Annotated in this window: 109 protein-coding genes and 1 riboswitch (1 of these 110 running past the window's edge); of the genes, 94 read left to right on the top strand and 15 right to left on the bottom strand. The window is 72.1% G+C overall.

Annotation, left to right across the window (positions count from 1 at the left end; genetic code table 11):
* Positions 1–463: the 3' end of a histidine--tRNA ligase gene (hisS, locus tag ACIA47_RS20670; protein WP_396709903.1), read on the top strand. 866 nt of this gene lie to the left of the window's left edge; 463 of the gene's 1329 nt are visible here — the last part of the coding sequence; the start codon falls outside the window, past its left edge; it ends in the stop codon at positions 461–463.
* 71 nt (positions 464–534) lie between these two features.
* A complete protein-coding gene (locus ACIA47_RS20665) occupies positions 535–1476 on the top strand; it encodes an acyl-ACP desaturase (protein ID WP_396709901.1) in 942 nt (313 codons plus the stop codon).
* 126 nt (positions 1477–1602) lie between these two features.
* On the opposite strand, the gene ACIA47_RS20660 is transcribed toward ACIA47_RS20665, so the two are convergent.
* Positions 1603–2109 (bottom strand): PaaI family thioesterase, encoded by a 507-nt coding sequence (locus ACIA47_RS20660; protein WP_112620869.1) that lies wholly within the window; start codon positions 2107–2109, stop codon positions 1603–1605.
* 55 nt (positions 2110–2164) lie between these two features.
* On the opposite strand from ACIA47_RS20660, the gene ACIA47_RS20655 reads away from it, so the two are divergent.
* On the top strand, positions 2165–2641 hold the full coding sequence (locus ACIA47_RS20655; protein ID WP_396709899.1) for a winged helix-turn-helix transcriptional regulator: 477 nt from the start codon (positions 2165–2167) through the stop codon (positions 2639–2641).
* 373 nt (positions 2642–3014) lie between these two features.
* Positions 3015–4061 (top strand): S1 family peptidase, encoded by a 1047-nt coding sequence (locus tag ACIA47_RS20650; RefSeq protein ID WP_203126360.1) that lies wholly within the window; start codon positions 3015–3017, stop codon positions 4059–4061.
* An 88-nt stretch (positions 4062–4149) separates the two neighbouring features.
* On the opposite strand, the gene ACIA47_RS20645 is transcribed toward ACIA47_RS20650, so the two are convergent.
* Positions 4150–4884 carry a DUF998 domain-containing protein gene (locus tag ACIA47_RS20645; protein ID WP_396709897.1) on the bottom strand — a complete coding sequence of 245 codons (735 nt, stop codon included), beginning with the start codon at positions 4882–4884 and terminating at the stop codon, positions 4150–4152.
* A 154-nt stretch (positions 4885–5038) separates the two neighbouring features.
* Between ACIA47_RS20645 and aspS the strand changes: the two genes are divergently transcribed.
* The 4 genes from aspS (at position 5039) to ACIA47_RS20625 (ending at position 9724) form a co-directional block, all read left to right on the top strand.
* Entirely contained in the window at positions 5039–6844 is a 1806-nt protein-coding gene (aspS, locus tag ACIA47_RS20640) for an aspartate--tRNA ligase (RefSeq protein WP_396709896.1), read from the top strand.
* Between the two features lie 107 nt (positions 6845–6951).
* Positions 6952–7764, top strand: a complete 813-nt coding sequence (locus ACIA47_RS20635) for an SDR family oxidoreductase (RefSeq protein ID WP_396709895.1) — start codon at positions 6952–6954, stop codon at positions 7762–7764.
* Positions 7765–7832: 68 nt separating this feature from the next.
* Positions 7833–8441 carry a helix-turn-helix domain-containing protein gene (locus ACIA47_RS20630; protein WP_396709893.1) on the top strand — a complete coding sequence of 203 codons (609 nt, stop codon included), beginning with the start codon at positions 7833–7835 and terminating at the stop codon, positions 8439–8441.
* Positions 8438–9724: an MFS transporter gene (locus ACIA47_RS20625; RefSeq protein WP_396709891.1), complete on the top strand. Its 1287-nt coding sequence runs from the start codon at positions 8438–8440 to the stop codon at positions 9722–9724. The genes ACIA47_RS20630 and ACIA47_RS20625 overlap by 4 nt, the downstream gene beginning before the upstream one ends.
* 41 nt (positions 9725–9765) lie before the next feature.
* Here ACIA47_RS20625 and ACIA47_RS20620 read toward each other — a convergent pair whose 3' ends face one another.
* Positions 9766–10506, bottom strand: a complete 741-nt coding sequence (locus tag ACIA47_RS20620) for a GNAT family N-acetyltransferase (RefSeq protein ID WP_396709889.1) — start codon at positions 10504–10506, stop codon at positions 9766–9768.
* A 140-nt stretch (positions 10507–10646) separates the two neighbouring features.
* On the opposite strand from ACIA47_RS20620, the gene ACIA47_RS20615 reads away from it, so the two are divergent.
* The 22 genes from ACIA47_RS20615 (at position 10647) to ACIA47_RS20510 (ending at position 37512) form a co-directional block, all read left to right on the top strand.
* Positions 10647–10868, top strand: a complete 222-nt coding sequence (locus ACIA47_RS20615) for a hypothetical protein (protein ID WP_112584563.1) — start codon at positions 10647–10649, stop codon at positions 10866–10868.
* A gap of 74 nt (positions 10869–10942) precedes the next feature.
* Positions 10943–12481: a replication-associated recombination protein A gene (locus ACIA47_RS20610; RefSeq protein ID WP_112677952.1), complete on the top strand. Its 1539-nt coding sequence runs from the start codon at positions 10943–10945 to the stop codon at positions 12479–12481.
* Between the two features lie 2417 nt (positions 12482–14898).
* The gene (locus tag ACIA47_RS20605) at positions 14899–15594 is read left to right on the top strand and encodes a hypothetical protein (RefSeq protein ID WP_091402235.1); all 696 of its coding nucleotides are present in this window, start codon (positions 14899–14901) and stop codon (positions 15592–15594) included.
* A 149-nt stretch (positions 15595–15743) separates the two neighbouring features.
* Entirely contained in the window at positions 15744–16208 is a 465-nt protein-coding gene (locus tag ACIA47_RS20600) for a DUF948 domain-containing protein (protein WP_112677951.1), read from the top strand.
* A 30-nt stretch (positions 16209–16238) separates the two neighbouring features.
* On the top strand, positions 16239–16544 hold the full coding sequence (locus ACIA47_RS20595; RefSeq protein ID WP_091401860.1) for a hypothetical protein: 306 nt from the start codon (positions 16239–16241) through the stop codon (positions 16542–16544).
* On the top strand, positions 16541–19219 hold the full coding sequence (gene alaS / locus ACIA47_RS20590; RefSeq protein ID WP_396709885.1) for an alanine--tRNA ligase: 2679 nt from the start codon (positions 16541–16543) through the stop codon (positions 19217–19219). Before ACIA47_RS20595 ends, alaS begins: the two co-directional genes overlap by 4 nt.
* Before the next feature lie 72 nt (positions 19220–19291).
* Positions 19292–19750, top strand: a complete 459-nt coding sequence (gene ruvX / locus ACIA47_RS20585; RefSeq protein ID WP_112677948.1) for a Holliday junction resolvase RuvX — start codon at positions 19292–19294, stop codon at positions 19748–19750.
* On the top strand, positions 19750–20946 hold the full coding sequence (gene mltG, locus ACIA47_RS20580) for an endolytic transglycosylase MltG (protein WP_396709883.1): 1197 nt from the start codon (positions 19750–19752) through the stop codon (positions 20944–20946). Before ruvX ends, mltG begins: the two co-directional genes overlap by 1 nt.
* Before the next feature lie 288 nt (positions 20947–21234).
* Positions 21235–22065, top strand: a complete 831-nt coding sequence (locus tag ACIA47_RS20575) for a shikimate dehydrogenase (RefSeq protein WP_396709881.1) — start codon at positions 21235–21237, stop codon at positions 22063–22065.
* Between the two features lie 116 nt (positions 22066–22181).
* Entirely contained in the window at positions 22182–23888 is a 1707-nt protein-coding gene (locus ACIA47_RS20570) for a glycosyl hydrolase (RefSeq protein ID WP_203124525.1), read from the top strand.
* Positions 23889–24110: 222 nt separating this feature from the next.
* The gene (locus ACIA47_RS20565; RefSeq protein WP_396709878.1) at positions 24111–26048 is read left to right on the top strand and encodes a hypothetical protein; all 1938 of its coding nucleotides are present in this window, start codon (positions 24111–24113) and stop codon (positions 26046–26048) included.
* A 128-nt stretch (positions 26049–26176) separates the two neighbouring features.
* A complete protein-coding gene (locus ACIA47_RS20560) occupies positions 26177–26695 on the top strand; it encodes a DapH/DapD/GlmU-related protein (protein ID WP_203124521.1) in 519 nt (172 codons plus the stop codon).
* Entirely contained in the window at positions 26688–28286 is a 1599-nt protein-coding gene (locus tag ACIA47_RS20555) for a lipopolysaccharide biosynthesis protein (RefSeq protein ID WP_396709876.1), read from the top strand. The genes ACIA47_RS20560 and ACIA47_RS20555 overlap by 8 nt, the downstream gene beginning before the upstream one ends.
* Positions 28287–28348: 62 nt before the next feature.
* On the top strand, positions 28349–29647 hold the full coding sequence (locus tag ACIA47_RS20550) for an O-antigen ligase family protein (RefSeq protein WP_396710146.1): 1299 nt from the start codon (positions 28349–28351) through the stop codon (positions 29645–29647).
* Positions 29644–31281 (top strand): lipopolysaccharide biosynthesis protein, encoded by a 1638-nt coding sequence (locus tag ACIA47_RS20545; protein ID WP_396709874.1) that lies wholly within the window; start codon positions 29644–29646, stop codon positions 31279–31281. The genes ACIA47_RS20550 and ACIA47_RS20545 overlap by 4 nt, the downstream gene beginning before the upstream one ends.
* Before the next feature lie 8 nt (positions 31282–31289).
* Complete coding sequence (locus ACIA47_RS20540) at positions 31290–32192, top strand: sulfotransferase domain-containing protein (RefSeq protein WP_112700043.1); 903 nt, start codon at positions 31290–31292, stop codon at positions 32190–32192.
* Positions 32189–33451, top strand: a complete 1263-nt coding sequence (locus tag ACIA47_RS20535; RefSeq protein WP_396709872.1) for a hypothetical protein — start codon at positions 32189–32191, stop codon at positions 33449–33451. Before ACIA47_RS20540 ends, ACIA47_RS20535 begins: the two co-directional genes overlap by 4 nt.
* Before the next feature lie 214 nt (positions 33452–33665).
* Positions 33666–34145: a UDP-N-acetylglucosamine--LPS N-acetylglucosamine transferase gene (locus ACIA47_RS20530; RefSeq protein ID WP_091401878.1), complete on the top strand. Its 480-nt coding sequence runs from the start codon at positions 33666–33668 to the stop codon at positions 34143–34145.
* On the top strand, positions 34142–34816 hold the full coding sequence (locus ACIA47_RS20525; RefSeq protein ID WP_396709870.1) for a glycosyltransferase: 675 nt from the start codon (positions 34142–34144) through the stop codon (positions 34814–34816). Before ACIA47_RS20530 ends, ACIA47_RS20525 begins: the two co-directional genes overlap by 4 nt.
* Positions 34813–35736: a glycosyltransferase family 2 protein gene (locus ACIA47_RS20520; protein ID WP_396709868.1), complete on the top strand. Its 924-nt coding sequence runs from the start codon at positions 34813–34815 to the stop codon at positions 35734–35736. The genes ACIA47_RS20525 and ACIA47_RS20520 overlap by 4 nt, the downstream gene beginning before the upstream one ends.
* 94 nt (positions 35737–35830) lie before the next feature.
* The gene (aroC, locus tag ACIA47_RS20515; protein ID WP_396709866.1) at positions 35831–37009 is read left to right on the top strand and encodes a chorismate synthase; all 1179 of its coding nucleotides are present in this window, start codon (positions 35831–35833) and stop codon (positions 37007–37009) included.
* Complete coding sequence (locus ACIA47_RS20510; protein WP_203122141.1) at positions 37009–37512, top strand: shikimate kinase; 504 nt, start codon at positions 37009–37011, stop codon at positions 37510–37512. Before aroC ends, ACIA47_RS20510 begins: the two co-directional genes overlap by 1 nt.
* 102 nt (positions 37513–37614) lie before the next feature.
* On the opposite strand, the gene ACIA47_RS20505 is transcribed toward ACIA47_RS20510, so the two are convergent.
* A complete protein-coding gene (locus ACIA47_RS20505; protein WP_203122143.1) occupies positions 37615–38343 on the bottom strand; it encodes an alpha/beta fold hydrolase in 729 nt (242 codons plus the stop codon).
* Positions 38344–38422: 79 nt separating this feature from the next.
* Here ACIA47_RS20505 and ACIA47_RS20500 point away from each other — a divergent pair, with 79 nt between their 5' ends.
* The 5 genes from ACIA47_RS20500 to nusB all read left to right on the top strand — a co-directional run bounded on the left by ACIA47_RS20500 (position 38423) and on the right by nusB (position 42022).
* Positions 38423–39421 (top strand): YafY family protein, encoded by a 999-nt coding sequence (locus tag ACIA47_RS20500; RefSeq protein ID WP_203122145.1) that lies wholly within the window; start codon positions 38423–38425, stop codon positions 39419–39421.
* A gap of 10 nt (positions 39422–39431) precedes the next feature.
* Complete coding sequence (gene aroB / locus ACIA47_RS20495; RefSeq protein WP_396709863.1) at positions 39432–40511, top strand: 3-dehydroquinate synthase; 1080 nt, start codon at positions 39432–39434, stop codon at positions 40509–40511.
* Complete coding sequence (aroQ, locus tag ACIA47_RS20490) at positions 40508–40933, top strand: type II 3-dehydroquinate dehydratase (protein ID WP_091401894.1); 426 nt, start codon at positions 40508–40510, stop codon at positions 40931–40933. The genes aroB and aroQ overlap by 4 nt, the downstream gene beginning before the upstream one ends.
* Positions 40934–41030: 97 nt before the next feature.
* Positions 41031–41588, top strand: coding sequence for an elongation factor P (gene efp, locus ACIA47_RS20485; protein WP_396709861.1), 558 nt, complete (start codon positions 41031–41033; stop codon positions 41586–41588).
* 23 nt (positions 41589–41611) lie between these two features.
* The gene (nusB, locus tag ACIA47_RS20480) at positions 41612–42022 is read left to right on the top strand and encodes a transcription antitermination factor NusB (protein ID WP_181539277.1); all 411 of its coding nucleotides are present in this window, start codon (positions 41612–41614) and stop codon (positions 42020–42022) included.
* A 91-nt stretch (positions 42023–42113) separates the two neighbouring features.
* On the opposite strand, the gene ACIA47_RS20475 is transcribed toward nusB, so the two are convergent.
* Entirely contained in the window at positions 42114–42602 is a 489-nt protein-coding gene (locus ACIA47_RS20475) for a transcriptional regulator (protein ID WP_007458348.1), read from the bottom strand.
* 288 nt (positions 42603–42890) lie between these two features.
* Between ACIA47_RS20475 and pyrR the strand changes: the two genes are divergently transcribed.
* The 19 genes from pyrR (at position 42891) to ACIA47_RS20380 (ending at position 65179) form a co-directional block, all read left to right on the top strand.
* Positions 42891–43475 carry a bifunctional pyr operon transcriptional regulator/uracil phosphoribosyltransferase PyrR gene (pyrR, locus tag ACIA47_RS20470; protein WP_091401898.1) on the top strand — a complete coding sequence of 195 codons (585 nt, stop codon included), beginning with the start codon at positions 42891–42893 and terminating at the stop codon, positions 43473–43475.
* Complete coding sequence (locus ACIA47_RS20465) at positions 43472–44398, top strand: aspartate carbamoyltransferase catalytic subunit (protein ID WP_396709858.1); 927 nt, start codon at positions 43472–43474, stop codon at positions 44396–44398. The genes pyrR and ACIA47_RS20465 overlap by 4 nt, the downstream gene beginning before the upstream one ends.
* Positions 44395–45672 (top strand): dihydroorotase, encoded by a 1278-nt coding sequence (locus ACIA47_RS20460; protein ID WP_203122148.1) that lies wholly within the window; start codon positions 44395–44397, stop codon positions 45670–45672. The genes ACIA47_RS20465 and ACIA47_RS20460 overlap by 4 nt, the downstream gene beginning before the upstream one ends.
* 58 nt (positions 45673–45730) lie before the next feature.
* Positions 45731–46894: a glutamine-hydrolyzing carbamoyl-phosphate synthase small subunit gene (gene carA, locus ACIA47_RS20455; RefSeq protein ID WP_396709856.1), complete on the top strand. Its 1164-nt coding sequence runs from the start codon at positions 45731–45733 to the stop codon at positions 46892–46894.
* Positions 46887–50234 carry a carbamoyl-phosphate synthase large subunit gene (carB, locus tag ACIA47_RS20450; protein ID WP_396709854.1) on the top strand — a complete coding sequence of 1116 codons (3348 nt, stop codon included), beginning with the start codon at positions 46887–46889 and terminating at the stop codon, positions 50232–50234. The genes carA and carB overlap by 8 nt, the downstream gene beginning before the upstream one ends.
* Complete coding sequence (locus tag ACIA47_RS20445; RefSeq protein WP_396709852.1) at positions 50231–51277, top strand: quinone-dependent dihydroorotate dehydrogenase; 1047 nt, start codon at positions 50231–50233, stop codon at positions 51275–51277. Before carB ends, ACIA47_RS20445 begins: the two co-directional genes overlap by 4 nt.
* A gap of 250 nt (positions 51278–51527) precedes the next feature.
* Entirely contained in the window at positions 51528–52802 is a 1275-nt protein-coding gene (locus tag ACIA47_RS20440; protein ID WP_396709849.1) for an adenosylmethionine--8-amino-7-oxononanoate transaminase, read from the top strand.
* A gap of 73 nt (positions 52803–52875) precedes the next feature.
* Positions 52876–53712: an orotidine-5'-phosphate decarboxylase gene (gene pyrF, locus ACIA47_RS20435; protein ID WP_396709847.1), complete on the top strand. Its 837-nt coding sequence runs from the start codon at positions 52876–52878 to the stop codon at positions 53710–53712.
* A 178-nt stretch (positions 53713–53890) separates the two neighbouring features.
* On the top strand, positions 53891–54208 hold the full coding sequence (gene mihF, locus ACIA47_RS20430; protein ID WP_112584585.1) for an integration host factor, actinobacterial type: 318 nt from the start codon (positions 53891–53893) through the stop codon (positions 54206–54208).
* Positions 54209–54233: 25 nt separating this feature from the next.
* On the top strand, positions 54234–54767 hold the full coding sequence (locus ACIA47_RS20425) for a guanylate kinase (RefSeq protein WP_203122155.1): 534 nt from the start codon (positions 54234–54236) through the stop codon (positions 54765–54767).
* Positions 54768–54831: 64 nt separating this feature from the next.
* The gene (rpoZ, locus tag ACIA47_RS20420; RefSeq protein ID WP_030335666.1) at positions 54832–55095 is read left to right on the top strand and encodes a DNA-directed RNA polymerase subunit omega; all 264 of its coding nucleotides are present in this window, start codon (positions 54832–54834) and stop codon (positions 55093–55095) included.
* Between the two features lie 14 nt (positions 55096–55109).
* Positions 55110–56318 carry a bifunctional phosphopantothenoylcysteine decarboxylase/phosphopantothenate--cysteine ligase CoaBC gene (gene coaBC / locus ACIA47_RS20415; RefSeq protein ID WP_396709845.1) on the top strand — a complete coding sequence of 403 codons (1209 nt, stop codon included), beginning with the start codon at positions 55110–55112 and terminating at the stop codon, positions 56316–56318.
* An 87-nt stretch (positions 56319–56405) separates the two neighbouring features.
* On the top strand, positions 56406–57599 hold the full coding sequence (gene metK, locus ACIA47_RS20410; protein WP_091401916.1) for a methionine adenosyltransferase: 1194 nt from the start codon (positions 56406–56408) through the stop codon (positions 57597–57599).
* Between the two features lie 59 nt (positions 57600–57658).
* Positions 57659–59569, top strand: coding sequence for a primosomal protein N' (locus ACIA47_RS20405; protein WP_396709842.1), 1911 nt, complete (start codon positions 57659–57661; stop codon positions 59567–59569).
* A 257-nt stretch (positions 59570–59826) separates the two neighbouring features.
* The gene (locus tag ACIA47_RS20400) at positions 59827–60810 is read left to right on the top strand and encodes an AAA family ATPase (protein ID WP_203122050.1); all 984 of its coding nucleotides are present in this window, start codon (positions 59827–59829) and stop codon (positions 60808–60810) included.
* Positions 60811–60942: 132 nt separating this feature from the next.
* On the top strand, positions 60943–62211 hold the full coding sequence (locus ACIA47_RS20395) for a cytochrome P450 (RefSeq protein WP_396709840.1): 1269 nt from the start codon (positions 60943–60945) through the stop codon (positions 62209–62211).
* 45 nt (positions 62212–62256) lie between these two features.
* Positions 62257–62814: a peptide deformylase gene (gene def / locus ACIA47_RS20390; RefSeq protein WP_396709838.1), complete on the top strand. Its 558-nt coding sequence runs from the start codon at positions 62257–62259 to the stop codon at positions 62812–62814.
* A 5-nt stretch (positions 62815–62819) separates the two neighbouring features.
* Positions 62820–63746: a methionyl-tRNA formyltransferase gene (gene fmt / locus ACIA47_RS20385; RefSeq protein WP_203122048.1), complete on the top strand. Its 927-nt coding sequence runs from the start codon at positions 62820–62822 to the stop codon at positions 63744–63746.
* Complete coding sequence (locus tag ACIA47_RS20380; protein WP_396710143.1) at positions 63701–65179, top strand: RsmB/NOP family class I SAM-dependent RNA methyltransferase; 1479 nt, start codon at positions 63701–63703, stop codon at positions 65177–65179. The genes fmt and ACIA47_RS20380 overlap by 46 nt, the downstream gene beginning before the upstream one ends.
* A gap of 83 nt (positions 65180–65262) precedes the next feature.
* Here the strand turns inward: ACIA47_RS20380 and ACIA47_RS20375 are convergent, their stop codons facing one another.
* Positions 65263–66153, bottom strand: a complete 891-nt coding sequence (locus ACIA47_RS20375; RefSeq protein WP_396710141.1) for a septum formation family protein — start codon at positions 66151–66153, stop codon at positions 65263–65265.
* A gap of 82 nt (positions 66154–66235) precedes the next feature.
* A complete protein-coding gene (locus tag ACIA47_RS20370; RefSeq protein WP_396709835.1) occupies positions 66236–67126 on the bottom strand; it encodes a septum formation family protein in 891 nt (296 codons plus the stop codon).
* Between the two features lie 254 nt (positions 67127–67380).
* Here ACIA47_RS20370 and rpe point away from each other — a divergent pair, with 254 nt between their 5' ends.
* The 7 genes from rpe (at position 67381) to ribH (ending at position 73590) form a co-directional block, all read left to right on the top strand.
* Positions 67381–68061: a ribulose-phosphate 3-epimerase gene (gene rpe, locus ACIA47_RS20365; protein ID WP_030335689.1), complete on the top strand. Its 681-nt coding sequence runs from the start codon at positions 67381–67383 to the stop codon at positions 68059–68061.
* Between the two features lies 1 nt (position 68062).
* The gene (locus ACIA47_RS20360; protein ID WP_203122047.1) at positions 68063–69019 is read left to right on the top strand and encodes a response regulator; all 957 of its coding nucleotides are present in this window, start codon (positions 68063–68065) and stop codon (positions 69017–69019) included.
* 78 nt (positions 69020–69097) lie between these two features.
* A riboswitch (FMN riboswitch) is annotated at positions 69098–69268 on the top strand.
* 166 nt (positions 69269–69434) lie between these two features.
* On the top strand, positions 69435–70496 hold the full coding sequence (gene ribD / locus ACIA47_RS20355; RefSeq protein ID WP_203122046.1) for a bifunctional diaminohydroxyphosphoribosylaminopyrimidine deaminase/5-amino-6-(5-phosphoribosylamino)uracil reductase RibD: 1062 nt from the start codon (positions 69435–69437) through the stop codon (positions 70494–70496).
* Between the two features lies 1 nt (position 70497).
* Positions 70498–71142 (top strand): riboflavin synthase, encoded by a 645-nt coding sequence (locus ACIA47_RS20350; RefSeq protein ID WP_396709832.1) that lies wholly within the window; start codon positions 70498–70500, stop codon positions 71140–71142.
* On the top strand, positions 71142–71825 hold the full coding sequence (gene pnuC, locus ACIA47_RS20345; RefSeq protein ID WP_203122042.1) for a nicotinamide riboside transporter PnuC: 684 nt from the start codon (positions 71142–71144) through the stop codon (positions 71823–71825). Before ACIA47_RS20350 ends, pnuC begins: the two co-directional genes overlap by 1 nt.
* Complete coding sequence (locus tag ACIA47_RS20340; protein ID WP_396709830.1) at positions 71822–73087, top strand: bifunctional 3,4-dihydroxy-2-butanone-4-phosphate synthase/GTP cyclohydrolase II; 1266 nt, start codon at positions 71822–71824, stop codon at positions 73085–73087. Before pnuC ends, ACIA47_RS20340 begins: the two co-directional genes overlap by 4 nt.
* A 2-nt stretch (positions 73088–73089) precedes the next feature.
* A complete protein-coding gene (ribH, locus tag ACIA47_RS20335; RefSeq protein WP_091401939.1) occupies positions 73090–73590 on the top strand; it encodes a 6,7-dimethyl-8-ribityllumazine synthase in 501 nt (166 codons plus the stop codon).
* Positions 73591–73621: 31 nt separating this feature from the next.
* Here ribH and ACIA47_RS20330 read toward each other — a convergent pair whose 3' ends face one another.
* Genes ACIA47_RS20330 through ACIA47_RS20320 form a run of 3 tightly spaced genes read right to left on the bottom strand, consistent with a single transcriptional unit; the run spans position 73622 to position 76074 of the window.
* Complete coding sequence (locus tag ACIA47_RS20330) at positions 73622–74365, bottom strand: amino acid ABC transporter ATP-binding protein (protein WP_396709828.1); 744 nt, start codon at positions 74363–74365, stop codon at positions 73622–73624.
* 3 nt (positions 74366–74368) lie between these two features.
* Entirely contained in the window at positions 74369–75214 is an 846-nt protein-coding gene (locus tag ACIA47_RS20325; RefSeq protein WP_396709826.1) for an amino acid ABC transporter permease, read from the bottom strand.
* A complete protein-coding gene (locus tag ACIA47_RS20320; RefSeq protein WP_203122036.1) occupies positions 75211–76074 on the bottom strand; it encodes an ABC transporter substrate-binding protein in 864 nt (287 codons plus the stop codon). Before ACIA47_RS20320 ends, ACIA47_RS20325 begins: the two co-directional genes overlap by 4 nt.
* A gap of 133 nt (positions 76075–76207) precedes the next feature.
* Here ACIA47_RS20320 and ACIA47_RS20315 point away from each other — a divergent pair, with 133 nt between their 5' ends.
* The 20 genes from ACIA47_RS20315 to argH all read left to right on the top strand — a co-directional run bounded on the left by ACIA47_RS20315 (position 76208) and on the right by argH (position 98957).
* Positions 76208–76471 carry a phosphoribosyl-ATP diphosphatase gene (locus ACIA47_RS20315; protein WP_089016570.1) on the top strand — a complete coding sequence of 88 codons (264 nt, stop codon included), beginning with the start codon at positions 76208–76210 and terminating at the stop codon, positions 76469–76471.
* Positions 76472–76521: 50 nt separating this feature from the next.
* Positions 76522–77367, top strand: a complete 846-nt coding sequence (gene hisG / locus ACIA47_RS20310; RefSeq protein WP_030488425.1) for an ATP phosphoribosyltransferase — start codon at positions 76522–76524, stop codon at positions 77365–77367.
* A gap of 343 nt (positions 77368–77710) precedes the next feature.
* Positions 77711–78184, top strand: a complete 474-nt coding sequence (locus ACIA47_RS20305; RefSeq protein ID WP_203122035.1) for a PH domain-containing protein — start codon at positions 77711–77713, stop codon at positions 78182–78184.
* A gap of 431 nt (positions 78185–78615) precedes the next feature.
* Positions 78616–79266, top strand: coding sequence for a translation initiation factor IF-3 (infC, locus tag ACIA47_RS20300; protein ID WP_366341389.1), 651 nt, complete (start codon positions 78616–78618; stop codon positions 79264–79266).
* 19 nt (positions 79267–79285) lie between these two features.
* Positions 79286–79480, top strand: a complete 195-nt coding sequence (gene rpmI, locus ACIA47_RS20295) for a 50S ribosomal protein L35 (RefSeq protein ID WP_007458415.1) — start codon at positions 79286–79288, stop codon at positions 79478–79480.
* A 32-nt stretch (positions 79481–79512) separates the two neighbouring features.
* Complete coding sequence (gene rplT, locus ACIA47_RS20290) at positions 79513–79905, top strand: 50S ribosomal protein L20 (protein WP_030488429.1); 393 nt, start codon at positions 79513–79515, stop codon at positions 79903–79905.
* A gap of 83 nt (positions 79906–79988) precedes the next feature.
* On the top strand, positions 79989–80786 hold the full coding sequence (locus ACIA47_RS20285) for a TrmH family RNA methyltransferase (protein WP_396709822.1): 798 nt from the start codon (positions 79989–79991) through the stop codon (positions 80784–80786).
* 219 nt (positions 80787–81005) lie between these two features.
* The gene (gene pheS / locus ACIA47_RS20280; RefSeq protein WP_030335722.1) at positions 81006–82073 is read left to right on the top strand and encodes a phenylalanine--tRNA ligase subunit alpha; all 1068 of its coding nucleotides are present in this window, start codon (positions 81006–81008) and stop codon (positions 82071–82073) included.
* A 40-nt stretch (positions 82074–82113) separates the two neighbouring features.
* Positions 82114–84693 (top strand): phenylalanine--tRNA ligase subunit beta, encoded by a 2580-nt coding sequence (gene pheT / locus ACIA47_RS20275; RefSeq protein ID WP_396709820.1) that lies wholly within the window; start codon positions 82114–82116, stop codon positions 84691–84693.
* A 338-nt stretch (positions 84694–85031) separates the two neighbouring features.
* The gene (locus tag ACIA47_RS20270) at positions 85032–85358 is read left to right on the top strand and encodes a hypothetical protein (protein WP_203124481.1); all 327 of its coding nucleotides are present in this window, start codon (positions 85032–85034) and stop codon (positions 85356–85358) included.
* Between the two features lie 16 nt (positions 85359–85374).
* Complete coding sequence (locus ACIA47_RS20265) at positions 85375–87483, top strand: NB-ARC domain-containing protein (RefSeq protein WP_396709817.1); 2109 nt, start codon at positions 85375–85377, stop codon at positions 87481–87483.
* On the top strand, positions 87480–90443 hold the full coding sequence (locus ACIA47_RS20260; RefSeq protein WP_396709815.1) for a hypothetical protein: 2964 nt from the start codon (positions 87480–87482) through the stop codon (positions 90441–90443). The genes ACIA47_RS20265 and ACIA47_RS20260 overlap by 4 nt, the downstream gene beginning before the upstream one ends.
* A 58-nt stretch (positions 90444–90501) precedes the next feature.
* Entirely contained in the window at positions 90502–91503 is a 1002-nt protein-coding gene (argC, locus tag ACIA47_RS20255; RefSeq protein ID WP_203124489.1) for an N-acetyl-gamma-glutamyl-phosphate reductase, read from the top strand.
* A complete protein-coding gene (gene argJ, locus ACIA47_RS20250; protein ID WP_396709813.1) occupies positions 91500–92672 on the top strand; it encodes a bifunctional glutamate N-acetyltransferase/amino-acid acetyltransferase ArgJ in 1173 nt (390 codons plus the stop codon). Before argC ends, argJ begins: the two co-directional genes overlap by 4 nt.
* On the top strand, positions 92669–93574 hold the full coding sequence (argB, locus tag ACIA47_RS20245) for an acetylglutamate kinase (protein ID WP_396709811.1): 906 nt from the start codon (positions 92669–92671) through the stop codon (positions 93572–93574). Before argJ ends, argB begins: the two co-directional genes overlap by 4 nt.
* Complete coding sequence (locus tag ACIA47_RS20240; protein WP_396709809.1) at positions 93571–94800, top strand: acetylornithine transaminase; 1230 nt, start codon at positions 93571–93573, stop codon at positions 94798–94800. The genes argB and ACIA47_RS20240 overlap by 4 nt, the downstream gene beginning before the upstream one ends.
* On the top strand, positions 94797–95765 hold the full coding sequence (argF, locus tag ACIA47_RS20235; RefSeq protein ID WP_203124496.1) for an ornithine carbamoyltransferase: 969 nt from the start codon (positions 94797–94799) through the stop codon (positions 95763–95765). The genes ACIA47_RS20240 and argF overlap by 4 nt, the downstream gene beginning before the upstream one ends.
* Complete coding sequence (locus ACIA47_RS20230) at positions 95762–96277, top strand: arginine repressor (RefSeq protein ID WP_396709807.1); 516 nt, start codon at positions 95762–95764, stop codon at positions 96275–96277. The genes argF and ACIA47_RS20230 overlap by 4 nt, the downstream gene beginning before the upstream one ends.
* Positions 96274–97479, top strand: a complete 1206-nt coding sequence (locus ACIA47_RS20225) for an argininosuccinate synthase (RefSeq protein ID WP_396709805.1) — start codon at positions 96274–96276, stop codon at positions 97477–97479. Before ACIA47_RS20230 ends, ACIA47_RS20225 begins: the two co-directional genes overlap by 4 nt.
* 14 nt (positions 97480–97493) lie before the next feature.
* On the top strand, positions 97494–98957 hold the full coding sequence (argH, locus tag ACIA47_RS20220) for an argininosuccinate lyase (RefSeq protein WP_396710139.1): 1464 nt from the start codon (positions 97494–97496) through the stop codon (positions 98955–98957).
* Between the two features lie 43 nt (positions 98958–99000).
* Here the strand turns inward: argH and ACIA47_RS20215 are convergent, their stop codons facing one another.
* From ACIA47_RS20215 to ACIA47_RS20205, 3 genes are all read right to left on the bottom strand, one after another.
* On the bottom strand, positions 99001–99354 hold the full coding sequence (locus tag ACIA47_RS20215; protein ID WP_396709803.1) for an MmcQ/YjbR family DNA-binding protein: 354 nt from the start codon (positions 99352–99354) through the stop codon (positions 99001–99003).
* Between the two features lie 203 nt (positions 99355–99557).
* Positions 99558–99983, bottom strand: a complete 426-nt coding sequence (locus tag ACIA47_RS20210) for a DNA-binding protein (protein WP_396709801.1) — start codon at positions 99981–99983, stop codon at positions 99558–99560.
* Between the two features lie 86 nt (positions 99984–100069).
* Positions 100070–100525, bottom strand: a complete 456-nt coding sequence (locus ACIA47_RS20205; protein WP_396709799.1) for a hypothetical protein — start codon at positions 100523–100525, stop codon at positions 100070–100072.
* Positions 100526–100700: 175 nt separating this feature from the next.
* On the opposite strand from ACIA47_RS20205, the gene ACIA47_RS20200 reads away from it, so the two are divergent.
* The 5 genes from ACIA47_RS20200 (at position 100701) to ACIA47_RS20180 (ending at position 104731) form a co-directional block, all read left to right on the top strand.
* Entirely contained in the window at positions 100701–101342 is a 642-nt protein-coding gene (locus ACIA47_RS20200; protein ID WP_396709797.1) for a DNA-3-methyladenine glycosylase, read from the top strand.
* 88 nt (positions 101343–101430) lie between these two features.
* Positions 101431–102516: an exo-alpha-sialidase gene (locus ACIA47_RS20195; protein ID WP_112604892.1), complete on the top strand. Its 1086-nt coding sequence runs from the start codon at positions 101431–101433 to the stop codon at positions 102514–102516.
* 2 nt (positions 102517–102518) lie between these two features.
* A complete protein-coding gene (locus ACIA47_RS20190; protein WP_396709795.1) occupies positions 102519–102794 on the top strand; it encodes a ubiquitin-like small modifier protein 1 in 276 nt (91 codons plus the stop codon).
* 162 nt (positions 102795–102956) lie between these two features.
* Positions 102957–104099, top strand: a complete 1143-nt coding sequence (locus tag ACIA47_RS20185; protein WP_091402257.1) for an LLM class flavin-dependent oxidoreductase — start codon at positions 102957–102959, stop codon at positions 104097–104099.
* Complete coding sequence (locus tag ACIA47_RS20180; protein ID WP_396709793.1) at positions 104096–104731, top strand: FMN reductase; 636 nt, start codon at positions 104096–104098, stop codon at positions 104729–104731. The genes ACIA47_RS20185 and ACIA47_RS20180 overlap by 4 nt, the downstream gene beginning before the upstream one ends.
* Before the next feature lie 21 nt (positions 104732–104752).
* Here the strand turns inward: ACIA47_RS20180 and ACIA47_RS20175 are convergent, their stop codons facing one another.
* On the bottom strand, positions 104753–105625 hold the full coding sequence (locus tag ACIA47_RS20175; protein WP_396709791.1) for a universal stress protein: 873 nt from the start codon (positions 105623–105625) through the stop codon (positions 104753–104755).
* 128 nt (positions 105626–105753) lie between these two features.
* Between ACIA47_RS20175 and ACIA47_RS20170 the strand changes: the two genes are divergently transcribed.
* The 7 genes from ACIA47_RS20170 to ACIA47_RS20140 all read left to right on the top strand — a co-directional run bounded on the left by ACIA47_RS20170 (position 105754) and on the right by ACIA47_RS20140 (position 112475).
* A complete protein-coding gene (locus tag ACIA47_RS20170; protein WP_396709789.1) occupies positions 105754–106257 on the top strand; it encodes an ArsR/SmtB family transcription factor in 504 nt (167 codons plus the stop codon).
* Between the two features lie 49 nt (positions 106258–106306).
* Positions 106307–107782, top strand: a complete 1476-nt coding sequence (locus tag ACIA47_RS20165; protein WP_396709787.1) for a serine hydrolase domain-containing protein — start codon at positions 106307–106309, stop codon at positions 107780–107782.
* 46 nt (positions 107783–107828) lie between these two features.
* Positions 107829–108329, top strand: a complete 501-nt coding sequence (locus ACIA47_RS20160; RefSeq protein WP_203125026.1) for a GNAT family N-acetyltransferase — start codon at positions 107829–107831, stop codon at positions 108327–108329.
* A 9-nt stretch (positions 108330–108338) separates the two neighbouring features.
* A complete protein-coding gene (locus ACIA47_RS20155; protein WP_396709785.1) occupies positions 108339–108980 on the top strand; it encodes a hypothetical protein in 642 nt (213 codons plus the stop codon).
* A 94-nt stretch (positions 108981–109074) separates the two neighbouring features.
* Positions 109075–109653 carry an IS607 family transposase gene (locus ACIA47_RS20150; protein ID WP_396710137.1) on the top strand — a complete coding sequence of 193 codons (579 nt, stop codon included), beginning with the start codon at positions 109075–109077 and terminating at the stop codon, positions 109651–109653.
* On the top strand, positions 109650–111029 hold the full coding sequence (tnpB, locus tag ACIA47_RS20145; protein ID WP_396709783.1) for an IS607 family element RNA-guided endonuclease TnpB: 1380 nt from the start codon (positions 109650–109652) through the stop codon (positions 111027–111029). Before ACIA47_RS20150 ends, tnpB begins: the two co-directional genes overlap by 4 nt.
* A 108-nt stretch (positions 111030–111137) precedes the next feature.
* Positions 111138–112475: a hemolysin family protein gene (locus ACIA47_RS20140; protein WP_396709781.1), complete on the top strand. Its 1338-nt coding sequence runs from the start codon at positions 111138–111140 to the stop codon at positions 112473–112475.
* A gap of 22 nt (positions 112476–112497) precedes the next feature.
* On the opposite strand, the gene ACIA47_RS20135 is transcribed toward ACIA47_RS20140, so the two are convergent.
* Complete coding sequence (locus ACIA47_RS20135; RefSeq protein WP_203125019.1) at positions 112498–112887, bottom strand: PaaI family thioesterase; 390 nt, start codon at positions 112885–112887, stop codon at positions 112498–112500.
* A gap of 99 nt (positions 112888–112986) precedes the next feature.
* On the opposite strand from ACIA47_RS20135, the gene tyrS reads away from it, so the two are divergent.
* Positions 112987–114279 (top strand): tyrosine--tRNA ligase, encoded by a 1293-nt coding sequence (gene tyrS, locus ACIA47_RS20130; RefSeq protein WP_203125040.1) that lies wholly within the window; start codon positions 112987–112989, stop codon positions 114277–114279.
* The last annotated feature ends 554 nt before the right edge of the window (positions 114280–114833 follow it).

Here is a 114833-nt window from a genome sequence, read left to right as displayed (position 1 = left end):
CGAAACCCAGCTGCGCGGCTACGAGCGCTTCGGTTCGATCTGCTCCGGCGGCCGGTACGACAACCTGGCCAGCGCCGGCGCCGTCTCGTACCCGGGGGTGGGGATCTCGATCGGCGTGACCCGGCTGCTCGGTCTGCTCTTCGGCGCGGGGGATCTGTCGGTCTCACGGGAGGTGCCGACCGCTGTGCTCGTCGCGGTGACCAGCGAGGAGCAACGTACGGCCAGCAACCGGGTGGCCGAGGCGCTGCGGCGGCGCGGGGTGCCGACCGAGGTGTCGCCGAGCGCGGCGAAGTTCGGCAAGCAGATCCGCTACGCCGAGCGACGGGGCATCCCGTACGTCTGGTTCCCCGGTGCCGAGGGTGCGCCGGACGAGGTGAAGGACATCCGCTCCGGTGAGCAGGTCACGGCCGGTGCGGGGGAGTGGATGCCACCCCTGGCGGACCTGAAGCCCACTGTCGGTTGAGTGTCCCCACTGGCGCTGACGGCCGCGGGGACCTACGGTAGCGTAAGTTACGCCACCGTAGGGAGTTTCTCGTGACCGTCAGCACCACAGTGAGCCAGACCGCGCTGCTCGTCGAGTTGGAGCCGGTTGTCGCACGCAACCTGGACCGCCACCTCTCGCTCGCCAAGGAGTGGTTCCCGCACGAGTACGTGCCGTGGAGCGAAGGGCGGACCTTCGACGGGCCGCTCGGCGGCGAGGCGTGGTCACCGACCGACTCCACCATCCCGGACGTGGCCCGCACGGCGCTGATCGTGAACCTGCTGACCGAGGACAACCTGCCCTCGTACCACCACGAGATCGCCACCCTGTTCGGTCGCGACGGCGCGTGGGGCACCTGGGTGCACCGGTGGACCGCCGAGGAGGGGCGGCACGGCGTCGCGATCCGCGACTACCTGACCGTCAGCCGGGCGGTCGACCCGGTGGCGTTGGAGCGGGCCCGGATGACGCACATGTCGGAGGGTTACACCAACGCCCACGGCGACGAGGTGCTGCACTCGCTGGCGTACGTCTCGTTCCAGGAGCTGGCCACCCGGATCTCGCACCGCAACACCGGCAAGGCCACCGGCGACCCCGCCTGCGAGGCGCTGCTGGCCCGGGTGGCCGCTGACGAGAACCTGCATATGGTCTTCTACCGCAACCTGCTCGCGGCCGCGTTCGAGCTGGCTCCGAGTCAGGCCATGCGGGCCGTCGCCGACGTGGTGGCCGACTTCCAGATGCCGGGCAACGGCATCGAGGGCTTCGCCCGCAAGTCGGTGGCGATCGCACTGGCCGGCATCTACGACCTGCGCCAGCACCGCGACGACGTGTTGCAGCCGGTGCTGCGCCAGTGGGACGTCTTCAACGTGACCGGCCTCAACGCCGACGGCGAGGCCGCCCGCGAGCAGCTCGCCGCCCAGCTGGAGAACCTGGACCGCGCCGCGAGCCGCTTCGAGGAGAAGCGCGACGCCCGAGCCGCCCGCCTAGCCCTCCGCTGACCCCCACCCCCCAACCTCCCCACCCCCTCAGATCGTTGATCATGAAGTTATTGCCACTCGCGTCGGCTTGGGGTCAATAACTTCATGATCAACCCAGCGGGGGTGGGGCCGGGGGCGGGGGTGGGGTTAGGGGAGGGGGAGGAGGAGGCAGGTGCTGGTGGCGTGGGCTATCAGGCGGTCGGTGGCGTCGGTGATGCGGGCCTCGGCCAGGGCCGTGCGGCGGCCGCGTTGCAGCACCGTCCCCTCGCAGCGCAGGGTGCCGCTGTCGACGGTGACCGGGCGGAGGAACTTCACGTTGAGATCCAGCGAGGTGTAGCCGACGCCGGCGGGCAGGGTGGTGTGCACGGCGCACCCCGCGGCGGTGTCCAGCAGGGTCGAGAGCACGCCACCGTGGACGCTGCCGAGCGGGTTGTAGTGGAACTCCTGTGGAGTCAGCTCGACGACGACCCGGCCCTCGTCGGCTTCCATCCGGGTCATGTCGAGAAGGTGCATCACCGGCGGCGCGGCCAGCTCGCCGGCGATCATCGCCCGGAGCATGTCCAGGCCGCTGCGTCGACCGACCTGGGCTGCGTTGACCGACGGGTCCGCCCAGGTGAAGGTACGGCTGCGCACTGGTTCCTGCGTCTGCGTCATGGACGCAGCCTGGCAGCAGCTTGCTGAGTCTGTCAACGAGATCTAGCCTGGTCGGATGCGACCCGCGGCTCTGGACTGGTCAGTGGAGAACTGCACCATCGCCCGCGCGATGGAGGTCCTCGGTGAGCGTTGGACCCTGGTGGTGCTCCGCGAGGTGTTCACCGGCGTACGCCGCTTCGACGACATGCGGGTCCGCACCGGAATCCCGCGCCAGGTGCTGACCAACCGGCTCGCCAGCCTGGTGGAACAGGGCGTGCTGAGTCGCGAGCCGTACCGGGAGCCCGGCAGTCGGCTGCGCCACGAGTACCGGCTCACGGAGAAGGGCCTGGATCTGTGGCCGGTGCTGGTCGCCGTCCTCGGTTGGGGCGACCGGTACCTCGCCGACGCGGAGGGCCCGCCGCTCAGTGTGACGCACCGCGACTGCGGCGCCGAGGTGCGCGCCGAACTGCGCTGCGACGACGGGCACGACGTGGCTCGGCCCCGCGACGTGGTGCCCAGTCCGGGCCCCGGCGCCCGTCGCCGTACCCCCTGACCCGAGCCCGCCGCGCCCTGACGCCCCGTCGCCGTCGCGCGGTGCTCGTCGCGCGGCGCCCGGCATGCGGCGCCGTGCCGTCCCGGCGCGCGATGCGCCCGACGTCCGGCGCGGGAAGACATCGATGATCGTGCGCGCCGAATGTGGACCGGATGTCGGTTGGGTGTGACGGTGGCTGTTCACCAGCGTGTCAGGGGTGTTGCGACCATGTGGCCAACCGGGATCGGTGAATCCGGGCGAATTCAAGCCTTGTTAATGATCTTAAGTATGTGAATACTTCAGTCTCAGCCGGCCGGTTTCCCCAGATCGGCCGCGTTGCCCTCGGGTCAGCCGCCCCCGGCAGACCCACTCCCCCGCCCAGGAGGTTTGTTACATGCGACCCACGAGGTCCTCATTCCGCGTTGCGGCCACAGTCGCCGTTTCCGGAACCCTGGTCGTCGGCTCGCTCATCGGCGCGCCCGCCCAGGCCGCTCCTGCAGCGTCGCCCGACGCCGCCGCCGCGATCTCCGCGGAACTCGGCGACCGCTCCGCCGGCTCGTACATCGACGCCAGCGGCAAATCCGTCGTCACGGTGACCGACGCGGCCGCCGCCAGCAAGGCGAGCAAGGCCGGCGCCGTCGTCCGCTACGTCACCCGCGGCGCCGCCGAGCTCAACCGGGCCACGGCCGAGCTGGAGCGCTCCGCCAAGATCCCGGGCACCGCCTGGTGGAGTGACCCGGTCACCAACCAGGTCGTCGTCTCCGTCGACAGCACCGTCACCGGGGCCAAGCTGGAGCGGGTCAAGGCCGCCGCCGCGCGGGCCAACGGCGCGGTCCGGGTCGAGGCCGAGGCGGGCGTGCTGAGCACCCGGATCTCCGGCGGCCAGGCCATCTACGCCGGCGGGGGCGGGCGTTGCTCGCTCGGCTTCAACGTGCGCAGTGGCAGCACCTACTACTTCCTGACGGCCGGGCACTGCACGAACATCTCGGCCAGCTGGTACTCGAACTCCGCCCAGACCTCGCTGCTCGGTACCCGTAGCGGCACCAGCTTCCCGGGCAACGACTACGGCATCGTGCGGCACAACAACTCGGCCAACGCCGCCGGCAACGTCTCGCTCTACAACGGCAGCTTCCGGGACATCACCGGCGCCGGCAACGCCTCCGTCGGCCAGTCGGTGCAGCGCTCCGGCAGCACCACCGGCCTGCGCAGCGGCACGGTGAACGCGACCAACGCCACGGTGAACTACGCCGAGGGCTCGGTCTCCGGTCTGATCCGCACCAACGTCTGCGCCGAGCCGGGCGACAGCGGCGGCTCGCTGTTCGCCGGCGGCACCGCCCTGGGTCTGACCTCCGGTGGTAGCGGCAACTGCCGCACCGGTGGCACGACCTTCTTCCAGCCGGTCACCGAGGCGCTCAGCCGCTACGGCGTCAGCGTCTTCTGATCCACGCACCGCTCGCGGGCCGCCGGAACCTTCCGGCGGCCCGCGTCGCGTTGACGGCCACCGAACCCCGCCGTCGCCGCGCGACGACTCACGGCAGCCGGTCGGGGCGCCCGGGAGTGGGCCCGCTCGGTGGTCCGAGGGGATCCGGGGGTACGACGCCGATCGTCGGCAGGTCCGGGCCGACGCGTACGGTGCCGCCGGTCGACCAGGCGAGGTGCGCCCGCCGGGCGGAGAGGACCGCCAGCAGCGGCCAGAGGGAGACCGCCACCGCCGTCACCCGCTCGGCCAACCCGGTGCGGGACCCACTGGTCACCTCGAACGCGCACCAGCCGAAGAGCGCGAGCAGCACGAGCGTGGTGCTCAGCCCCACCGCCCGGCGGAACGCCCAGGGCGGCTCCGGTCGGGTGGGGTGCTCGGTGTCGTGACCGCGCGGCAGCCGCAGTGCCGAGCCGGCCGGCCAGAGCACCAGGGCGAGGACGGCCACTGTCGCCGCGACGCCGTGGCTGAGCGAACCGCCGACGGGCGGCCGGGGAAAGGCGACCAGCGCGATGGTGGCCACGCCACCGATCGCGAGCAGGAAGCGGCTGGGCAGCCCGGCCGCGTGCAGGACGGCGGCGACCGACAGGTAACAGCAGCCGAGCAGCACCAGGGCCACCACCATGATCCAGGCGTCGGTGGCGTCCTGTCCGGCCAGCTCGCTGATGGTGTCCCGGACCGGGTCGTACCCGACGGGCTGTCGGGCCTGCGCCACCGTCCAACCGGACACCAGCAGCACGGGCGCCGCCGCCGCCGTGGCGACGGCCCAGTTCGGTACGGGCCGCATTTCGCCACGTTAACCGGCGCGGCTGCCGGGGGAGTCGGGTTCGCCGGTCCACCCCACCAGCGAATCGTGCCGGCCTGCCGGGTGCCCGGAGGCGGGGCTGCCACCCCTGACAGAATGCGGGTGAGGACTGTTCCACGATGAGGAGTTGCCAGCCGTGATCCGTACCCACAATGCCGGAAGCCTGCGCGCCGCGGACGCCGGCTCGACGGTGACGCTCGCCGGCTGGGTGGCCCGCCGCCGCGACCACGGCGGGGTCATCTTCGTCGACCTGCGCGACGGTTCCGGCGTTGTCCAGGTGGTGTTCCGCGAGGAAGATGCGCACGCGCTGCGCAACGAGTTCTGCGTGAAGGTCGTCGGCGAGGTGACCCGCCGCCCGGCCGGCAACGAGAACCCGGAGCTGCCCACCGGCGAGGTCGAGGTGACCGTCGTCGAGCTGGAGGTGCTCTCCGAGGCGGCGCCGCTGCCGCTGCCGGTGGACGACCAGATCGAGGCCGGCGACGACATTCGACTCCGCTACCGTTACCTGGACCTGCGCCGCAGCGGCCCGGCGAACGCGCTGCGGCTGCGCTCGCGCGCCAGCCAGCTCGCCCGGGGTGTGCTGCACGAGCGGGACTTCCTGGAGATCGAGACACCGACGCTGACCCGCTCGACGCCGGAGGGCGCCCGCGACTTCCTGGTGCCGGTGCGGCTTCAGCCCGGCAGCTGGTACGCGCTGCCGCAGTCGCCGCAGCTGTTCAAGCAGCTGCTGATGGTCGGTGGCATGGAGCGGTACTACCAGATCGCCCGCTGCTACCGCGACGAGGACTTCCGCGCCGACCGGCAGCCGGAGTTCACCCAGCTCGACATCGAGATGTCGTTCGTCACCGAGGACGACGTGATCGACCTCGGCGAGGCGATTGTCTCGGCGCTGTGGAAGGACCTGGCCGGGCACGAGATCACCCGACCGATCCCGCGGATCACCTGGCACGACGCGATGGCCCGGTACGGCTCGGACAAGCCGGACCTGCGCTACGGCGTCGAGCTGACCGAGCTGACCGACTACCTGCGCGGCACCGAGTTCCGGGTCTTCGCCGGGGCGATCGACGCGGGCGGCTACGTGGGCGCGGTGGTGATGCCGGGAGGCGCGGCGCAGAGCCGCAAGGAGCTGGACGGCTGGCAGGACTGGGCGAAGGCGCGTGGCGCGCGCGGCCTGGCGTACGTGGTGCTGGACGCCGAGACCGGCGAGGCGCGCGGCCCGGTGGCGAAGAACCTCTCCGCCGAGCACCTGGGCGGGCTCGCCGACGCGGTCGGCGCCAAGCCGGGTGACGCGGTCTTCTTCGCCGCCAGCGCCACCAGCCGGGAGGCGCAGGAGCTGCTCGGGGCGGCCCGCGTCGAGATCGCCAAGCGGTCCGGCCTGATCGACGAGAGCGCCTGGGCGTTCTGCTGGGTGGTCGACGCGCCGATGTTCGAGCGCACGGACGAGGGCGGCTGGACGGCCGTGCACCACCCGTTCACCTCGCCGAACGCGGAGTGGGTCGACCGGTTCGAGGAGGCTCCGGACCGGGCCCTGGCGTACGCGTACGACATCGTCTGCAACGGCAACGAGATCGGCGGCGGGTCGATCCGTATCCACCGGGGTGACGTGCAGAAGCGGGTCTTCGACCTGCTCGGCATCACTCCCGAGGAGGCGCAGGACAAGTTCGGCTTCCTGCTGGAGGCGTTCAAGTACGGCGCCCCGCCGCACGGCGGTATCGCCTTCGGCTGGGACCGGGTCTGCATGCTGCTCGCCGGTGCCGACTCCATCCGTGAGGTCATCGCCTTCCCGAAGACCCGGGGTGGCTTCGACCCGCTGACCAGTGCACCGACCCCGATCACCGCCCAGCAGCGCACCGAGGCCGGCATCGACGCCAAGCCCAAGCCGGCCGCAACGGCCCACATCGGAACGGCCGGCCCGGCAGCCCCGGTAGCAGACCCGGTCTGACCCGCATCTCCTCCCTCTCGCCTCGTTGATCATGGGGTTGGCGGGCCCACGCGTCGGCGTGTCGCTCGTTAACCTCATGATCAACCTAGGTGGGGGAGTTGGCTGGGATGCGGGTGCTTGTTGTCGGGGCTAGTGGGTTACTCGGGCGGTCGGTTTGTCGTCGGGGCCTCGGGGCCGGGTGGTCGGTTGTTGGGACGTTCCACTTCGGTGAGATCGACGTGCCGGGAGTCGCGGCACGACGACTGGACGTGACCGACCGGTCCGCCGTGCGCGCACTGGTCGCCGAGGTGCGACCGGACGCCGTGGTCGGGACCCCCTATCGGTACGGCGACTGGGCGGTCACCGCCGACGGGGCAGCGCACGTGGCGCTCGCCGCCGCCGAGGTGGGTGCCCGGCTGGTGCACGTGTCCAGCGACGCGCTGCACGCCGGACGACCCGTGCCGTACGCCGATGACGAACCACCCACGCCGGTGCACGCGTACGGTGCCGCGAAGGCGGCGGCCGAGACCGCCGTACGGGCGATCGACCCGGGCGCGGCGCTGGTGCGGACCTCCCTGATCGTGGGGGAGGGGAGTAAGCAGGTCCAGCTCTGCCGGGACACGCTCGCCGGTCGGGCCACCCTGTTCACCGACGAGCTGCGCTGCCCGATCGACGTCACTGACCTGGCCGACGCCGTGCTGGAGCTGGTCGCCTCGACGTACGCCGGTCTGCTCAACGTGGCTGGCCCGGACGCGGTCAGCCGGGCCGAGCTGGGCCTGCTCGTCGCCGAGCGGTACGGCCTGGACCCGGCCGGGTTGAGGACCGCCACCAGCGCTGCCACCGGTCTGGTCCGCCCCCTGGACGTACGCCTCGACTCCGCGCGCGCCGCCGCCCTGCTGCGCACCCGGCTGCGCGGGGTACGCGAACTCCTCGCCCGCTGACGAGACCCGTGCACACTTCCTATGCATAACTCTTGTGCATAGGAAGTGTGCACGGATAGTGTGCAGCCATGGCGAACGACGAAGACGTCCCGCGGCCGGCGCCGCGTGAGGTGCGGATCGACAAACGGCAGGTCCGGGTGCTGGCGCACCCGCTGCGAATGCGGCTGGTCGGAGCGCTGCGGGTGAAGGGGCCGGCCACCGCGACCACCCTCGCCGAACTGCTCGGCACCAACACCGGCGCGACCAGCTACCACCTGCGGCAGCTCGCCGAGGTCGGGCTGGTCATCGAGGATCCCGACCGGGGCAGCGGGCGGCAGCGCTGGTGGCAGGCGGCGCACGACGTGACCAACTGGGATCCGAGCGACTTCGACGACGACCCCGACGCCCGGGCCGCGATCGAGTGGATCCAGGGCGACCAGGTGCGTCTGCTCGCCGAGACCGCCGATCGCTGGTTCGCCACCCAGCACGAGTGGTCGGCCGCCTGGCGGGACGGGTTCGGCATGAGCGACATCTTCATGACCATCCCGCCGGCCCGGCTGGAGGAGCTCAAGGCGGAGATGTGGCAGGTGCTGGAGCGGTATCACCGTGAGGCCGAGTCCGATGCCGCCACCGACCCGGAGGCCCGCCCGGTGCAGGTGTTCATGGCCGCCTACCCGTTGCGCGAGGGCCTCCAGTGAGCGCGCTGACCGAACGCCAGGTTCGGCGTCGTTACCTCACGCTCTACGGTCTGCGCTGGCTGCCCACGGGTCTGATGATCCCGGTGATGATCCTGCTGATGCAGGAGCGCGGCCTGTCGCTGCCGCAGATCGGCCTGGTCTCCACGGCGCAGGGGCTGCTGGTGCTGGCGCTGGAGTTGCCCACCGGCGGGCTCGCCGACGCCCTCGGTCGTCGACCGGTGCTGCTCGCCGCCGGGGTGCTGAACCTCGCCTCGCTGGCGCTGTTCGCGGTGGCCGACTCGTTCGTGCTGTTCTTCGTGGTCTGGGCTCTGCAGGGCATCTACCGGGCGTTGGACAGCGGCCCGTTGGAGTCCTGGTACGTCGACGCCACAGTGGCCGCCGACCCGGAGGCCGAGTACGAGCGCGGTCTCGGCTACGCCGGCACCGTCGCCGGCGGGTCCATCGGCGGTGGCGCGCTGGTCAGCGGTGGTCTCATCGCGCTCGGCCCGATCGGGCCGGTCAGCGCGCTGACGGTGCCCGTGTTGGCCGCCATCGTCGCGCAGGCGGCGGCGCTCGTCGCGCTGGTCGTGCTGCTGGTCGAGGAGCGTCCGGCCACGGGGTTCGCGGCGCTGCGGGCCTCGGTGGTCCAGGCGCCCCGGATGATCGGCCAGGCCGTCGGCCTGCTGCGTCGTTCCCGGGTGCTGCTGGCGTTGGTGGCCGTCGAGCTGTTCTGGGGCTTCGGCATGGTCACCTTCGAGTCGCTGCTGCCGGTACGGCTCGCCGAGGTGATCGGCGATCCGGAACGCGCCGCGGTGCTGCTCGGGCCGGCGAACTCGGCCGCCTGGCTCGCCTCGGCCGCCGGCGCGGCACTGACCCCACTGCTGCTGCGCTGGTTCGGCGCCGCGCCGGGTGCGGCCCTGCTGCGCATCCTCCAGGGCGTGACGGTGGTCGGGATGGGGTTGTTCGCCGGGCCGGTGGGCGTGCTGGTGGCCTACCTGGCCTGCTACGCCGTGCACGGCGCGTCCAACCCGTTGCACAGTGGGCTGCTGCACCGGCAGGTCGACGGCCCGTACCGGACCAGCGTGCTCTCGCTGAACTCGATGATGGCGCAGCCGGCCGGCGCGCTCGGCGGGGTGGTCCTGACCGTGCTCGCCGCCGCCACCAGCGTCAGCACCGCGATGGTGGTCGGTGCGGTGGTGTTGGCCGTCGCCGCCCCGCTCTACCTGCCCGCCTGGCTTGCCAGCCGTCGGGCCGTCCCGGCCGTCGAGCCGACCGCGGTTCCGGTTCCCGCCGCGGATCGTTGACGAAGGGGCCCCTTGTCCGCAAGCGGGCCCCTTCTGCCGTGTCAGGCCAGGCGGATCGAGCTGAGCGGGAGGGTGTTGGTGTAGCCGAGCCGACGGTAGAGCCGCCCCGCGGCGACATTGTGCGTGTAGACGCCGAGCCCAACCATGTCGTGGCGCGCCAGGAGCGCCCGGGTCATCCCCGCGGTCAGGGACGCGCCCAGCCCTCGACCTCGTTGGTCGGGGGCGACGGTCAGGCCGGCGAGGAAACCGATGTCACCCTGGCTGCGGTCCGCGCCGCACGCCACCAACCGGTCGCCGGCCCGGATGCCGTACCAGTCGACGACCCGTGGGTCGCCCGGTCGGGAGGTGCTGCTGGGGAACGACTCCTCGACCAGCGCCGCCAGCGCCGGCTGGTCGGCGTCGGTGAGGCGTACCACCGGCTGCTCGTCCGGCTGCGCCGGCGGCGCCGTGTCGGTCCAGTGGAAGTCCCAGTCGCTGTGCTCGGCCACCGCCAGCCGGTCGACCAGCCGACCGCGATCGTGTCGAGGCAGGTGCAGCCGCTGTCCGGGCTGGAGCATTCCGTCGGCGGCGAGCGCGACACAGATCTCCAGCGCCGGTTCGGCCGGGCCGATCGCGCAGCCAGCCGGCCCGTACTCCGGCGGCACCAACCACAGCACGGCGCCATCACGCTGGTACGCGCGCGCCGGCACGGCCCGCCCGAGCGCGTGCCGGGCGAACGGGTGATGGCCGACGGCGGCCAGGACGGCGCTCCGGTCCTGGAGCACCCGGTCGTGGATGATCATGCGGTCCAGCCTAGGAGCCGGGGGTCGACTGCCTCCGTCGGGCCCTCGCGGCGTGGCCGTCTCCACCGTGGAGATTGGCGAGCCGACCGATTGGGTACATCACGCGCCGACCTACTGGGAACCCCCACCGGAGGACCGACATGCTCGCCATCCTGGCCGCGATTGTCTTCGGCTTCGCCCTGCTCATCGATTTGCTCGACACCAACTTCGGCGCACCCGACCTGTTCAACTGGAACACCCTCGTGCTCATCGGACTGCTCCTGCTCTCGCTCTACCTGGCCGGCGTGGGCAGTGGCCCGCGCGGCGGCGGTGGCGGTGGCGGTGGCCGTTGGTACCGGGGCCGCCGCCCCGGGCGTGGCTGACCGGAACCGATCACCGGTGGCGGGCCTGCGGCGCGATTCCGGCGTCGTGGGCCCGGCCCGGTACTGTCTTCGTGATGGAGTCCGACGCCCTCTTCTCCCTCGGTGAACCCGCCGGGTCGCGCAGCGCGCCCGACGGTCCCGCCGGTGTCGACGGCTTCACCGCGGTGGCCGACGATTCGCCCCTGCCCGTCCGGATGCGCCCGGTGACCCTCGACGAGCTGGTCGGGCAGGAGCACCTGCTCGCTCCCGGCGCACCCCTGCGGCAACTGGTCTCCGGCGGGGCGCCGATGTCGGTGATCCTCTGGGGCCCGCCGGGCAGCGGCAAGACCACCATCGCGCACCTGGTGGCCGGGGCCACCGATCGCCGCTTCGTCGCCATGTCGGCGCTCTCCGCCGGCGTGAAGGACGTCCGGGCGGTGATCGAGGCGGCTCGCCGCCAGCGCCGTTCCGGCGGCCCGCAGACCGTGCTCTTCATCGACGAGGTGCACCGGTTCAGCAAGACCCAACAGGATTCGCTGCTCGCCGCCGTCGAGGACCGCACTGTCACCCTGCTGGCGGCCACCACCGAGAACCCGTACTTCTCGGTCATCTCACCGCTGCTGTCGCGGTGCGTGCTGCTCACCCTGCAACCGTTGGACGACGAGGCGGTGCGGGGCCTGCTGCGCCGCGCGGTCGCCGACAAGCGTGGCCTGGACGGCGCACTGGCCCTGACCACCGAGGCCGAGGATCACCTGGTCCGGCTGGCCGCCGGTGACGTCCGTAAGGCACTCACCGCCCTGGAGGCCGCGGCGGCCTCCGCCACGGCCCTCGGCGGCGGGCGGATCGACCTCGCCACCGCCGAGCAGGCCGTCGACGTGGCGGCGGTGCGCTACGACCGCGACGGCGACGCCCACTACGACGTGGTCAGCGCCTTCATCAAGAGCATGCGCGGCTCGGACGTGGACGCGGCGGTGCACTGGCTGGCCCGCATGCTGGTCGCCGGTGAGGACGCCCGGTTCATCGCCCGTCGCCTGGTCATCTTCGCGAGCGAGGACGTGGGCATGGCCGATCCCAGTGCGCTGAGCGTGGCGACCGCCGCCGCGCACGCGGTCGAGTACGTCGGGCTGCCCGAGGCGCAGCTCAACCTCGCCCAGGCGGTGATCCACCTGGCCACCGCGCCCAAGTCGAACTCGGCCACCACCGCCATCGGCGCCGCGATCGCCGACGTCCGGGCCGGTCGCGGTGGCCCGGTGCCGCGAGGGCTGCGCGACGCGCACTACGCCGGCGCCCGAGGGTTGGGCCACGGGACCGGCTACCGCTACCCGCACGACGACCAGCGCGGCGTGGTCACCCAGCAGTACGTCCCGGACGACCTGGTGGGCACCGATTACTACCAGCCCAGCCCGCACGGCGCGGAGCGGTCGGTGGCCAGCCGGTTGCCGCTGCTACGCCGGATCGTGCGTGGTCTGCCGGCTCCGGCCGCCCGCCCGCAGACGCCGACAGCCGAGCCGTCCGTAACGGCGCAGACCGCGCCAGCGCTATCCCCGGGGGCCGCCCGTCCGACGACGGGCACGGGTGCCCCCGGCACGATGCAGGACAGCGGCACCGACGCCGCAGGAGAGGGTCAACAGTGAGATCGCGTGGTGGGGACCGCCCGGACGAGGGCCCGGACGAGCGGCGCGATCCCCGCGCCAAGACCCGCCGTTGGGGTCGCGGCCGGCCGGCTGAGCCCGAGCCGGAGGCGCCGGTCGCCGGCGAGGAGTTCGGCTGGATCGACGACCTGCGCTCGGCCAAGCAGCAACGCACCGAGCTGGGCCCGGACGGCGCACCGGCGGAGCCGAACCGGCCCCGCGGGGGCATGCCGCCGGCAGACCCGGCCGGACCGCCGGCACAACCCACCCCGCGTACGCCGGGAGAGCCGGCCGGTGCGCGCGGCAGTGCGCCGGAGTCCTCGGTGCCGCCGGCCCCGCGCCAGAGTGAACCGGGCGGTGCCGCCGCCCGCCGACCGGTCGACGGGCCCTGGCCCGGGGAGACGCCGCCAGCGGGTCGTCGCCCGGACAACCGGCCACCCGCCGCCGGTCCCGCGCCTGGGCAGCCGCCGCGCCGCGGCGTGCAGCCGGTGCCCGGCGCCCGCGCTGCCGTGCCACCGTCGCCACCCGCTGCTCGCCCGGGCGGTGGTGACCCGGCCGGCCCGCAGGGGCCTCGTCCGGCACCCGACGCGCCCGGCGGCCCGGCCCGTCCGCGCGGTGCGGCCGCCCCTCCCGGCCCAACCGTGGGCCCACCGACCTCAGGCCCCCCGGCTGGTCGTCGTCCGGACGCCGCTGTTCCGCCGGGCCGCCATCAGGACCCCGCCGCACCCGGCGGTCATCCTGACGCCATGCCGCCGCTGCGCCGTCCGGATGCTGGCCCGCCGGTCCGCCGACCCGGCGCGGAGCAACCGGTCGAACCCGGCCGTGCCCGGCCGCCCGCCGACGGCACGCCCGCCGGTCGCCGCGCCGCCGGCTCGGCACCCGACCCGGCGCGGGCCGCCGGAGCGCCCGCCGCCCCCGGGCCGGCCCGCTTCGACGGCGCGCCGGCTGGCGTCGTGCCGCCGACCGCTGAGGGCCTGCGGCCCGACCCTGCCATCGACCGTGACCCGCGTACCGCCCGGCGTCGTCCGGGCCCGGCCGACCCCGGTGCACCCGAGCCTGCCGGGCGGGCTTCCGAGGGTCCCCGTCCGACAGCCGGCGGGCGTCGCCGCGCCGCGGAACCCGACGAGCCGGTGGTGCCCCGCTCGGGGAACGCGCCACCCGTGCCCCGCGGGGGGAACGCGTCGTCGGTGCCCGAGGCGACCGGCGTGCACAGCGGTGCCCTGCCCACCACCGGCCCCGCCGACGGCACCGGTCGCCGCCGGGTCGTCTCCGGTGAACCGGATCGCCGAACGCCGCCCGGCGGCGAACCCCGCCTGGACCGCCCGGACCGCCCGGAGCGGCCCGCGGACTGGCTCCGCCAGGCCGGCCGCCTGCCACACACCGACCCCGGCCTGCCGGTGGTCAACCGCCGAGACGGCAGTCCGCCGGCCGGGGGTCGCCGTCCGGCGCCACCCATCGGGCCGGGAGACCTCAACGACCAGGCGTCCGGTCGACTCGCCGTGCCCGACCCGGCCGCGGAGCGCACCGCCGCCCGCCGGCCCGCCGGCCCGCCGGTCGACCCGGGCGCGGACGCACCGACCGGTCGTCGCGCCGTCCGGCCCGACGCGTCGGGATCTACCGGAGAGCAGGGGGCCCTGACCTACCCCCCGCCGCCCGGTGACCGGCCCGCCCGTGGGCGGGGCGCTGCGGCGGTACCCACTCTGGACCCCAGCGGCCAGCGCGGCCGTGTCGTGTCGAGCCCCGGGCCGGACGCACCGCCCGCCCCGGATCCGACTGGCCGACGACGTCGTCCACCGGCCGAGCCCGGCCCCGACGGTACGGCTGTCCCCCGTCGACCGCGAACCGCGAGCGACCACGGCGACGATCCGTACGCCGGTGGTCGACCCGGCGCCGGTCCCGCTGCTCGGGGCGCCGCCCGCTCCGTCCCACCCGGGCGGGCGCGCCCCATCCCGGGCGACGCGCCCGCACCCGGCACCGGGCACCGTGGCGCTGACGGCCCACCGCGTCCCGGTCCGGGTGGCGAGCCTGCACCCCGGGACGCGACCCGTCCGGACGGTCCGGCTCGTGCCGCGGTGCCGCCGGGTGTGGATGGTCCGCCGCGTTCGCGTCCGGACGGTCCGGCTCGTGCCGCCGTCCGCCCGCCCGGCGGGCAGCCCTCCACCGACGAGCGGACGACCGGTGAGCCCGGGCCGGCCCGTGGTGCTGCGCCGGCCGGGCGACCCGCGTCGGCCGACCGTGCCGCCGGACGCGCCCTGCCTCCGAATCGGGAGCCCGGCCGTGCCGAGCCGAGCGGTGTCGCGCCCGTGCCGCCGCCCGGACGCGCCGGCGAGCCCGTCGGTGTGGCCCGTGCCGCCGCCGTGGTGCCCGCCGTGTCCGGCCCGGTGGACCGGCCGGCACCGGAGCCCTCCGACGGGCCGGCGCTGCGCTCTGCCGGCCAGGACGCGCCGGACGACGACGCCGCACCGGGTGCCCGTTCCGAGGAACGCCGGCAGACCCGTGAACGACGTCGCCTGCGCGCGGCGGTGTTGGCGCTGGTCAGCGTCGTGCTGCTCGGCGCGGTGCCGCTCTTCTTCGGCATCCGGACGCTGAGCCGTGACCCGGTCTTCGACAACCTGGACCAGCTCGGCGTGCCCGCCTGGGCAGCCGCGAAGACTGTCGACGACGTCAGCGGCAGCCGCTGGTGCCTGCTCGACTGCCGGCTGCGCGAGCGCACCGTGACCTCGGAGAAGGCGCCCAAGGAGACGGCGCAGGTCTACGAGGACGCGCTGCGCCGGGACGGGTGGCAGCCGTGGAAGGTGAGCCGCTGCCCGGAGCAGCAGACGAAGGGCAGCTACACCTGCTGGCGTCGCGACGAGTTGACCCTCGACCTGTGGGTACGCGAGCCGACCTGTGTGCCGCCGCCGGTGGACGGCGAGCCGGCGGTCGTGCCGTCCGGCGACCCGTCGGCCGCTGCGACCGAGTGCACCGGCTCGTTGGTGTCGGTGAAGGTGCGCAATGCGATCGACGACGAGCGGACCAGGCCGCAGCCGACCACCGACCCGTCACTGACCGGTGAGGATCCGTTCCCAACGGTCAGTGCGGATCCGCTGGGCGAGCTGACACCCTCACCGTCCTGAGCCGGTCTCCATCACGGACGGTAGGGTCTGGGGCTGGCGGGCACGCCCGCTACCGGTGACCGCCGACGGCTCGGCGGCCGGTAGGGGTGGCATGGTTGTGCGTTCCGGGGACGTCGGGTCCTGCGGAACTCTGCTTGAGGAGGACAGGCGTGGGCGACATTGGAGCGATCGCGGCGCTGATCGCGGCATCCGCGTTCGCGGTGCTGGTGCTCATCCTGACGCTGCCCATCCTGCGGCTGCGGCACACGGTTGACGCCACCACCCGCATGATCAACGACCTGAACGATCGGACCGCGCCGCTGCTCGGTGACGTGAACACCACTGTGAAGAACGTCAACACCGCGCTGGAGCAGGTGCAGACCTCGCTCGACGGTGTGAACCTCCAGTTGGCGAAGGTCGACACCATGACCAGCCACGCGCAGAACGTCACCGCCAACGTCGCCAACCTGGCCACCGTCGTCTCCGCCGCGGCCGCCAACCCCCTGGTCAAGGTGGCCGCGTTCGGCTACGGCGTGCGTAAGGCCGCCGCTGGCCGCCGGCACGCCGAGACCGAGCGCGAGGTACGCGACACCATCAAGCAGCAGCGACGGGCCGCGCGACGCGGCAACAGCTGACCGACCCGGCGCACCAGGAGGTAGCGGGACATGAGGCGCTTGTTCTGGCTCGGCATCGGGGTGGCCGTCGGTGTGATCGTGGTCCGCAAGGCGACCCGGACCGCGCAGGCGTACACGCCGGCGGGCATCGCCAGCTCGCTGACGGAATCCGCTGGCGGGCTCGTCGAGTCGCTGCGTAGTTTCGTGGAGGACGTCCGGGTCGGGATGGCCGAACGCGAGCAGGAGATCCACCACGCGTTCGCCCAGGGCGAGGCGTTCGACGACAAGTTCGCCGACCTGCGGGAAGACCCGCGAATCGGCGATCGAGAAATCTTTCCGGAGGAACACCAGCGATGAAGACGGCGGAGATCAAGCGGCGGTACCTCGCGCACTTCGAGGCGAATGGCCACGCCGTGGTGCCGTCCGCTCCGCTGCCCGCCATCAGTGACCCGAACCTGCTGTTCGTCAACGCCGGCATGGTGCAGTTCGTCCCGTACTTCCTGGGTCAGCAGACGCCCGCGTACCAGCGGGCGGTCAGCGTGCAGAAGTGCATCCGTACCCCGGACATCGACGAGGTCGGTAAGACCAGCCGGCACGGCACGTTCTTCCAGATGAACGGCAACTTCTCCTTCGGTGACTACTTCAAGGCCGGCGCGATTCCGCTGGCCTGGGAGTTGTCCACGAAGCCGATCGCCGAGGGTGGTTACGGCCTGGATCCGGAGCGGATCTGGCCGACGATCTACCTCGACGACGACGAGGCGTACGAGATCTGGCGCTCGGTTGGCGTGCCGGCCGAGCGGATCGTCCGCCGAGGCAAGGCGGACAACTTCTGGTCGATGGGCATTCCCGGGCCGTGCGGTCCGTCGTCGGAGCTGTTCTACGACCGGGGTCCGGAGTACGGCCGGGAGGGCGGCCCGGCGGTCGACGAGGACCGGTACATGGAGTACTGGAACCTCGTCTTCATGCAGTTCGAGCGGGGTCCGGGCACGACCAAGGAGGACTACCCGATCCTGGGTGACCTGCCGGCGAAGAACATCGACACCGGCATGGGCCTGGAGCGGATGGCCTCGATCCTGCAGGGTGTCGACAACCTGTACGAGATCGACGAGGTCCGGCCGATCCTGGCGCGGGCGGCCGAGCTGACCGGTAAGCGCTACGGCGCGCACTCCGGGCATGTGGCCAGCGAGTCGCACCCGGACGACGTCCGGCTGCGGGTGATCGCGGACCACGTGCGGACCGCGCTGATGCTGATCGGCGACGGGGTGACCCCGTCCAACGAGGGTCGCGGGTACGTGCTGCGCCGGATCATGCGCCGGGCGATCCGGTCGATCCGGCTGCTGGGTTGGCAGGACCGGGCGCTGCCCGAGCTGCTGCCGGTGGCCCGGGACTGCATGGCGCCGTCGTACCCGGAGCTGGCGACCGACTTCGACCGGATCGCGGATTACGCGTACGCGGAGGAGGAGGCGTTCCTGTCCACCCTGCGGGCCGGCACCACGATCCTGGACACCGCGATCGCGGAGACCCGCACGGCGGGCGGCTCCGCGCTGTCCGGGGCGAAGGCGTTCCAGCTGCACGACACTTACGGCTTCCCGATCGATCTGACCCTGGAGATCGCCGCGGAGCAGGGTCTCGCGGTCGACGACGAGGGGTTCCGGCGGCTGATGGCCGACCAGCGGACCCGGGCGAAGGCGGACGCGCAGGCCCGCAAGACGGGGCACGTCGACCTGTCGGCGTACCGCTCGGTGCTCGACGCGGGTGGTCCGGTGACGTTCACCGGGTACAGCGAGGTGTCCCGCGAGTCGACGGTGCGGGCGCTGCTCGGCGCCGACGGCCCGCGTCAGGCGGCGACCGAGGGCGACACCATCGAGCTGGTGCTGGACACCACCCCGTTCTACGCCGAGGGCGGTGGGCAGCAGCCCGACCAGGGCATGATCACGGTTGGTGGCGGGCAGGTCGAGGTGCTCGACGTGCAGCAGCCGGTGCCCGGTCTGATCGTGCACCGCGCCCGGGTGATCCGGGGCGAGGTACGCGCCGGTGAGGCCGGCTTCGCCGAGATCGACACGACCCGGCGTCGGGCGATCTCCCGGTCGCACACCGCCACGCACCTGGTGCACCAGACCATGCGCAACTTCCTCGGAGAGTCGGCCACGCAGGCCGGTTCGCTGAACGCCCCCGGTCGGCTCCGGTTCGACTTCAACACCCCGACCGGGGTGTCGCCGAGCGTCCTGCGCGACGTGGAGCAGCAGGTCAACGAGGTGCTCCTGGCCGACCTCGAGGTGCACGCCTTCATCACCTCGTTGGAGGAGGCGCGCCGCATCGGCGCGATGGCGCTCTTCGGCGAGAAGTACGGCGAGGAGGTGCGGGTCGTCGAGGTGGGTGACTACGCCCGGGAGCTGTGCGGCGGCACGCACGTGGCCCGCTCGGCCCAGCTCGGCCTCGTGAAGATCCTCTCCGAGTCGTCCATCGGCTCCGGTGTCCGCCGGGTCGAGGCGCTGGTCGGCATGGACGCCTTCGGCTTCCTGGCCAAGGAGCACCTGCTGGTCTCCCGGCTGGCCGAGCTGTACCGGGTGCCCAACGATCAGGTCGCCGACCGGGTGGAGCAGACCGTCACCCAGCTTCGCGACGCCGAGAAGGAGCTGGAGAAGCTGCGGGCCCAGCTGGTGCTGGGTGGCGCGGCGGCGCTCGCGGCGCAGGCCAAGGACGTGCGCGGAATGGCGTACGTAGGCACCGAGGCGCCGGAGGGCGCCGCCGGCAACGACGTGCGCACCCTGGCCCAGGAGATCCGCGGCAAGATCGACCCGGCGCGGCCGGCGGTCGTCGCGGTGGCGGCTCGGTCGAACGGCAAGGCTTCCCTGGTGGTGGCGGTCAACGCGGCGGCGCGCAGCCGGGGCCTGGCCGCGTCGGATCTGGTGAAGGCGGCGTTCTCCGGGCGCGGAGGTGGCAGCCCCGATCTGGCCCAGGGCGGCGGCCTGCCCGCCGCCGAGGCGCCCAATCTGCTGCTCACCGTCGAGAAGGCGATCACTGAGGCGTGATAGATCATCACTGTGAGTCAGGGCGGGCCGATTGGTCCGCCCTGGTTCGTTCCCGGTCGGTAGTGACGTTCGGTGGCTGAGCTGACGCGTGGTGTGCGGATCGGTGTGGATGTCGGCCAGGTGCGGGTGGGCGTCTCCCGCTCGGATCCGGACGGAATCTTGGCAACGCCGCTGGTCACCCTGGCCCGCGACCTCACGGCGGCGCCGGACGCGGTGCCGAGCGACCTCGCCGAGCTGGCCGCGTTGGTGGCCGAGCACGAGGCCGTCGGGGTTGTCGTCGGTCTTCCGGTCAATCTCGCCGGCAAGCACGGTCCTGCGGCCGTCCATGTGAAGGCGTACGCTGACCGACTGGTCGATGTGATAGCGCCTGTCCCGGTAACGCTCACTGACGAGAGGATGTCGACCGTGGTCGCTTCTCGTAGGCTTGCCGAGCGTGGCGTCCGAGGTAAACGTCAACGTGCGGTTGTCGATCAGGCGGCCGCGGTGGAGATCCTGCAGAGCTGGCTGGACGCGCAGCGGAGGCGGACGTAATGATCGACGATCTGGATCTTGGGTTCGACGAGCCGGAGCGGGGGGAGAAGGGTCGGCACCGGCGCGGCTTCCGCAAGCGCAAGGGCGGGTCCGGCGGCGGCGGCCGGGGCAAGACATTCCTGGCCCTGCTGATGGCCCTGCTTCTGCTGGGTGGCATCGGCGGCGGCGCGTTCTACGGCTTCGACCGCATCCAGAACTACTTCGTCACCCCCGACTACGACGGCAGCGGGTCCGGTGAGATCACCGTCGAGATCAAGAACGGCGCGCTGATCGCCGACATGGCCGACGCCCTGGTGGCGGCGGACGTGGTGAAGAGCCAGAAGGCGTTCATCGAGGCGGCTGAGGCCAACTCGCGCAGCAAGAACATCCAGCCGGGCACGTACAAGCTGCGCAAGCAGATGAGCGGGGCGAGCGCCGTCACCGCGATGCTCGACCTGAAGAACAAGATCGTCAACGGGTTGACCATCCCCGAGGGCCGCACGAGCTTCAACATCTACAAGCTGCTCTCCGAGAAGACCAAGATCCCGGTCAAGGACTTCCAGGCCGCCGCGAAGGACCCGGAGGCTCTCGGTATCCCGGATTGGTGGTTCAAGCGCGGCGACGGCAAGAAGAGCGTCAAGTCCGTCGAGGGCTTCCTCTTCCCGGACACCTACGAGATCCCGCCGAAGTCCACGGCCGAGAGCATCCTCAAGCTGATGGTGAACCGCTTCCTCTCGGTGACCGGGGAGATGAAGTTCGCCGACCGGGTGCAGGAGGAACGCAAGGTCAGCCCGTACGAGGCGCTGATCGTGGCGTCGCTGGCCCAGGCCGAGGCGGGTAACAAGGACGACCTCGGCAAGGTCGCCAGGGTGGCCTACAACCGCGCGTACGGCGAGTTCCCCTGTAACTGCCTGGAGATGGACGTCACTGTCAACTACTACCTGGAGTCGATCGGTAAGCCGACCAAGTCGTCCAAGCAGATGACGGCGGCCGAGCTGGACGACCAGAAGAACCCGTACAACCGCAAGCTGCCGGGCATGATCCCCACCCCGATCAACAACCCCGGCAAGCAGGCCCTGGAAGGGGCGATGGACACGCCGCCGGGCAAGTGGCTCTACTTTGTGGCGATCGACGACAAGGGCCACTCGGCGTTCGCCGATACGTACGAGCAGCACCAGCGCAACGAGGCCAAGGCTCGGGAGGCCGGCATCATCTGATTGGCCGGGTCACGCCATAAAGGCTCCCTTCCCATTGCGACCGCAATTATGGTCGCTGCCGAGAAGGGAGCCTTTACGGTTCAGGTTCCCTTTTGGTCGGCGCTTCCGTCGACGAAATGCTTTTACCAACGTCGATGGGGCGTCACGCGATGACCCGGTCGCTCAGGGTGGCCGCGGAGTCGGTTCCCTGGTGCCCGGGCCGGGGTGCTGGGTACTGTCGATCCCGACGTGCGCGGGAGAGCGGGGACGTGATGTCGACAGTGATCGGGCCACCGGCCGCAAGCGGCGGTGACCGTGTCGACGCGTAGGGCCGCGGTGCTGGGCAAGCCGATCGCGCACTCCCTCTCCCCGGTGATCCACACCGCGGGTTACGTCGCCGCCGGGCTGAGCGGGTGGTCGTACACCCGGATCGAGTGCGCGGCGGCGGAGCTGCCGGATCTGGTCGCCGGCCTGGGCCCGGAGTGGGCCGGGTTGTCGGTGACGATGCCGGGCAAGGAGGCGGCGCTCGCCGTGGCCGACGCGGCGTCGCCGGTCGCCGCCGCCGTCGGCGCGGCCAACACGTTGGTACGCCGTCCGGACGGCTCCTGGTACGCGGACAACACCGACGTCGCCGGCATGGTGCGGGTGCTCACCGACGCCGGCGTGACCGCCGGTGCCGCCGTGACGGTGCTCGGCGCCGGGGGGACGGCCCGCGCCGCGCTCGCCGCCGCCGCGCAGCTCGCGTGCTCGTCGGTGACTGTGGTGGCCCGCCGACCCGAGGCGGTCGACGAGCTGCGCCCGGTGGCCGGCGCGGTGGGTGTCGCGCTGACGCCCGCCCCATGGGCCGATGCGCCCCGGCAACTCTCCACCGCCGACGTGGTCGTCTCCACGGTGCCGAAGGGAGTCGCCGACCCGCTGGCCGGCGCGGTGGCCTGGCGGCCGGGCGCGGTGTTCTTCGACGCGCTCTACGACCCGTGGCCGACCCCGTTGGCGACGGCCGCCGACGCGGCCGGTTGCCGGATCGTCTCCGGTCTGGATCTGCTGCTGGCCCAGGCGGTCGGGCAGTTCGAGCAGTTCACCGGACTGACCGCGCCGAGGGCGGCGATGGCCGCCGCGCTGGCGGCTGCTCGCGCCCGCTGAAGCGCCTACTCTTAGCTGACGGTTAAGACGCGCTTACGGAAAACTGTCCTACCTGCCACATGTCCTGGTCATCGATACGCTGCTCACCGTTACGGACGCAGACACAGGGAGTTTCCTTGACCAGGCACGGACTGCACCGCATCACCCGGCTCCGCTCCGGACCCCGACGTAAGGCGATTGCCATCGGCGTGGTCGGCGGTTCGGTGGTGGCCGGCATCGTGGCGACCATGATGCCGCTGCTGGCCAGCGACGACCTGTCGATCCGGGCGGCGGCCGACACCACCGCCACCGCGGTGTCGCAGGACGGTGACAACGCGGCCAAGTCGACGCTGGCCACCTGCGCGACGCGCTGCGACGGCAACCCGCGCGGTGGCCGCGAGGCGGTCATCGAGTTCGCGGTGACCACGGTGCCGGCCAACGCGGTCAACATCCGGGCGACGCTGCGGGTGCACGCCTGGCAGCAGTTCGCCGCCACGGTGACGGCGCACGCCTCACCGCTGAGCGCCCGCGAGTCGCGGCCGCCGCTGACGTCGGCCGGTGCCGCGCTGGACAGCGTGACAAGCGTGTCCAAGGGCTTCAACGAGTGGGACGTCTCCAAACTGGTCACCGGCAACGGCACCTGGACGGTCTCGTTGGCGCAGAGCGGTCTGGAGAGCCGGATCTACTGGGCGTCGGTCGAGAACCGCAACCCGGACCTGCGACCCGGCCTGCTGATCAGCTACGACCTCGGGTCCCGGCCGTCGCCGGTGACGCCCACCCGGCCGGCACCGCCGCCGTCGCCGAGCGCGTCGCCGACCACCGCCGCGCCGAAGCCGTCGCCGACCATCGCCCCGACCCGGACGGCGACCCCGAGCGCCAGCGGCACCCTCCCGTCCGGCAAGTGTGGTTCCGTCTCGGACAAGCTCGTCCCGTCCTGTGGCGCCTGGTGGGGCATGTACTCGCCCGCCGGGGCGGCCGGTGGCTGGGACCACGGCAAGGCCGTCGCCGACGTGGAAACGCAGGTTGGGCGCAAGTTCGACATCGTGCACCGCTACCACGACTTCTCCAACGCCGGCAGCAACGGCGCCTTCCCCGACATGTACGAGCAGCAGCAGATGCGCGAAGGCCGGTTGATGTTCTTCGCCTGGGAGTCCCGTGACTTCTCCGCCGGCACCACCCTCAAGTGGTCGGACGTCTACGGCGGCAAGCAGGACGACACCATCGACGCGGTCGCGGGCCGGATCAAGGCCGCCGGCGTTCCGGTCTTCATCGGCTTCGACCACGAGCCGGAGGACGAGCCGAACAAGGGCAGCGACGCCGACTTCGTCAGGGCCTGGCGCTACGTCCACCAGCGGTTCGCCAACGCAGGCGCGACCAACGCGGTCTGGGTCTGGACGATGATGGGCTGGTCCGGGCACTACTCCCGGTACGCCGGCCTGTACCCGGGCGACCAGTACGTCGACTGGGTGGCCTACGACCCGTACAACTTCCACGTCTGCAACGGCAGCACTGTGTGGAAGAGCCCGAGCACGACTGTCGGTGGCTTCTACCGGTGGCTGGACGACAACGGCATCGGCGCGGGCAAGCCCCGGATGCTCGCCGAGTTCGGCACCAACTTCAACTCCGCCGACCTGGGCGCCAAGCAGCGCTGGTTCCAGGAGTTCCCGGCGGCGCTGAAGGCGCACCCGAAGATCAAGGCGGCGATCTACTTCAACTCGGCCGGCATGACCAGCCGCACGTCGACCTGCGACATGACGATGAACCACGACGCCTCGGCGGTGGCCGGCTTCGCGAAGGCCGGCCAGGACCCCTACCTGCGGCAACCCACCGGAGGTAACCGCTGACGTTCGAAACGGGCTGACCGGACGGCGTTCGCCGGGGGGTCGGACAACCGATCCTCCGGCGTTCTGTCGGCTTGCGGATTCATGCACCGCCCAATCGGCGGATTTTGTTAACCAGGCTGGACGAGGCACGCTACCTCGGGTTCTCATCCAATCTGGAGGCGCAGCGTGCCCAAACTCTCGCACTTGTGGCGTTTTGCAGGACGACGTCGTACTCGGGCGGGGATGGTCGCGTTGGCGATCATCGCCGCAGCTCTGGGCGTGCCCACTACCGCGTCGGCCGCTGTGGTACCGGTCCCGGCCACGGCGACCCTGGTGTCGGCGAACCCCGCCGACGCGACCCCGCACGCCCGAGACGGTGAGACCCGTGCCTTCGCGCAGGTGGGCAACACGGTCTTCGTCGGCGGCAGCTTCACCCAGCTCCGGCAGACCGCCAGTTCCGCGTGGATCACGCAGCGCTACCTCTTCGCGTACGACCGGACCACCGGCACCATGTCGACCACCTTCCTGCCGGTGCTCGACGGCGCTGTCAACACGCTCCTCGCCGGCCCCGGCGGCACGCTGATCGTCGGCGGCACCTTCAAGAACGTCAACGGCGTCTCCCGGAAGAACCTGGTGGCGCTCAACCCGTCGACCGGCGCGATCATCGACAGCTGGGTCGGTCGTTCCGACGGCGGCACGGTCCGTGACCTGGCGCTGCACGGCAACTGGCTGTACGTGGCCGGCGCGTTCAACTGGCTCAACGGCACCGCGCACGCCGGTCTCGGCCGGCTCAACGCGACCACCGGCGCGATCGACCCGGGCTTCAACATCAACGCCACTGTGGGACGGCACGGCACCACGTCGTACGTCTGGACCATCGACGTCGCGCCGGACGGCGACACCCTGGTCGTCGGCGGCAACTTCACGCTCGTCAACGACCTGCCGCGCAACCAGATCGCACTGGTGGACGTCTCCGCGACGCCCACGCTGATCGACTGGAGCAGCGACAAGTTCGTCGCGCCGTGCGCGTCACCGGCGACCTTCGTGCACTACGTGCAGGACGTGAAGTTCGGCGGCGACGGCACCTGGTTCGTGGTCGGCACCAACGGCGGCGCCGGCTGGCCGTCCGCGTACTGCGACGCCCTGGTCCGCTTCGAGACCGCGGCGCGGGGCGGCGGCCAGCTCGCCACCTGGGTCGACTTCACCGGCAACGACACCATCACCTCTGTCGAGGTGGCGGACAACGTGATCTACCTGGGCGGGCACTTCCGCTGGCTGAACAACCCGAACGCCAGCGACAACGCGGGCGCGGGCGCGATCGACCGGCTCGGCATCGCCGCCGTCACCCCGGCGACCGGTATGCCGGTGAACTGGAACCCGCGCCGCAGCGGCAGCGCGTCGATGCCGTCGGGCACCAGCAACTGGGGTTCGGCGGTGCCCGTGCTCTGGCGCGGTTCGGACGGTCTCTACTTCGGGCACAACTCCGATGGCATGGGCGAGGAGTACCACGGCCGGCTCGGCATGTTCCCGCTCGCCGGCGGACGCACCTTCACCCCGAAGAACCCGCCGTCGGCCACCACCGGCAACCTCTACCTCGGCACCGCCTCGGGCACCGTGGCGAAGGTGCCGTTCGACGGCACCGCGCTGGGCACCGCCACCAGCGTCAGCCAGCCCGCGTACACGGCGGCCGGCGCCACCTGGCGGGTGGACGACCGGATCTACTGGTCGCACACTGTGGCCGGCACGCCCACCGGCAGTCGGATCGACATCTCGCTCTTCAACGGAGGCGCGATCGGCTCGCCGTGGGAGGCGTCCGGCTACAACGACTGGTACAACCCGGCGTTGCTGACCGGCGCCTTCTTCCTCGACGGCCGGCTCTACTACACCCGTACCGGGGCGAACAATCTCTACTACCGCTACTTCGAGATCGACGGCAACTACCTGGGCGCCACCGAGTTCGCCCTGCCGACGACGGGCGTGACCTGGTCCGCGGTGCGGGGCATGGCCTGGGTGGGTGGCCGGATCGTCTACGGCTCCACCGACGGCGCGCTGCGCAGCGTGCCGTTCGACCCGACGGCCGCGCCGAGCGCGGTGGTCAGCGGCACCACGGCGACCGTGATCAGCAGCGCGACGCCCGAGTTGTCCTGGTCTACCCCATCGACATTCTTCTCCGTACAGTAAGGGTCAACCGTTCGTAACGGAGCATCGGTAGATTGTTCACGTTGGGCCGGTGGCGGTACCCACCGCCGCCGGCCCGCGACGGTGGGGGAGGGTCGTTGCTCGGCGCCGCTGGCATCCGAACGAGACGTGTGGTGCGTCTGGTCTTCGCGGTCAAACGCGGCTGGTATCAGCTCCGTTATCGACGGTTGACGCTTGGTCGGGACGTGGAGATCCGTGGCCGCATCCGGTTGCGGCGCGGTGTGCGGGTGACAATTGGTGACCGCACCCGGTTGAACAAACTCGTCCGCTTCGCCGGCCCCGGCGAGGTACGCGTCGGCGCGGACTGTCTGCTCAACGCCACCTGGGTCGGCACCTGGACGTCGGTCACGGTGGGGGACCGGTGCCTCCTGTCGGACTGCGAGTTGCTCGACAACGACTTCCACAACCTGCCGCCCGAGCAGCGGCACGCGCCGCCCGGCCCGCTCACCCGTGCCCCGATCGTTCTCGAGGACAACGTCTGGGTCGGTGCGCACGCCCTGGTCCTGAAGGGCGTGCGGGTCGGTCGGGACAGCGTCGTCGGCGCGGCGACGGTGGTCCGCACTGACGTACCACCCGGCGTCGTGGTCGTCGGTAATCCTCAACAGACGGTGAAGAAGTTCCATGACTGATGCAGCGCCCGCCTCCTGGCCCACGGACGGCCCGTCCTCCGGCACCTCGCGTGCGGTGACACTGACCGACCTGCTGCGGGTGCCGATGCACCGGTTGCGGTTGGTGGCGGCGGTCGCCATGGTCGGTCTGCTCGCCGCGCTCGGCTACGTGCTGCTGGTGCCGGCGGCGCTGTCCGCGAGCGCCGTGGTCGCGGTCCGGCCGGTGGTGACCGACGCCTTCACCCCCAGCGGCGCGGGCGCCGACCGCGCGGTCAACATGAACGTGGAGAGCGGCATCGCCACCGGCACCGAGGTGGTGCAGCGGCTCGCCGACTCGGCCGGTGGTGATCCGCGGGACATCCGTGACGCGCTCGAGGTCGAGGTGCCCACCGGTGGGCAGATCCTGCGCTTCACCTACCAGGCGCGCGAGGCGCACCAGGCCGTGCAGAGCGCCAACATGGCCGCCGAGGCCTACCTGAGTGTGCGCCGGGCCATGTACGAGCAGCAGCGCGCCGAGATGCTGCGCTCCTACGACGCCAGCATCACCAAGGTCGCCGCCCAGCAGACCGCGTTGCAGAAGCGGGCGAACACCGCCAAGGACACCGCCGCCGGTGACGCGCTGGTGGCCGAGCTGGCCGGGATCAACAACCAGCTCACCCAGCTCAACGCCGCCCGTACCGAGATCGCGGCGGTCGACGTCAACCCCGGCTGGGTCACGCAGACCGCCGAGAAGGCGCTGGTCACCTCCGCCGGGCACCGGCCGCTCTACCTGGTCGCCGGCCTGCTCGGTGGCGCGCTGATCGGCATCGTGCTGGCGTACCTCTGGGAGTCGACCGACCGGCGGGTCCGCTCGGTCGCCGACGGCCGGGAGGCCTCCGGCCTTCCGCTGCTCGGCACCGTACGCCGGCCGGCGTTCCGGGGTAGCCCTCGGGCGGTCGACGCCGACGTCCGGTACGTGGCGATGGCGGTCGCCGAGCGGGTCCGGCAGCCGGCCCGGGTGGCGCTGGTCACCGCCCGGGAGGACGCCACAGTGCTCACCGCCGGGCTCGCCGTGGCGCTCGCCGTGGACGGCCGGGAGGTCTTCGTCGCCGACGACAGCGGTCGGATCGAGCGGCTTCGGGCCACCGTTCTCGCCGACCGGGGGCGGCTGCCCATCGACCCGTCCCGGCCGCTGGTGCCCAAGCCCCGGCCAGCCGGCAGCACACCGGCCGCCGGTGCCGCCACGGAGAGCACGCCGGCCCGTCGGCCCTCCCCGCATCCGCCCGGTGCCCGCCCGTCCACCGACCCCGATGCCACCCTGACGCTGCCGAGGGTGTCGTCCGCCCGCCCGGAGAACAGTCGCGTCGTCACCCCCGACGAGGTCGTCGTGGGTGTGGGCAGTGTCCGGTTCGGCACCTGGCGGCAGGGCGCGGACCACGGCCTGGTCCTGTTCAACGCCCCGCCGGCCGAGTCCGACGAGCGTGGCGTGGCCGTGGCCCGGCAGGGCAGCGCGGTGGTGGTCGTGGAGCGGGACCGCACCCGGCAGAGTGACCTGCGACGCCTGGTGGAGCGGCTGCGCGCCGCCGGGGTCACCCCGCTGGGCTTCGTGCTCACCCGAAACGGCCGGGCCTGAGCGTGTCGGTGACCCGCGCCCCGGCGACCGAACCACCACCCGGAGGCGCTCCGCAGGAGGCCGTGCCGGTGCCGCCGACCGCGCCGCCGCAACTGCCGCTCTGGCCGCTGTCGATGATGTTCGGTCTGGTGCCGCTCTGGTGGCTGTTCGGCGCCTTCTACCTCGGCTGGCCGCTGCTGGGTGCGCTGCTGTTCGCGTTGCTGCTCACCCGGGGGCGCGTGCCGCTGCCGCCGGCGGTCGGCATCTGGCTGCTCTTCCTCGCCATCGTGGTGGTCAGCGCCACCCAGTTGTCGTCGCCCGCCTCGCTGCTCACGTTCGCCCTGCGGCTGGCCTTCTACCTGACAGCGCTGGTGGTCGGCGTCTACGTCTACGCGGCCGCCCGGGAACGCGCCAGCCTGGTGGCGGTGCTCACCCCGCTCTGCGCGTTCTGGTTCGGGCTGGTGGCGCTGGGCTGGCTCGGGGTGCTGGTGCCCCGGCTGGCCATGACGACCCCGATGGAGGTGCTGCTGCCCGGCGGGGTGGCCGGCACCCCGTTCATCCAGGACATGGTGCACCTCACCACCGCTGAATACAGTGCCCGTTCGCTCAACCCGATCTATCGGCCGGCCGCGCCGTTCGCGTACACCAACAACTACGGCAGCGCGTACGCGATGACCCTGCCCTGCGTGGTGGCCTTCGCGATGCTGCGCCGGCAGGGGCTGCTGCGCTGGGCGCTGCTGGCGTCGCTGCCGCTGTCGCTGGCGCCGGCGTTCCTCACCCTCAACCGGGCGATGTTCCTCAGCCTCGGTGCCGGGCTGGCGGTGCTCGGGGTGCGGGCCAGCCTGCGCGGCAACGTCCGGGTGGCCGCGTCCATCGTCGGGGTCGTGGTGATCGGCGGGCTGGCCACGCTGTTCATTCCGATCACCGAGCTGATCAGCAGGCGGGTTGACTCCAGCGACACCAACACCGACCGGCTCTCGCTCTACAGCGAGGTGATCCGCCGGGTGCAGGAGTCTCCCTGGTTGGGCTACGGCGCCCCGGTGAACGTCGACACCGTGTCGGCGGCCGCGCCGATCGGCACCCAGGGGCAGCTGTGGATGGTGCTGTTCAGCCACGGCGTACCCGCGCTCATCTGTTTCCTGGCGTGGTTCGTCGCCGCAGCGGTGATCTGCGCGCGGGCGACCTCGGCGGCCGGGCAGTGGCTGGCGGTGGTGCCGGTGGTCTGCCTCGTGCAGGTCCCGTTCTACGGCATGGCGAACCAGAACCTGGCTGTCGCGTTCTTCGCGGTGGCCTTCGCGATGGCGCTTACCGAACGCGAACGGCTGACCCGGCTGGCCGGGTCGTCGCCGACGCCCGCGCGGACCGCGCCGGTGCCCGCGTGACCGCCGCGACCCGACCGCCGGCCGGTGCCGACGAAAGCCGGCCCACGCCCACCCCCGCCGAGGACCAGGCCGCGCCGTCGTCTGCCGGGGACGGCGGCTCGGCCGAGACCCGCCGCAGCGCGCGTAGCGGCGTGGCCGGACTGCTCGGCGCGGCCACCAGTGGCTTGTTCGGGTTCGTGCTGGCGGTCGTGATCACCCGGGGCTACGGCCCGGCCGGCGCGGGCGCGTTCTTCGCCGCGATCGGGGTCGTCACAGTGGCCACCGCGATCTGCACGCTCGGCGCGGAGACCGGTCTGATGTGGGCCCTGCCCCGCCGCAGCGCCGGCGTGCGCGGTGACGCCGCCCGGGTGCTCCCGGTGGCGCTGATCCCGCCGCTGCTGGCCGGGCTGCTGGTCGCCGGCGCGGGCGTGTTGGCCGCCGACGCCCTCGCGCCCCGGCTGCTGCGCGGCTCCGGCGCGAGCGGCGACGCGCTGCTCACCGTCACGTTCGCCGCGGTGCCGGTGGTGGTCGCGATGACCCTGCTGCTGGCCACGCTGCGTTGCGTGCGGCCCATCCGGGCGTACGTCGGGGTGCAGTTCCTGCTTCTGCCGGTCGCCCGCCCGGTGCTGGTCGGCGCGGCCGCGTTGGCGGGTGGTGGTCTGCTCGCCGGCATGACCGGCTGGTTGGTGCCGGCGGCGTTGGCACTGCTGGCCTGCCTCACCCTCGTCGCCGGCCCGCTCGGGCTGGGCCGGGGCGCGACGCTGCGCCCGCACCGAACCGACTGGTCCACGTTCTGGCGCTTCGCGCTGCCCCGGGCCGCCTCGGCGGCCATCGACGCCGGCAGCATGTGGGTGGGTGTGCTGCTCACCTCGGTGCTGGCCGGGCCGGCGGACGCCGGTGTGTTCGGTGCCGTCGGCCGGTACGTGCTGGCCGGTCAGCTGGCCATGCAGGGGCTGCGGGTGGCGGTGTCGCCGCAGCTGTCCCGGCTGCTCGGGCGGGGCGAGCGGGGCGCGGCGGCGGCCGTGCACCGGCAGTTGACCACCTGGGGGCTGGTGCTGTCCTGGCCGGTGTACCTGCTGCTGGCGGTCTTCGCGCTGGCCTTCCTTCAGCTGTTCGGGCCGGAGTTCACCGCCGGTGTGCCGGCGATGACGGTGCTCGCGCTGGCGATGCTTGTCAACACCGGAGTGGGCAACGTGCAGAGCCTGCTCCTGATGGGCGGGCGCAGTGGGCTGCACCTGGTCGCCACAGTGGCCGGGTTGACGGTGACCGTCTCGCTGGGTCTCTGGCTGATCCCGCGCTACGGCGCGACGGGCGCGGCGGTGGCCTGGGCGGCCGGCATCGCCACCGAGAACCTCACCGCCGCCGGGTTCGCCCGGTCGGTGGTTCGGGAGCCGCTGTTCGACGCCGCGATGGTGCGTGCCGCGGCGGCCACGATCGCCGGTGTGGGCCTGGCCGCCGGGGCCGGCGTGCTGGTGGGCAGTCGCGGCCTGCCCGGCCTCGCGGTGGCGTTGGCGGTGCTGCTGACCGGCTGCGTCGGCATGTTGACGTTGCCCCGGGTGCGCGCCGGCATCCGGGGGACCATGAGGCAGATCCGTGGAGGGGACAACGCGGCCGCGGCCGCCGAGCCCACCTCGGCATCGACGAGAGGCAGGTGAGGTTCGTCGTGGTGTCCATCCGTGACCGGGTCAAGCAGTTGGTTCCGACCCAGGTGACCACCCGGGTGAAGGAGTCGCTTGTCGACTACGGCGTTCGCACCAGCGACCGCCGGCCGCTGCCGGACTTCCTGATCATCGGGACCAAGCGGGGTGGCACCACATCCCTGTGGAACTACCTCATCCAGCACCCGTTGGTGCCCCGGCTCTTTCCCGCGTGGAACACCAAGTCGGCGCACTACTTCGAGGAGCACTGGGGTCGCGGCGAAGCCTGGTACCGCTCGCATTTCCCGACCGAGCGGCAGCGCGAGGCCCTGGCCAAGCGGCACGGCGGGCCGGTCCGGGTCGGTGAGGCCGCCCCGCTGTACATGTTCCACCCGCTCGCCGCGCAGCGGGTCGCCGCGCTGATGCCGACGGTGAAGCTGATCGTGCTGCTACGCGACCCGGTGGAGCGGGCGTACTCGCACTGGAAGGAACGCCGTACCCACGGCATCGAGCCACTGGACTTCGCCGCCGCCCTGGCGGCCGAGCCGGAACGCACGGCGGGGGAGCGGGAGCGGTTGATCGCCGAGCCGGAGTCGTTCAGCGAGCCGTACGACTGGTACACGTACCGGGCCCGGGGGCGTTACCTGGAGCACCTGGAGCCGTGGCTGGAGCGCTTCGCCCGGGAGCAGATCCTCTTCCTGCCCAGCGAGGACCTGTACCGCGACTCGCGGGCGACCTACCGACGCACCCTGGACTTCCTCGGTCTGCCGGCGTACGACCTGCCCAACTTCAAGGTCTACAACGATCGGCGCTCGGCACCGCTGGAGCCGACCGTGCGCGCTGAGCTGACCGACTATTACCGGCCGTACAACGACGCGTTGCGTCAACGGCTCGGGCTGGACCTCGACTGGGCGGACCGGGCGGCGTGACGACCCGGGTGGGCCCGGCTACCGACCCGCGTTCGCGGGTGGACGGCCTGGGTTGGGTGAGCCGAGCGGTCTTCCCGGACGAGCGGGTCGGCCTGACCGTGGCCGGTGCCCCGCCGGCCGGTCACCAGGCGGTGGCCCGGTACGCGGTGGTGCCGTCGATCGCTCGGGCCCGGTTCCTGGTGCCGTTGGGCGCGCCCCGGGCCGGGGCGGCGTCCCTGTTGGCGTACAACGCCTTGCGGCCACCGAAGGTGCGCGCGCTGCGGGCGGTGCTCGGTGGGCTGGCCCGGTTCGGTCGGGTGGGGCTCGCGCCCTTTCCCACGTTGACCGTCTCGGTGCCGGCCGGGGTGCCGGCCGCGGAGTTGCTGCTGAGCGAGCGGCTCTCCGCCGACCTGGGTGACACGCCGCTGTTGGCCGCGTTCGGGGTCCGCCCACCCGACCCGAACGGCAAGCCCACACTGCAACTCTTCAGTGCCGACGGGCGTCCGCGTGGCTACGCGAAGATCGGCTGGAACGACGCGACGCGCGCGCTGGTCAGCGCGGAGGCGGCGGCGCTGCGGGCGTTGCGCGAGGTGGTCGGCGTCGCCGACCATCCGGCGCCGCCGCGGCTGCTCACCGAGACGTCGTGGGCGGGCCAGGTGGTCGCGGTGATCGAGCCGTTGCCCCCGGCGGTACGCGGTGTGCCGGTGGACGACCCGCCCCGGGTCGCGGCGCTGCTCGCGGTCGCCCGGCGGGGCGGCCCGGCGGGCACACCTCGACCGCTGGTCGACTCGACCTTCCTGCGCCGGCTGGCCGACCAGGCCGGCCGGGCCGCCGCGACCGAGCCGGCGGGTGCACGGGCGGTCGCCGCGGTCTCGGCGTTGGCCCGCCGGCATGGCGACACCAGCGTCGAGTTCGGTCACTGGCATGGTGACTGGGTGCCGTGGAACCTGGGCTGGCACGCCGGTCGGCTGGTCGCCTGGGACTGGGAGCACAGCGGGCCGGACGTGCCGGTCGGCTTCGACCTGGCGCACGACGCGTTCCAGCGGGCCCTCGTGCTGCGCGGGGAGCCGGCGGACGCCGCCGCGGCGGCCGTGGACGGATATCTGAGCCGACACGGCGAGCGGCTCGGCCTCGACGCCGCGCAGCGCCGGCTCGTCGCCGACGCGTACCTGGTGGAGATGTGGTTGCGGACGTGGCGGTTGGCCGACGCGGGCGCGGGCTGGAACGCCGCAGTGCATCCCGCACTCCTGGACGTCATCGAGAAAAGACATAGCGGCTGATCTGGAGGAATCGCGGCGCCGACGGTGCGCCGCAGAGTGACGGCATAATCGCAGGTGGTGATGATGATCGATGGACCTCGGACGTTCGGTGCACCGCATCGGCCACCGTGGAGATCGTCATCTCAGCCGGTCGCGCTATTCAACGACCGGGAATCGTGTGATCTGCTTCTGCCTGGCGTGAACTGAAATTCCAAGCGAACTTGTGGGGAGTCGCGTGGACACGAACAACGACGACAGTGGGGCGCCGGTGCTGCTGCTGGTCGGCTCCAGCGGCGGCCATCTGGCCCAACTGCTGGCCCTGCGGCCCTGGTACGAACAGTGGCGGCGCTGCTGGGTCACCTTCGACACCCCGGAGGCGGTGTCGCTGCTGGCCGGCGAGGACCTGGTGCCGGCGCACCACCCGACCACCCGCAACGTGCCGAACCTGCTGCGCAACGCGCTGCTGGCCTGGCAGGTGCTGCGGGCCCGGCGGGTCGCCGCCGTGGTCACCACCGGCGCCGGGGTGGCGGTGCCGTTCGTGGTGCTGGCCCGGCTGCGGCGCATCCCGACCGTCTACATCGAGGTGTACGACCGGATCGACACCCCGACGCTGACCGCTCGGCTCTGCCGGCCGTTCCTGTCCGCGATGCTCGTGCAGTGGGACGAGCAACGCCGGCAGTACCCCGAGGCGACAGTCGTCGGGACGCTGCTGTGACCGGGGAGACGGGCACCGCCCGGCGTCCGCAACCCCGGCCGGCCACCGAGGCGGCCCGCCTGCCGCGCCAGCGCGACAGCTCGGCGGTCGCCCAGCTCCGACTGCTGGTCGCGGTGGGCACCGACAAGCACCCCTTCAACCGGCTCGTCGACTGGCTGGCGCAGTGGCATGCGCAGGCCACCGGCCCGATCGGGCTGACCATGCAGCACGGGCACACCACCGCGCCCCAGCTGAGCGGCGCGGTGCCGTTCCTCGGCCACGACGCGTTGCAACAGGCGATGATCGATGCCGACCTGGTGGTCTGCCACGGTGGCCCGGCGACCATTCTGGAGGCCCGCCGGCACGGCCACCTGCCCATCGTGGTGCCCCGCGATCCGGCCCGCGGTGAGCACGTCGACAACCACCAGCTCCTCTTCGCCCGCCGGCTCGGCGCCGCCGGGCTGGTGGCGCTCTGCGAGACCCGGGAGGCCCTGCACGACGCGTTGGCCGCCGGGGTCGCCGACCCGTCCCGGTACGCGGTGGCCGCCGACCCGGAGGCACACGAGGCACGACGGGCGGCGGTGGCCCGGGTCGGGCAGATCGTCGACGACCTGGTGGCCCGTTCGACCCCGCGCCCACCCCGGTGGCGGGCCTGGTCCCGGCCGCGCCCGGGTACGAAGGAGATTCGATGACCCAGCAGCCGACCGTGAGCGTCGTGGTGCCCACCCGGGACCGCCCCGAGCTGCTGCGGGCCGCGGTGCGGGCGATCCTGGCACAGGACCACCCGGGCCTGATCGAGGTTGTCGTGGTGTTCGACCAGTCCGCGCCGGACGAGTCGCTGACCGAGCTGGGGAGCGGCCCGGCCCGCGTGGTGCGGGTGATCGGCAACGCCCGTACCCCGGGGTTGGCCGGTGCGCGCAACAGCGGCACCCTCGCGGCCGAGGGCGAGCTGGTCGCGTTCTGCGACGACGACGACGAGTGGCTGCCCGGCAAGCTGGCCGCCCAGGTCGACGCGCTGGCCGGCGACCCGGCCGCCGAGTTCGTCTGCTGCGGCATCCGGGTCAACTACGACGGGCACACCGTCGACCGGGTGCTCGACAAGGACCGAATCACCCTGGACGACCTGCTACGGGACCGGATGACGGAGCTGCACCCGTCGACCTTCCTGATCCGCGCCACCGCTTTGCGCAACGGGTTCGGGCTGGTCAACGAGGAGATCCCGGGCAGCTACGCGGAGGACTACGAGTTCCTGCTGCGGGCCGCACGCAGCGCGCCGCTGATCAACCTGCGGACGCCGTCGGTGCTGGTCCGCTGGCACAAGCGCTCGTACTTCGCGCAGCGCTGGGACACCATCTCCGAGGCGTTGCAGTGGTTGCTGCGGCGCTACCCGGAGTTCGCCGGTCAACCGGCCGGCGAGGCCCGGGTGGCCGGGCAGATCGCGTTCGCCCAGGCCGCCTCCGGCGACCGCCGGGGCGCGCTGCGCTGGGCCCGGCGCACCCTGCGGAGCAACCCCCGCGAGCCGCGCGCCTACCTGGCCCTCGCCGTCGCCGGGCGGGTGGTCCGGGCCGACGCGGTGCTGCGCACCCTGCACAAGCGCGGTCGGGGGATCTGAGCCGCCGCCCGCGTGAGCGGGCGGCGGCGTCCGCTGGGCGGGACGCGACGGGGAGCGCGCCGCGTCGGTGGCCCGCCGTGACAGACTGACCGCTGTGTTGCGCTGGTTGACTGCAGGTGAATCGCATGGTCCCGCCCTCGTCGCGATGTTGGAGGGGGTGCCGGCCGGCATTGAGGTGACCACCACCGAGATCGCCGACGAGCTGGCCCGTCGACGGCTGGGCTACGGGCGGGGCGCCCGGATGTCGTTCGAGCGGGACGAGGTCGAGCTGCTCGGCGGCCTGCGGCACGGCGTGACCCTGGGCAGCCCGGTGGCGATCCGGGTCGGCAACTCCGAGTGGCCGAAGTGGCAGACCGTGATGGCCGCCGACCCGGTCGACCCCGACGAGCTGGCCCGGCAGGCCCGCAACGCTCCGCTGACCCGCCCCCGGCCGGGCCACGCCGACCTGGCCGGCATGCAGAAGTACGGCCACACCGATGCCCGGCCGATCCTGGAGCGCGCCAGCGCACGGGAGACCGCCGCCCGGGTGGCCGTCGGCACCGTCGCCAAGGCGCTGATCCGTCAGGCGCTCGGCATCGAGATCGTCTCGCACGTCGTCGAGCTGGGTCCGGTGGCCGCGAAGCCCGGGCTGCGTCCCACCCCGTCCGACACGGCCCGGATCGACGCCGACCCGCTGCGCTGCCTCGACCCGGAGGCCAGCGCCCTGATGGTCGCCGAGGTCGATGCCGCGAAGAAGGCCGCCGACACCCTCGGCGGCGTGGTCGAGGTGCTGGCGTACGGGGTGCCACCGGGGCTGGGCAGCCACGTGCAGTGGGACCGCAAGCTCGACGCCCGGCTGGCCACCGCGCTGATGTCCATCCAGGCGATCAAGGGCGTGGAGATCGGCGACGGCTGGCAGCAGGCCAGGTCCCGCGGTTCGGAGGCGCACGACGAGATCATCCCGTCGGCCACCGGCGTCCGCCGGATCACCGACCGGGCCGGCGGGCTGGAGGGTGGCATCACCACCGGTGAGCCGCTGCGGGTCCGCGCCGCGATGAAGCCGATTTCCTCGCTGAACCGGGCGCTGGCCACAGTGGACGTCACCACCGGCGAGCCGGCCACCGCGATCAACCAGCGCTCCGACGTCTGCGCGGTGCCCGCCGCGGCGGTGGTCGCCGAGGCGATGGTGGCGCTGGTGCTGGCCGAGGCGGCCACCGAGAAGTTCGGCGGAGACTCGATCGCCGAGATCCGCCGCAACCTGGCCGGGTACCTCGACGCTCTGGTCATCCGCTGATGGCACCGGTCGTCGTGCTGGTCGGCGCGCCCGGCTGCGGCAAGACCACCGTCGGGCGGGCGCTGGCCGCCACCCTCGGCGTGGAGTTCCGCGACACCGACACCGACATCGAGCAGATGGCCGGGAAGCCGATCCCGGAGATCTTCATCGACGAGGGTGAGGCGCACTTCCGTACCTTGGAGCGGGCCGCCGTGGCAGCGGCGCTGGCCGGCGGCACTGGCGTGCTCGCCCTCGGCGGCGGCGCGGTGCTGGCCGAGGAGACCCGAGCGGCCCTGATCGGGCACCGGGTGGTGCACCTCTCGGTCGAGTTGCCCGACGCGGTGCGGCGGGTCGGGCTCGGCGCCGGCCGGCCGCTGTTGGCGATCAACCCCCGGGCCACCCTCAAGCACCTGATGGATCAGCGCCGGCCGCTCTACGCCGAGGTGGCCACCGAGACGGTGGTCACCGACGGCCGGGCCCCGGCACAGGTCGTCGCCGAGATCGCCGCCCTGCTCCCGCGCTGACGCGGACCTGTCGCGCCGATCTTGCACTTACTGTCCCGACGTAGGGGGCATTCCCCCCATTTCGGCAACCGAAGCTGCAAGATCGGCGCGGTGGGGTGGTCCTCAGGTGTGGGCGATCAGGTCGAGGACGTCGGCCAGAGCCTTCGGCTCGCTGAGCATCGGCCAGTGCCCGGTGGGCAGCTCATGCAGTTGGCCGTCGGCCAGGCCGGTGAAGAACGGATGCTCCTGTTGGATCATCTGCCGCACCACGCTGAGTGGGAAGGTGCTGGCGACCAGCGCGGTCGGCACCGGGCGCCCGCCGGTGCGTCGGACCGGGTCGGTGGCGGCCCGCAGCGGCTGCGGGGTGGCCCGGGTACGCAGCAGCGCGAGCGTCGGCTCGTCCAGGCCGGCCAGGTTGGTCGGGTCGGCGGCCGGGTCCCAGGCCGGCGGCGGCAGCAGGTGCCCGGTGCCGATCGCGGCCCGCAGCCGCTGCTGCTCCTCCGGCGGCAGCGTGTCGAACTGCGCCGTGCCGTCCGGCAACGGTCCGCTCTCCACGTAGACGATCCGGGCGATCCGGTCCGGGATGCGGTCCACCGCCTGGGCGGCCGGCATGCCGCCGCCGGAGTGCCCGACCAGCAGGACGTCGCGCAGGTCCTCGACCTCGATGAGTCGGACGATGTCGGTGGTGTGCGTGTCCAGGCTGACCTCCGGCCCGGCGAGGTGGTCGCGTTCGGCCACCCCGGTCAGCGTCATGGGATAGACCTCGTGCCCCTGCGACCGCAGCGCGACGGTCACGTCCCGCCACGCCCAGGCACCCAGCCAGAATCCCGGCACCAGCACGAATGTCGCCATCTGTGGCTCCTTCTCTCGGCTACCGACAGACCGTACGATCTGTTCCGGACAGGATCCGCCCGGTTTGAAGGAGTGGCCCGTGTCACATCCCGCGGGGCGGGTGCTGGCTCTGCTGGAACTGCTGCAGACCCGGCACCGGTCGACGGCCGCCGAACTCGCCGGCCACCTCGGGGTGGACGAGCGGACCGTGCGCCGGTACGCGACCACGCTTGTCGAGCTGGGCATCCCCGTCACCGCCGACCGGGGCCGCTACGGCGGCTACCGGCTGCACTCCGGTTACAAGCTGCCGCCGCTGATGCTCACCGACGACGAGGCGGTGGCCGTGCTGCTCGGCCTCGTCGTCGCCGAACGGGTCGGGCTCGCCACCGAGCAGCCGGCCACCGCCACCGCGCTGGCGAAGATCCGCCGGGTGCTGCCGGCCGCGCTCGCCGACCGACTCGCCGCCGTCCAGGAGCACCTGGGCTTCACCCTGCGTCGTCCGGAGCCGGAGCGTGGACCGGCGTCCGGCACCCTGCTCGCGCTGGCGTCGGCCACCCGGCACCGGCAGCGCGTGGCGCTGGACTACCGCTCCTGGCGGGGCGAGCAGTCGCACCGCGAACTCGACCCGTACGGGCTGGTCTTCCACGCGGGCCGTTGGTATGTCACCGGCCACGACCACCGACGCGGGGAGATCCGCACCTTCCGACTGGACCGGATCGGCGCGGTGACGCCCGGCGTGGCGACGTTCAGAGTGCCGGACGGCTTCGAGGCGGTGACCTGGGTGACCCGGTCGCTGGCCGGCGTGCCGTACACGCACGAGGTGGAGGTCGTGCTGGAGACCGACCTGGTCGCCGCCCGCCGCCGCATCCCACCCAGCGTGGCCGAGTTGACCGCCACCGCCGACGGGGTGCTGCTGCGGGCCCGAGCGGAGAGCCTGCCCGGGATGGCGGCGCTGCTCGCCGGGCTGGGGTGTCCGTTCACAGTGCGGCATCCGGACGCGCTGCGCGCCGAGGTGGCCGAACACGCCCGCCGGTTGGCGGAGTGGGCCACTCGGCCAGCAGGTGGACAGCCGCCGTCGCAGCGCCGCCCGCTGGACTAGGCTGCCGGCGATGGACGAGGTGACCCGAATTCCGGTCGGCGGCGAGCGGCCGTACGACGTCTTGGTGGGACGCGACCTGCTGGGTGCGCTGCCTGGCCTGCTGCCCGGCGCGACCCGGGTGGCGGTGCTGCACGCGCCTCCGCTCAAGGCCCTCTCGGACGCGCTCGGCGAACGCCTGCGCGCGGCCGGCATCGAGCCACTGCCGGTCGAGGTGCCCGACGCCGAGTCGGGAAAGCACATCGAGGTGGCCGCCTCCTGCTGGGACCGGCTCGGAGCGGCCGGCTTCACCCGTACCGACGCGGTGGTCGGGGTGGGCGGCGGCGCGGTGACCGACCTGGCCGGCTTCGTCGCGGCCTGCTGGTTGCGGGGGGTGCGCTGGGTGCCGGTGGCGACCTCGCTGCTGGGCATGGTGGATGCCGCGGTGGGCGGCAAGACGGGCATCAACACGGCCGCCGGCAAGAACCTGGTGGGCGCGTTCCACCCGCCGGTCGGGGTGTTGGCCGACCTGGCCACTCTGGACAGCCTGCCCGCTGTCGACCTGGCTGCCGGGTTGGCCGAGGTCGTCAAGTGCGGCTTCATCGCCGACCCGACGATCCTGGATCTCATCGAGAACGACCCAAAGGCCGCCACCGACCCCCGTGGCCCGGTGAGCCGGGAGCTGATCGAGCGGGCCATCCGGGTCAAGGCCGACGTGGTCGCCGACGACCTGCGCGAGTCGGGCCTGCGGGAGGTGCTCAACTACGGGCACACCCTGGCCCACGCCATCGAGCAGAACGAGGGCTACCGCTGGCGGCACGGCCACGCCGTCGCCGTCGGTCTGGTGTACGCGGCCACGCTGGCCCGGCTCGCCGGGCGGCTGGACGCGCCGACCGCCGACCGACACCGGGTCACGCTGAGCGCGCTGGGCCTGCCGGTGAGCTACCCGGCCGACGCCTGGCCGCAGCTGTTGGCCGCGATGCGGGTGGACAAGAAGACCCGGGGCAGTCTGCTGCGCTTCGTGGTGCTCGACGGGCTGGCCCGCCCGGCGATGTTGGAGGGCCCCGACGACGCGTTGCTGGAGGCCGCCTACCGGGAGGTGGCAACTCCGTGAAGGTCTACGTCCTGAACGGGCCGAACCTGGGCCGGCTGGGCACCCGCGAGCCCGACGTGTACGGCGCGACCAGCTACGCGGACCTGGTGGCGCTCTGTGAGAGCACCGGTCGGGAGCTGGGGCTGGCGGTGACGGTCCGGCAGACCGACGCGGAGCACGAGCTGCTCGGTTGGCTGCACACGGCGGCCGACGAGGGCGCCGCGGTCGTGCTCAACCCGGCCGCCTGGTCGCACTACTCGTACGCGGTGCGGGACGCCTGCGCCATGCTGCGGGGGCCGCTGGTGGAGGTGCACATCTCCAACATCCACACCCGTGAGGAGTTCCGGCACCACTCGGTGGTCTCGGCGGTGGCGACCGGGGTGATCTGCGGTCTTGGCATCGACGGCTATCGTCTCGCTCTGCACCATCTGGCCACCCGCTGACGGCCCACCGACTGGCGCTCCGAACGGGGGGCCGTCCGATTCGACGCAGCTTGTAGACTTGCCAGGTCTGTCCGCCAATTGATGATCAAGGCAGGAAATGGCCTCCACCAACGACCTCAAAAACGGCCTGGTACTCAACCTGGACGGCGAGCTCTGGGCCGTCATCGAGTTCCAGCACGTCAAGCCCGGTAAGGGTGGTGCCTTCGTGCGCACCACGCTGAAGAACGTGCTGTCCGGGAAGGTGGTCGACAAGACCTTCAACGCGGGCACCAAGGTCGAAACCGCGACCGTTGACAAGCGCACGATGCAGTACCTGTACGCCGACGGTGAGGACTTCGTCTTCATGGATCTGGAGACCTTCGACCAGATCACCGTGCCCGGTGGCACCGTCGGTGAGGCAGCCAACTACCTGCTGCCCGAGGCGGAGGCGACCGTCGCCCAGCACGAGGGTGTGCCGCTCTACATCGAGCTGCCCACCAGCGTCGTGCTGGAGGTCACCTACACCGAGCCGGGCCTGCAGGGCGACCGTTCGACCGGCGGCACCAAGCCGGCGACCGTGGAGACCGGTGCCACCGTGCCGGTTCCGCTGTTCATCACCACCGGCGAGAAGATCAAGGTCGACACCCGCGACGGCCGTTACCTCGGCCGCGCCTGATGGCTGAGGGTTCCAAGCAGCAGATGCCGGCGCGCCGCAAGGCGCGTAAGCGGGCGCTGGATGTCCTTTACGAGGCCGACCTGCGGGACAAGCCTCCGGTAGAGGTGCTCGCCGGCTACGTGCAGCGGATCGAGCAGCCCCGACCGGAGCATCTCGGCTATGCGGTGGGTCTGGTCGAGGGGGTTGCCGAGTACCTCAACCGGATCGACGAGCTGATCGCCAGCTACGCCGAGGGTTGGACGCTGGAGCGGATGCCGGTCGTCGACCGTAATCTGGCCCGGATCGCCGTCTACGAGTTGCTCTACGTCGACGAGATCGACGACGCGGTGGCGATCAGCGAGGCCGTGGAGCTGGCTCGGCAGATGTCGACAGACGATTCGCCGCGCTTCCTCAACGGGGTGCTCGGCCGGATCGCCGAGTACGCCACCCGCTGAGCATCCGCACCGAACACCGCAAATCCGAAAGGGCCCGTGCCAGCTGGCACGGGCCCTTTCGGTGGAGCGGGAGATCAGGTGGAGCGGCAGATCAGGAGGCGAAGAACGCCCGGGGGTCGGCCACCAGCACGCCGTGCTCGGTGAGCCGCTCGATCAGGCCCGACGGTGAGGCGTCGTAGACGATCGCGAGCGCCCGCAGGTCGTCGGCGCGGATGGAGAGCACCCGGCCGTTGTAGTCGCCGCGCTGCTGCTGGATGGCGCGGGCGTAGCGGGCGACGTAGGCCAGGTCCTCGGAGGCCTCGTCGTAGAGCCGCTCCAGGTCCAGAACAATCTTGCTGGTGGGCTCGTGGCGGACCCCACTGCCGTCAGGCAGCAGCTCCGAGACGGGTACGCGGTAGAACTCGGCCAACTCGGCCAGACGGGACACCGTCACGGCCCGGTCGCCACGCTCGTACGAGCCGACCACCACGGCCTTCCACCGCCCGTTCGACTTCTCCTCCACACCCTGCAGGGAGAGACCCTGCTGCTGGCGGATGGAGCGCAGGCGGGCGCCCAGAGACTTGGCGTATTCAGAGGGCATTCGGACACTCCCAGTGCTGCTCGGGGTTCTCCCGTCGATCGCTACGGAGCGTGACGGTACGGGGAATGCGACACGTGGTCAAGTGGTCGTGCCCCTACCGTTGCGGAGCGTCCGGGGAGTTTTCTCCTTTTCCGGTGCCTGACCCGGTGGTCAGCGGCCGCCGTCCATCACCCCGGTGACCACTGGTAACGTGGCGGAAGCCCCGGTCCAGGTCTGCTGAGCGGTCCGGCCGGAGGTGCCCGACATCCTTTAACGACCCGTCCCGTGAGGCGGGGAAGGAGGTCCGCCGTGGCATACCCACCGGCTGCCCGCTCGTCACCACCGCAACAACCCTCGGTGAAGGTGATCCTCGCCAGCGCCGACGTGCAACGCGTGGTCGACCGCATCGCCCACCAGATCCTGGAGAAGACCCAGGGCGCCGCCAACACGGTGCTGCTGGGGATTCCCACCCGGGGCACCCCTCTCGCCCGGCGGCTCGCCGACCGGATCAGCACCTTCGAGGACGTCGCCGTTCCGGTCGGTGTGCTCGACATCACCCTGTACCGCGACGACCTCCGTCGGCACGCCACCCGCGCGGTGGGTCCGACCGAGCTGCCTCCCGGCGGGATCGACGGCAAACGGGTCATCCTGGTCGACGACGTGCTCTTCTCCGGCCGTACCGTCCGGGCCGCGCTCGACGCGCTCAACGACGTGGGCCGCCCGGCCTCGGTGCAGCTCGCCGTCCTGGTCGACCGGGGCCACCGGGAGTTGCCGATCCGCGCCGACTACGTCGGCAAGAACATCCCGACCTCGCTCGCCGAGAGCGTCAAGGTGACGCTCGCCGAGATCGACGGGACGGACGAGGTCAAGCTCTACGGGGGACCTGCCTCATGATCAAGCATCTGCTCTCCGGCGGGGACCTGGACGCCGACACCGCCACCGAGATCCTGGACACCGCCGCCGAGATGGCCACCGTCGCCGGCCGGGAGATCAAGAAGCTTCCCGCGCTGCGCGGACGGACCGTGGTGAACCTCTTCTACGAGGACTCCACGCGTACCCGGATCTCCTTCGAGGCGGCGGCGAAGCGGCTCAGCGCCGACGTGATCAACTTCTCCGCGAAGGGGTCCAGCGTCACCAAGGGCGAGAGCCTGAAGGACACCGCGTTGACCCTGCAGGCCATGGGCGCGGACGCCGTGGTCATCCGACACCCCGCCTCCGGCGCGCCGCACCGCCTGGCCAACTGGGTGGACGGGTCGGTGGTCAACGCCGGTGACGGCACCCACGAGCACCCCACCCAGGCGCTGCTGGACGCGTACACCATGCGGGCCCGGCTGGGCCGGCTCGCCGGCCTGTCGGTCGCGGTGGTCGGGGACGTGCTGCACTCCCGGGTGGCCCGCTCCAACGTGCTGCTGCTCTCCACCCTCGGTGCCAAGGTCACCCTGGTCGGCCCGCCGACCCTCATCCCGGTCGACATCGCGGCCGCCCTCGCGCCCGGCACCGACGTCTCCTACGACCTCGACTCCGTCCTGTCGAACGTCGACGTGGTGATGATGCTGCGCGTGCAGCGGGAGCGGATGAACGACTCCTACTTCCCCTCCGCGCGCGAGTACGCCCGCCGCTACGGGCTGGACGGGCCGCGGATGCGCCGGCTGCCAGAGCACGCGATCGTCATGCACCCCGGCCCGATGAACCGGGGGATGGAGATCACCCCCGAGGTCGCCGACTCACCCCGCTCCACCATCGTCGAACAGGTCACCAACGGGGTCTCCGTGCGGATGGCTGTCCTTTACCTGCTGCTCGGAGGGAACAACCGGTGACCGCGTACCTGATCACCAGCGTGAGTGTCGTCGGCGCCGCGCCGACCGACCTGCTGATCCGCGACGGCGTGATCGCCGCTGTCGGTCCCGGCCTGACCGCGCCGGACGCCACAGTCGTCGACGGCACCGGCCTGGTCGCCCTGCCCGGCCTCGTCGACCTGCACACCCACCTGCGCGAGCCCGGTCGGGAGGACGCCGAGACCGTCGAGTCCGGTTCCCGGGCGGCGGCGCTCGGCGGCTACACGGCGGTCTGCGCGATGGCCAACACCTCCCCGGTGGCGGACACCGCCGGCGTGGTCGAGCAGGTCTGGCGGCTCGGCCGGGAGGCCGGCCTGGTCGACGTGCAGCCGATCGGCGCGGTCACCGTCGGGCTGGCCGGCGAGCGGCTGGCCGAGCTGGGCGCGATGGCCGACTCGGCGGCCCGGGTGCGGATCTTCTCCGACGACGGGCACTGCGTCGCCGACCCGAAGTTGATGCGCCGAGCCCTGGAGTACGTCAAGGCGTTCGACGGAATCATCGCCCAGCACGCCGAGGAGCCCCGGCTCACCGAGGGCGCCCAGATGCACGAGGGTGAGGTCTCCACCCGGCTCGGCCTGATCGGCTGGCCGGCGGTCGCCGAGGAGGCGATCATCGCCCGGGACGTGCTGCTCGCCGAGCACGTGGGCAGCCGACTGCACGTCTGCCACGTCTCCACCGCCGGCAGCGTCGAGGTGCTGCGCCAGGCAAAGGCGCGCGGGGTACGCGTGACCGCCGAGGTGACCCCGCACCACCTGCTGCTCACCGACGAACGGGCGGAAACCTACGACCCGGTCTACAAGGTGAACCCGCCGCTGCGCACCGCCGCGGACATCGCCGCGCTGCGTGCCGCCCTCGCCGACGGGGTGATCGACGTGATCGCCACCGACCACGCCCCGCACGCGGTGGAGGACAAGGAGTGCGAGTGGGCGTACGCCCGACCGGGGATGCTCGGTCTGGAGACGGCCCTCTCCATCGCGCTGGACGTGCTCGGTCCCGAGTGGGACCTGATCGCCGAGCGGATGTCGCGCACCCCCGCACGGATCGCCGGCCTCACCGGGCACGGCGTCGACCCCGCGCCGGGTGTGCCGGCCAACCTGACCCTGATCGACCCGGCCGCCCACCGCACCATCGAGCCGGCGGAGCTGGCCAGTCGCAGTCGCAACACCCCGTACGCCCGCATGACGCTGCCAGGTCGCATCGTGGCGACCTTCCTGCGTGGCGAGCCGACGGTCCTGGACGGAAAGGCTGTCAAGTGAGCGCGAGGAATGCAGCGCAGCGGAGTCCCGCAGTCGCGAACGAAAGGCGGGCACGGTAATGGTCAAGCGCAGACCCGCAATCCTGGTGCTGGAGGATGGGCGCACGTTCCCCGGCGAGGCGTACGGCAGCGTCGGAGAGACCTTCGGCGAGGCGGTCTTCAACACCGGCATGACCGGTTACCAGGAGACCCTGACCGACCCGTCCTACCACCGTCAGGTGGTGGTGCAGACCGCGCCGCACATCGGCAACACCGGCGTCAACGGCGAGGACGACGAGTCCGGTCGGATCTGGGTGGCCGGCTACGTCGTGCGCGACCCGGCCCGGATCGGCTCGAACTGGCGGGCCACCGGTGGTCTCGAGGACCGCCTCGCCACCGAGGGCGTGGTGGGCATAAGCGGGGTGGACACCCGGGCGCTGACCCGGCACCTGCGCGAGCGGGGCGCCATGCGGGTGGGCATCTCCAGCATCGACAACGACCCGCAGAGCCTGCTGGCCCGGGTCCGCCAGGCGCCGCAGATGGCCGGCGCGGACCTGTCCGCCGAGGTGAGCACCGCCGAGCCGTACGTCGTCCAGGCCCTGGGCGAGCACCGGTTCACAGTGGCCGCCCTGGACCTGGGCATCAAGCGCAACGTGCCGCGTCGGCTGGCCACCCGGGGGGTGACCACCCACGTGCTGCCGGCGTCGTCGAGCATCGACCAGATGCTCGCCACCGGCGCCGACGCGATCTTCCTGTCGCCCGGTCCGGGCGACCCGGCCACCGCTGATGCCCCGGTGGCGCTGGCCCGGGAGGCGCTGCGGCGGGAGGTGCCGCTGTTCGGCATCTGCTTCGGCAGCCAGATCCTCGGTCGGGCGCTCGGCTTCGGCACCTACAAGCTGGGCTACGGCCACCGGGGGATCAACCAGCCGGTGCTCGACCGGGTCACCGGCAAGGTCGAGGTGACCAGCCACAACCACGGCTTCGCCGTCGAGGTGCCCGGTGTGGGCGCCGGCGCGGTCGTCCCCGACCAGGTGATCGACACCGACTTCGGTGGCGTACGGGTGTCGCACGTCTGCCTCAATGACAACGTGGTCGAGGGGCTGCGGGCCGTGGACCTGCCCGCGTTCACCGTCCAGTACCACCCGGAGGCGGCGGCCGGCCCGCACGACGCGGACTACCTCTTCGACCGATTCGCCGATCTCATCGAGGGCCGGACCCACAGCAAGGGGCGCAGCAATGCCTAAGCGGACCGATCTCAAGCACATCCTCGTGATCGGCTCCGGGCCGATCGTCATCGGGCAGGCCTGCGAGTTCGACTACTCCGGCACCCAGGCGTGCCGGGTGCTGCGCAGCGAGGGGATCCGGGTCAGCCTGGTCAACTCCAACCCGGCGACCATCATGACGGACCCGGAGTTCGCCGACGCGACCTACGTCGAGCCGATCACCCCGGAGTTCGTGGAGCTGGTCATCGCCAAGGAGCGCCCGGACGCGATCCTCGCGACCCTCGGCGGGCAGACCGCGCTGAACACGGCCGTCGCCCTGCACGAGGCCGGCGTCCTGGAGAAGTACGGCGTGGAGCTGATCGGCGCGAACATCGACGCCATCAACCGGGGCGAGGACCGGCAGCTGTTCAAGGAGATCGTGGCGAAGGCCGGCGTACGGCTGGGCGTCGACGACCCGACCGGGCTGGTGCCCCGCTCGCGGGTCTGCCACTCGATGGACGAGGTCGAGGCGACCGTCGCCGAGCTGGGCCTGCCGGTGGTGATCCGACCGTCGTTCACCATGGGTGGCCTGGGCTCCGGCATGGCACACACCCCGGAGGACCTGGCCCGCATCGCCGGTGACGGCCTGTCCGCCAGCCCGGTGCACGAGGTGCTCATCGAGGAGAGCGTGCTCGGCTGGAAGGAGTACGAACTCGAGTTGATGCGCGACCGGCACGACAACGTGGTGGTGGTCTGCTCCATCGAGAACATCGACCCGATGGGCGTGCACACCGGCGACAGCGTGACCGTGGCCCCGGCCATGACGCTCACCGACCGGGAGTACCAGCACCTGCGTGACCTGGGTATCGCCGTGCTGCGCGAGGTCGGGGTGGACACCGGCGGCTGCAACATCCAGTTCGCGGTCAACCCGGTCGACGGGCGGATCGTCGTGATCGAGATGAACCCCCGGGTGTCGCGGTCCTCGGCGCTGGCCTCCAAGGCGACCGGCTTCCCGATCGCGAAGATCGCCGCCAAGCTGGCCATCGGTTACACCCTCGACGAGATCCCCAACGACATCACCCTGAAGACCCCGGCGGCGTTCGAGCCGACCCTCGACTACGTGGTGGTGAAGATTCCCCGGTTCGCGTTCGAGAAGTTCCCCGGCGCGGACCCGGAGCTGACCACCACGATGAAGTCGGTGGGCGAGGCGATGAGCCTGGGGCGCAACTTCACCGAGGCGCTCAACAAGGCGATGCGCTCGATGGAAACCCGATCATCTGGTTTCTGGACCACTCCGGACCCGGAGGGCGCCACCCGCTCGGACACCCTCGCCGCGCTGCGGATTCCGCACGACGGCCGGTTGTACACGGTGGAGCGGGCGCTGCGCCTCGGCGCGTCGGTCGCCGAGGTCGCCGAGGCGTCCGGCGGGATCGACCCGTGGTTCCTGGACCAGATCGTCGCGCTGATCGAGCTGCGCGCCGAGATCGTCGACGCGCCGGTGCTCGACGCCGACCTGCTGCGCCGCGCCAAGCGGGCCGGTCTGTCCGACCGGCAGCTCGCCGCGCTGCGCCCGGAGCTGGCCGCCGAGGACGGCGTACGGACCCTGCGCCACCGCCTCGACGTGCGGCCGGTCTACAAGACCGTGGACACCTGCGCGGCCGAGTTCGAGGCGACCACGCCGTACCACTACTCGACGTACGACCTGGAGACCGAGGTCGTGCCGTCGGACCGGCCGAAGGTGCTGATCCTGGGCTCCGGCCCGAACCGGATCGGGCAGGGCATCGAGTTCGACTACTCGTGTGTGCACGCCGTCCAGGCGTTGCGGTCGGCCGGTTACGAGACCGTAATGGTCAACTGCAACCCGGAGACGGTCTCCACCGACTACGACACCGCCGACCGGCTCTACTTCGAGCCGTTGACCTTCGAGGACGTCCTGGAGGTCTGGCACGCCGAGGACTCGTCCGGTCGCGCGGCCGGCGGGCCGGGCGTGGTCGGGGTGGTCGTCCAACTCGGCGGGCAGACCCCGCTGGGGCTGGCGCAGCGGCTCAAGAACGCCGGTGTGCCGATCGTCGGCACCTCCCCGGAGTCGATCCACCTGGCCGAGGAGCGCGGCGCGTTCGGCGCGGTGCTGGCCCGCGCCGGACTGCGCGCGCCGGCGCACGGCATGGCCACCTCGTACGACGAGGCCAAGACGATCGCCGACGAGATCGGCTATCCGGTGCTGGTGCGGCCGTCGTACGTGCTGGGCGGGCGGGGCATGGAGATCGTCTACGACGACCCGACGCTGCGCGACTACATCGGCCGGGCCACCGACATCTCCCCGGACCACCCGGTGCTGGTGGACCGGTTCCTCGACGACGCCATCGAGATCGACGTGGACGCGCTGTGCGACGCCGACGGCGAGGTCTACATCGGCGGCGTGATGGAGCACATCGAGGAGGCGGGCATCCACTCCGGCGACTCGTCCTGCGCGCTCCCGCCGATCACCCTCGCGGGCTCGCACCTGGTCGAGGTCCGCCGCTACACCGAAGCCATCGCGCGTGGCGTCGGGGTCCGTGGCCTGCTCAACGTGCAGTACGCCCTCAAGGACGACGTGCTCTACGTGCTGGAGGCCAACCCGCGCGCGTCGCGGACCGTTCCGTTCGTCTCCAAGGCCACGGCGGTGCCGCTGGCCAAGGCGGCGGCCCGGATCGCGCTCGGGGCGAGCATCGCCGAGCTGCGTGCCGAGGGCCTGCTGCCGGCGACGGGGGACGGGGGCACGATGCCCGCCGACGCGCCGGTCGCGGTCAAGGAGGCGGTGCTGCCGTTCAAGCGTTTCCGGACCCGCGCGGGCAAGGGGATCGACTCGCTGCTCGGGCCGGAGATGAAGTCGACCGGCGAGGTGATGGGCATCGACACCAACTTCGGGCACGCCTTCGCCAAGAGCCAGTCGGCCGCGTACGGGTCGCTGCCGACCGCCGGGAAGATCTTCGTCTCGGTGGCCAACCGGGACAAGCGCGGCATGATCTTCCCGATCAAGCGGCTGGCTGATCTGGGCTTCGAGATCGTCGCCACCGCCGGCACGGCCGAGGTGCTGCGCCGGCACGGCATCGCCTGTGAGCAGATCCGCAAGCACTACCAGGCCGGTGCGGGCGACGACGCGGTGTCGCTGATCGGCGGTGGCCACGTGGCGCTGGTGATCAACACGCCGCAGGGCTCGGGTGCCAGCGCCCGCTCCGACGGCTACGAGATCCGCAGCGCGGCCGTCACCGCCGACATCCCCTGCATCACCACGGTCCCGGGCGCCGCCGCGGCAGTGATGGGCATCGAGGCCCGCATTCGTGGCGACATGCAGGTACGCCCTCTCCAGGATCTGCACGCCATCCTCCGGGCCGCCCAGTGACAGTGTTCGAGCAGGTGGTACGGCCGTGGTTGTTCCGCCTTGGGGGCGGGGACGCCGAGTCGGCGCACGAGTGGACGCTGCGGCGGTTGGGCGCCCTGTCGCGGCGGCCGGGCGCGCTCGCCGCGCTGCGGGCCCGCTACGCGGTCGACGCGCCGCGCACGGTGTTCGGGGTGCGGTTCCCCAACCCGGTCGGGTTGGCCGCCGGCATGGACAAGGACGGCGCGGCGCTGCCGGCCTGGCCGGCGCTCGGCTTCGGTTTCGTGGAGGTCGGCACGGTCACCGCGCACGCCCAGCCGGGCAACCCCAGGCCGCGGCTGTTCCGGCTGCCGGCCAGCGAGGCGGTGGTCAACCGGATGGGCTTCAACAACGCCGGGGCCGCCGCGCTGGCCGCTCGGCTGGCGGCGCTGCCGCGCCCGCTCGGGGTGCCGCTGGGCATCTCGCTGGGCAAGTCCAAGGTGACGCCGCTGGACGAGGCGGTCGAGGACTACCTCGCCTCGTACCGGGCGCTGCGCGGGCACGGCGACTACTTCGCGGTGAACGTGTCCTCACCGAACACCCCGGGTCTGCGGTCGTTGCAGGACCGTGGCCACCTGGACGCGCTGCTCGGCGCGCTGGTGGGGGAGAAGCCGGTGCTGGTCAAGATCGCACCGGACCTGACCGAGGCGGCGATCGCCGAGCTGCTGGAGGTCTGCCTGGCCCGGGGTGCCGCCGGGGTGATCGCCACCAACACCACGCTGTCGCGCGACGGTCTCGCCGGCGTCGACGTCGAGCGTGGCGCGCAGGCCGGTGGTCTCTCCGGTCGGCCGCTCACCGGGCGGGCCCGCGACGTGGTCGCCTTCGTCCACCGGGAGACCGGTGGCCGGCTGCCGATCATTGGCGTCGGCGGGGTGCTGGATCCGGACGACGCGGCGCGGATGTTCGATGCCGGCGCCGCCCTGGTGCAGCTCTACACCGGCTTCATCTACCGAGGACCGGCCCTGGTCCGCGCCGCCGCCCGCACGGCGGCCGCAACGGCGGCACCGGACGCGGTCGCCGGCCGGTGACCGCTTTCGGTCCGGTGCTGGCCCGGCGCAACCGGGTGCCGAGCCCGCTCCGCGCCGACGACGCCACGCCCGCTGTTGCCCCTTTGCTCTGCACCCGTGGGTGCACCACTCGGAGCGCGACACCCGGCCACCGGGTGTCGCGTCCGCGGGTGCAGAGCAAAGGCGGCGGAAATGGAAGCGGTGGCGGAGAGGTTCGATCCGGCCGCAGGACGTCCGCCGTCCGGACCGTTTGAGGCGCAGAGGAGTACGCGTGACACCCGAGGAGATCCTGGCCGCTGACCGGGCGCACGTCTGGCACCCGTACGCCGCGCTGCCGCCGGCCAACCCGCCGTACGTGGTGCGCGGCGCCGAGGGGGTACGACTCACCCTGGCCGACGGGCGGGAGCTGGTGGACGGGATGTCGTCCTGGTGGGCGGCGATCCACGGGTACCGGCACCCGGTGCTGGACGCGGCGGTGACCGACCAGCTCGGCCGGATGAGCCACGTGATGTTCGGCGGGCTCACCCACGAGCCGGCGGTGCAGCTGGCCCGGACCCTGGTCGAGCTGACCCCGGACGGCCTGGAGCACGTGTTCCTGGCCGACTCCGGCTCGGTCAGCGTCGAGGTGGCGGTGAAGATGTGCCTGCAGTACCAGCGGGCCGTCGGGCGGCCGCAGCGGCGCCGGCTGGCGACCTGGCGGGGTGGCTACCACGGCGACACGTTCCACCCGATGAGCGTCTGCGACCCGGAGGGCGGGATGCACCACCTGTGGGGCGACGTGCTGCCCCGGCAGGTGTTCGCCCCGGTGCCACCGGGCGGCTTCACCGACCCGCCCGACGACGCGTACGTGGCGGCGCTGGTGGAGACGGTCGAGCGGCACGCCGACGAGTTGGCCGCCGTGATCGTCGAGCCCGTCGTCCAGGGCGCCGGCGGGATGCGCTTCCACCACCCGGATTACCTGCGGGTGCTGCGCGAGGTGACCCGCGCGCACGGGATTCTGCTGATCTTCGATGAGATCGCCACCGGGTTCGGCCGTACCGGCGAGATGTTCGCCGCCGAGCACGCCGGGGTGACGCCGGACGTGCTCTGCGTGGGCAAGGCGCTGACCGGTGGGTACCTGACCCTCGCGGCGACCCTGTGCACCGCGGAGGTCGCCCGGGGCATCTCGGCGACCGGCGTGCTGGCGCACGGGCCCACGTTCATGGGCAACCCGTTGGCCTGCGCGGTGGCGAACGCCTCCATCGGGCTGCTGCGGGCCGGAGACTGGGCCGGCCAGGTAGCCAGGGTCGGCGCCGGCCTGTGCGCCGGTCTGGAGCCCCTGCGCGGCACGCCGGGCGTGGCCGACGTACGGGTGCTCGGCGCGATCGGCGTGGTCCAGCTCGATCACGAGGTCGACCTCGGCGCGGCGACCGCGGCCGCGGTCGCCCAGGGGGTGTGGCTGCGTCCGTTCCGCGACCTGATCTACACGATGCCGCCGTACGTCACCGACGACGTCGACCTGGCCCGGATCGCGACCGGGGTGGCGGCGGCGGTGGCGGCGGGCTGAGTCGGCCCGGCCAACGGGTCGACGGGTTACCCGGGCGGGTCGGCCGCCCGGACGAGAAGAGGGGAACACTCCGATGGAGAGCTTCGGTACCCGGCTGCACCGGGCGATCACCGAGCGGGGCCCACTCTGTGTGGGCATCGACCCGCATCCCGGTCTGCTGGCTCAGTGGGGCCTCCCGGACGACGTTCAGGGGCTCGACCGGTTCAGCCGGACCGTGGTGGAAGCCCTCGGTGACCGGGTTGCGGTAGGCAAGCCTCAGTCGGCCTTTTTCGAGCGGTTCGGGTCCCGAGGTGTGGCGATTCTTGAGTCAACTATCCGACAGTTACGCGATGCCGGCTCGCTCGTTCTGCTCGACGTCAAGCGCGGCGACATCGGCTCGACGGTGAGCGCGTACGCCGCCGCGTACCTTGATCCATCCAGTCCCGTGTATGTCGACGCGGTCACCGCGAGCCCCTACCTCGGGGTCGGTTCGCTGGCGCCGATGTTCGAGCTGGCCGCCGAGCACGGCGGCGGCGTGTTCGTGCTGGCCCTCACCTCCAACCCCGAGGGCGGGGCCGTGCAGCGGGCCGTCACGGCCGACGGCCGCACCGTGGCACAAACCGTGATCGACGAGATTTCCCAGCTCAACAGGGGTGCGTCCCCGCTCGGCAGCTTCGGTCTGGTGGTCGGCGCGACCATCGGTGACACCGGTCACGACCTCTCCGGTGTGGGCGGCCCACTGCTCGCTCCGGGGCTCGGCGCGCAGGGTGCCGGCGCAGCCGATCTGCGTACCGTCTTCGGTTCGAGCCTCGCCTCGGTGCTTCCGTCGTACTCCCGGGAAGTGCTCTCGGCAGGCCCTGATGTGGCCGCGCTGCGGGCCGCTGCGGACCGCGTGTTGGTCGACTGTCGGGCCGTTCTGCCTGCCCGGTGACTGACTGACGGGTCGGTCACTCTACGGTGATCATGCGGCCCCCACGTTGCCGAAAGCTCCGTTGGCCGCTAGTTTTCCCCGCGCTGGGAACCATGGACCCCTTGGTTCACAGCGACACCACGTTTCACAGATGCGGCGGTGCGCCCCGCCCGCCGCGATAGGGACCTGAGGAGAACTGGTGCCGCTCCCGTCACTGACCCCCGAACAACGCGCTGCCGCGCTCGAGAAGGCCGCGGAGATCCGCAAGGCCCGTGCTCAGCTGAAGGAGCAGCTCAAGCAGGGCAAGACCACCCTCGGTGCTGTCCTCGAGCGGGCCGAGAATGACGACGTCGTTGGCAAGCTCAAGGTGTCGGCCGTCCTGCAGGCCATGCCGGGCATCGGCAAGATCCGGGCTACCCAGATCATGGAGAAGCTCAAGATCGCCGACAGCCGTCGCCTCCGTGGCCTCGGCGAGCAGCAGCGCAAGGCACTGCTTGGAGAGTTCGCCGCCAACTGAACCTGGCAGCGTGTAGAAACAAGCAGTGAGCACGGATGACGAGGCGCGCCCGGCGGCTCGGCTCACTGTCCTGGCTGGACCCTCGGGCTCCGGCAGGGAGAGTGTCGTCGAGCTCGTCCGGGCGCGTTCTCCGTCCGTGTGGATCCCGGTCGCGGCAACCACCAGGCCGCGTCGGGGGTCGGAGATCGACGGGGTGGACCGCGTCTTCCTCGCCCCCGCCGAGTTTGATCGACGGATCGTCGACGGCGAGCTGCTGGAATGGTCCCGGATCGGTTCGCACCGCCGGGGCACCCCGTACCCGCCGCTGCGCGCCCGGCTCGACGCCGGGCAGCCGGTGCTGCTTCCGCTCGACCTGCGCGGCGTCCCACTGGTCCGGGCGCGGCTGCCCGATGCCCGGCTGGTGTTGCTGAGCCCACCCGGGTACGCGCCCGACGCCACGGTGGCCGCCAGCGTCGAGCACGCGCTGACCCACGACCACACCGAACGGGTGGTCGAGGAGCTGGTAGGCTTACTCGGTTCTTCTTATCCGGATCCGGCCTGGTCGCGCGTGCGTGGCTGACGGTCGGCCGCCGTTGAGACTCAGCACCGCGTCCGCGCGGCTCGAAAGACGCAGAGGTTAATTCGTGGGATCCATCGCCAACCCCGAAGGCATCACCAACCCGCCGATCGACGAGCTCCTCGAGAAGACGACGTCGAAGTACGCGCTGGTCATCTTCGCCGCCAAGCGCGCGCGCCAGGTCAACGCCTACTACAGCCAGCTCGGTGAGGGTCTGCTGGAGTACGTCGGCCCGCTCGTCGAGACCACCCCGCAGGAGAAGCCCCTCTCCATCGCCATGCGCGAGATCAACTCGGGCCTGCTCACCGCCGAGCCGACCGACCAGCCGTAAGCCACCGCTGGCCGATGTCCGCCTCGATCGTCCTCGGGGTCGGTGGCGGCATCGCCGCCTACAAGGCGTGCGAGCTGCTGCGACTCTTCACCGAATCCGGTCACCGGGTTCGGGTCGTGCCAACCGCGTCGGCGCTCCGCTTCGTTGGAGCGCCGACCTGGGCCGCGCTCTCCGGCCAACCGGTCGCCGACGACGTCTGGACCGACGTCCACGAGGTGCCGCACGTCCGGCTCGGTAAGCAGGCCGACCTGGTGGTGGTCGCACCGACCACCACCGACCTGCTCGCCAAGGCCGCCCACGGCCTCGCCGACGACCTGCTGACCAACACTCTGCTGACCGCCCGCTGCCCGGTCCTGCTGGCCCCGGCCATGCACACCGAGATGTGGGAGCACCCCGCCACAGTCGCCAACGTGGCCACGTTGCGCTCCCGGGGGGTCCGGGTCATCGAGCCCGCCGTCGGCCGGCTCACCGGCGCCGACACCGGCAAGGGTCGGCTGCCCGACCCGGCGGAGATCTTCGCCGTCGCCGGACGGCTCCTGGCCCGCGGCGACTCCGCCCCCGCCGACCTGGCCGGTCGCCGGGTGGTCGTCACCGCCGGTGGCACCCGCGAGCCCCTCGACCCGGTGCGTTTCCTGGGCAACCGCTCGTCGGGCAAGCAGGGGTACGCGTTCGCCCGCGCGGCGGTCGCCCGGGGTGCCCGGGTCACAGTGATCTCGGCCAACGTCGGCCTCGCCGATCCGGCCGGGGTCGACCTGATCCGGGTGGGCACCACCGCCGAGTTGCGGGAGGCGACCGTCAAGGCCGCCGTCGAGGCCGACGCGGTGGTGATGGCGGCGGCTCCGGCCGATTTCCGGCCCGCGACGTACGTGACTGGCAAAATCAAGAAGTCGGACGACGGTGTCGCGCCCACCATCGAGCTCGTCACGAACCCGGACATCGCGGCGGAGCTCGGCCAGCGCAAACGACCAGGGCAGGTGCTGGTGGTGTTCGCCGCCGAGACCGGCGATGCCGAGGCCAACGGCCGGGCGAAACTCGCTCGGAAGCGGGCCGACCTGATCGTGGTCAACGAGGTCGGTCCGGACCTGGTCTTCGGCGCCGACACCAACACGGTGACGGTCATCGGCGCGGACGGTTCGGTCAGCCGGCTGCCCGAGCAGGCCAAGGAAGCTGTGGCCGACGCCGTCTGGGATCTCGTCGTGGCGCGGCTGCCCGGCCGCTCCTGACGGGTGGAACAGGGCTCGACCGATCCCGACACCGGCCGCAGTGGTGATTAGACTGCCGCGGAACGACCTCACACGCTTAGGAGTGCCGTGACACGCCGTCTCTTCACGTCCGAATCGGTCACGGAAGGCCACCCGGACAAGATCGCTGACCAGATCAGCGATGGCATCCTCGATGCGCTGCTGACCGAGGATCCCCACAGCCGCGTGGCCGTGGAGACCATGATCACCACCGGTCAGGTGCACATCGCCGGTGAGGTGACCACCAAGGCGTACGCCGACATCCCGACGATCGTCCGCCGGACCATCCTCGACATCGGCTACGACTCGTCGAAGAAGGGCTTCGACGGCGCCTCCTGCGGGGTCAGCGTCTCCATCGGCGCGCAGTCCGAGGACATCGCGCAGGGTGTGGACAACGCCTTCGAGCTGCGCACCGGGGCGTCGGAGAGCGCTCTGGACGCGCAGGGCGCGGGCGACCAGGGCATGATGTTCGGCTTCGCCTGCTCGGAGACGCCCGAGCTGATGCCGCTGCCGATCGCGCTCGCGCACCGGCTGGCCCGCCGCCTCTCGGCGGTGCGCAAGGACGGCACGATCCCGTACCTGCGGCCGGACGGCAAGACCCAGGTCACCATCGAGTACGAGGGGCTGCGCCCGGTCCGGCTGAACACCGTTGTCGTGTCCAGCCAGCACGCCGCCGACATCTCGCTGGACTCGCTGCTCACCCCGGACGTGCGCGACCACGTGATCGCCCCGGAGTTGGAGAGCCTCGGCCTGGACACCGACGGTTACCGGCTGTTGGTCAACCCGACCGGCCGGTTCGAGATCGGCGGCCCGATGGGTGATGCCGGGCTGACCGGCCGCAAGATCATCGTCGACACCTACGGCGGGTACGCCCGTCACGGTGGCGGCGCGTTCTCCGGCAAGGACCCGTCCAAGGTGGACCGCTCGGCCGCGTACGCGATGCGCTGGGTCGCCAAGAACGTGGTCGCCGCCGGCCTGGCCGAGCGGTGCGAGGCGCAGGTCGCCTACGCCATCGGCAAGGCGCACCCGGTGAGCCTGTTCATCGAGACGTTCGGCACCGAGACCGTGCCCGTCTCCTCGATCGAGAAGGCCGTCACCGAGGTCTTCGACCTGCGTCCGGCCGCGATCATCCGGGACCTCAACCTGCTCCGCCCGATCTACCAGCAGACCGCCGCGTACGGCCACTTCGGCCGGGAGCTGCCGGACCTGACCTGGGAGAGCACCGACCGGGCCGCCGACCTCAAGTCGGCCGCGGGAGCCTGACCGCCACCAAGCGCAGCGACCGGCGACCCGCGGACGGGTCGCCGGTCGCGCGCGTCTGCGTGGACGTCGGACTGGCGCACCTGGACCGGCCGTTCGACTACCTGGTGCCGGCGGAGCTGGACGAGGTGGCGGTGCCCGGTACCCGGGTGAAGGTGCGCTTCGCCGGGCAACTCGTCGACGGGTGGTTGCTGTCGCGCGCCGACGACTCCGGGCACACCGGCCGCCTCGCGTACCTGGAGAAGGTGGTCTCCCCGGAGCCGGTGCTGGCGCCCGAGGTCGCCCGGCTGGCCCGGGCGGTCGCCGACCGGTACGCGGGCAGCCTCGCCGACGTGCTCCGGCTCGCCGTGCCACCCCGGCACGCGCGGGTGGAGAAGGAGCCCCGCGACGACCAGCCCACCCCGGCGGCCCCCACCGGGGCCGTCGACCCGCGCGGGTGGCGCGACTACCCGACCGGTCCGGCCCTGCTGCGGGCGCTCGCCGACGGCCGGGCGCCCCGCGCGGTCTGGTCGGCGCTGCCCGGTGAGGACTGGGCGGCCCGCTACGCCGACGCGGTGGTGGCCACCGTCGCCGGTGGTCGCGGCGCGGTGGTTGTGGTGCCCGACGCGCGTGACCTAGACCGCCTCGACGCGGCGCTCACCGGCGTGCTCGGCCCGGGGCGGCACGTCAGCCTCTCCGCAGCGCTCGGGCCGGCCCGGCGGTACCGGGCCTTCCTCGCCGCTCGCCGCGGCCAGGTGCCGGTGGTGATCGGCACCCGGGCGGCGATGTTCGCCCCGGTGGCCCGGCTCGGCCTCGTCGCCGTCTGGGACGACGGTGACGACCTGCACTCCGAGCCTCGGGCGCCCTACCCGCACGCCCGCGACGTGCTGCTCACCCGCGCCCGCCTCGCCGAGGCCGGCGCGCTGGTCGGCGGGTACGCCCGGACGGCCGAGGCGCAGCTGCTGGTGGAGACCGGCTGGGCCGCGGAGGTGGTCGCCGACCGGGCCACCGTGCGGGCGCGGATCCCGGCCATCGCGCCGACCGGGGACGACCCGCAACTGGCCCGCGACCCCGGGGCCGCCACCGCCCGGCTGCCCAGCCTGGCCTGGACGGCTGCCCGCGACGCGCTCCGCCAGGACCTGCCGGTGCTGGTGCAGGTGCCCCGCCGCGGCTACCTCCCGTCGATCTCCTGCGCCGAGTGCCGCACCCCGGCGCGCTGCGCGCACTGTGCCGGCCCTCTCGCGCTGCCCTCGGCCGGCGGCACCCCGGCCTGCCGGTGGTGCGCCCGCGTGGCGGCCGCGTACGCCTGCCCGGAGTGCGGTGGGCGGCGGCTGCGGGCCGCGGTGACCGGCGCCCGGCGGACCGCCGAGGAGCTGGGCCGGGCGTTCCCCGATGTGCCGGTGCGCACCTCGGGGCGCGAGGAGGTGCTGATCGACGTGCCCGGCGGCGCGGCCCTGGTGGTGGCCACCCCGGGCGCCGAGCCGGTCGCCGAGGGCGGCTACGGCGCGGTGCTGCTGCTCGACTCGTGGGCCCTGCTGACCCGGGCCGACCTGCGCGCCGGCGAGGAGGCGCTGCGCCGCTGGCTGGCGGCGGCGGCGCTGGCCCGCCCGGCGCCGGCTGGTCGGGTGGTGGTGGTCGCCGATGGCGCGCTCGCCCCCGTGCAGGCGCTGCTGCGCTGGGATGCCGGCTGGTTCGCCGGTCGGGAGTTGGCCGAGCGCCGCGAGCTGGGCTTCCCACCGGCCGTGCGGATGGCGAGCGTCACCGGCGTGGCCGAGGCGGTGGCGGACCTGCTGGCGGCGGCCCGACTGCCGGACGACGCCGAGGTGCTCGGGCCGGTGCCGGCCGAGGAGGGCCGGGAGCGGATGTTGGTCCGGGTGCCCCGGGCACGGGCTGCCGCTCTCGCCGAGGCGTTGCACTCGGCCGCCGGCGTCCGGGCCGCCCGCAAGGCCGCCGATCCGGTTCGTCTCCAGGTCGATCCGCTGAGCCTGTTCTGAGGCGTTTCGGCCGCTGCCGGCGGTGACGGACCTCGCCCCACTGGGGTGCCGCTCGCACACCGCGTCCGGCAAAGCGGTGGCGCCCGAGTGGTAGCATCGCCCGTCATGCCAAGGCGTACGACGGGCTCCAGGTCGCGAGGGGGCGTCAGCCGCGCCGAGCTGGAGCCGTCGCGGGATGGCGCGACGATGGCGGGAACGCGTCGGTCGGGCGCGAGGTCGATGATGTCAATGAGCCGGTGATCAGGGGTGGACCAGTCGTGACCGTTGGACAATCGATCGTCTTCAACGGCGACCTCGGCAGCGGCAAGAGCACCGTGTCGGTCGAGATCGCCAAGCGGCTCGGCATGCGCCGGGTCAGCGTGGGGGACCTCTACCGGGAGATGGCGCAGCAGCGGCAGATGACCGCGCTGCAGCTCAACCTGCACGCCGAGCTCGACCAGGCCGTCGACGGCTACGTCGACCAGCTCCAGCGGGACATCGCCGCCTCCGGTGAGCGCCTCATCATGGACTCCCGGCTGGCCTGGCACTTCTTCACCGACGCGCTCAAGGTGCACATGATCACCGAGCCGGGCGAGGCGGCCCGCCGGGTGCTCGCCCGCCCCTCCGGCCCGGCGGAGAGCTACGCCTCCCTGGAGGAGGCCAAGGCCAAGCTCCGGGAGCGCAGCGCCAGCGAGCGCAGCCGGTTCATCATTCGTTACGGGGTGGACAAGGCCCGGCTGCGCAACTATGACCTGATCTGTGACACCACCCGGGCGTCCGCCACCGAGGTGATCGAGCACATCGTGGCCGCGTACGAGGGCACGCTCGGCGCCGAGGTGCTGCGCGACGCGCCGCCGCTGCTGCTGCTGGACCCGGCCCGGGTCTACCCGACCGAGGACATCGCCACCCTGCGCGGTCTGTGGGACACCGACTTCGTCGGTGGGGTGGCCGAGGCCGGTGACGAGGCCCTCGAACCGCTGAAGATCGGGTTCACCGGCGAGTACTTCTTCGTGGTCGACGGCCACCGCCGCCTCAGCGCCGCCCTGCAGAACGGGTTCTCCCTGGTCCCCGCCCAGCTGGTCGCCGAGGTCGACGAGCCGGTCGTGGGTGGGATGACCGCGATCGACTACTTCGCCGCCCAGGTGCGCCCCGGCCTGATCTACGACTGGGAGGCGGCTCACAAGATCCAGCTGCCGCTGCCCGAGCCCGCGCTGCTCCGTGGCGACGCGGTGCTCGCGGGGGACCCGGGCGCCAGCGTCTGACGGGTCTGTCCGCCGCGTCGGGCTCAGCCCCGGACGGGGCCGGCCCGCGCCGGCGCCGCCACGATGGGGACTGCCGGGAGCGGCCGACACCGGGATGATGGGGTCTCCGACGCATCGACGGGGAGGCCGGCCATGGACGCTGCCGAGGCGCTCACACTGCTCATGTCGCCGCACGGGCGCGTCGACCCGTACCCGACCTACGAGCGGCTGCGCGCGCACGGGCCGGTGGTGCAGGCCATGCCGGGCCTCTACGTGGTGACCGGTTATCCGGAGGTCGACGAGCTGCTCCGCGATCCCCGCCTCGGGGTCATGGACGACGCGCTGCGGGACCAGGTCTGGCCGAACTGGCGGGAGAGCCCCGCCGTGTCGTCGATCGCCCGGTCGATGCTGCGGACCAACCCGCCCGACCACAGTCGGATGCGTCGGCTCGCCTCCGGCGCGTTCAGCCCGCGCCGGGTCGCCGGGATGCGTGACGTGGTGCGCGTCCAGGCCGAGGAACTGCTCGACTCGATGGTGGCGAAGGCCGAGAGCGGCGCACCGGTCGACATCCTGGCCGACTTCGCGTACCCCCTGCCAGTGGGCGTGATCTGCGCGCTGCTCGGCGTGCCGGCGGCGGATCGGCCGCTGTTCCGCCGCTGGGCCGGCGACCTGACCGGGGTGCTGGAGCCGGAGATCACCCCCGAGGAGCTGGCCGTCGCCGACGCCGGCGCCACAGAGCTGCGCGACTACTTCGTCGAGCTGGTCGTCGCGCGGCGTCGTGCCCCAGCCGACGACCTGACCACCGCGCTGGTCCAGGTGCACGACGCCGATGGCGACCGGCTCACCGGCCCCGAGCTGCTGGCCAACCTGGTGGTGCTGTTGGTCGCCGGCTTCGAGACCACCACCAACCTGCTCGGCAACGGCCTTGTCGTGCTGCTGGGTCACCCCGAGGCCGCCGCCGCGCTGCGCGCCGACCCGGACCTTGCCCCGGCGTACGTCGAGGAGCTGCTGCGCTACGACTCCCCGGTACAGCTGACCACCCGGACCAGCACCGCACCGGTGCGCTGCGGCGGGCTCGACCTGCCGTCCGGCAGCACGACGCTGCTGCTGCTGGGCGCCGCCAACCGCGACCCGCGCCAGTTCCCCGACGCGCAGCTCTTCGACCCGACCCGTGCGCAGGCGCACCCGCTCTCCTTCGGCGCCGGCCCGCACTACTGTCTCGGCGCGGGGCTGGCCCGGTTGGAGGCGCAGCTGGCCTTCCCGATGTTGCTGCGCCGCCTGCCCGAGCTGGCCCTGGCCGAGGTTCCCCGGCACCGCACCCGACTCACTCTGCGTGGCTACGAGAGCGTCCCGGTGACGCTGGGCACACCGGCGGTGGTTGATCGAGGTGCGCCGGACGGTGTTCTGCCGGGCACTCCGTAGACTGGTACGGCACCGCTCGTCCGCCCGAAGAAGGAGCCGTCCCGCGTGACCGTCCAGCCCATCCGTCTGTTTGGGGATCCGGTGCTGCGCACGCCGGCCGATCCGGTGGTCGACTTCGACGCCGAGCTACGTCGGCTCGTCGCCGACCTCACCGACACGATGCGTGAGCAGAACGGCGCCGGCCTGGCCGCGCCGCAACTCGGTGTGAGCCTGCGGGTGTTCGTCTTCGACGTCGACGACGTCCTCGGGCACCTGGTCAACCCGGTGTTGGAGTTCCCCGACGAGGAGGAGCAGGACGGCCCGGAGGGCTGCCTGTCGATCCCCGGGCTCTACTTCGACACCAAGCGTCGGCAGAACGTCGTCGCCAAGGGCTTCAGCTCGTTCGGCGACCCCGTGCAGATCGTCGGCAGCGGCCTGATGGCGCGCTGCGTGCAGCACGAGACCGACCACCTCGACGGGGTGCTCTTCCTGGACCGACTGGACCCGGAGGGCCGCAAGGAAGCCATGAAGGCGATCCGCCAGGCCGAGTGGTACGACGCGGCGGCCCCGCCCACTGTCAAGCTCAGCCCGCACATCAGCGACCCCTTCGGTCTGGGGCGCTGACCCGGATGCGCGTGATCTTCGCCGGTACGCCGGCCGTCGCCGTTCCCGCCCTGGCCGCCGTCGCCGCCTCCCGACACGAGCTGGTGGCCGTGGTCACTCGGCCCGACGCGCCCGCCGGGCGTGGGCGGGGCCTGTCCCGGTCGCCGGTCGGCGCGTGGGCCGACGAGCACGGCGTCGAGGTGCTCACGCCGGCCCGCCCCCGCGAGCCGGAGTTCCTCGACCGGCTGCGCGAGCTGGAGCCGGCCTGCGTGCCGGTGGTCGCCTACGGAGCGCTGGTGCCGCCGGCGGCCCTGGAGATCCCCCGGCACGGCTGGATCAACCTGCACTTCTCCCTGCTGCCCGCGTGGCGTGGCGCCGCGCCCGTGCAGCACGCCGTGCTGCACGGCGACGAGCTGACCGGGGCCAGCGTCTTCCAGCTGGAGGAGGGCCTGGACACCGGCCCGGTCTACGGCACGCTGACCGACGAGATCCGCCCCACCGACACCTCCGGCGACCTGCTGGGGCGGCTCGCCGATTCCGGCGCCGGGCTGCTGGTGGCGGTGCTCGACGCGATCGCCGAGGGCACCGCCCGCGCCGAGCCGCAGCCGGCCGACGGGGTGTCGCTGGCGCCGAAACTGACAGTGGACGACGCACGGGTGCGCTGGAGCGACCCGGCCTTCGCCGTGGACCGGCGACTCCGGGCCTGCACGCCCGCGCCGGGCGGCTGGACCACCTTCCGCGACGAGCGGGTGAAGCTCGGCCCGGTCGTCCCGGTGCCCGACGGCCCCGACCTGAAGCCGGGGGAGTTGCTGGTGGAGAAGTCCCGGGTGCTGGCCGGCACGGCGACAGTGCCGGTACGTCTCGGCGAGGTCCGCGCCGCGGGTAAGCGGGCGATGGACGCGACCGACTGGGCGCGCGGCGTCCGGGTCGGCACAGGAGAGGACTTCGCGTGACGGCACCGGAGGGAACCCGACCGACGCGCTCCGGCCCGTCGACCGGCCGTGGCGGGGATCGCCGCCCGGTCCGACCACCGCTGGACCGACCGCGCCGCGCCGCGTACGAGGCGGTGGCGGCGGTGCACCGGGACGACGCGTTCGCCAACCTGGTGCTGCCCATCATCCTGCGGGAGGAGGGGCTGTTCGGCCGGGACGCGGCCTTCGCCACCGAGCTGACCTACGGCACCCTGCGCCACCTGGGCACGTTGGACGCGATCCTGACCGACGCGGCCGGCCGTGACGTGGCCCGGATCGACCCGCCGGTACGCGACGCGCTGCGGATCGGGGCGTACCAGCTCCTGCACACCCGGGTGCCGGCGCACGCCGCGGTCTCGTCGACGGTGGACCTGGTCCGTTCGGTCGCACCGGGCGCTACCGGCTTCGCCAACGCGGTGCTGCGCGAGGTGTCCAGCCGTGACGCGGACGCCTGGGTGGCGAAGCTCGCCCCACCGATGGAGACCGACCCGGTCGGGCACCTCGCGTTGGCGTACAGCCACCCGCAGTGGATCGTGCGGGCCTTCTCCGAGGCGCTCGGCGGCGATCTGGGTGAGACGGAGCGCCTCCTGATCGAAGACAATGAGCGCCCCCCGGTGCACCTGTGCGCCCGGCCCGGCCTGATCGACCCGGTCGAGCTGGCCGACCAGGTCGACGGTGCGCCCGGTGCCTTCTCGCCGTACGCCGTCTATCTCCTCGGCGGGTCGCCGGGCGACATCCCGGCGGTGGTCGACGGCCGGGCCCACGTCCAGGACGAGGGCTCCCAACTGGTGGCCACCGCGCTCGCCGACGCGCCGCTGGACGGCCCGGACGGACGTTGGCTGGACCTGTGCGCCGGACCGGGTGGCAAGGCCGGGTTGCTCGGCGCGCTGGCCGCGCAGCGGGGTGCGCGGGTGACCGCTGTGGAGGTGGCCGAGCACCGCGCCCGGCTGGTCTCCCTGGCGACCCGGGACCTACCGGTGACCGTGCTGACCATGGACGGCCGTGAGGTCGGCGGCGACCCGAAGCTTCCCGAGCAGCACTTCGACCGGGTGCTGGTCGACGCACCGTGTACCGGGCTGGGGTCGCTGCGTCGTCGGCCGGAGTCGCGCTGGCGTCGCCAACCGTCCGACCTGCCGCCGCTGACCCGGCTGCAACGGGAACTGCTCGGCGCGGCGCTGCGGGCGGTCCGCCCGGGCGGCCTGGTCGCCTACGTCACCTGTTCGCCGCACACCGTCGAGACGCACGTGACGGTGACTGAGGCGGCCCGCCGTAGCGGGGTTGCGGTGGACTTCGTGGACGCCCGCCCGCTGCTGCCGGCCGGCATGCCCGGTCTCGGTGACGGGCCGACCGTGCAGCTCTGGCCACACCGCCACGGCACCGACGCGATGTTCCTCGCCGTCCTGCGCCGAGGCTGATCCGTCCCAGGCGTCCGGCCGGTCCGCAGACCGGCCGGACGGGGTGCGCTCACGCCCTGCTCGACCGACACTCCCGGAACGCTCTAGGTGACCGGGAGGCCCTTGGTGCCGGCGTTCTTCATGGAGCGGGTCAGGTTCCGGTCGGAGATCCAGAGGAAGCACTGCACGCCCCGGTTCCCGTTGCGCCACTCCTCCTCGTACGGCTGGTAGTAGATCGTGCCGGCGCGGAAGTCGAGCTGGGAGTTGTCCGGGACCTTGGCGTACTTGGCGATCATCGTCTGGCAGGCCCGGTGGGTCCGCTTGGTGCTGCGGGTGAACTCGGCGTAGCTGGTGTCCGGCGCCTGCCAGACGCCGACGAACTCGGCGTGGTGCCTGGCGGTGCAGGAGACCGGGACCATCTCGTCGATGTCGTCCTTGACCAGCTTCGGGTTGAAGCAGCGGTACGCCAGCGGGGCCGCTCCGGACAGCGCGCCCCGGAGGCTGCCGGTGCGCAGGTCGACAGCGGTGTCGTCGATGCTGGCGATCTCGGTGACGTCGCAGCGGTACCAGCGGGCTCCGCCCGACCAGGCCTGCGGCGACGGCAGCACGACGGTCAGGCCGAGCCGCCCGGAACGCCAGTCGGCCCCCACCGCCTTGTTGACCGCCGTGTCGCACCCGGTCTGCGCGGCCCGCATGCCGGCCGAGCCGGGCTGCGGGGGTGTGCCGCCGTCGGCGCCCGGGCCGGTGAGCGTGCCGACGTGCATGGTCTCCACCCGGTGCGCCTCGGTGCACGCCGTCGGGTTGTAGCCGGTCAGGAAGCCGACCTGTTGGGAGCTGTGGTGGCAGACGCCGGCGGCGGGGACGAACTGCTGCGCCGCGACGGGCGCCGGCCAGTCGTCGATGAGGTCACTGTCGATTCCGGCGGGTGCGCCGCACCCGGCCAGTGCCAGGGTCAGCACCCCACCCCCGGCGAACGCCGCCAGCCACCGTCGCATCCCGACCTCCCGCCGCTGCTGGCCCCCGACCGGACCCAGCCGGTCGATAGCGCCACGGCGCAGCAGCATACGGCAACGATGCTCAGATCGCGGGCAGTCCCTCGGGACCGGCGCCGCGCATCGAGCGGGTGAGTTTGCGGTCGTCGCTCCACAGGAAACAGCGCACTCCACGGTCGCCCTCCTCCCACTCCCGCTGCGACGGTGGGTAGTAGATGGACCCGGCCCGGTACGGCAGTTCGCTGTTGTTGGGTACCGCCGCGTACTCGGCGATCAGCGCCATGCAGCGCCGGTGCGCCTGCTCGGCGGACCTGGCGAACTCCGCCCAGCTCATCTCCCCTTCCTCGTAGACGCCCACGAACTCGGCGCGGTGCGGCTCGGTGCAGAGCACCGGCGCCATGTAGTTGAGGTTGTCGCCGATCAGCTTGGGGTCGAAGCAGCGGTGGGTCAGGGGCGAGTCACCGATCAGCGCGCCGCGCAGGCTGCCGGTGCGGTTCACCGCGCGGGTGTTGTCGATGCTGCCGGTCTCGCTGAGGTCGCAGCGGAACCAGCGGGCGCCGCCGGCCCAGGCGGGCGCCGACGGCAGCGCGAGGGAGAGCGCGAGTCGGGCCGTGTGCCAGTCGCCGCCGAGCACCTGCCGGGCCCGCTGGTCGCACTCGGCGCGAGCCGTGCGCAGCGCGGACGATCCGGGTTCCGGTCGGGCCTCGGTCAGCGCGTCGGGCCCGACGAAGGTGCCGACGTGGATGGTCTCGGCCAGGTGGTTACGCGCGCAGTCCACCGTCTCGTACGTGCTGGCCTGCACCACCGTGGCGATCCGCGGCAGACAGGTGTCGGTGGCGGGGGTGAACGGCTTCGGCACCCGCAGCGTCGGCCAGTCGTCGGTGAGATCACCGTCCGCGCCCCGCGCCGGCGCGCAGCCGGCCAGCAGCATCGTCGTGACGCTGGCCAGCACCAGCGCTGGAAGCCACCGTCGCATCGTCCGCCCTCCCGGGAGCTGGCGGCCGGTCGCCGCGCCCCGCGGCGAGACCCCGGCGGGCGTGCAGCCTACGGCACCGTCCCGGTTGGAGTGTCGTCGCGTTTCCGTCGATCGGCCAGTGGCTGATGTCTGTTCGTCCGGATTCGGGGGTCCGGAGCGTCCAATTCTGCACCAATGGTCACTGCTGGGTCACAGCGCGTCCCCGAAGGTGGCGCGATGCGGGTGGCAGGTGGCCACGTTCGTACACTGGCCCCGTGACCGTACCGCCGCCGATCGTCGCGCCGAGCATCCTGGCCGCCGATTTCGCCCGCCTCGCCGAAGAGGTCCGTGCCGTCGAGGACGCCGCGGACTGGTTGCACGTCGACGTGATGGACAACCACTTCGTGCCGAACCTGACCATCGGGCTGCCCGTGGTGCAGAGCCTGCGGGCTGTCACTGCGATGCCCTTCGACGTGCACCTGATGATCGAGGACCCGCGCCGGTGGGCCCCCGGGTACGCCGACGCCGGGGCGTACAACGTCACCTTCCACGCGGAGGCGTCCGACGACCCGGTGGCGCTGGCGAAGGATCTGCGTTCGGCCGGTGCGAAGGCGGGCCTGGCCATCGACCGGGACACCCCGATCGAGCCTTACCTGGACCTGCTGCCCAGCTTCGACACCCTGCTGATCATGACGATCAAGGCGGGCTTCGGTGGGCAGCGGTTCATTCCGCAGCTGCTGGAGAAGGTGCGGACGGCCCGGCGGCACGTGTCTGCCGGGCACCTGGAGCTGCGCATCGAGGTGGACGGCGGGATCGCCGCCGACACCATCGAGCAGGCGGCCGCGGCGGGCGCCGACGCGTTCGTGGCCGGCACCGCCGTGTACGGGGCCGCCGACCCGGCGGAGGCGGTACGGCACCTGCGGGCACTGGCGGAACGCGCGGCGCCCGGGGCCTGAGGTGGAGCCCGAGGCCGACCGCAAGGACATCATTCTCGTCGTTGACGACGACGAGGACATCGCCCGGTTCGTCGAGTTCAACCTCCGGCTGCACGGCTTCGAGGTGATCCACGCCGGCGACGGCCAGGAGGCGCTGGAGGTCATCGAGCGCCAGCGGCCGGACCTGGCGGTGGTCGACCTCATGATGCCCCGGATCGACGGGCTGGAGCTGACCCGCCGGTTGCGTGCCGACCCGATGACGTCCGCCCTTCCGGTGATCATGCTGACGGCCAAGGGGATGACCGTCGACAAGGTGCACGGGCTCAGCGCCGGCGCGGACGACTACCTGGTCAAACCGTTCGACACCGCCGAGCTGGTGGCCCGGGTCTCGTCCACGCTGCGCCGCAACAAGGAGTTCCGGGAGGTCTCCCCGCTGACCGGGCTGCCCGGCAACAGCCGGATCCGCCGGGAGATCAGCGATCGGGTCCGAAACGGCGTGGACTACGCCGTCGGCTACGTCGACATCGACCGGTTCAAGAGCGTCAACGACCGGTACGGCTTCGTGCGCGGCGACGACTTCATCTCCGCGCTCGCCCGCAGCCTGCACCGGGCGGTGGTGGGCGTCGGGCTGCCACCGGCCTTCCTCGGCCACGTCGGCGGCGACGACTTCGTCATCGTCTGCGCCCCGGACCAGGTGCGCCCACTGACGTCCCGGGCGGTGGTCGACTTCGAGAACGCCGCCGACACGCTCTACGACCAGACCGACCGGGAGCGCGGCTTCGTCGAGTTGAAGGATCGACGCGGCAACATCCGGCGGGCGGCCCTGGTCACGCTCTCCATCGGGGTGTCCCTCTCCGACGCCGGCAAGCGGTTCACCGACCCGCTCGAAGCGATCGCGGTGGCCTCGGAGATGAAGACGGTGGCCAAGAGTCAACCGGGCTCGTACGTGGCGGTGGACCGGCGTCGCGGCGTCACCTGAGCGTGATACCGCTGTGAAGTAGCTCGCCTAGGTGGCGGCGAAGCCGGATCGGCGTGTAAGACTTCCCGTGTACCCACCACGCGCTGGCGGGACTCGGTGAAATTCCGAACCGGCGGTGATCCACGGTCCAACCGTGGTCAGCCCGCGACCCGGACGGCTCTGCCGTCCGGTGGACCTGGTGAAAATCCGGGGCCGACGGTTGGGGGCGGTTCGTCCGTGCCCAGACAGTCCGGATGGGAGACAGCGCGCGGGACGGACGGGTCCGAGCCGGCCGCTGGCTTCAGCGTGCCGTGCCGACCCCCCGGGGCGGCTGTGCCGTTCCCGGAATCCGCCACCGCCTGCCCGTGGCCCCATGGCCACCGCCTCCCTGACCGCCCGCGCGCGGACCGGCGAGTGAGAGGGCAGGGGCAGGGCGATGGCCAGCGTCTCCGTTGATGAGGCGATGCGGCGTGCGATCGAGTTGGCAGCGCGCGGGCTCGGCACCACCAGCCCCAACCCCGTGGTCGGGTGCGTGCTCCTCGACTCCGACGGCGAGGTCGTGGGCGAGGGCTTCCACGCGTACGCCGGTGGGCCGCACGCCGAGATCGTCGCGCTGGCGCAGGCCGGGCGGCGGGCCAAGGGCGGCACCGCTGTCGTCACTCTGGAGCCCTGCGACCACACCGGCCGCACCGGCCCCTGTAGTTCCGCGCTCGTCCAGGCCGGGGTGGGCCGGGTGGTCATCGCCGTACCCGACCCGAACCCGGTCGCCTCCGGGGGCGCCGCCACCTTGCGCGCCGCCGGGGTCCGGGTCGATCTGGGGGTACGCGGCGAGGAGGCCGAGGCCGGCAACGTCGCGTGGCTGACCTCGATGCGCCGGGGCTGGCCTTACGTGATCTGGAAGTACGCCGCCACGCTCGACGGGCGTTCCGCCGCGGCGGACGGCACCAGCATGTGGATCACCTCGGAGGCGGCCCGGATCGACGTGCACGCGCTGCGCGGCACTGTCGACGCGGTCATTGCCGGGGTGGGCACCGTGCTCGCCGACGACCCCCGGTTGACCGCCCGCAACCTGCGCGACGGCAGCCTGGCCATCCGGCAGCCGCTGCGGGTGGTGGTGGACAGCTCGGGGCGTACCCCGGCTGACGCCCGGGTCCGCGACGGCGCCGCACGGACGTGGATCGCGACCGCCGACGAGGTCGGCGCCGACCCGGACGGCCGGGTCGACCTGTCGGCGCTGCTCGCGACGCTGCACCAGCGCGGGGTCCGCGCGGTGCTCCTGGAGGGCGGCCCCCGGCTGGCCGGCGCGTTCCTGGAGGCCGGCCTGGTCGACAAGATCGTCGGGTACGTCGCGCCGCGGTTGCTCGGCGCCGGCCCGACCGCTCTGGTCGACGCGGGAGTGACCACCATCGCCGAGGCCATCGATCTGGAGTTCGTCGACGTTACGCAGATCGGTCCGGATCTCCGGATCACCGCTTTGCCCCGAAAAAGGGAGGGCTGAGATGTTCACTGGCATCATCGAGGAATTGGGCGAGATCATCCGGGTGGCGCCGACGGCAGGCGATTCTGCGCTGCTGGGCGTACGTGGCCCGTTGGTCACGTCCGACGCCCGACACGGCGACTCGATCGCCGTCAACGGTGTCTGCCTGACCGTCGTGGAGGTGGCCGACGGTGTCTTCACCGCCGACGTGATGGGGGAGACGCTGCGCCGCTCCGCGCTGGGCGCGCTGCGCCCCGGCGACCCGGTCAACCTGGAGCGGGCCGCCGCGCTCGGTAGCCGGCTCGGCGGGCACCTGGTGCAGGGCCACGTCGACGGCGTCGGTGAACTGATCTCCCGGGAGCCGGCCGAGCAGTGGGAGACCGTCCGGTTCCGACTGCCCGCCGCCCTGTCCCGCTACGTGGTGGAGAAGGGCTCGATCACCATCGACGGTGTCTCGTTGACAGTGGCCGCCGTCGGCGCGGACGAGTTCGCCGTCGGGTTGATCCCGACCACGCTCAAGCTGACCACGCTCGGCGCGAAGGGCGTCGGCGACCCGGTCAACCTGGAGGTCGACGTGCTGGCCAAGTACGTGGAGCGGCTGCTCGGCGACCGGCTCACCGACGCCGACGCACGCGGGCTGGCCTCCAACCCGGGCAAGGTGGCCTGATGGGCCCGCTCAGCTGGTTGCTGGACGCCCAGGTGCACGTCGCCGGCTCTCCGGTGCTGGCCAGGGAGATCGTCGGCAACGCGTTCGGGCTGGTCTCGGCGCTGCTCGGATTGCGCCGGCTGGTCTGGGCGTGGCCGGTCGGCATGATCGGTAACGCGCTGCTCCTCACCGTCTTCCTCGGCGGGGTGTTCGCCACCCCGCAGGAGCACGACCTGTACGGGCAGGCCGGCCGGCAGGTGTTCTTCTTCGCGGTCAGCGTCTACGGCTGGTGGCGCTGGCAGCGCAACCGTCGCGCCGACGCCGGGCAGGCCGCGGTCGTGCCGCGCTGGGCCACCGGACGGGAGCGACTGATGCTGCTGGTGGCCGCCGTGATCGGCACCGCCGCGGCGTACCCGCTGCTCAAGGCCCTGGGCTCCTGGGGCCCGCTGCCCGACGCCTGGATCCTCACCGGCAGCCTGCTGGCCACGTACGGCATGGCCCGCGGCTGGGTGGAGTTCTGGTTGCTCTGGATCGCTGTGGACGCGGTCGGCGTGCCGCTGCTGCTGCGCGGGGGGTTCTACCCGTCGGCCGTCATGTACCTGATCTACGGCGCCCTCTGCGTCTGGGGCTTCGCCGCCTGGTGGCGCACCTCGCGCGCCACGGCCACCGTCCGTACGCCCATCTACCGGGAGGCCGTCGCATGACCAGCTTTGGGGATATCGAGCAGGCGATCGCGGACATCGCGGCCGGCCGGCCGGTCGTCGTGGTCGACGACGCGGACCGGGAGAACGAGGGCGATCTGATCTTCGCGGCCGAGTTGGCCACACCGGAGCTGATGGCGTTCATGGTGCGCTACACCTCCGGGTACGTCTGCGTGCCGTTGACCGAGAGCGAGGCCGACCGGCTCGACCTACCGCCGATGTACCACACCAACCAGGACCGACGCGGCACCGCGTACACGGTGACAGTGGACGCCCGGGAGGGGGTCGGCACCGGCATCTCGGCGGCCGACCGCGCGCACACCATCCGGCTGCTCGCCGACGCGGCGACCGACCCGACCGACCTGGCCCGGCCCGGGCACGTGGTGCCGCTGCGCGCCCGCGAGGGCGGGGTGCTGCGCCGCCCGGGGCACACCGAGGCGGCTGTCGACCTGACCCGGCTGGCCGGGCTGCGCCCGGCCGGCGTGCTCTGCGAGCTGGTCAACGACGACGGCACCATGATGCGCCTACCGGACCTGGAGAAGTTCTCCGCCGAGCACGGCCTCACGCTCGTCACCATCGCCGACCTGATCGCCTACCGGCGGCGTACCGAGAAGCAGGTCGAGCTGGTCGCCGACGCCCGGATGCCGACGAAGCACGGGGTGTTCCGGGCGCTCGGCTACCGCGTCGAGCACGACCCGGCCGAGCACGTCGCGATGGTGCTGGGTGACCTCGGTGACGGCCAGGACGTGCTGGTCCGGGTGCACTCCGAGTGCTTGACCGGGGACGTGTTCGGCTCGCTGCGCTGCGACTGCGGGCCGCAGTTGGACGCCGCACTGGCCCGGGTCGGGCAGGAGGGCCGGGGCGTGGTGCTCTACGTCCGTGGGCACGAGGGACGCGGCATCGGGTTGCTGCACAAGCTGCAGGCGTACCAGTTGCAGGACCTGGGCCGCGACACAGTGGACGCCAACCTCGACCTGGGCCTGCCGGCCGACGCCCGCGACTACGGCACCGGCGCGCAGATCCTCTACGACCTGGGCGTGCGGTCGATGCGGCTGCTGACCAACAACCCGGCCAAGCGGGCCGGGCTGGAGGGGTACGGGTTGACCATCACCGGCCGCGAGGGGCTGCCGGTTGGCGCGCACCCGGAGAACATGCGCTACCTGCGCACCAAGCGGGACCGGATGGGTCACCTGCTGGACGAGTTGGACGAGGTGTCCGAGGCGCCGCTGGGGCGTCCGGTCGCCAACGACGAGATCGGAGCATGACGATGGCGGGTTTCGGTGAGCCGGGAGTCGAGGCGGTCGACGCCGCGGGGCTGACCGTCGGGGTCGTTGCCGCCCGCTGGCACGGCGAGCTGACCGACCACATGCTGGAGCGTGCGGTGGCCGCCGCCGAGGCGTGCGGAGCGCGTTCCGTGGTCGCCCGGGTCGCCGGCTCGGTCGAGCTGCCGGTGGTCGCGCAGGCCCTCGCCCGCCGCTGCGACGTGGTGGTCGCCCTCGGCGTGGTGGTCCGTGGGTCCACCGCCCACTTCGACTACGTGTGCCGTTCGGTCACCGACGGGCTGACCCGGGTGGCGCTGGACGAGGGTAAGCCGGTGGCGCACGGAGTGTTGACAGTGGAGACCATCGAGCAGGCCCGCGACCGCGCCGGTCTGCCCGGCTCGGCGGAGGACAAGGGCTGGGCCGCCACCGTGGCGGCGCTCGACGCGGCGCTGGCCGTGCGGACCGTGGCGGCGGGCAACGCCCAGCGGGTCGGCTTCGGCGGCTGACGCCTCCTCGGCCGTCTCTGAAGGAGGGCCGTCAGAGACGGCCGGCCTCGATGATCCGGCGCAGGAACTGCCGGGTACGAGGCTGGGTCGGCTCGCCGAGCACCTGCTCGGGCGGGCCGCTCTCGATGACCCGCCCGGCGTCGAGGAAGCACACCTCGTCGGCGACCTCCCGGGCGAAGCCCATCTCGTGGGTGGCCAGCACCATGGTCATACCGTCGGCCTTCAGGTCGCGGATCATCGCCAGCACCTCGCCGACCAGCTCCGGGTCGAGCGCGGAGGTGACCTCGTCGAGCAGCATCAGCCGGGGTGAGTTGGCCAGCGCCCGGACGATCGCCACCCGCTGCTGCTGCCCACCGGAGAGTCGGTCCGGGTAGGCATCCGCCTTGGCGCCGAGCCCCACCCGGTCGAGCAGCTCCCGGGCCTGCGCCTCGGCCTCCGCCCGACCCCGCCGGTGCACGCGGCGCGGCGCGAGGGTGATGTTGTCCAACACGCTCAGGTGCGGAAAGAGGTTGTACGCCTGGAACACCATGCCGATCCGCCGCCGGACCCGGTCCGGGTCCACCCGGGGATCGGAGATGTCCTCTCCGTCCAACTCGATGGTGCCGTCGTCCAACTCCTCCAGCAGGTTGACGCAGCGCAGCAGTGTCGACTTGCCGGACCCGGACGCGCCGATCAGGGCCACCACCTGATGTTCGGCGACGGTCAGGTCGAGGTGGTCGAGCACGGCGTGCCCGCCGAACTCCTTGCGCAGGCCCCGACAGTGCAGCAACGCCATGGGTCAGCCTCCCGACTGTCGGCGGGCCGCGCGCAGCGTCACCCAGTCCGTGACCGCGATCAGCGGGATCGCGAGCAGCACGAAGAGCACCCCCGCCACGACGTACGGCGTGTAGTTGAAGGTTTGGGCGGTGGCGATCTGCGCGGCGCGGACCGCGTCGATCGGCCCGGCCAGCGAGACCAGCCCGACGTCCTTCTGCAACGCCACCACGTCGTTGAGCAGAGGTGGCGCCACCCGGCGGACGGCCTGCGGCAGGATCACGTGCCGCATCGTCTGTCGGTAGGTCAGGCCCAACGAGCGGGCCGCGGCGAGTTGGCTGGGGTGCACCGACTCGATGCCGGCCCGGAACACCTCGGCGAGGTAGCCGCCGTAGGTGAGGACCAACGCGATCCCACCCAGCACCAGCACCGGCGGCATGCCCTGCAACCGCAGCCCTGGCACGCCGAGGGTGAGCAGGTACAGCACGATGATCAGCGGTAGGCCGCGGAAGGTGTAGGTGTAGCCGGCGGCCAGCGCGCGGACCGGGAAGAAGACCGGCCCGCGCAGCGTCCGCAGCACGGCGATCACCAGCCCGAGCAGCAGCGCGCCGACCGCACAGCAGACCAGCAGCCGTACGTTGAGCCAGAGCCCGCTCAGCACCGTCGGCAGCGCGTCGCGGGCGATCTCCGGATCCAGGAACGACCGCCGGACCCGGTCCCAGCCCGGCGCCCCGGTCACCGCGATCACCAGCAGCGTGCCGAGCGCCGCCGTCGAGGACGCCGCGACGAGCACGCTGTAAACGGTCTGCCGACGCCGGTACGCCGACCGCCGCAACTGCGCCTCCGAGGGCACATGATCCAGAAGCGTCACCGCAGCTCGGCCGCCCCCGCCACCTGCGCGAGCCACTTCTGCTCCAGCTGCTTCAGCGTGCCCGCCGTGGTGAGCTGACCGACCGCCGCGCTCACGCAGGAGGTCAGTGGAGAGTTCTTGTCCAGCAGCAACCCGAACGCCTCGGGCGTACCGACCTGCGGCACCTGCCCGACGATCGTCGCGTCGGTGATCTCCGCGCCGGTGATGTAGAAGGCGGTCGGAAGATCCACCACGAGGCCGTCCAGTTGCCCGTTCTGGAGGGCCTTCTTGGCGTCGTCGTTGCTGTTGTAGACCTGCGGCTTGGCGGTCGGCTTGATCACGTCGGTGATCGCCTGGTAGCTGGTGGTGCCGACCTGCGCGCCGAGCCGCGCGTCCCGCAGCTCGGCCAGCGACTTCCGGCCGGTGATCTTCGAGGACTTCAACGCGATGACGGTCTGCCGCACCAGGTAGTACGGCGCGGAGAAGTCGACCGCCTGCTTGCGCTCGTCGGTGATGGAGAACTGGTTGATGTCGAAGTCGAAGTCCTTCGGCCCCGGCGCGATGGCGGTGTCGAACTTGACCCGGGTCCACGTGACGTCGGCGCGGGCGTAGCCGAGCTTCTCGGCCACCGCGTATGCGACAGCGGATTCGAAGCCCTCGCCGCTGTCCGGCTTGTCCTTGGCGAACCACGGCTCGTACGCGGGCTGGTCGGTGGCGATGGTCAGCTTGCCCGGCGTACGCGTGGGCAGGCTGTCCTTGGCGCAGGACGGCGCGGCTGTGACATTGGGGGTGGGTTTCTCGTCCTGTGGCGCGCATCCGGCGGTGGCTACGACGACGGCACCGGCGAGGGTGAGCGCGAGGAGACGTGAGCGGCTGGCCATGGCGGACAGCGTAGAGCTCCATGGGCATCGATCGACAATTATCCCACCATGTTGGTAGGGAATTGTCCGCTTGCTGGATTTTGGCGGACCCGGACGCGGGGTGCCGCCCGGGTGGCTGGAAGAATCGTTCCCCGTGAAGACGTTCGAGGAGTTGTTCGCCGAGCTGCAGGCCAAGGCCGCCGCCGGCACCCCGGGCTCGGGCACCGTCGCCGCGCTGGACAAGGGCGTGCACTTCATCGGCAAGAAGGTCGTCGAGGAGGCGGCCGAGTCGTGGATGGCCGCCGAGCACGAGGGGCCGCAGCGCACCGCCGAGGAGATCTCCCAGCTGCTCTATCAGGTCCAGGTGCTGATGCTCGCCAGCGGTCTCGAGCTCAAGGACGTCTACCGACATCTGTGAGTGCCTCCCACCCCTGTTGATCACCAACCGGACCCAAGGAGCACTCCGTCATGCTGCGTGTCGCCATTCCCAACAAGGGCACCCTGGCCGAACCGGCCGCCCAGATGCTGCGCGAGGCGGGCTACCGCCAGCGCACCGACCCCAAGGACCTCGTCTGCCGGGACGAGGCCAACGACGTCGAATTCTTCTACCTGCGCCCGAAGGACATCGCCACCTACGTCGGCTCCGGTGACCTCGACCTCGGGATCACCGGCCGGGATCTGCTGATCGACTCGGCCGCGCCGGCCGAGGAGGTCGTCGACCTCGCCTTCGGCCGGGCCACCTTCCGTTTCGCCGCCCGCCCCGACGACATCGCCTCCGTGCAGGAGTTGGGCGGTCACCGCATCGCCACCGCGTACCCGGGGCTGGTCGAACGGCACCTCGGCGAGGTGGGCGTCAAGGCCGACGTGATCCGCCTCGACGGCGCTGTGGAGAACGCCGTACGCCTCGGCGTCGCCGACGTGATCGCGGACGTGGTGGAAACGGGCGCGACGCTGCGTCAGGCGGGCCTGGTGGTCTTCGGTGAGCCGCTGCTGCGCTCGTCGGCGGTGCTGGTCCGGCGCGCCGGCGCGCCCGCGCAACCGCAGGCCGAGCAGTTGCTGCGTCGCCTGCACGGTGTGCTGGTGGCCCGCCGCTACGTGATGCTCGCCTACGACGTGCCGGCCGGTCTGCTGGACCGGGCCAGCGGGCTCACTCCGGGCATCGAGTCGCCCACCGTGTCGCCGCTGCACCGGGAGGGCTGGGTGGCGGTGCAGGCGATGGTGCTCCGCGACGACGTGCACCGCATCATGGACGAGCTGTACGAACTGGGCGCCCGCGCCATCCTCGTCACCAACATCCACGCCTGCCGCCTCTGACCGTCCCCGTCCCGAGCGCCGCTGGACCGGGGTGTCCGCGGGCCAGGGGCACCCCCCGTTCCAGTGACACCTCGCCGATCATGGAGTTGTGGTGCGCGACAAAGCGCCCGCAAAACCCTAAACCAGGCACCACAACTCCATGATCGCCAAGCCCGACCTGACCCTGCTCCGCGATCTTGCACTTTCTGCACCGACACAAGGTGCATATCGCCCTGTATCGACAACCGAAACCGCAAGATCGGCGGCCCTTCCGCTCGTCAGTGGGCACAGGACTCGGGGTTCGGGGGTGGTGGCTCGGCGGGTGGTGCGTTTGGCGGACGAGTGCGGGTGGCAAACTGGTGGGGTGAGTGAAACCGAACTGGTCCGCCTGAAGCCCCGCCGCATCCGCGTGGTCTGCTGGTCGGCGGCGGCTGCCCTGGTGGTGGTGTTCGGTCTGGTCGCTACCTCGCTGAGTGGCCCGACCGGCGATGGTTACGGCAGCTTCCAGCGCGGCGACCAGATCGCCATGATCGGCCTGGGCATCTTCGGGGCGCTGGGCTTCCTGCTGTTCACCCGTCCCCGGGTGGAGGCGGACGCACGCAGCATCCGGGTCCGTAACGTTGTCAGCTCCTACGAGCTGCCCTGGGAGGTCGTCCGGGGCGTCCGCTTCGACCGGGGCGCGCCGTGGGCCAGCCTGGAGCTGCACGACGACGACCTGCTGCCGATGGTCGCGTTGCAGGCCGCAGACAAGGAGTTGGCCGTCGACGGGGTCCGCGCGCTGCGCCGGCTGCACGAGGCCCACCAGGCCCGTCTCGCCGAGCGCGCCGTCGGCCGCTGACCCGGCCGGAAGGCCGCACCCTGCGGCAGCGGTTCAGGGGAAAGTGCGCAGATCTTGGCGCGCGCCGCCACCCGGTGGCGGCGCGACGGCGACGCAACGCGGCCGCAGGTCGTGCCCGGTTTGGGGGTCGCCGGGGCGCCGGTGTAGTGTTGTCGAGTCGACCAGGCTGTCTCCGCGTGCGAGCAGACAGCCTTTGAAAGCGGAGCGCCTGCTCCCACCCGAGTCGCCGCTACGGTGGCCGGGTCCGGTCACCGGTTCCGGGCATGTCCCGGTGCCGGATGCGCGATCCTTGTGATCGTGCTGACCGGTCGAGCGGGCCCTGGCATGCGCCGGGGCCTTCTGCTTTTCGGGTCGGTTCCCTCCTGGGAGCCGCAGGGGTCGGCGACAGAGCAGAAACGACTCGAGGAGGCCCCATCAGCGTCGAACCACGCGTGAACGAGCAGATCCGGGCACGTGAGGTCCGACTGGTCGGCCCAGAGGGTGAGCAGGTGGGCATCGTCCCGCTGGAGCGCGCTCTTCAGCTGGCAGCGGACGTCGATCTGGACCTGGTCGAGGTTGCGCCGATGGCGCGCCCGCCGGTGTGCAAGCTCATGGACTTCGGCAAGTTCAAGTACGAGAGCGCACTCAAGGCGCGCGAAGCGCGGCGTAATCAGCAGCAGACCGTCATCAAGGAAATGAAGCTTCGGCCGAAGATCGACCCGCACGACTACGAGACCAAGAAGGGTCACGTGGTGCGGTTCCTCAAGGCGGGCGACAAGGTCAAGGTGACGATCATGTTCCGCGGTCGCGAGCAGAGCCGCCCGGAGCTGGGTTACCGGCTCCTGCGCCGGCTCGAATCCGAGATCACGGAACTGGGATACGTCGAGGCCGCTCCGAAGCAGGACGGCCGAAACATGATCATGGTTCTCGCTCCGCATCGGGCCGTCAAGGCCTCCGCGGTCGCCGCCACGGCGTCCCGCGTTGGACCTCGGGACCGGGCAGCGGACGAGTCCGCCGCTCCGGAAGCCGATGAGACCGCAGCGGTCGGCGAGACCGCAGCAGCCGGTGACACCGGCCTCGCCGCCGACACCAGCGGCGAGTAACAGGGGAGAGACGTTCCACATGCCGAAGATGAAGAGCCACACGGGTATGGGTAAGCGGGTCAAGGTGACCGGCAAGGGCAAGATCGTTGCCCAGCAGGCCGGCCTCCGTCACAACCTGGAGAAGAAGCCCTCCACCCAGACCCGCCGGCTGACCGGCACGGTCGTGCTGGCCAAGGCCGACGTCAAGCGCATCAAGAAGCTGCTCGGCCGCTGACGCGCGCCACCTTTACGTAATTAGGAGTTGAGATGGCACGCGTCAAGCGGGCTGTAAACGCCCAGAAGAAGCGTCGTACCCTGCTGGAGTCCGCGAGTGGTTATCGCGGTCAGCGCTCCCGCCTGTACCGCAAGGCCAAGGAGCAGGTGCTGCACTCGATGCAGTACGCCTACCGGGACCGTCGCGACCGCAAGGGCGACTTCCGGCAGCTGTGGATCCAGCGGATCAACGCGGGCGCCCGGGCCAACGGGATGACCTACAACCGTCTGATCCAGGGCCTGCGTCTGGCCGGCATCGAGGTCGACCGCAAGATCCTGGCCGACATGGCTGTCAACGACGCCGCCTCTTTCGCGGCGATCGTCGAGCTAGCCCGGGCCGCGGTCACGGCCGAGGGCACCGGCGGCGCGGCGGCTCAGGCCGCCTGATCCCCACGCACCAGAGCGAGGCGTCTCCCGTGTCGGCACCGCCGTCCGGGGGGCGCCTCAATCGTGCCGGAGGAGCGCACATCATGGCTTTCACCCCGCGTACCCCCAGGGTTGTCGCCGCCCGCCGCCTGCAACGCCGCCGGGACCGCGACGCCACCGGCCGTTTCCTGGCCGAGGGCCCGCAGGCGGTCCGCGAGGCCCTCGCACGGCCGGGGGTGGTCACCGAACTGTTCGGCACGCCCACAGCGCTCGACAGGTATCCGGAGTTGGCCGCCGCGGCGGCCCGCGCCGACGTGCCGGTCTCCGAGGTGACCGACGACGCCATCGCGGCGCTGGCCGAGACCGTCGCCCCGCAGGGGCTGGTGGCCGTCTGCCGGCACCTGGACGTCTCGCTGGAGCAGGCCCTCGCGGGTGCGCCCCGGCTGGTGGCGGTGCTCGCCGAGATCCGCGACCCGGGCAACGCCGGCACGGTGCTACGCACCGCCGACGCGGCCGGTGCGGGTGTGGTGATCTTCGCCGGAGACGCCGTCGACCCGTACAACGGCAAGTGTGTGCGGGCCTCGGCCGGCAGCCTCTTCCACGTCGACGTGGTGCGCGCCACCGACCCGGTCGCGGTGGTCGACGCGCTGCGCGCCGCCGGGCTGTCGATCTTCGCCACCACCGGGTACGGCGACAGCGACCTGGACGACCTGACCGACTACGGTCGGCTCGTCGGGCCCACCGCCTGGTTGTTCGGTTCCGAGGCGCACGGCCTGCCCGAGGAGTTGACCTCCGCCGCCGACACCACGGTGCGGGTGCCGCTGTACGGGCGCGCGGAGAGCCTCAACCTGGCTGCCGCCGCCGCGGTCTGCCTGTACGCTTCAGCGAGAGCGCAGCGCTGAGGGCGAAAGCCTGCGGCGCGACTGACAGCAGGGGAGAGCGTCCGTCCATGAACGCGACACAGCGTTCGTTTAGCCAGCCCGCCGGTGTCGGCGGGCGGCGGGCCTGACCTGCTCCCTGCGCAACTCCTACCGGCGGGCTGCGGCACAGCCGCGCGTCCGTAGACTCGCCTAGCCGCCCCGGTGAGGGCTGGCGCCGCCGTGAGGGAGTGCCCGTACGCCATGAGCTACCGCAACGATCCGTACGACCCGAAGCAGGTCGCCCTGCTCGACCCCGCCGCCCTGGCCGAGGCCGTCGCGGACGCCACGAAGGCCTTCGAGGCCGCCGCCGACCCGGACGCGCTGACCGCGCTGCGCTCGGTGCACCTGGGTGACCGGTCACCGGTCTCCCTCGCGCGCCGGGAGATCGGCGCGCTGCCGCCGGCCGCGAAGTCCGACGCCGGCAAGCGGGTCAACGAGGCCCGCCGGGCGATCGAGTCCGCGTACGCCGAGCGCGCCGAGGTGGTGGAGCGCGAGCAGGCCGAGCGGGTGCTGGTCGAGGAACGGGTGGACGTCACCCTGCCCTACGACCGGCGTCCACGCGGCGCCCGGCACCCGTTGAGCACCCTGATGGAGTCGATCAGCGACCTCTTCGTCGGGATGGGCTACGAGGTGGCCGAGGGGCCCGAGGTCGACCTGGAGTGGGTCAACTTCGACGCGTTGAACATCCCCGCCGACCACCCGGCGCGCGGGTTGATGGACACCTTCCACATCGCACCGGAGGGCTCCGGCCTTGTGCTGCGTACGCACACCTCGACGGTGCAGACCCGCACGATGCTCAGCCGCAAGCCGCCGATCTACGTGATCGTCCCGGGTCGCGTCTACCGCACCGACGAGATCGACGCCACCCACAGCCCGGTGTTCCACCAGGCCGAGGGTCTGGTGGTCGACAAGGGCATCACGATGGCCCACCTGCGGGGCACGCTGGACCACTTCGCCCGGGCGATGTTCGGCCCGGAGGCGAAGACCCGGTGGCGGCCGCACTACTTCCCGTTCACGGAGCCGTCGGCGGAGTTCGACGTGTGGTTCCCGGAGCACCGTGACGGCCCGCAGTGGGTCGAGTGGGGTGGCTGCGGCATGGTCAACCCCCGGGTGCTGCGCGCCTGCGGCGTCGACCCGGAGGTCTACTCCGGATTCGCCTTCGGCATGGGCATCGACCGGACCCTGATGGTCCGGCACGGGGTCAGCGACATCCGCCATCTCTTCGAGGGCGACGTGCGGTTCAGCCGCGCGCTCGGGACCGGGGCGTAGGCGATGCGGGTACGAGACACGGGAACGGTGGTCTGAAGTCATGCGAGTTTCTGTCAGTTGGCTGCGGGAGTACGTCGATCTCCCCGCCGACCTGCCCACCGGTGACCTGGAGCAGGCCCTGGTCGACCTCGGCATCGAGGTCGAGTCCGCGGTGGACCTGGCCGCCACCGTCACCGGCCAGCTGGTCGTCGGTGAGGTCCGCGAGATCGAGGAGCTCACCGGCTTCAAGAAGCCGATCCGGTTCTGCCGGGTCGACGTGGGTGCCGCCAACGGCACCGGCGAGCCGCAGGAGATCGTCTGCGGGGCGCGCAACTTCGCCGTCGGTGACCGGGTGGTGGTGATCCTGCCCGGCGGCGTACTGCCCGGCGGCTTCGCCATCGGCGCCCGCAAGACGTACGGGCACAACTCGGCGGGCATGATCTGCTCGGCCAAGGAACTGGGCCTGGGCGACGACCACTCCGGCATCATCGTGCTGGGTCCGGACGTGACGGCCAAGCCGGGCGACGACGCGCGTCCGGTGGTCGGCCTCGACGACGTCGTCCTCGATCTGGAGATCACCCCTGACCGGGGGTACGCGCTGAGCCTGCGCGGCCTGGCCCGGGAGCTGTCGCATGCGTTCGACGTGCCGCTGCGCGACCCGGCCCTGGCGCCGGCCCCGGTCGGCACCGAGACGCCGGCGTACCCGGTGGAGGTCCGCGACACCGTCGGCTGCGACCGGTTCACCGCCCGCCTGGTCCGCGGGGTCGACCCGACCGCGCCCACCCCGTCCTGGATGCAGCAGCGGCTCGTCACCGCCGGCATCCGCAGCATCTCGCTGCCCGTCGACATCACCAACTACGTGATGTTGGAGCTGGGCCAGCCGATGCACGCCTTCGACGCCGACCGGATCGTCGGGCCGCTGGTGGTCCGCCGCGCCGACGCGGGGGAGAAGCTGACCACCCTGGACGGGGTCAACCGGGTGCTCACCGCCGACGACATGGTGATCTGCGACGCTGGGCTGCCCAACACCCTCGCACGCGAGGGTGCCGGCGTCCCGATCTCCCTGGCGGCGGTGATGGGCGGCGAGACCAGCGAGGTCGTCGCCGGCACCACCACAGTGCTCTTCGAGGCGGCGCACTGGGACCCGGCGATGGTCGGGCGCACCGCCCGCCGGCACAAGCTGTTCAGCGAGGCCGCGAAGCGCTGGGAGCGGGGTGTCGACCCGGCCGTGGCGCTGGTCGCGCTGGAGCGGGCCGTGCGGTTGCTCGCCGAGCACGGCGGGGGCACGCCGAGTGCGGAGATCCTGGACATCGACCACGTCCGGCCGCGTACCCCGATCAGTCTTCCGGCGGACCTGCCGACCCGCCGGGTCGGCGTCGAGTACCCGCCGGCGCGGGTGGTCGCCCTGCTGGAGCGGGTCGGCTGCACTGTCGCGCAGGGCGCGGACCGGTTGTCCGAGGACGCGGGCGCGGTCGGCGTGGCCAGCGGCGTAGGGACGGTGCTGAGCGTGACCCCGCCGACCTGGCGACCCGACCTGACCGACCCGGCCGACCTGGTCGAGGAGGTGGTCCGCCTCGACGGGTACGACCGGGTGCCGTCGGTGCTGCCGACCGCGCCTCCCGGGCGCGGCCTGACCCCGCGGCAGCGTCGCCGCCGGGCCGTCGCCGGGTCGCTGGCCGAGCGGGGGTACGTGGAGGTGCTCGCGCACCCGTTCGTGTCACCGGAGCTGGCCGACCAGCTCGGCCTGCCGGCCGACGACAGGCGCCGACCCGCTGTGCGGCTGGCCAACCCACTGTCCGAGGAGGAGCCGCTGCTGCGCACCACGCTGCTCGGTCCGCTGCTCGGCATCCTCAAGCGCAACCTCGGCCGGGGTCACCGCGACCTCGCCCTCTACGAGATCGGTGCGGTCTTCCACCCGCGCGTCGGCGCCGGCAGCCCGCCGGCGATGGGCGTGGACCGGCGCCCCACCGACGCGGAGTTCGCAGCCGCTGACGCTGTGGTGCCGGCGCAGCCGGTGCACGTCGCGGTGGTGCTCTCCGGCGACCTGGATCCGGCCGGCTGGTGGGGTGCCGGTCGACCGGCCGGCTGGGCGGACGCGATCGAGGCGGCCCGTGACGTGCTTGCCGCCGCCGGGATCCCCGACGAGCGGGTCGAGGTGCGCGCCGCCGAGTACGCCCCGTGGCACCCGGGTCGCTGCGCCGAGCTGCGGGTCGACGGCTCGGTCGTCGGACACGCCGGCGAGCTGCACCCGCTGGTGGTCGCGGCGTTGGAGCTGCCGCGCCGCACCAGCGCGATGGAGCTGAACCTCGACACGCTGCCGCCGACCCCGGTGACGCCGGCGCCGACGGTGTCCGGCTTCCCGCCGGCGCTGATCGACGTGGCCCTGGTGGTGGACGAGTCGGTGCCGGCGGAGCAGGTGCGCCGGGCGCTGGAGGCGGGCGCCGGTGAGCTGCTGGAGGACGTGCGGCTGTTCGACGTGTACTCCGGCGCGCAGCTCGGCGCCGGCCGCCGCTCGCTGGCGTACAAGCTCACCTTCCGGGCACCGGACCGGACGCTCACCGTCGAGGAGGCGGTCGCGGCGCGGGACGCGGCGGTCGCCGTCGCGGCGCAGCGCCTCGGCGCCACCCTTCGCGGCGCCTGACGCGACCCACGACGGCCCCGGTACCCCGCAGAGGTGGCGGGGCCGTCGTCGTTTCGCCGCCGGCTCCGCCGTGTCGGGCTTCCGACAGGCCGCGCCGGCCCTCGTCGTCGGCGAGGGCGTCCCTGGCAGGTCCCGGTGGCTGGGTACCAGGCCTCCGTCGCCGATGGCATGCGCCGACGTCGATATGGGACGGCCTTCGGGTGATCGGCCGAGGGCTCAGTGTCGACGCTGCCGAGCATGTCACGAGCCTTTCCGAGGTCGACACGAATCGGTAGCCTTGCCTGGCGAAGGGGTGAGCGCCGACGCCTGTCGCAGGCCTTCAGGTCAAGGAGCAACGCATGATCGAGGCAATCGTCGCCGCGGCGCTCGTCAAGATCGCCGAGGGGTCCGGGGCGGCACTCGTCGACATGATCCGGCGGCGATTCGTCCGCAGCGACGAGCCGGCGGGGATGCTCGAATCCCTGGACCGGGTCGCGCAGGGCGACGCCTCGGCGGACGACATGGCGAAACTCCGTGCGCTCCTGGCCCGTTGCGCGGCCGAGGATCCGGAGTTTCTGCGGGAGCTCCGGCAGGGGTCGACGTCCGCCGGCAGCACGAACGTGGTGGCCTCCAGCAACGTGGGCAAGCTGGTGCAGGCCCAGCGCGTCGGCGACATCACGATGTAGCCGGAAGGTGACCGACATGGAGCCCGCCTCCGGAAGCTCGTCGCACAACGTGGCCGAGGGCCTGCTGGCGCACCAGGTCCTCCAGGTGGGTTCCTCCGGCGCGATCTACGTCGAACAGCCGCGAGCGGCGGCGCGCGTGCCCGAGCCGCCGCACATGCTCCCGGGCGGCATCGGGAGGATCGTCGGCAGGCACCACCTGCTGCACGAGATGGACGAGGCGATGACGACGCCGGGCTCGCGCTGCTGCATGCTGTGGGGTCTGGCCGGCTCGGGCAAGACCACCCTCGCGGTCGCCTGGGCCAGCTCGCGCATCGCCGAATATCCCGACGGGCAGTTCTTCGTCGACATGTGCGCGTACTCCGGCACGCCGCGCATCGAGACCCGGGACGCCCTGCGCAGCTTCCTGGCCACGCTGGGGATCAACCGGTCCGACCTTCCTGACAACGAGGCGGAGTGGGGCGGCGTCTTCCGCGCCGTCACCGCTGGCCGGCGTTGCCTCGTCATCGTCGACAACGTGGGTTCCTACGAGCAGGTTCGGGACCTGGTGCCGGGCTTCGGGTCGGTGCTGGTGGTCACCAGCCGCCGGGCGATCCCGGAGATGAGCGTTCGTCACGACGCCCGGGTCATCAAACTCCCGTTGCTCACGCTCGACGAGGGGGTGGAGCTCATCGCCGAGCGTGTCGGCTTCGTCCGCGTCCAACGGGAGCAGGCGGCCGCCCAGCGAATCGTGCAGCTTCTGGAGGGGCATCCGTTGGCGCTGGCCATAGTCTCGGCGAAGCTCGCCATCCAGACCACCTGGACGATCAGCGACGCGGCGAGGGGAATCGAGGAGGAGCAGAGCCCACTTCGCTTCCTCGATGACGCCGGCCTGGGCATCGAGGTCGGACGCGTCATCTCCTGGTCACTCGACGACCTCGACGCGGCAACGACGAAGGTTCTCTACGTCGCGTCCATGCTGCCCAGCAACGAATGCTCGGTCGCGGTGCTGTGCCTCGTCCTCGACCAGCCCAGGCGGGTGTGTGACCGCAGTCTTCAGGCCCTCTGCCTGGCATCCCTCATCGACGAGATCAGCCCTGGCCGTTACCGCTTCCACGACCTGATGAAGGCCTATCTCGCGGAGACGCTCGGGCAGGTGCTGGACCCCGCCGAGCAGGAGCTGACCGCGCGCCGCATCCGCACCGTCTACCTGGCGTTGAGCTACGCCGCCGATCGTGCCATCGATCCACACCGGGACTCCCTGCCGGTGGACCAGGAGCTGCTGGCGGTCGTCGGGTCGGCCAGCTTCACAGTGGCGCAGGCCCTCTCCTGGTTCGAGTCGATCACCGCGTCTCTGACCTACCTCATCGAGCAGGCCCGGGCCGACGACGACTTCGCCTTCATCACCCGGTTCGCGCGGGCACTCAACACGTTCCTCTACTGGCGTCAGGACGTCACGAGAACGCTGTCCGTCCAGCGGGAGGCTGTCGCCGCGGCCGCCGCCGGTGACCCGGCGATGGAGGCGCTGTCCCGACGCGCCCTGGGGCGTGCCTACGCGGACATCGGCCAGCTTGAGCCGGCGAAGGAGCAGTTGCGCGCCTCCATCGCGCTGGACGCGGCGTCCGGCGACGATTCGGGTCGGGCGTCGTCGCATCACGCCATGGCCGAGCTCTGCCTCCGGTCGGGTGACCACCGGGACGCGCTGCGCTGGGGGCTGCGGGCGGCCCGGAAATCCAGAGACGGCAACAATGTCGTCCGCGAGGCCCGGGGGCTGTACGACGCGGCCCGAGCCCTCAACGAACTGGGCCACTATTCCTGGGCCCGAGGGCTCGGCCTGCGCAGCCTCGCCATGTGCGAGGAGCGCGGCAATGACTACGGCCGGGCGCTGGCCCTGCGTCTGCTCGGCGCGACCGGCCTCCGGTCGGGCGAGGTCGAAGAGGGCTGCACCTGGTTGGAGCGGGCCTGGCGGGTCGAGGAGTCCCTCGGCAACTTCCGTTCCGTCCGGACGATCCTGGGCCAGCTTGAGCAGGCGTACGGTCAGGGCGGAGACGCCAGCGCCGTGGAAGAGGTCCGACGGGCGCTAGCCCGCCTGGAGCACTATCCGGATCTCACCCAGTCGACGTTGGTGGTCGGGAGTCCGGCGATATGAGCCCTCGGTACGCGCCGCTCGTCCCGGCTGACGAGCTGGCCAGCCCTGCGTCGTATCGGCAACTGCAGCGGGAGCGGGAAGCCACGAGGTTCCGACGCGAGATCGAAGCGATCGTCGACCGTGCGTGCCGGGCGGAGGCGGGCGGCCCGCTTCTTCGGAACACCTTCACCTCGCTGAGCGGGAACCTCGCGGCCGAGGGTGCGCTCAGCTTCGCCGGGCTCGTCCCACCCGAGCGTTTCGACCCCGCGCGGCGGGCGTACGACTCGGCGATCGACACCAGGGGCAGCCGTGGCTCGCTGCACAACTACCTGAACGTCGCGGACGCGGGCTCCCTGGTGGAGCACCCCGAATTCCGGGAGGCGTTCGCTCATCCGCTGCTGGTCGCGCTCGTCGCGCACGCCCTCGGCGGCCCCGTGAAGATCATCGACTTGCGGGCGAAGGACACGCAGCCACTCGACGTCGTGGCGCGGGACAACACCCTGCACGTCGACAACAGCCCCTTCATGGACGAGTTCAAGGTGATCGTCACCTGGACGATGGGCACCGGTCGAGGGCCCTCGGGGCAGGGGCTCACCTACCTGCCCCGCACGAATCGGCTCCTGCGGCAGTGCTTCGTGGACGACGACGGCACCGCGTGGAGCGACGAGGACAGCTGCATCTTTCCCTCGCAGGCCCGCGTGGACGAGGCGCTCGCCGCCCAGGCCCGCTTCTTCGACGACAGCCTCCCGCGAGTCGTCCATCTTCAGGACATCGCGGCACCGTGTCACACGATCTTCGCCGCGAGTCGGCTGGTCCATCACCGGTACCGTACGTCCGCCGGCGGGCCACGCAGTGCGATCATGGCGGCGTTCCACCGGACCGACGAGGGCACCGGCTTCCTCGGCGCCAGCGACCTCCCGGGGTCGGCTCTCGACCGGTTCCTGTTGGCGACCGGGGACGGGCGCCCCTTCCTGGAGCTTCTCGCCGATGAGATGCCCCGGGTCGTCGCGGCGCTCGCGGCCGCCGCGTCCCGGCCCGGCTTCGTCGTCGACCCGGACCGGCATCTCCTACGCGACGAGGGCTTTCGCTCCTGGTACGAGCGGCAGAGCGCGGGCGTTTCCCTCGACCGACTGCGCCGCGCCACGCTGGCCACGGCCGTCGACGACGACACGCCCATCGCGCAGCGACTCGTTCTGCGCATGCAGTACGACCTGCAGGGTGCCCTCAACATGCCGCTCTACACGGACCTGCGGGAGGAGGTGCGGAAGCGGGCGCGGATTGTGATCCGGGAGATGACGCCGGAGCACATCCGGGACATCGTCACGCGACACGACCTCGGTGCGGTCCTGCGCGCGGAGTCCGCGCCACCGCGCCGGCCGGTCGGCGAACTCGCCGAGGAACTGCACGGCGCGCTGGTCGCTCTGCAGCGGCTCCTGTCGACGGCGGTCGCGTCCCGGCCCGCCGGCCCGATCTGGGGTTCGACCGACGGGAGCGCGGCCGCGTTGTCCCTGCGGCGCTTCATCGTCGATCTGTGCGTCGCGGCCGCCGACATCTCCGACGACGCGTCCCTGGCCACTGGGTGTGTGTTCGGTGCCCTCGGCTCCGTGCTGGCCGACGACCTTTTCGACCTGGGCGCTGCGGGCCGCGAGATCACGGGCGAGTTGTTCGGGATGTACATCCGGCTGGCGGCGCCCTCGCTGGTCGAACGATGCCCGGCACACCCGGAGAAGGAGAAGCTGGACACCTACCTCGAATCCGTGAACGAGGAGAGGCAGACCGCCAAGCTGGCGTCCGAGGTCTGGTTTCAGGCCGCTTCCGCCGAGGTGACCGCGCGCAACGACGACTTCGTTCGCGCGCTGCTGCGGCGTGTGCTGCCGCCGGGGCGACCCTCGCCGGAGTCCGGCGATCTCGGCGCGCTGCTGGCGGATCCCGCCGCGCTCAGCGCGTACTACTGGAAGCGGGTCGTGACCGGGAAGCCGGTGGCGGTGCGCTTCGGCGCGGCCGACCTCGACACCCTCGACGGCTACTTCGGGCTGACGGCCGGCCGGAGCCTGCCGGCCGCGCTTGCGCGGCTACGCGAGGAGACCACTGCGGGCTCGCCGGCCGAGCACCTGCTTCGCAGTATCGAGCGGCTCGCGTCACTACGGGGCCAGTCCCACGCCGAGGCGTGCCGGGATGTCATGAGCCGCTTGTCGACGCACTGGCCGGACCTCGTCCAAAGGTGTCGGGGCGGCGGTCTGGACGCTCCGCCGCCGCCGGCCGATCGCATCTTCTCGACGCTCCACGATGCGATTGGTGCCGCAGGCGAGGAGGGCCGGCGCTCGCGCCGGTCGTCGGCGGGCGTCCCCGCGCCGCGCGCCGGGTCGGCGGAGGTGTTGTTGACGACCGCCGAGGCGCGGGAGTTGGCCCGCGTGTACACGCTCGCCCGGCTCTGCTTCAGCGCTGAGGAGTTCCGGATCGCGCAACTGCTGGCCGGTGATCCGCGTGTCCGGTACGCCGTCCTCGCCACCCATCTGTACCTGGTCTCCGAGGTGTCGCGGTCGGCGTCGGAACTGGTCGAGAACTGGGGCACGGCGAAGATCCTGCTGCCCTTCACCGAGGCCTTCGTCAACGTCGTGGGCTACTCGTCGTCCGTCATCGATCTCGCGCCGAATCCGAAACTGATCACGGTCATCAGCAACAACCTGTTGCCGGCCGTGGCCGGCGAGTTGCTCAGGCGGGATGCCGCCGTCGACGAGTTGGACGCGGACATCCTGGCCGGGGGTGTCCAGGCCGCCGTGCAACGCGGCGTCTTCGACGTCACCATCGGCCTGTTCAACCAGACCGACCGGCGGGACATGGTGTCCCTGTCCGGCCTCAGCCGGCGGGTCTGTCCGGCGGTCCGGCCGTTCGGCGCGTTCTGTCAGCGTTGGCTGCCGTACTTCTTCGACCGTCACCCCAGCGCTCCAACCGGTCGTACTTTCATGCAGTGCTTCACATAAAATTGCAGTCGTCTCGTCCTGCTGCTAGCCTTCGCTGCATAGTCATGCGGAGGTGAGTATGGGGATCCGAGTCGCGGTCGCCGGAGCGAGCGGGTACGCCGGGGGTGAACTGCTGCGCCTGATCGCCGGGCACCCGGAGTTCGACCTGGTCGCCGCCACCGCACACAGCCAGGCCGGGCACCGCGTCGACGTGGTGCACCCGCAGCTCACCGGGCTCGACCTGGTGCTCGGCGAGACCGATCCGACGATCCTGGCCGATGCGGACCTGGTCTTCCTGGCCCTGCCGCACGGCCAGTCGGCGGCTCTCGCGGCCCAGCTTCCGGCCGAGGTGCGGATCGTCGACCTGGGTGCCGACCACCGGCTCGCCGACCCGTACGCCTGGGCGCAGTACTACGGTGGCACGCATGCCGGGCAGTGGACCTACGGCCTGCCCGAGTTGCCCGGCCAGCGGGAGCTGATCGCCGGCTCCACCCGGGTGGCGAACACCGGCTGCTACGCCGCCGCGATCACCCTGGCGCTCGCGCCGCTGATCGCCGACGGGGCGGCCAACCCCGCCGACGTGGTGGTGGTCGCCGCCTCCGGCACCTCCGGCGCCGGCCGAGCGGCCAAGCCGCACCTGTTGGCCAGCGAGGTGATGGGCGACCTGTCGCCGTACCGGGTGGGCACCCACCAGCACGTCCCGGAGATCAAGCAGGCCACCGGCGCGACCGGCCTGTCGTTCACCCCGGTCCTGGCGCCGATGCCGCGTGGCATCCTGGCCACCGTCACCGCGGTGCCGGCGCGCGGCGTCGACCCGCAGGAGGTGCTGGCCCGGGCGTACGCGGACGCGCCGTTCGTGCACGTGCTGCCGGAGGGCCGCTGGCCGCACACCGCCGCCACCCTGGGCTCCAACTCGTGTCACCTTCAGGCCACCGTCGACGTCGACTCGGGTCGTCTGATCGTGCTCAGCGCGTTGGACAACCTGGGCAAGGGCGCGGCCGGTCAGGCCGTTCAGAACGCCAACCTGATGCTCGGCCTGCCGGAGACGACGGGCCTGTCGATGTGGGGAGTAGCCCCTTGAGCGTCACCACCCCTCGGGGGTTCCGGGCGGCCGGTGTGGCCGCCGGCCTCAAGGCCAGCGGCGGCGCGGACGTCGCTCTGGTGGTCAACGACGGCCCGGATGCCGGTGTGGCAGGTGTCTTCACCACCAACCGGGTCAAGGCCGCGCCGGTGCTCTGGACCCAGCAGGTGGTGCGGGGCGGTGTGGTCCGCGCCGTGGTGCTCAACTCCGGTGGCGCCAACGCCTGCACCGGTCCGGCCGGCTTCCAGGACACGCACGCCACGGCCGAGCACACCGCCGCCGCGCTGACAGCGGTCAGCCCCCGGTTGATCCTCGGCGCCGGTGAGGTCGCGGTCTGCTCGACCGGCCTGATCGGTGAGCGGCTGCCGATGCCGAAGCTGCTGCCGGGCGTCCGCTCGGCGATCCGTGGGCTGTCCCGCGACGGTGGCCCGGCCGCCGCCGAGGCGATCATGACCACGGATACCCGGCCGAAGACCACTGTGGCCCGGGGGAACGGCTGGACGGTCGGCGGCATGGCCAAGGGCGCCGGGATGCTCGCGCCCGGGATGGCCACCATGCTCTGCGTGTTGACCACCGACGCGGTGGCCGGGCCGGCGACGCTGGACGAGGCGTTGCGGGCGGGCACCCGGGTCAGCTTCGACCGGGTCGACTCCGACGGCTGCGTGTCCACGAACGACACGGTGCTGCTGTTGGCCAGCGGCGCGAGCGGCATCGAGCCGACGCCGGCCGAGCTGGCCGCCGCCGTCACCGCGGCCTGTCACGACCTGGCCCAGCAGTTGGTGGCCGACGCCGAGGGCGCCACCAAGCAGATCGCCATCGACGTGGTCGGCGCGGCGGACGAGGACGAGGCGGTCGAGGTCGGCCGTGCGGTGGCCCGCAACAACCTGGTCAAGACGGCGTTGTTCGGCAACGACCCCAACTGGGGTCGGATCCTCGCCGCCGTCGGCACCACCACCGCCGGGTTCGAGCCGGACGAGGTGGACGTGGCGGTCAACGGGGTGTGGGTGTGCCGGGGCGGCGCCGCCGCCGAGGACCGCTCGACTGTCGACCTGACCGGGCGGGACGTGACCATCCGGATCGACCTGCACGCGGGTACGTCGGCCGCCACGGTCTGGACCAACGACCTGTCCCACGCGTACGTACACGAGAACTCGGCCTATTCGACATGAGTCTCAGCAGCGATTTGGCTCGCGCCCAGGTCAAGGCGGAGACGTTGATCGAGGCGCTGCCCTGGTTGGCACGCTTCACCGGCTCGACGGTCGTGGTCAAGTACGGCGGCAACGCGATGACCGATCCGGAGTTGCAGCGGGCGTTCGCGGCCGACATGGTCTTCCTGCGCTACGCCGGCCTGAAGCCCGTGGTGGTGCACGGCGGCGGTCCGCAGATCTCCGCAATGCTGGGTCGCCTCGGCATCGCCAGCGAGTTCCGGGGTGGTCTGCGGGTGACCACCGCCGAGGCGATGGACGTGGTCCGGATGGTGCTGGTCGGTCAGGTGGGCCGGGAGCTGGTGGGTCTGATCAACTCGCACGGTCCGTACGCCGTCGGCCTCTCCGGCGAGGACGCCCGGCTGTTCACGGCGGTACGGCGTCCGGCGTACGTGGACGGGATGCCGGTCGACGTGGGCCAGGTCGGGGACGTCGAGTCGGTCGACGTGTCCGCGGTGACCGACCTGATCGAGGCAGGTCGGATTCCGGTGATCTCCACGGTGGCGCCGGACGTGGAGGGCGTGCTGCACAACCTCAACGCGGACACCGCCGCCGCGGCGCTGGCCATCGCGTTGCGGGCCCGCAAGCTGGTCGTGCTCACCGACGTGGCCGGCCTGTACGCGGACTGGCCGGACACCACCAGCCTGGTCTCCGAGATCGCCGCGGACGACCTGGCCAAGCTGCTGCCCAGCCTGGAGTCGGGGATGGTGCCGAAGATGGAGGCGTGCCTGCGGGCCGTGCGTGGGGGAGTGCCCGCCGCGCACGTCGTCGACGGCCGGGTGGCGCACTCCACGTTGCTTGAGGTGTTCACCTCGGAAGGGTTCGGAACGATGGTGGTGCCGGGAGACGGGACGGACGCGACATGAGCACGTTGGCGCAGCGGTGGAAGCACTCCATGATGGACAACTACGGCACGCCGCCGATGGCGTTGGTCGCCGGCGCGGGAGCCGTCGTGGTCGACGACGCCGGCCGGGAGTACCTCGACCTGGTGGGTGGCATCGCGGTCAACGCGCTCGGTCACGCCCACCCGGCGGTGGTGGCGGCGGTGTCGAAGCAGGTCGCGACCCTTGGGCACGTCTCCAACCTCTATGTGGCCGAGCCGCCGGTCGCTCTCGCCGAGCTGCTGCTGGCGCTCGCCGGCCGACCGGGCCGGGTCTTCTTCGCCAACTCGGGCGCGGAGGCGAACGAGGCGGCGTTCAAGCTCTCCCGGCGCACCGGCCGCACCCACGTGGTGGCCACCAGGGGCGGCTTCCACGGCCGCACCATGGGCGCCCTCGCGCTGACCGGTCAGCCGGCCAAGGCCGACCCGTTCCGGCCGCTGCCCGGCGAGGTGACCCACGTCGACTACGGCGATGTCGCCGCCCTCGAAGCGGCCGTCACCGACGCCACCGCCATGGTGATCCTGGAGCCCATCCAGGGCGAGAACGGCGTGCTCGTCCCGCCGGCCGGCTACCTCACCGCAGCGCGCCGGATCACGGCCCGGCACGGGGCGCTGCTGGTCCTCGACGAGGTGCAGACCGGCATCGGGCGCACCGGGCACTGGTTCGCGCAGCAGGCCGAGGGTGTGGAGCCGGACGTGGTCACCCTGGCCAAAGGGCTGGGTGGCGGGCTGCCCATCGGGGCCACGCTGGCCTTCGGCCGGGCCGCGGACCTGCTCACCCCCGGCTCGCACGGCACCACGTTCGGCGGCAACCCGGTCAGCTGCGCGGCGGCGCTCGCCGTGGTGGCGACCATCGCCAACGAGGGCCTGCTCGACAACGTCAAGCGGGTCGGTGAGCGGCTGCGTCGCGGCATCGAGGAGCTGGGCCACCCGCTGATCGCCGGGGTACGCGGCGCCGGCCTGCTGCTCGGCGTGGCGCTCACCGCGCCGGTGGCGTCGGTGCTGGCCGAGGCGCTGCGGGAAGCCGGCTTCCTGGTCAACGCGGTGCAGCCGGGGGCGCTGCGGCTGGCCCCGCCGCTGATCCTCACCGCCGCCCAGGCGGACACCTTCCTCGCGGCGCTGCCCGCCGCACTGGACGCGACCGCCCCGGCCGCCGCCGGCGCGCAGATCGCACCAGCAACACTGACCACCACGACGGGGACGACTCGATGACCCGGCACTTCCTGCGCGACGACGACCTCTCGCCCGCCGAACAGTCCACGGTCCTCGACCTGGCGGCGCTGATGAAGGCGGACCGGTTCGGCCACCGGCCGCTGGTCGGCCCCCGCTCGGTGGCGGTGCTCTTCGACAAGCAGAGCCTGCGGACCAGGATCTCGTTCGACGCCGGGATCGCCGAGCTGGGTGGGCACCCCCTCGTGGTGGACACGCAGCTCACCCACTTCGGTCGCGGTGAGTCCCTCGCGGACGCGGGGCGGGTGCTCTCCCGCTACGTCGCGGCGATCGTGCTGCGGACCCACGGTGACGAGCGGATCGCCGAGGTGGCGGCGGGCGCGAGTGTTCCGGTGGTCAACGCGCTCACCGACGGTTTCCACCCGTGCCAGCTGCTGGCCGACCTGCTCACCATCCGGGAGCGGTGCGGTGGCACGGCCGGCCGCACCCTGGCGTACGTGGGGGACGGCGCGAACAACATGGCGCAGTCGTACCTGCTGGCCGGGGCGACCGCCGGGATGCACGTGCGGATCGCCGGCCCGGCCGGGTTCGCGCCGGACGCGGCAGTGGTGGAACGGGCCGCCCAGATCGCCGCGGAGACCGGCGGGTCGGTGCGGGTGCTGACCGACCCGGTCCAGGCGGTACGCGACGCCGACGTGCTGGCCACCGACACCTGGACGTCGATGGGGCAGGAGTCCGACGGGTTGGACCGGACCACCCCTTTCCTGCCGTACCAGGTCAACAAGGAGCTGCTCGGTCAGGCGGCACCGGACGCGATAGTGCTGCACTGCCTGCCCGCACACCGCGGCGAGGAGATCACCGACGAGGTGCTCGACGGCCCGCAGAGCGCGGTCTTCGACCAGGCGGAGAACCGTCTGCACGCGCAGAAGGCGCTGCTGACGTTCCTGCTGGGACCCGCGACGGAAGGCGCCGCGACCGGCGACACCGCCACCGGGGGGCCGCGATGACCGCCCCGCTGACCCGTGCGGCCCGGCACGCCCGGATCGTGGAGCTGATCCGTGACGGGTCGATCCGGTCGCAGACCGAACTGGCCGACCTGCTCGCCGCCGACGGCGTGGGTGTCACCCAGGCCACCCTCTCGCGGGACCTGGAGGAGTTGGGCGCGGTCAAGGTGCGCGGCGGCGACGGTCCGGCCGTCTACCTGATCCCCGAGGACGGGCAGCGACCGTTGCGCGACGCGGAGGCCGCGCCGGCCCGGCTGGTACGGCTGCTGCGCGAACTGCTCAACGGGGTCGACTCCAGCGGCAACATCGCCGTCCTGCGGACACCGCCGGGCGCAGCCCAGTACCTGGCCAGCGCGTTGGACCGGGCGGGCCTGCCCGAGATCGTCGGCACCATCGCCGGTGACGACACCATCCTCGTCGTGGCCCGGGAGGCCGTCGGCGGGGCCGCACTCGGGGACAAGCTCGCCGGCTGGGCCCGTCGGGACGACACCGTTGAAGGGAACACCACGTCATGACCGAGCGGGTCGTGCTCGCGTACTCCGGGGGGTTGGACACCTCCGTCGCCATTCCGTACCTGTCCGAGCAGACCGGCGCCGAGGTGATCGCGGTCGCGGTCGACGTCGGGCAGGGCGGCGAGGATCTCGACGCCATCCGGCAGCGTGCCCTGGACTGCGGCGCCGCCGAGTCCGAGGTGGTGGACGCGCGCGACGAGTTCGCGGCCGACTACTGCCTGCCGGCGATCCGGGCCAACGCGCTCTACATGGACCGATACCCCCTGGTGTCGGCGCTGTCCCGGCCGCTGATCGTCAGGCACCTGGTGGCGGCGGCGCGCAAGCACGGCGGCACGATCGTGTCGCACGGCTGCACCGGCAAGGGCAACGACCAGGTCCGGTTCGAGGTGGGCCTGAACGCGCTGGCCCCCGACCTGAAGATCATCGCGCCGGCCCGGGACTTCGCCTGGACCCGGGACAAGGCGATCGCCTTCGCCGAGGAGAAGGGGCTGCCGATCGACGTGTCGGCCAAGTCTCCGTACTCGATCGACCAGAATCTGTGGGGTCGCGCGGTGGAGACCGGCTTCCTGGAGGACATCTGGAACGCCCCCGTCGAGGATCTCTACTCGTACACCTCCGACCCGACCCAGGAGCGCGACCCCGACGAGGTCGTGATCACCTTCGACGGCGGCGTGCCGGTGGCGATCGACGGTGAGACGGTCACCCCGTACCAGGCGATCCTGGAGCTCAACCGGCGCGCCGGCGCTCAGGGCGTGGGCCGGCTCGACATGGTCGAGGACCGCCTGGTCGGCATCAAGAGCCGAGAGGTGTACGAGGCGCCCGGCGCGATCGCGCTGATCACCGCCCACCAGGAGCTGGAGGCGGTGACCGTCGAGCGGGACCTGGCCCGGTTCAAGAAGGGCGTCGATCAGCGCTGGGGTGAACTCGTCTACGACGGACTGTGGTTCTCGCCGCTGAAGGGTTCGTTGGACGCGTTCATCGACGACGCGCAGCGGCACGTGAGCGGCGAGGTACGGATGATCCTGCACGGCGGCCGGGCCACGGTGACCGGCCGGCGCTCCGAGGCGAGCCTCTACGACTTCGGGATGGCCACCTACGACACCGGCGACACCTTCGATCAGTCCCTGGCGAAGGGCTTCGTGCAGCTGTGGGGGCTGCCGAGTCGGATGGCCGCCGCTCGGGACGCCCGGCTGGGAGGGCACTGACCATGGGGACCACAATGGGCGGGGTGGACGACAAGAGCCTGACCGAGAACAGCGCCGCCACCAACCGGACGAGCCTCTGGGGTGGCCGGTTCGCGGGCGGCCCCGCCGAGGCGCTCGCCCGACTGTCGGTGAGCGTGCAGTTCGACTGGCGCCTGGCCCCGTACGACATCGCCGGTTCCCGGGCGCACGCCCGGGTCCTGGCCGGCGCCGGCCTGCTCGATCCGGAGGAGCTGGGCCGGATGCTGGCCGCGCTGGACGACCTGGAGGCGGCCTGCGCCTCCGGAACGTTCCGCCCCACCATCGACGACGAGGACGTGCACACCGCGCTGGAGCGCGGTCTGCTGGAGCGTCTCGGCAGCCTCGGTGGCAAGCTGCGCGCCGGCCGGTCCCGCAACGACCAGGTCGCCACCGACCTGCGGCTCTACCTGCGCGACCACGCCCGGGGCGTGGCCAGCCGCCTGGTCGAGCTGGCGGAGGCGCTGGTCGAGCAGGCCGAGCGGCACATCGACACCGCCGCGCCGGGGATGACCCACCTTCAGCACGCCCAGCCGGTCACCTTCGGGCACTGGCTGCTCGCCCACGTGCAGCCACTGCTGCGCGACCTCGAGCGGCTGCGCGACTGGGACCACCGGGCGGCGATCAGCCCGCTCGGCGCGGGCGCCCTGGCCGGTTCCGGGCTCCCCCTGGACCCGGTGGCGGTGGCCAAGGAGCTGGGCTTCCGTACGTCGTTCGCCAACTCGATGGACGCCGTCGCCGACCGGGACTTCGTGGCCGAGTTCCTCTTCACCACCGCCCTGATCGGGGTGCACCTGTCCCGGCTCGGCGAGGAGGTGGTGCTCTGGACCTCGCACGAGTTCGGCTGGGTGGAGCTGGACGACTCGTTCGCCACCGGCTCGTCGATCATGCCGCAGAAGAAGAACGCGGACATCGCCGAGTTGGCCCGGGGCAAGTCGGGGCGTCTGGTCGGCGGCCTGATGACCGTGCTCACCATGCTCAAGGGTCTGCCGATGACCTACGACCGGGACATGCAGGAGGACAAGGAGCCGGCCTTCGACGCGGTCGACACCCTGGAGCTGCTGCTTCCGGCCCTGGCGGGAATGATCTCCACGATGACGGTCCGGGTGGACCGCCTCGTCGCCGCCGCCCCGGTCGGCTTCTCCCTCGCCACCGAGGTCGCCGACTGGCTGGTCCGACGCAACGTGCCGTTCCGCGACGCGCACGAGATCACCGGCCAGTTGGTGGCGCTCTGCGCGGCTCGGGAGTGCGAGCTGAACGACGTCTCCGACGAGGACCTCGCCGCGATCAGCGGGCACCTCGACCCGTCGGTGCGCGACGTGCTCTCGGTCCGTTCGGCTCTCGCGGCCCGGACCACCCCCGGTTCCACCGGCCCCGGCCCGGTCGCCGACCAGCTCGCCGACGCGGCGGACCGGCTGGCCAGCTGGCGGGAGTGGGCCTCCGAGCGGGTCGTCCCGCGCTGAGCTGTGCCGTGGCGTCGGCGCCGGCCGCCGGCGCCGCGGCGGTTCAGGCCGTCGGGCGCTCCCGCTTGGGGAGCTTGGCCACCACCATGTCGTACGACGAGTCGACCGCCTCGGTCAGCTCCTCGTCGTTGATCCCGCCGTCCAGGCGCAGCGTGTTCCACCCGGACCGGCCGATGTAGGGCATCACGCTGGCGTCGTCGGGGTGTCGGTGCAGCCACTCGTCGGCCACCTCCCGGGTCGGCCCGCACTTGATGCCGACCGTCGGCTTGCCGCTGTCGCTGCCGAGGAACGCGAAGATCCGGCCGCCCACCTTCACCACCTCGTCGCCCTCCCACGGTTGGTCCAGCCATGCTCCCGGCTTGGCCAGGCAGTACGCCAGCATCTCCGCGCGCTCCATGGGTGCCTCCTCGTCGTGCGCACAGTGTGCCCGCCCTGCGGCCGTCGCAGGCGCGGCGTGCCGATCCGGGCGTCGGCCTGCTCTCTCGGCCGGCCCAACCCGCTCGGCAAGATCGCGCTCGATCCGGGATCTGGTGGTCTCCGCCGAGGTCGAGGCCACTACTTCCATGTTCGGGCACGATCTTGCCCGTGCGAGCGCGGTCGTCAGGCGCTCTGCTCGGCCGAGCGGGCGGCGACCCGCTCGTAGCGCTGCCGGGCTGCCTGTGCGCTGCCCAGCCCCAGCCCGTACGCGATCGCCTGCCAGGTCAGCCCCCGGTCGCGGGCCAGCGTCAGCAGGCCGGCTTCCAGGGCGTCCAGCTCGGCGCGGACGTGGGGCAGCAGGGTCAGCGCGGCGGTCAGGTCGGCTGCGTCGATCGGCTCCTCCGTCGGTTCGCGCTCGGCCCCGCCGGCGGCGAGCGCGGTGACCAGGGCGACCGCCTCCCACGGGTCGAGCACGTACGGGTGGGCCCACCGCCCCCGCCGCGTGTCGGTGCCCGCGTGCCGCTCGCTGATCCGTTGTAACGCCTCGTGGGTGCGGTGGGCGCGGGCCCGGCCAGGGTTCGGCGCGGTGAAGATGTCCTCGGTCGTCATACCCCGAGCACACCCTATGAACGCCTAATTGTCAACAAAATGTTGAAGCCTGGCGGCACGGGCATGCCGTGCCGCCAGGCGACGCCTCAGAGCGCCAGGTTGAACTGGCGCTCATCGTGCATAGGTGTGCAGTACGGGTCGCACGGGTTCGCGTTCAGCACGCCGAACGCGACGCCCGCTGCGAACGGACGCTCGACCGGGACCACCGCGATCCGCACCTGCTGGGTGCCCTCCGCGCAGGTGACCCTCCGAACCGTGGTGCCCGCGCGCATCGTCTGGCCGACCGCCTGCGCGACCTTGACCGTGATGTCGAAGTCGATGGCCTTCGAGCAGGTCACTGTGACCGGCACGATCGCCGCCGCGCCCTTCGCCTCGATCTTGCCTGTGGCGCCGACCACGAACGCGGTCACTGACGCGTTGTCGGCCTGCGCCGCGGCCCGCAGCGGGACGCTCGCGCTGGCCGATGGTGTGAAGGCCAGGGTCGCGGCTGCCGCGACGAGGCCGGTGGCGATCAGTGGTCGCCGGATGCTCCGTACGGTCATGGTGACTCCCTCCCGTGATGTCGTCGCTCCCTGCGACGACATCGGGAACACTTCCGAGCCCACGATCCGGTTTCACTGTTCGGCCGGCTGTCTGATGTGCGACGTGAGTCTTGTTCGGGCCGGCGCTGAAAGGTCGGCGCGCCCGGCCGGTGGCGAGATGGGTACCGTCAGGGGCATGGCCCTGTCGTCCGGTGACCGCAGCACCGACACCGACCTGGCGGCGCTGGCGGACCTGCTCGCCGGTCCACTGCTGCCGGCGGCGCGCGGGCTGCTCGGCTGCCGGCTGCACGCCGGCGGGGTCACCGTCCGGATCACCGAGGTCGAGGCGTACGCGGGAAGTGGCGGTGATCCCGCCTCGCACGCCCACCGGGGCCGTACCCCGCGCAACGACGTGATGTTCGGCCCTTCCGGTTACGCCTACGTCTACTTCACCTACGGGATGCACTGGTGCATGAACGTGGTCACCGGGGTCGAGGGGGTGGCCTCCGCCGTGCTGCTGCGCGCCGGCGAGGTGGTCGACGGGCTGGCCACGGCACGGGAGCGCCGGCCGGCCCTCCGGCGGGACCTGGACCTGGCCCGCGGGCCGGCCCGGCTCTGCTCCGCGCTCGGCATCGACCGCGAGGCGTACGGGGCGTACCTGCTCGGCGACGGCCCGGTCCGCCTGCGGCCCCCGGCCCGGCCGGTGCCGCCGGAGACGGTGGTGGCGGGTCCCCGGGTCGGGGTGACCGGCGCGCACGACCTGCCCTGGCGGTTCTGGCTGGACGGCGATCCCGCGGTGAGCGCCTACCGCCGGCACGTGCCGCGCGTCCGGCGCTGAGCGCCCCTTGCGGCGTGTGGGCGCCGGAGCCTGTCGGGGGGTGTGGCCATAATCACCGGACCTGCTCACCGACGGTTCGGAGGACGTCATGGCGACACTGCTCGCGATCGGCACAGCAAAGGGATTGTTTCTCGCCACCAGCACCGACGACCGGCGCAGTTGGGAGATCACCGGCCCGCACTTTCCGATGACCGGTGTCTACGCGGTCGCGGTCGACACCCGTCGTTCCACCCCGCGGCTGCTCGCCGGCATGACCAGCTCACACTTCGGCCCCAGCGTCGCCACCAGCGACGACCTCGGCGCTTCCTGGGACGAGCCCGACCAGGCGCCGGTCGCGTTTCCGGCCGACACGGGCGTCTCCCTCGGGCGGGTCTGGCAGCTGATGCCGGCCGGCCCCGACGAGCCGGACGTCATCTGGGCCGGCACCGAGCCCTCGGCGCTGTTCAAGTCCACCGACGGTGGTCGCAGCTTCGAGCTGGTCCGTTCCCTCTGGGACCACCCGCACCGCCCACAGTGGGAGGCCGGCTTCGGTGGTCAGGCCGTGCACACCGTGCTGCCCCACCCGCGTGACCCGGCTCGGCTGCTGGTCGCCATGTCCACCGGCGGGGTCTACCGCTCGGAGGACGCCGGGGCGAGTTGGGCGCCCGGCAACACCGGCATCCGCGCCTACTTCATGCCTGACGAGTGGCCGGAGTTCGGCCAGTGCGTGCACAAGGTCGCCCGGGACGCCGGCAACCCCGAACGGCTGTACGCGCAGAACCACCACGGCGTCTACCGCTCCGATGACGACGGCCGCACCTGGTCCTCGATCGCCGATGGGCTGCCCAGCGACTTCGGCTTCCCGATGGTGGCCCACCCGGGGCGCGGCGGCACGGTGTGGACCTTCCCGTTGGTGGCCGACGGCGAGCGGTTCCCGACCGACCACCGCTGCCGGGTGTTCCGTTCCGCCGACGCCGGTGGCAAGTGGGAGCCGCTCTCGGTCGGGCTGCCCGAGGGTCCGTTCTATCCGGCGGTGCTGCGCGACGCGATGTGCGCCGACGACGCCACCCCCGGTGGCGTCTACTTCGGCACCCGCTCCGGCTCGGTCTTCGCCAGCCGCGACGAGGGCGACTCCTGGTCGACGGTCGCGGCGCACCTGCCCGACGTGCTCTGCGTTCGCGCCGCGGAGGTCTGAGCGTGGTCACCGTGCTGCTGCCCGGCCCGCTGCGCGGCGAGGCCGGGGGCGCGAGTCGGCTGAACGTCACCGCCGCCGGGACGCTGCGGGCCGTCCTCGACGAGATGGCCGTCGCGCACCCCCGGCTGGCCCGGCGCATCCGCGACGAGCGTGGCGAGCTGCGCCGCTACGTCAACGTCTTCGTCGACGGGGAAGACTGCCGGCACTCCGGCGGTCTGGCCACCTCGGTCGAGGACGGCGCGGAGGTGCAGGTGCTGCCCTCGGTGGCGGGCGGCTGAGCGGGCCGACACCGAGTGAGTTCATGACCTGATGTCCGGTTGTGGAAGGTGACCGCCGCCACTGCGGGGCGTCCCGCCGACGGAATAGTTGCGTCGTCAAATAAGTTGTGAGCTGCGTCCGGGTACCACGACGGCATCCGGTTGACACGCGAGGAGCTGGTCATGCAGTTCGGAATCTTCACCGTCGGTGACGTCACGGTCGATCCGACCACCGGTCGGGAGCCGACCGAGCATGAGCGGATCAAGGCGATGGTCGCGATCGCGTTGAAGGCCGAGGAGGTCGGTCTGGACGTCTTCGCCACCGGCGAGCACCACAACCCGCCGTTCGTGCCGTCGTCACCGACCACCATGCTCGGCTACATCGCGGCGCGCACCGAGCGGCTGCTGCTGTCCACCGCCACCACGCTGATCACCACCAACGACCCGGTGAAGATCGCCGAGGACTACGCGATGCTCCAGCACCTGTCCGACGGCCGGGTGGACCTCATGATGGGTCGCGGCAACACCGGCCCGGTCTACCCGTGGTTCGGCAAGGACATCCGCGCCGGCATCCCCCTGGCCATCGAGAACTACGACCTGCTGCACCGGCTGTGGCGCGAGGACGTGGTCGACTGGAAGGGCAAGTACCGCACCCCGTTGCAGTCGTTCACCTCCACGCCGCGCCCGCTCGACGGCGTGCCGCCGTTCGTCTGGCACGGCTCGATCCGCAGCCCCGAGATCGCCGAGCAGGCCGCGTACTACGGCGACGGCTTCTTCGCCAACCACATCTTCTGGCCCAAGGAGCACACCCAGCGGATGATCGCGCTCTACCGCCAGCGGTACGCGCACTACGGCCACGGCTCCGCCGACCAGGCCATCGTCGGCCTCGGTGGGCAGGTGTTCATGCGCCGCAACTCGCAGGACGCGGTCCGGGAGTTCCGGCCGTACTTCGACAACGCCCCGGTCTACGGGCACGGGCCGTCGCTGGAGGAGTTCACCCGGGAAACCCCACTGACCGTGGGCAGCCCGCAGCAGGTCATCGACCGTACGCTCGGCTTCCGGGAGTACGTCGGTGACTACCAGCGGCAGCTGTTCCTGATGGACCACGCCGGGTTGCCGCTGAAGACCGTGCTGGAGCAGCTCGACCTGCTCGGCGAGGAGGTCGTGCCGGTGCTGCGCAAGGAGTTCGCCGCGCTGCGTCCGGCGCACGTGCCGGCGGCGCCGACGCACGCCTCGCTGGTCGCCGCCGCAGGCGGTGCCAAGGACAGCACCGTGCACGCTGTCGACGACGTGACGGGCAAGGCGCCGGAGGGGGCGACCCGATGACCCGCCGCACCCTGGCCGTGGTCTCGGCGGGGCTGAGTCAGCCCTCGTCGACCCGGCTGCTCGCCGACCAGCTCGCCGCGGCGACCCGCGACGAGCTGGTCCGGCGCGGCTCCGAGGTGGAGCTGCACGTCGTCGACCTGCGCGAGTACGCCCACGACGTGGTGAACAACATGCTCACCGGGTTCGCGCCGGCGGCGCTGCGCGAGGTCATCGACACGGTGACCGGGGCGGACGGGCTCATCGCCGTCACCCCGATCTTCAGCGCCTCGTACAACGGGCTGTTCAAGTCCTTCTTCGACGTGTTGGATTCCGAGTCGCTGGTCGACCGGCCGGTGCTGATCGGCGCGACCGGCGGCACCGCCCGGCACTCGTTGGCACTGGAGCACGCCGTCCGCCCGATGTTCGCCTACCTTCGGGCGGTGGTCGTCCCGACCGCGGTCTTCGCCGCCCCGGAGGACTGGTCCGACGGCACCGCCGATGGTGCGTTGCGCGCTCGGATCCGGCGCGCCGCGGGGGAGTTGGCCGACCAGATCGAGCGCCGGCCACCGGCCACCGGGCCGGCCGACCCGTTCGCCCTCACCACCGACTTCCTGCAGATGCTCGGCCGAGGTGACGACGCGCCGGCCAGCTGACCGGGTGGCGACCAGTGCCGGTCAGCTGACCGGGTGGGCGACCAGCACCGGGCAGTGCGCGTGCTGGATCGCCGCCTGACTGACCGACCCGAGCAGCAGACCGGCGAACCCGGCCCGGCCCCGGGTGCCCACGACCAGCAGCGACGCCGCGCCGCTGGCCTCGATGAGCCCCTCGGCCGCGCCGGCCGCCCGGACCGGATGCTCGCGCACCACCAGGTCGGGGTGTTCGGTGCGCACCACGGCGGAGGCGTCGGCCAGGAGTCGCACCGCCTCGGCCTGGTACGCGGCCTGCGACTCCTCGATCTCCTCCGGCACCGCCCGGTCCCCGTCCGAAGGACCGACGTGCACCAGCACCAGCGGCACGTCCCGTAGCGCCGCCTCGTCGGCGCCCAGACCCACGGCGAGTCGGGACGACTCGGAACCGTCCACGCCCACCAGCACCGGGCCGTCCACCGGGATCGGCTGCTCGTCCGGGCGGACCACCAGCACCGGGCAGTGCGCGTGCGCGGTCACCTGTGTGCCGACCGAGCCGAGTAGCAGCCCGGTGAACCCGCCCAGGCCACGGCTGCCCACCACGACGAGCTCCGCCCGGCGGGACTCCTCGATCATGGTGGCACCCGGGCCTCCGAGGACCTGACGCACCTCGACGGCGAGGCCGGGCCACCGGTCGGTCAGCTCGGCCGCCGTGCGCTCCAACATCTGCTGCGCCTCCTCGGAGGGCGCCGGCACCCCGAGGTCGTACGGGTTGAGGGGCACGCCGTAGCCGGACGGATGCAGGTAGCCGTGCACCAGGAGCAGCGGTCGGGACCGGAGCACGGCGGCCCGCGCCCCGTGTTCGGCGGCGACGAGGCTGGACGGCGATCCGTCCACGCCCACCACGACAGGTCGGTTCATCTGCGCTCCCTGGGTCGGTCAGGTCATTGTCGACCGCTCGGCCGCGCCGCAAGGGCCGGACGCGCCGGTTTCGGCGGCGGGTCGGTTCGGCATTTGCACGTAACTACGTATGTTCGTAGTATCGACGTATGGGCACCGTGGACGATCGACTCGCCGCGCTGGAGGCACAGGTTGCCGCGTTGAGCGAACGGCTCGCCGCCGCACCGCCAACGCCACCCGCGCCCGAGGGCACCTTCTGGGCGCTCGACGGCCTCAAACAGCGTTTGCCACCCGACGGGTCGGGCGCGGTGCTCTACACCGGCACCGTCCGCGTCGCCGGCCAGCACTACGACTGGCAGTACGGCCGCACCGTCGACGACCTGCTCGCCGCCGACTGGACGGAGCTGCCCAGCACCCTCTCCGCGTTGGCCCACCCGGTGCGGCTGCGGCTACTGCGGGAGATCCTCGGCGGCCGGCAGAGCACCAGCGAGCTGGCCGAGATCGAGGAGTTGGGCACCACCGGCCAACTGCACCACCACCTGCGCCAGATCACCGCCGCCGGTTGGCTGCGCAGCGCCGGCCGAGGCCGGTACGCGGTCCCCGCCGAACGCGTGGTGCCGCTGCTGGCCATCCTCACCGCCGCCGGCCGCTGACCAGACGCGGCTCGGCCGCCCGTCCGACGACCCCCACGGAGGAACCACCATGCGCCGGACGACCGTCACCGTCCTCGTCGTCGCGCTGATCGCCGGCCTGGTCGGGGTGGCGTTGATGCCCCAGGTGCCCCGACTCGGCGCGCAGGCCACCGGCGATCGCGACCTGGCCGCTGCCGCACGGTCGGCCACGCCCGACCCGTCGGGGCTCCGCGGGCTCGCCGTCGCCCTGGTCGAGAACGGCCGGATCCGCACCGCCGGACTGGGCGACCGGGACCTTGCCGGTCGACCCGTGGAGCCGGGCACCCCGTTCGAGATCGGCTCGGTCACCAAGGCGCTCACCGGCATGCTCCTCGCCGACCAGGTCGCCGCCGGTGTCGTCGGCCCCGACGACCGGCTCGGCAGCACCTGGCCCGAGGTCACCGGCCCCGCCCGCGACGTCACGCTCGCCGAACTCGCCAGCCATCGCGCCGGCCTGCCCCGGCTGGCCCCCGGCTCCCCGCTGGGATGGGCGCGCATCCTCTGGTCCAACGTCTCCGGCGGAAACCCCTACGCCGAGCAGGGCGTCGACGCCGTCCGCAGCGCCGCCGACCGGGTCAGCATCGACGACGACGAGCGCGGCGAGGTCCACTACTCCAACCTCGGGCCGTCCGTGCTCGGCCACGCGCTCGCCGCGAAGGCCGGCGTCGCGTACCCCGAGCTGCTGCACGACCGGCTGCTACGGCCGCTCGGCATGACGGCCACCATCGTCGCCATCCACGACGACGACCTGCCGGCCGATCGCGCCCAGGGCAGCCGGGCCGGGGGCCGGCCGCTCGATCCGTGGGCGGGAGCCGGTTACGCGCCGGCCGGCGCCGGCCCCTGGTCCACGGCGGAGGACCTCGGTCGGCTGCTCGCCGCGGTCCTCGCCGGCACCGCACCAGGTGCCGGCGCCGCCACCGCCCGCTACCGCGAGGACGACGACACCCGCATCGGGTACGGCTGGTTCACCACCCGGCACGGCGATCGCGAGGTGGTCTGGCACAACGGCGCTACCGGCGGGTTCCGGTCCTACGTCGGCCTCGAACCGGCGGCCGGCCGGGCGGTGGTGGTGCTCGGCAACACCGACAAGGGCGTCGAGCCGATCGGGCTGCGGCTGCTCGGGGTGCCACCGAAGGAGGCCGACTCGGCGACGTCGATGGTGCTGCCGTGGATCGGCGCCGGCCTCGCTGTGGCCCTCACCTTCCTCGGGGGCATCTCCCTGCTCGGCACCGCCCGCCGTCGCCAACTGGACCAGGTGACGCTGCTGGCGGCGGCGGTCTGGGCGTTCGCCTATCTGGGGTTGGGGCACCGGTTGGGGGACTGGTCGGTGGTGCCGGCCTGGCTGTGGCCGCTCGGCGCCTGCCTGTCGGCGGCGGGGGTGGCAGTGGCGGCGACCCGGTGGCGGGCCCTGCCGATGGTCGACGCGCGGGTGCCGTGGCGTCGACTCCTGTCGGTGGCGAGCTCCCTGGGCGCCGCCGTGCTGGCGGTCGTAGCCGTCGCCGGCTGACTCCGCGCCGCCGCTTCGTGTCACGCCCGTTGCGTACCCTCGGCCGATGACCTCCGATCTGCTGGTGCGCCCGGTCCGTGAGGACGACCTCGTCGAGTTCTTCCTGCACCAGCAGGACCCGGAGGCCAACCGGATGGCCGCGTTCGGCCCCAAGGACCCGTCCGACCGTCGGGAGTTCGCCGCACACTGGGCCCGGGTGCTCACCAACCCGGCGAACCTGGTCCGCACCGTCGAGGTCGACGGGGACGTGGTCGGCTACGTGAGTGCCTTCCCCGTCGACGACCAGACCGAGGTCAGCTACTGGATCGACCCGGCGCGCTGGGGCCGGGGTCACGCCACGGCGGCCCTGGCTGCCCTGCTGCGCGAGCTGCCCCGACCGGTGCACGCCCGCGCCGCCAAGGACAACGCCGCCTCCCTCGCGGTGCTCCGCAAGTGCGGGTTCGTGGTGGTCGGTGAAGACTCGGGGTACGCCACCGGCCGCGGCGAAGAGGTCGAGGAGTGGCTGCTGGAGCTGCCCGCCGAGGCTCCTGACCTGGGCGGGCACTAGTCTCGCGGGGTGAACTGGTTGGATCTCGTCGGCTGGGCCGGCTCCGCGGTGCTGGTCTGGTCGTTGCTGCAGTCGCGCGTCCTGCGGCTGCGGGCGCTCAACCTCGTCGGCAGCGCCGTGCTGATCGGCTACAACGCCGCGATCGGGGTCTGGCCCATGGTCGGGCTCAACGTCGTGCTCGCGGCGATCAACATCTGGTACCTGCGCGGGATGCTCGTCACCCGGCACGACGAGAAGACGTACCAGGTGGTGGAGGTCGGGGTCGGCGACCAGTTCCTCGCGCACACGCTGCGGGTGCACGCCGCCGACATCGCCCGGTTCAACCCCGGCTTCCACTGGGATCCGGACGCGTCGGGGCGCTCGGCGTTCCTCGTGGTCACGGCCGACGAGGTGGTCGGGGTGGTGCTGTCGCACGCCGAGGCGCCCGGCGTCGCCCAGGTCGACCTGGACTATGTGACCCCGAGGTTCCGTGACTTCACCCCGGGCGAGTTCGTCTACCGGCGCAGCCACCTGTTCACCGAACGCGGCTTCCACCGGGTGGTCAGCCCACCCCGGATGATCGCCCCCTACTACCACCGGCTCGGCTTCCGCCCGGAGGGCGACTCGTACGTCCTCGACCTGCCCGTGCCCGCGACCACCGATTCGGCGTAGCGTCGCCGGTGCAGGTTCGGCCGCCACCGAACGGGGATCGCCTCTGCTGGTGCGCTGGTCGTCAATAGCGCTCAGGGTCCGCTAGAGTGCCGACCTGAACTTGAAGGAGTGGGCAGCAGCGACAGGTGATTCGTACGCGACCGCGCGGCGTCGCTACGAGGCTGGGACGTTGCCCGTTCCCACGTACCGGCTCGGGCGGCTGATCATGGTTGGCGAGCCGGTAACAGGTACGGCGATCGGCTCCGGGCAGGTCGTGGTTTACGCCTGCGTGTCGTCGGCTAACCAGGAGGCGGACTTGGACCGGCAAATCGCGCGGGTCACCGTGTGGGCGACCGGTCAACGGTTTGCGGTCGACCCGGCGGTGACCGAGGTCGGATCGGTGTTGAACGGGCACCGGAAGAAGTTCCTCGCGCTGCTGCGCGACCCAAACGTGTCGACGCTCGTGGTTGAGCACCGGGACCGGTTCACCCGTTTCGGTGCCGAGTACGTGGAGGCCGCGCTGTCCGCTCAGGGCCGCCGTCTCCTGGTGGTTGACCCGGTGGAGGTCGACGACCAAGTGCGCGACGTCACGGAGATCCTGACGTCGCTGTGCGCCCGCCTGTACGCCAGCCGAGCCGCCGCGAACCGCGCCCGCCGCGCAGTCGAGGCCGCCACCGAGAGCAGCCCGGTGTGAAGACGATCCAGGCGTACCGGTACGCCCTCGACCTCACCTCGACACAGGACCGCGACGTGTACGCGCACGCCGGGGCCGCCCGCGTCGCCCACAACTGGGCGCTCGCCCAGGTCATTGCGGTTATGGGCCAACGCGCGGCCGAGCGTTCCTACGGAATCGCGGACGAGTTGCTGACACCGTCGCTGTCGTGGTCCCTCGCAGGGCTGCGCAAGGCGTGGAACGCCGCGAAGCCTGAGGTGGCGCCGTGGTGGGCTGAGGTGTCCAAGGAGGCTTTCAACACCGGCCTCGACGCCTTGGCCCGTGGGTTGAAGAACTGGGCCGACTCCCGTAGCGGCAAGCGAACCGGGCGGCCGGTCGGGTTTCCCCGATTCAGATCCCGCCGCCGCACCACACCATCTGTGCGGTTCACCACCGGGGCGATCCGAGTCGAGCCGGACCGTAAGCATGTGGTGCTGCCGAGGTTGGGCCGCTTGAAGCTACACGAGTCCGCCCGCAAACTCGCCCGCCGCATCGACGACGGCGCTGCACGGATCCTCTCGGCGACAGTGCGCCGCGACGGCGGCCGGTGGTATGTCGCGTTCACCGTTGAGATCGACCGCACCGAGCGTGCCCCGGCCCGACCGAAGTCGGTGGTCGGCGTCGATCTCGGGATCAAGCACCTCGCGGTGCTGTCCACCGGCGAGTTGGCCGCCAACCCGCGCCACCTGGCTGCCGCGAAGCAGCGGATGCGGACGCTCGGCCGCTCGCTGTCGCGTAAGGCCGGCCCGGACCGGCGTACCGCCCAGCGTGCGTCGAAGCGTTGGGAACGGGCGGCAGCCCGGCTCGGCCGCGTTCACGTCCGGGTGGCGAACCTGCGCCGTGACGGCCTACACAAGCTCACCACTCGTCTCGCCGCGACGTACGGCACGGTCGTGGTGGAAGACCTCAACGTCACCGGCATGCTCGCCAACCGCAGGCTCGCCCGGCACATCGCCGACGCCGGTTTTGCGGAGATCCGCCGCCAGTTGGCATACAAGACCGGATGGAACGGCGGCCGGTTGCTCGTGGCCGACCGCTGGTATCCGTCCTCGAAAACCTGCTCGGGATGCGGCGCGGTGAGAACCAAGCTCGCCCTGTCCGAGCGCGAATACCAGTGCGAGGCGTGCGGTCTGATCATGGATCGCGACCGCAACGCCTCACTCAACCTGGCCGCACTCGCGGCCGAGTTGAATACCGCCGGGAGTGGCCCGGTGGCAGCACGTGGAGCCGACCGGAAGACCCGCGTTCGCGGGCGGGTGGCGTTGAAGCGTGAACCCGGCACGGCATCCGCCGGTCAGACCGGGACCGTCCCACCGCAAGGCGGGACTGTCGATCGTGTGCTACTAAAGGGGCACTGAGAGGCAACGGCAAAGACACGCCTACGCCGGCCCGGCCGGGCGGGCTTGCTGACCGGCGGGTGCCGCGCGTAGCGGCCGGTGCCACCACCACGAGGGAGCGAACCGGGCGTGCAGAGCTACGGGAGCCAACTGGCCCTGGTCGGAGTCCTGGTCGTGATCAACGCGCTCTTCGCGGGCAGCGAGATGGCGTTGGTGTCGCTGCGAGACAGCCAGATCCAGCGGCTGGAGCGCACCAGCCGGGCTGGGCGGGTGCTGGCCCGGCTCGCCAAGGACCCGAACCGGTTCCTGGCCACCATCCAGATCGGCATCACCCTCGCCGGGTTCCTGGCCTCCGCCGCCGCGGCGGTCTCGTTGGCCAAACCCCTGGTGCCGCTGCTCGGCGTGTTCGGCGGCGCCGCCGAGACGGTGGCGATCGTGGTGGTCACCCTCGCGCTGACCTTCGTCACCCTGGTCTTCGGCGAGCTGGCGCCCAAGCGGATCGCCATGCAGTCCGCCGAGCGGTGGGCGCTGCTGGTGGCCCGCCCGCTCGACCTGCTCGCCAGCCTCACCCGGCCGGCCGTCTGGGCGCTCGGCGCCACCAGCGACGTGGTGGTCCGCCTGGTCGGGCTCAACCCCAAACACGAGCCGGAGGAGATCGGTCCGGACGAGCTGCGCGACATCGTCGCCGGCAACCACGGCTTCACCAAGGAGCAGCGCACCATCATCGCGGGTGCCGTGGAGATCGCCGACCGGCGGTTGCGGGCTGTCCTCGTACCCCGGTTGCAGGTCTTCACGCTCGACAGCGGGACCACCGCGGAGGCCGCGCGGCTCGTGCTGGCCGCCACCGGGCATTCCCGGGCTCCGGTCGTGCGCCACGGCGGCCTGGACGACACGGCCGGGGTGATCCACCTGCGTGACCTGGTGGGTGTGCCCGACGACCGCCCGGTCGACGAGATCGCACGACCGCCGATGCTGCTGCCCGACTCGCTACCGGTGGTGGACGCGCTGCGCCAGTTCAAGGCCGAGCGTCAGCACATCGCGCTCGTCGTGGACGAGCGCGGCGCCGTCGACGGCATCGTGACTCTTGAGGACATCCTTGAGGAGATCGTCGGCGAGATCTACGACGAGACCGACCGGGATGTGCGCTCGGTGCGGCGCGACCCTGACGGTGCGCTGCTGCTGCCCGGCACCTTCCCGGTGCACGACCTGCCGGACATCGGCGTGGAGCTGCCGTCGCGTCCGGCCGGTGACTACACCACCGTCGCCGGGCTGGTGCTGGCCCGGCTCGGGCACATCCCCACCGTCGCCGGGGAGGACGTCACGCTGGATGGTTGGGTGCTGGTGGTGGCCGGCATCGACCACCGGGCAATCACCGAGGTACGGCTCAGCCGCGTACCCGATGAAGCCGACGGCGACGCCGACACCGACCAGCCCACGGAGCCGATGCTGGACGAGGCCCGCAGTTGACCCGTCCGGCGAATGCCGTCGCTCAGGCGGGCGAGAGGTTCTGCAGCCGGACCTGACCACGCGCGACCAGCCGCTCGTCGGCGTCGGTGATCTCCACCTGCCAGAGCTGCTGGCTGCGGCCCCGGTGCACCGGGGTGCCGACGGCGGTCAGCTCGCCGTCCCGGACGGCCCGCAGGAAGTCGGTCTGGTTCGACACGCCGACCACGGTGCCCCGGTCGGCCAGCCAGAGGGCGCCGCCCACGCTGGCCGCGGACTCCACGACGGCGCAGTACACCCCGCCGTGCTGAATGCCGAACGGCTGGTGCAGCTCCGGGCGGACCTGCCAGCTGATGACCACCCGGTCGGCGCTCGCCTCCTCGAACTTGAGGCCGAGCAGGGCGACGAAACCGCCCGTCAGATCCGGAATCTCCATGGCAAGCCCTCCTCGATCAACGCGGCGCAAGCCTAGCCGGGGCGGGTTGCGCGAAACCCGGTACGGGTCGGTGCCGGCGATGGGGGAGAATCGGTGACCGTGACCGACAGCAGCCTCCAGCCCTCCGGGCGGGCCTCCCTGACCGACGACCTGCTCTGGCGTGGCCTGATCCAGGACTCGACCGGCCTCGACGAGCTGCGCGAGCTGCTCGACGGTGGGAGTGCCGCCACCTATTACGTGGGCTTCGACCCCACCGCCCCGAGCCTGCACGTCGGCAACCTCATGCAGGTCCTCATGGCCCGCCGGCTGCAACTCGCCGGCCATCGCCCGTTGCTGCTGGTCGGCGGTGCGACCGGGCAGATCGGTGACCCGAAGGAGAGCGCCGAGCGGGCGCTCAACCCGACCGAGGTGATCGCCGGCTGGGTGGAGGGGATCCGCGACCAGCTCGCGCCCTTCGTGTCGTACACCGGCGACAACGCGGCCCAGTTGGTCAACAACCTGGACTGGACCGGCGAGATGTCGATCGTCGAGTTCCTCCGCGACGTGGGCAAACACTTCCCGGTGAACAAGATGCTCGCGCGGGAGGTGGTGCGCGCCCGTTTGGAGACCGGCATCAGCTTCACCGAGTTCAGCTACCAGCTGTTGCAGGCCAACGACTTCTACGAGCTGCACCGCCGGCACGGCTGTCAGCTCCAGTTCGGTGGTTCCGACCAGTGGGGCAACATCACCGGCGGCGTCGACTACGTCCGCCGGCGGGGCGCGGGGCCGGTGCAGGCGTTCACCACGCCCCTGGTCACCAAGGCCGACGGTACGAAGTTCGGCAAGAGCGAGGGCGGCGCGGTCTGGCTCGACCCGACGATGACCAGCCCGTACGCGTTCTACCAGTTCTGGCTCAACGTCGAGGACCAGGAGGTCGACCGCTACCTGCGGTACTTCAGCTTCCGCTCCCGCGACGAGCTGGAGGAGCTGGCGAAGGCGACCGCCGAACGGCCGGCGGCCCGTCTGGCGCAGCGGGCGCTCGCCGAGGAGCTGACCACCCTGGTGCACGGCGCCGACGAGACCCGACAGGCGATCGCCGCCAGTCAGGCGCTCTTCGGCCGGGGATCGTTGGACGAGTTGGCGCCGGAGACCCTGCGCGCGGCGCTGACCGAGGCGGGCCTCGTACGCCTCACCGGCGAATTGCCGGATGTGGCGGGTCTGCTGCGGGACTCCGGTTTGGTGAGTGGCCTCAAGGAGGCTCGGCGGGTGATCGCCGAGGGCGGCGCCTACGTCAACAACAACCGGGTGACCGAGGTGGACGCGGGGGTGTCGCCGGCCGACCTGCTGCATGGCCGATACCTGGTGCTGCGCCGGGGGAAGCGTTCGTTCGCAGGCGTTGAGCTGGGTGAATAGCCACCTGTCGACGATGTGACGGGGGACGCGTCCGGCGGATTTGACGATCATCCCGCCGGACGCGTAACTTTCTCTCTGCCAGCGCGGAACGGACGAAACAGGCGAAAGCCTGAGGCGGCCGGAGCGCGGGAATGACCGCCGGGTCGGAGGGGTTGAACCCCTCGAGACCGGCACCGGGTGGTGCCCCCGAGTTCGCCGCGAGGCGGGTTTGGTGCGGCGGAACCGACCGGGTAAGGTTAACGACCGGCAGGGCACCGGGCGAGCTTGCGGGAGACCGCAGCGGCCGGCCTGCCGAATCCGTGACGAGAACGGCGTAAGCCGGTCGAGACATGGTGCCCGCATTATTCGGGTGAAGCACGACGAACCGCGAAATATCGGTTTGACACGGCGGAAACGAGCGGGTAACGTAGTAAAAGTGCCTGGCGCTGATAGCGCTGGTCGCGGAGCGGGGAAAGCCCTGGTTGGGGTTCCACTGAGTGTGGGGCTTCTGGTCGGTGTGTGGTTGTTCTTTGAGAACTCAACAGGGTGCTTGTAAAGCCAGTGCCAATTATGAT

Source organism: Micromonospora sp. NPDC051227, from assembly GCF_044455385.1.
Taxonomy (GTDB): domain Bacteria; phylum Actinomycetota; class Actinomycetes; order Mycobacteriales; family Micromonosporaceae; genus Micromonospora.
Note: the sequence above shows the minus strand (reverse complement) of the source record. Positions and strands in the feature narration are given on the sequence as shown.

Bases quoted from the DNA above. Each gene is read 5' to 3' on its own strand.
- ACIA47_RS20660 (WP_112620869.1), bottom strand. From the start codon at position 2,109: ATGACGCAGACGCAGGAACCAGTGCGCAGCCGTACCTTCACCTGGGCG.
- ACIA47_RS20655 (WP_396709899.1), top strand. From the start codon at position 2,165: ATGCGACCCGCGGCTCTGGACTGGTCAGTGGAGAACTGCACCATCGCC.
- ACIA47_RS20650 (WP_203126360.1), top strand. From the start codon at position 3,015: ATGCGACCCACGAGGTCCTCATTCCGCGTTGCGGCCACAGTCGCCGTT.
- ACIA47_RS20645 (WP_396709897.1), bottom strand. From the start codon at position 4,884: ATGCGGCCCGTACCGAACTGGGCCGTCGCCACGGCGGCGGCGGCGCCC.
- ACIA47_RS20635 (WP_396709895.1), top strand. From the start codon at position 6,952: ATGCGGGTGCTTGTTGTCGGGGCTAGTGGGTTACTCGGGCGGTCGGTT.
- ACIA47_RS20630 (WP_396709893.1), top strand. From the start codon at position 7,833: ATGGCGAACGACGAAGACGTCCCGCGGCCGGCGCCGCGTGAGGTGCGG.
- ACIA47_RS20620 (WP_396709889.1), bottom strand. From the start codon at position 10,506: ATGATCATCCACGACCGGGTGCTCCAGGACCGGAGCGCCGTCCTGGCC.
- ACIA47_RS20615 (WP_112584563.1), top strand. From the start codon at position 10,647: ATGCTCGCCATCCTGGCCGCGATTGTCTTCGGCTTCGCCCTGCTCATC.
- ACIA47_RS20610 (WP_112677952.1), top strand. From the start codon at position 10,943: ATGGAGTCCGACGCCCTCTTCTCCCTCGGTGAACCCGCCGGGTCGCGC.
- ACIA47_RS20595 (WP_091401860.1), top strand. From the start codon at position 16,239: ATGAGGCGCTTGTTCTGGCTCGGCATCGGGGTGGCCGTCGGTGTGATC.
- alaS (WP_396709885.1), top strand. From the start codon at position 16,541: ATGAAGACGGCGGAGATCAAGCGGCGGTACCTCGCGCACTTCGAGGCG.
- mltG (WP_396709883.1), top strand. From the start codon at position 19,750: ATGATCGACGATCTGGATCTTGGGTTCGACGAGCCGGAGCGGGGGGAG.
- ACIA47_RS20565 (WP_396709878.1), top strand. From the start codon at position 24,111: ATGGTCGCGTTGGCGATCATCGCCGCAGCTCTGGGCGTGCCCACTACC.
- ACIA47_RS20555 (WP_396709876.1), top strand. From the start codon at position 26,688: ATGACTGATGCAGCGCCCGCCTCCTGGCCCACGGACGGCCCGTCCTCC.
- ACIA47_RS20520 (WP_396709868.1), top strand. From the start codon at position 34,813: ATGACCCAGCAGCCGACCGTGAGCGTCGTGGTGCCCACCCGGGACCGC.
- ACIA47_RS20510 (WP_203122141.1), top strand. From the start codon at position 37,009: ATGGCACCGGTCGTCGTGCTGGTCGGCGCGCCCGGCTGCGGCAAGACC.
- ACIA47_RS20505 (WP_203122143.1), bottom strand. From the start codon at position 38,343: ATGGCGACATTCGTGCTGGTGCCGGGATTCTGGCTGGGTGCCTGGGCG.
- aroB (WP_396709863.1), top strand. From the start codon at position 39,432: ATGGACGAGGTGACCCGAATTCCGGTCGGCGGCGAGCGGCCGTACGAC.
- efp (WP_396709861.1), top strand. From the start codon at position 41,031: ATGGCCTCCACCAACGACCTCAAAAACGGCCTGGTACTCAACCTGGAC.
- nusB (WP_181539277.1), top strand. From the start codon at position 41,612: ATGCCGGCGCGCCGCAAGGCGCGTAAGCGGGCGCTGGATGTCCTTTAC.
- ACIA47_RS20475 (WP_007458348.1), bottom strand. From the start codon at position 42,602: ATGCCCTCTGAATACGCCAAGTCTCTGGGCGCCCGCCTGCGCTCCATC.
- ACIA47_RS20465 (WP_396709858.1), top strand. From the start codon at position 43,472: ATGATCAAGCATCTGCTCTCCGGCGGGGACCTGGACGCCGACACCGCC.
- carA (WP_396709856.1), top strand. From the start codon at position 45,731: ATGGTCAAGCGCAGACCCGCAATCCTGGTGCTGGAGGATGGGCGCACG.
- carB (WP_396709854.1), top strand. From the start codon at position 46,887: ATGCCTAAGCGGACCGATCTCAAGCACATCCTCGTGATCGGCTCCGGG.
- pyrF (WP_396709847.1), top strand. From the start codon at position 52,876: ATGGAGAGCTTCGGTACCCGGCTGCACCGGGCGATCACCGAGCGGGGC.
- coaBC (WP_396709845.1), top strand. From the start codon at position 55,110: ATGTCCGCCTCGATCGTCCTCGGGGTCGGTGGCGGCATCGCCGCCTAC.
- ACIA47_RS20395 (WP_396709840.1), top strand. From the start codon at position 60,943: ATGGACGCTGCCGAGGCGCTCACACTGCTCATGTCGCCGCACGGGCGC.
- fmt (WP_203122048.1), top strand. From the start codon at position 62,820: ATGCGCGTGATCTTCGCCGGTACGCCGGCCGTCGCCGTTCCCGCCCTG.
- ACIA47_RS20375 (WP_396710141.1), bottom strand. From the start codon at position 66,153: ATGCGACGGTGGCTGGCGGCGTTCGCCGGGGGTGGGGTGCTGACCCTG.
- ACIA47_RS20370 (WP_396709835.1), bottom strand. From the start codon at position 67,126: ATGCGACGGTGGCTTCCAGCGCTGGTGCTGGCCAGCGTCACGACGATG.
- ribD (WP_203122046.1), top strand. From the start codon at position 69,435: ATGGCCAGCGTCTCCGTTGATGAGGCGATGCGGCGTGCGATCGAGTTG.
- ACIA47_RS20350 (WP_396709832.1), top strand. From the start codon at position 70,498: ATGTTCACTGGCATCATCGAGGAATTGGGCGAGATCATCCGGGTGGCG.
- pnuC (WP_203122042.1), top strand. From the start codon at position 71,142: ATGGGCCCGCTCAGCTGGTTGCTGGACGCCCAGGTGCACGTCGCCGGC.
- ACIA47_RS20340 (WP_396709830.1), top strand. From the start codon at position 71,822: ATGACCAGCTTTGGGGATATCGAGCAGGCGATCGCGGACATCGCGGCC.
- ribH (WP_091401939.1), top strand. From the start codon at position 73,090: ATGGCGGGTTTCGGTGAGCCGGGAGTCGAGGCGGTCGACGCCGCGGGG.
- ACIA47_RS20330 (WP_396709828.1), bottom strand. From the start codon at position 74,365: ATGGCGTTGCTGCACTGTCGGGGCCTGCGCAAGGAGTTCGGCGGGCAC.
- ACIA47_RS20320 (WP_203122036.1), bottom strand. From the start codon at position 76,074: ATGGCCAGCCGCTCACGTCTCCTCGCGCTCACCCTCGCCGGTGCCGTC.
- hisG (WP_030488425.1), top strand. From the start codon at position 76,522: ATGCTGCGTGTCGCCATTCCCAACAAGGGCACCCTGGCCGAACCGGCC.
- rpmI (WP_007458415.1), top strand. From the start codon at position 79,286: ATGCCGAAGATGAAGAGCCACACGGGTATGGGTAAGCGGGTCAAGGTG.
- rplT (WP_030488429.1), top strand. From the start codon at position 79,513: ATGGCACGCGTCAAGCGGGCTGTAAACGCCCAGAAGAAGCGTCGTACC.
- ACIA47_RS20285 (WP_396709822.1), top strand. From the start codon at position 79,989: ATGGCTTTCACCCCGCGTACCCCCAGGGTTGTCGCCGCCCGCCGCCTG.
- pheS (WP_030335722.1), top strand. From the start codon at position 81,006: ATGAGCTACCGCAACGATCCGTACGACCCGAAGCAGGTCGCCCTGCTC.
- pheT (WP_396709820.1), top strand. From the start codon at position 82,114: ATGCGAGTTTCTGTCAGTTGGCTGCGGGAGTACGTCGATCTCCCCGCC.
- ACIA47_RS20270 (WP_203124481.1), top strand. From the start codon at position 85,032: ATGATCGAGGCAATCGTCGCCGCGGCGCTCGTCAAGATCGCCGAGGGG.
- ACIA47_RS20265 (WP_396709817.1), top strand. From the start codon at position 85,375: ATGGAGCCCGCCTCCGGAAGCTCGTCGCACAACGTGGCCGAGGGCCTG.
- ACIA47_RS20260 (WP_396709815.1), top strand. From the start codon at position 87,480: ATGAGCCCTCGGTACGCGCCGCTCGTCCCGGCTGACGAGCTGGCCAGC.
- argC (WP_203124489.1), top strand. From the start codon at position 90,502: ATGGGGATCCGAGTCGCGGTCGCCGGAGCGAGCGGGTACGCCGGGGGT.
- argB (WP_396709811.1), top strand. From the start codon at position 92,669: ATGAGTCTCAGCAGCGATTTGGCTCGCGCCCAGGTCAAGGCGGAGACG.
- ACIA47_RS20240 (WP_396709809.1), top strand. From the start codon at position 93,571: ATGAGCACGTTGGCGCAGCGGTGGAAGCACTCCATGATGGACAACTAC.
- argF (WP_203124496.1), top strand. From the start codon at position 94,797: ATGACCCGGCACTTCCTGCGCGACGACGACCTCTCGCCCGCCGAACAG.
- ACIA47_RS20230 (WP_396709807.1), top strand. From the start codon at position 95,762: ATGACCGCCCCGCTGACCCGTGCGGCCCGGCACGCCCGGATCGTGGAG.
- ACIA47_RS20225 (WP_396709805.1), top strand. From the start codon at position 96,274: ATGACCGAGCGGGTCGTGCTCGCGTACTCCGGGGGGTTGGACACCTCC.
- argH (WP_396710139.1), top strand. From the start codon at position 97,494: ATGGGCGGGGTGGACGACAAGAGCCTGACCGAGAACAGCGCCGCCACC.
- ACIA47_RS20215 (WP_396709803.1), bottom strand. From the start codon at position 99,354: ATGGAGCGCGCGGAGATGCTGGCGTACTGCCTGGCCAAGCCGGGAGCA.
- ACIA47_RS20210 (WP_396709801.1), bottom strand. From the start codon at position 99,983: ATGACGACCGAGGACATCTTCACCGCGCCGAACCCTGGCCGGGCCCGC.
- ACIA47_RS20205 (WP_396709799.1), bottom strand. From the start codon at position 100,525: ATGACCGTACGGAGCATCCGGCGACCACTGATCGCCACCGGCCTCGTC.
- ACIA47_RS20200 (WP_396709797.1), top strand. From the start codon at position 100,701: ATGGCCCTGTCGTCCGGTGACCGCAGCACCGACACCGACCTGGCGGCG.
- ACIA47_RS20195 (WP_112604892.1), top strand. From the start codon at position 101,431: ATGGCGACACTGCTCGCGATCGGCACAGCAAAGGGATTGTTTCTCGCC.
- ACIA47_RS20185 (WP_091402257.1), top strand. From the start codon at position 102,957: ATGCAGTTCGGAATCTTCACCGTCGGTGACGTCACGGTCGATCCGACC.
- ACIA47_RS20180 (WP_396709793.1), top strand. From the start codon at position 104,096: ATGACCCGCCGCACCCTGGCCGTGGTCTCGGCGGGGCTGAGTCAGCCC.
- ACIA47_RS20175 (WP_396709791.1), bottom strand. From the start codon at position 105,625: ATGAACCGACCTGTCGTGGTGGGCGTGGACGGATCGCCGTCCAGCCTC.
- ACIA47_RS20170 (WP_396709789.1), top strand. From the start codon at position 105,754: ATGGGCACCGTGGACGATCGACTCGCCGCGCTGGAGGCACAGGTTGCC.
- ACIA47_RS20165 (WP_396709787.1), top strand. From the start codon at position 106,307: ATGCGCCGGACGACCGTCACCGTCCTCGTCGTCGCGCTGATCGCCGGC.
- ACIA47_RS20160 (WP_203125026.1), top strand. From the start codon at position 107,829: ATGACCTCCGATCTGCTGGTGCGCCCGGTCCGTGAGGACGACCTCGTC.
- ACIA47_RS20135 (WP_203125019.1), bottom strand. From the start codon at position 112,887: ATGGAGATTCCGGATCTGACGGGCGGTTTCGTCGCCCTGCTCGGCCTC.